The organism is Mycobacterium bulgaricum (genome assembly GCF_041287165.2).
Lineage (GTDB): Bacteria > Actinomycetota > Actinomycetes > Mycobacteriales > Mycobacteriaceae > Mycobacterium > Mycobacterium bulgaricum.
In genome coordinates, this window is sequence record NZ_JBGGKV020000001.1 from 1 (window position 1) to 113,032 (window position 113,032).

At 67.3% G+C, this 113,032-nt stretch carries 111 protein-coding genes, 3 tRNA genes and 1 pseudogene (1 of these 115 cut by a window edge); 56 read left to right on the top strand and 59 right to left on the bottom strand.

Annotation, left to right across the window (positions count from 1 at the left end; genetic code table 11):
• The first annotated feature begins 121 nt into the window (after positions 1-121).
• Positions 122-973, top strand: a complete 852-nt coding sequence (locus ACAG24_RS00005) for a type IV toxin-antitoxin system AbiEi family antitoxin (RefSeq protein WP_370470657.1) — start codon at positions 122-124, stop codon at positions 971-973.
• Here the strand turns inward: ACAG24_RS00005 and ACAG24_RS00010 are convergent.
• From ACAG24_RS00010 to ACAG24_RS00040, 7 genes are all read right to left on the bottom strand, one after another.
• Positions 970-1,452 carry a DUF456 domain-containing protein gene (locus tag ACAG24_RS00010; protein ID WP_370470658.1) on the bottom strand — a complete coding sequence of 161 codons (483 nt, stop codon included), beginning with the start codon at positions 1,450-1,452 and terminating at the stop codon, positions 970-972. The genes ACAG24_RS00005 and ACAG24_RS00010 overlap by 4 nt on opposite strands.
• Positions 1,453-1,479: 27 nt before the next feature.
• Positions 1,480-2,181 (bottom strand): haloacid dehalogenase type II, encoded by a 702-nt coding sequence (locus ACAG24_RS00015; RefSeq protein ID WP_370470659.1) that lies wholly within the window; start codon positions 2,179-2,181, stop codon positions 1,480-1,482.
• 25 nt (positions 2,182-2,206) lie between these two features.
• On the bottom strand, positions 2,207-3,169 hold the full coding sequence (locus ACAG24_RS00020; RefSeq protein ID WP_370470660.1) for an NADPH:quinone oxidoreductase family protein: 963 nt from the start codon (positions 3,167-3,169) through the stop codon (positions 2,207-2,209).
• 6 nt (positions 3,170-3,175) lie between these two features.
• Positions 3,176-4,039: an SDR family oxidoreductase gene (locus ACAG24_RS00025; RefSeq protein WP_370470661.1), complete on the bottom strand. Its 864-nt coding sequence runs from the start codon at positions 4,037-4,039 to the stop codon at positions 3,176-3,178.
• Positions 4,040-4,076: 37 nt separating this feature from the next.
• Positions 4,077-5,483, bottom strand: coding sequence for an aldehyde dehydrogenase family protein (locus tag ACAG24_RS00030; RefSeq protein ID WP_370470662.1), 1,407 nt, complete (start codon positions 5,481-5,483; stop codon positions 4,077-4,079).
• A 77-nt stretch (positions 5,484-5,560) separates the two neighbouring features.
• Entirely contained in the window at positions 5,561-6,490 is a 930-nt protein-coding gene (locus ACAG24_RS00035; protein WP_370470663.1) for a class I SAM-dependent methyltransferase, read from the bottom strand.
• Positions 6,491-6,639: 149 nt separating this feature from the next.
• Complete coding sequence (locus ACAG24_RS00040) at positions 6,640-7,275, bottom strand: TetR/AcrR family transcriptional regulator (RefSeq protein ID WP_370470664.1); 636 nt, start codon at positions 7,273-7,275, stop codon at positions 6,640-6,642.
• A 166-nt stretch (positions 7,276-7,441) separates the two neighbouring features.
• Here ACAG24_RS00040 and ACAG24_RS00045 point away from each other — a divergent pair, with 166 nt between their 5' ends.
• On the top strand, positions 7,442-8,008 hold the full coding sequence (locus ACAG24_RS00045; protein WP_370470665.1) for a TetR/AcrR family transcriptional regulator: 567 nt from the start codon (positions 7,442-7,444) through the stop codon (positions 8,006-8,008).
• Positions 8,009-8,137: 129 nt separating this feature from the next.
• Entirely contained in the window at positions 8,138-10,285 is a 2,148-nt protein-coding gene (locus ACAG24_RS00050; protein WP_370470666.1) for an FUSC family protein, read from the top strand.
• Positions 10,286-10,287: 2 nt separating this feature from the next.
• Here ACAG24_RS00050 and ACAG24_RS00055 read toward each other — a convergent pair whose 3' ends face one another.
• Positions 10,288-11,262, bottom strand: a complete 975-nt coding sequence (locus ACAG24_RS00055; protein WP_370470667.1) for a pirin family protein — start codon at positions 11,260-11,262, stop codon at positions 10,288-10,290.
• Between the two features lie 107 nt (positions 11,263-11,369).
• On the opposite strand from ACAG24_RS00055, the gene ACAG24_RS00060 reads away from it, so the two are divergent.
• On the top strand, positions 11,370-11,618 hold the full coding sequence (locus tag ACAG24_RS00060; RefSeq protein ID WP_370470668.1) for a hypothetical protein: 249 nt from the start codon (positions 11,370-11,372) through the stop codon (positions 11,616-11,618).
• Here ACAG24_RS00060 and ptsP read toward each other — a convergent pair.
• Positions 11,615-13,300: a phosphoenolpyruvate--protein phosphotransferase gene (gene ptsP, locus ACAG24_RS00065; protein WP_370470669.1), complete on the bottom strand. Its 1,686-nt coding sequence runs from the start codon at positions 13,298-13,300 to the stop codon at positions 11,615-11,617. The genes ACAG24_RS00060 and ptsP overlap by 4 nt on opposite strands.
• 111 nt (positions 13,301-13,411) lie before the next feature.
• Between ptsP and ACAG24_RS00070 the strand changes: the two genes are divergently transcribed.
• The 5 genes and pseudogenes from ACAG24_RS00070 to ACAG24_RS00090 all read left to right on the top strand — a co-directional run.
• Positions 13,412-14,191 carry a DeoR/GlpR family DNA-binding transcription regulator gene (locus ACAG24_RS00070; protein WP_370470670.1) on the top strand — a complete coding sequence of 260 codons (780 nt, stop codon included), beginning with the start codon at positions 13,412-13,414 and terminating at the stop codon, positions 14,189-14,191.
• A complete protein-coding gene (pfkB, locus tag ACAG24_RS00075; RefSeq protein WP_370470671.1) occupies positions 14,188-15,165 on the top strand; it encodes a 1-phosphofructokinase in 978 nt (325 codons plus the stop codon). Before ACAG24_RS00070 ends, pfkB begins: the two co-directional genes overlap by 4 nt.
• 23 nt (positions 15,166-15,188) lie before the next feature.
• Positions 15,189-17,180 carry a PTS fructose transporter subunit IIABC gene (locus ACAG24_RS00080; protein ID WP_370470672.1) on the top strand — a complete coding sequence of 664 codons (1,992 nt, stop codon included), beginning with the start codon at positions 15,189-15,191 and terminating at the stop codon, positions 17,178-17,180.
• A 34-nt stretch (positions 17,181-17,214) separates the two neighbouring features.
• The gene (locus ACAG24_RS00085; RefSeq protein WP_370470673.1) at positions 17,215-17,472 is read left to right on the top strand and encodes an HPr family phosphocarrier protein; all 258 of its coding nucleotides are present in this window, start codon (positions 17,215-17,217) and stop codon (positions 17,470-17,472) included.
• A 192-nt stretch (positions 17,473-17,664) separates the two neighbouring features.
• Positions 17,665-18,294: pseudogene (locus ACAG24_RS00090) on the top strand (S8 family serine peptidase); the annotation flags it as partial.
• On the opposite strand, the gene ACAG24_RS00095 reads toward ACAG24_RS00090, so the two are convergent.
• Together ACAG24_RS00095 and ACAG24_RS00100 are read right to left on the bottom strand one after the other, a co-directional pair.
• On the bottom strand, positions 18,283-18,813 hold the full coding sequence (locus ACAG24_RS00095; protein ID WP_370470674.1) for a hypothetical protein: 531 nt from the start codon (positions 18,811-18,813) through the stop codon (positions 18,283-18,285). The pseudogene ACAG24_RS00090 and the gene ACAG24_RS00095 sit on opposite strands and share 12 nt — an antisense overlap.
• A gap of 18 nt (positions 18,814-18,831) precedes the next feature.
• A complete protein-coding gene (locus ACAG24_RS00100) occupies positions 18,832-19,698 on the bottom strand; it encodes an ESX secretion-associated protein EspG (protein ID WP_370470675.1) in 867 nt (288 codons plus the stop codon).
• A gap of 449 nt (positions 19,699-20,147) precedes the next feature.
• Here ACAG24_RS00100 and ACAG24_RS00105 point away from each other — a divergent pair, with 449 nt between their 5' ends.
• Positions 20,148-21,326, top strand: coding sequence for a MinD/ParA family ATP-binding protein (locus ACAG24_RS00105; protein ID WP_370470676.1), 1,179 nt, complete (start codon positions 20,148-20,150; stop codon positions 21,324-21,326).
• Positions 21,327-21,329: 3 nt separating this feature from the next.
• On the opposite strand, the gene ACAG24_RS00110 is transcribed toward ACAG24_RS00105, so the two are convergent.
• Positions 21,330-22,073, bottom strand: a complete 744-nt coding sequence (locus ACAG24_RS00110) for a helix-turn-helix domain-containing protein (protein WP_370470677.1) — start codon at positions 22,071-22,073, stop codon at positions 21,330-21,332.
• 310 nt (positions 22,074-22,383) lie between these two features.
• Here ACAG24_RS00110 and ACAG24_RS00115 point away from each other — a divergent pair, with 310 nt between their 5' ends.
• A complete protein-coding gene (locus ACAG24_RS00115; RefSeq protein WP_370470678.1) occupies positions 22,384-22,677 on the top strand; it encodes a WhiB family transcriptional regulator in 294 nt (97 codons plus the stop codon).
• A 171-nt stretch (positions 22,678-22,848) separates the two neighbouring features.
• On the opposite strand, the gene ACAG24_RS00120 is transcribed toward ACAG24_RS00115, so the two are convergent.
• Together ACAG24_RS00120 and ACAG24_RS00125 are read right to left on the bottom strand one after the other, a co-directional pair.
• On the bottom strand, positions 22,849-24,414 hold the full coding sequence (locus ACAG24_RS00120; protein WP_370470679.1) for an acyl-CoA carboxylase subunit beta: 1,566 nt from the start codon (positions 24,412-24,414) through the stop codon (positions 22,849-22,851).
• Entirely contained in the window at positions 24,407-24,676 is a 270-nt protein-coding gene (locus ACAG24_RS00125) for a DivIVA domain-containing protein (protein ID WP_370470680.1), read from the bottom strand. The genes ACAG24_RS00120 and ACAG24_RS00125 overlap by 8 nt, the downstream gene beginning before the upstream one ends.
• Before the next feature lie 83 nt (positions 24,677-24,759).
• Between ACAG24_RS00125 and ACAG24_RS00130 the strand changes: the two genes are divergently transcribed.
• Genes ACAG24_RS00130 through ACAG24_RS00150 form a run of 5 tightly spaced genes read left to right on the top strand, consistent with a single transcriptional unit; the run spans position 24,760 to position 28,996 of the window.
• Complete coding sequence (locus ACAG24_RS00130) at positions 24,760-25,200, top strand: EVE domain-containing protein (protein ID WP_370470681.1); 441 nt, start codon at positions 24,760-24,762, stop codon at positions 25,198-25,200.
• On the top strand, positions 25,197-26,174 hold the full coding sequence (locus ACAG24_RS00135) for a pirin family protein (RefSeq protein ID WP_370470682.1): 978 nt from the start codon (positions 25,197-25,199) through the stop codon (positions 26,172-26,174). Before ACAG24_RS00130 ends, ACAG24_RS00135 begins: the two co-directional genes overlap by 4 nt.
• 7 nt (positions 26,175-26,181) lie before the next feature.
• Complete coding sequence (locus ACAG24_RS00140) at positions 26,182-26,514, top strand: GNAT family N-acetyltransferase (protein ID WP_370470683.1); 333 nt, start codon at positions 26,182-26,184, stop codon at positions 26,512-26,514.
• Positions 26,515-26,574: 60 nt separating this feature from the next.
• Positions 26,575-28,152, top strand: a complete 1,578-nt coding sequence (locus tag ACAG24_RS00145) for an FMN-binding glutamate synthase family protein (protein WP_370470684.1) — start codon at positions 26,575-26,577, stop codon at positions 28,150-28,152.
• Positions 28,153-28,183: 31 nt separating this feature from the next.
• Positions 28,184-28,996: an acyl-CoA thioesterase domain-containing protein gene (locus ACAG24_RS00150; RefSeq protein WP_370470685.1), complete on the top strand. Its 813-nt coding sequence runs from the start codon at positions 28,184-28,186 to the stop codon at positions 28,994-28,996.
• Here ACAG24_RS00150 and ACAG24_RS00155 read toward each other — a convergent pair.
• Positions 28,989-29,489 carry a pyridoxamine 5'-phosphate oxidase family protein gene (locus ACAG24_RS00155; RefSeq protein WP_370470686.1) on the bottom strand — a complete coding sequence of 167 codons (501 nt, stop codon included), beginning with the start codon at positions 29,487-29,489 and terminating at the stop codon, positions 28,989-28,991. The two genes, ACAG24_RS00150 and ACAG24_RS00155, sit on opposite strands and share 8 nt — an antisense overlap.
• 41 nt (positions 29,490-29,530) lie before the next feature.
• On the bottom strand, positions 29,531-29,815 hold the full coding sequence (locus ACAG24_RS00160; RefSeq protein ID WP_370470687.1) for a hypothetical protein: 285 nt from the start codon (positions 29,813-29,815) through the stop codon (positions 29,531-29,533).
• A gap of 117 nt (positions 29,816-29,932) precedes the next feature.
• On the opposite strand from ACAG24_RS00160, the gene ACAG24_RS00165 reads away from it, so the two are divergent.
• Positions 29,933-30,145 (top strand): DUF3072 domain-containing protein, encoded by a 213-nt coding sequence (locus tag ACAG24_RS00165; protein ID WP_370470688.1) that lies wholly within the window; start codon positions 29,933-29,935, stop codon positions 30,143-30,145.
• On the opposite strand, the gene ACAG24_RS00170 is transcribed toward ACAG24_RS00165, so the two are convergent.
• From ACAG24_RS00170 to ACAG24_RS00180, 3 genes are read right to left on the bottom strand one after another with little or no spacing between them, the layout of a single operon-like run.
• Positions 30,139-30,750 (bottom strand): hypothetical protein, encoded by a 612-nt coding sequence (locus ACAG24_RS00170; protein WP_370470689.1) that lies wholly within the window; start codon positions 30,748-30,750, stop codon positions 30,139-30,141. The genes ACAG24_RS00165 and ACAG24_RS00170 overlap by 7 nt on opposite strands.
• Positions 30,751-30,801: 51 nt before the next feature.
• Positions 30,802-31,434 (bottom strand): maleylpyruvate isomerase family mycothiol-dependent enzyme, encoded by a 633-nt coding sequence (locus ACAG24_RS00175; protein WP_370470690.1) that lies wholly within the window; start codon positions 31,432-31,434, stop codon positions 30,802-30,804.
• A gap of 36 nt (positions 31,435-31,470) precedes the next feature.
• Positions 31,471-32,325 carry an SDR family NAD(P)-dependent oxidoreductase gene (locus ACAG24_RS00180; protein ID WP_370470691.1) on the bottom strand — a complete coding sequence of 285 codons (855 nt, stop codon included), beginning with the start codon at positions 32,323-32,325 and terminating at the stop codon, positions 31,471-31,473.
• A 125-nt stretch (positions 32,326-32,450) separates the two neighbouring features.
• Between ACAG24_RS00180 and ACAG24_RS00185 the strand changes: the two genes are divergently transcribed.
• Entirely contained in the window at positions 32,451-33,017 is a 567-nt protein-coding gene (locus ACAG24_RS00185; RefSeq protein WP_370470692.1) for a TetR/AcrR family transcriptional regulator, read from the top strand.
• Here ACAG24_RS00185 and ACAG24_RS00190 read toward each other — a convergent pair.
• Both ACAG24_RS00190 and ACAG24_RS00195 read right to left on the bottom strand, forming a co-directional pair.
• The gene (locus ACAG24_RS00190; protein WP_370470693.1) at positions 33,004-33,702 is read right to left on the bottom strand and encodes a GntR family transcriptional regulator; all 699 of its coding nucleotides are present in this window, start codon (positions 33,700-33,702) and stop codon (positions 33,004-33,006) included. The genes ACAG24_RS00185 and ACAG24_RS00190 overlap by 14 nt on opposite strands.
• Positions 33,699-34,226 carry an HD family phosphohydrolase gene (locus tag ACAG24_RS00195; protein ID WP_370470694.1) on the bottom strand — a complete coding sequence of 176 codons (528 nt, stop codon included), beginning with the start codon at positions 34,224-34,226 and terminating at the stop codon, positions 33,699-33,701. The genes ACAG24_RS00190 and ACAG24_RS00195 overlap by 4 nt, the downstream gene beginning before the upstream one ends.
• Positions 34,227-34,335: 109 nt before the next feature.
• Between ACAG24_RS00195 and ACAG24_RS00200 the strand changes: the two genes are divergently transcribed.
• The 7 genes from ACAG24_RS00200 (at position 34,336) to ACAG24_RS00230 (ending at position 41,480) form a co-directional block, all read left to right on the top strand.
• The gene (locus ACAG24_RS00200; protein ID WP_370470695.1) at positions 34,336-35,451 is read left to right on the top strand and encodes a TIGR03364 family FAD-dependent oxidoreductase; all 1,116 of its coding nucleotides are present in this window, start codon (positions 34,336-34,338) and stop codon (positions 35,449-35,451) included.
• Between the two features lie 2 nt (positions 35,452-35,453).
• The gene (locus ACAG24_RS00205) at positions 35,454-36,137 is read left to right on the top strand and encodes a phosphonatase-like hydrolase (RefSeq protein WP_370471733.1); all 684 of its coding nucleotides are present in this window, start codon (positions 35,454-35,456) and stop codon (positions 36,135-36,137) included.
• A 2-nt stretch (positions 36,138-36,139) separates the two neighbouring features.
• The gene (locus ACAG24_RS00210) at positions 36,140-37,180 is read left to right on the top strand and encodes a 2-aminoethylphosphonate ABC transporter substrate-binding protein (protein WP_370470696.1); all 1,041 of its coding nucleotides are present in this window, start codon (positions 36,140-36,142) and stop codon (positions 37,178-37,180) included.
• Position 37,181: 1 nt separating this feature from the next.
• Positions 37,182-38,351 carry an ABC transporter ATP-binding protein gene (locus ACAG24_RS00215; RefSeq protein ID WP_370470697.1) on the top strand — a complete coding sequence of 390 codons (1,170 nt, stop codon included), beginning with the start codon at positions 37,182-37,184 and terminating at the stop codon, positions 38,349-38,351.
• The gene (locus tag ACAG24_RS00220; protein WP_370470698.1) at positions 38,348-39,244 is read left to right on the top strand and encodes a 2-aminoethylphosphonate ABC transporter permease subunit; all 897 of its coding nucleotides are present in this window, start codon (positions 38,348-38,350) and stop codon (positions 39,242-39,244) included. The genes ACAG24_RS00215 and ACAG24_RS00220 overlap by 4 nt, the downstream gene beginning before the upstream one ends.
• Positions 39,219-40,016, top strand: coding sequence for an ABC transporter permease (locus ACAG24_RS00225; protein WP_370471734.1), 798 nt, complete (start codon positions 39,219-39,221; stop codon positions 40,014-40,016). The genes ACAG24_RS00220 and ACAG24_RS00225 overlap by 26 nt, the downstream gene beginning before the upstream one ends.
• A 78-nt stretch (positions 40,017-40,094) precedes the next feature.
• Positions 40,095-41,480: an FAD-dependent oxidoreductase gene (locus ACAG24_RS00230; RefSeq protein WP_370470699.1), complete on the top strand. Its 1,386-nt coding sequence runs from the start codon at positions 40,095-40,097 to the stop codon at positions 41,478-41,480.
• A 28-nt stretch (positions 41,481-41,508) separates the two neighbouring features.
• On the opposite strand, the gene ACAG24_RS00235 is transcribed toward ACAG24_RS00230, so the two are convergent.
• A complete protein-coding gene (locus ACAG24_RS00235) occupies positions 41,509-42,393 on the bottom strand; it encodes a PfkB family carbohydrate kinase (RefSeq protein ID WP_370470700.1) in 885 nt (294 codons plus the stop codon).
• Positions 42,394-42,506: 113 nt separating this feature from the next.
• Between ACAG24_RS00235 and ACAG24_RS00240 the strand changes: the two genes are divergently transcribed.
• Positions 42,507-42,926, top strand: coding sequence for a ChaB family protein (locus ACAG24_RS00240; protein WP_370470701.1), 420 nt, complete (start codon positions 42,507-42,509; stop codon positions 42,924-42,926).
• Here ACAG24_RS00240 and ACAG24_RS00245 read toward each other — a convergent pair.
• Positions 42,923-43,192, bottom strand: a complete 270-nt coding sequence (locus tag ACAG24_RS00245; protein ID WP_370470702.1) for a YdeI/OmpD-associated family protein — start codon at positions 43,190-43,192, stop codon at positions 42,923-42,925. The genes ACAG24_RS00240 and ACAG24_RS00245 overlap by 4 nt on opposite strands.
• 49 nt (positions 43,193-43,241) lie before the next feature.
• Here ACAG24_RS00245 and ACAG24_RS00250 point away from each other — a divergent pair, with 49 nt between their 5' ends.
• From ACAG24_RS00250 to ACAG24_RS00265, 4 genes are read left to right on the top strand one after another with little or no spacing between them, the layout of a single operon-like run.
• Positions 43,242-45,119: an alpha/beta hydrolase gene (locus ACAG24_RS00250; RefSeq protein WP_370470703.1), complete on the top strand. Its 1,878-nt coding sequence runs from the start codon at positions 43,242-43,244 to the stop codon at positions 45,117-45,119.
• 7 nt (positions 45,120-45,126) lie between these two features.
• Positions 45,127-45,666, top strand: a complete 540-nt coding sequence (locus tag ACAG24_RS00255) for a lipoprotein LppJ family protein (protein WP_370470704.1) — start codon at positions 45,127-45,129, stop codon at positions 45,664-45,666.
• Positions 45,667-45,677: 11 nt separating this feature from the next.
• Positions 45,678-46,301 carry a hypothetical protein gene (locus ACAG24_RS00260; RefSeq protein ID WP_370470705.1) on the top strand — a complete coding sequence of 208 codons (624 nt, stop codon included), beginning with the start codon at positions 45,678-45,680 and terminating at the stop codon, positions 46,299-46,301.
• Positions 46,298-47,281 (top strand): MOSC domain-containing protein, encoded by a 984-nt coding sequence (locus ACAG24_RS00265; protein WP_370470706.1) that lies wholly within the window; start codon positions 46,298-46,300, stop codon positions 47,279-47,281. Before ACAG24_RS00260 ends, ACAG24_RS00265 begins: the two co-directional genes overlap by 4 nt.
• 116 nt (positions 47,282-47,397) lie before the next feature.
• Here ACAG24_RS00265 and ACAG24_RS00270 read toward each other — a convergent pair.
• Positions 47,398-47,483 (bottom strand) — tRNA-Leu (locus tag ACAG24_RS00270).
• A 249-nt stretch (positions 47,484-47,732) separates the two neighbouring features.
• Here ACAG24_RS00270 and ACAG24_RS00275 point away from each other — a divergent pair.
• The 7 genes from ACAG24_RS00275 to pknB are packed head-to-tail and all read left to right on the top strand — an operon-like array spanning position 47,733 to position 57,289.
• Positions 47,733-49,118: an FHA domain-containing protein gene (locus ACAG24_RS00275; RefSeq protein ID WP_370470707.1), complete on the top strand. Its 1,386-nt coding sequence runs from the start codon at positions 47,733-47,735 to the stop codon at positions 49,116-49,118.
• A 57-nt stretch (positions 49,119-49,175) separates the two neighbouring features.
• Positions 49,176-49,643 carry an FHA domain-containing protein FhaB/FipA gene (locus tag ACAG24_RS00280; RefSeq protein WP_370470708.1) on the top strand — a complete coding sequence of 156 codons (468 nt, stop codon included), beginning with the start codon at positions 49,176-49,178 and terminating at the stop codon, positions 49,641-49,643.
• 22 nt (positions 49,644-49,665) lie between these two features.
• Positions 49,666-51,213: a PP2C family protein-serine/threonine phosphatase gene (locus ACAG24_RS00285; RefSeq protein WP_370470709.1), complete on the top strand. Its 1,548-nt coding sequence runs from the start codon at positions 49,666-49,668 to the stop codon at positions 51,211-51,213.
• On the top strand, positions 51,210-52,622 hold the full coding sequence (locus ACAG24_RS00290; RefSeq protein WP_370470710.1) for a peptidoglycan glycosyltransferase RodA: 1,413 nt from the start codon (positions 51,210-51,212) through the stop codon (positions 52,620-52,622). The genes ACAG24_RS00285 and ACAG24_RS00290 overlap by 4 nt, the downstream gene beginning before the upstream one ends.
• Complete coding sequence (gene pbpA / locus ACAG24_RS00295) at positions 52,619-54,094, top strand: D,D-transpeptidase PbpA (RefSeq protein ID WP_370470711.1); 1,476 nt, start codon at positions 52,619-52,621, stop codon at positions 54,092-54,094. The genes ACAG24_RS00290 and pbpA overlap by 4 nt, the downstream gene beginning before the upstream one ends.
• A 22-nt stretch (positions 54,095-54,116) precedes the next feature.
• On the top strand, positions 54,117-55,418 hold the full coding sequence (locus tag ACAG24_RS00300; protein WP_370470712.1) for a protein kinase domain-containing protein: 1,302 nt from the start codon (positions 54,117-54,119) through the stop codon (positions 55,416-55,418).
• Positions 55,415-57,289, top strand: coding sequence for a Stk1 family PASTA domain-containing Ser/Thr kinase (pknB, locus tag ACAG24_RS00305; protein ID WP_370470713.1), 1,875 nt, complete (start codon positions 55,415-55,417; stop codon positions 57,287-57,289). The genes ACAG24_RS00300 and pknB overlap by 4 nt, the downstream gene beginning before the upstream one ends.
• Here pknB and ACAG24_RS00310 read toward each other — a convergent pair.
• The 4 genes from ACAG24_RS00310 to ACAG24_RS00325 form a co-directional block, all read right to left on the bottom strand.
• Positions 57,267-57,971 (bottom strand): aminodeoxychorismate/anthranilate synthase component II, encoded by a 705-nt coding sequence (locus ACAG24_RS00310; protein WP_370470714.1) that lies wholly within the window; start codon positions 57,969-57,971, stop codon positions 57,267-57,269. The genes pknB and ACAG24_RS00310 overlap by 23 nt on opposite strands.
• Positions 57,972-58,009: 38 nt before the next feature.
• Positions 58,010-59,128: a PE-PPE domain-containing protein gene (locus ACAG24_RS00315; RefSeq protein WP_370470715.1), complete on the bottom strand. Its 1,119-nt coding sequence runs from the start codon at positions 59,126-59,128 to the stop codon at positions 58,010-58,012.
• A 286-nt stretch (positions 59,129-59,414) separates the two neighbouring features.
• On the bottom strand, positions 59,415-60,494 hold the full coding sequence (locus ACAG24_RS00320) for a PE-PPE domain-containing protein (RefSeq protein WP_370470716.1): 1,080 nt from the start codon (positions 60,492-60,494) through the stop codon (positions 59,415-59,417).
• 247 nt (positions 60,495-60,741) lie between these two features.
• Positions 60,742-61,503, bottom strand: coding sequence for a DUF881 domain-containing protein (locus ACAG24_RS00325; RefSeq protein ID WP_370470717.1), 762 nt, complete (start codon positions 61,501-61,503; stop codon positions 60,742-60,744).
• Between the two features lie 131 nt (positions 61,504-61,634).
• On the opposite strand from ACAG24_RS00325, the gene crgA reads away from it, so the two are divergent.
• Together crgA and ACAG24_RS00335 are read left to right on the top strand one after the other, a co-directional pair.
• Complete coding sequence (crgA, locus tag ACAG24_RS00330; protein ID WP_024445118.1) at positions 61,635-61,916, top strand: cell division protein CrgA; 282 nt, start codon at positions 61,635-61,637, stop codon at positions 61,914-61,916.
• Between the two features lie 155 nt (positions 61,917-62,071).
• Positions 62,072-62,509, top strand: coding sequence for a PH domain-containing protein (locus ACAG24_RS00335; protein WP_370470718.1), 438 nt, complete (start codon positions 62,072-62,074; stop codon positions 62,507-62,509).
• On the opposite strand, the gene ACAG24_RS00340 is transcribed toward ACAG24_RS00335, so the two are convergent.
• Positions 62,506-63,033 carry a peptidylprolyl isomerase gene (locus tag ACAG24_RS00340; RefSeq protein WP_370470719.1) on the bottom strand — a complete coding sequence of 176 codons (528 nt, stop codon included), beginning with the start codon at positions 63,031-63,033 and terminating at the stop codon, positions 62,506-62,508. The genes ACAG24_RS00335 and ACAG24_RS00340 overlap by 4 nt on opposite strands.
• Before the next feature lie 118 nt (positions 63,034-63,151).
• Between ACAG24_RS00340 and cwsA the strand changes: the two genes are divergently transcribed.
• Positions 63,152-63,553, top strand: coding sequence for a cell wall synthesis protein CwsA (cwsA, locus tag ACAG24_RS00345; RefSeq protein ID WP_370470720.1), 402 nt, complete (start codon positions 63,152-63,154; stop codon positions 63,551-63,553).
• 17 nt (positions 63,554-63,570) lie between these two features.
• Entirely contained in the window at positions 63,571-64,917 is a 1,347-nt protein-coding gene (locus tag ACAG24_RS00350; protein WP_370470721.1) for an L-serine ammonia-lyase, read from the top strand.
• 15 nt (positions 64,918-64,932) lie between these two features.
• Here the strand turns inward: ACAG24_RS00350 and ACAG24_RS00355 are convergent, their stop codons facing one another.
• The 11 genes from ACAG24_RS00355 to dnaA all read right to left on the bottom strand — a co-directional run bounded on the left by ACAG24_RS00355 (position 64,933) and on the right by dnaA (position 77,205).
• Positions 64,933-65,106 (bottom strand): hypothetical protein, encoded by a 174-nt coding sequence (locus ACAG24_RS00355; RefSeq protein ID WP_370470722.1) that lies wholly within the window; start codon positions 65,104-65,106, stop codon positions 64,933-64,935.
• 121 nt (positions 65,107-65,227) lie between these two features.
• Positions 65,228-65,300: transfer RNA gene (locus ACAG24_RS00360), tRNA-Ala, on the bottom strand.
• A 133-nt stretch (positions 65,301-65,433) separates the two neighbouring features.
• Positions 65,434-65,507 (bottom strand) — tRNA-Ile (locus ACAG24_RS00365).
• Positions 65,508-65,577: 70 nt separating this feature from the next.
• Positions 65,578-66,501: a DUF3566 domain-containing protein gene (locus tag ACAG24_RS00370; protein ID WP_370470723.1), complete on the bottom strand. Its 924-nt coding sequence runs from the start codon at positions 66,499-66,501 to the stop codon at positions 65,578-65,580.
• Positions 66,502-69,060, bottom strand: a complete 2,559-nt coding sequence (gyrA, locus tag ACAG24_RS00375) for a DNA gyrase subunit A (RefSeq protein ID WP_370470724.1) — start codon at positions 69,058-69,060, stop codon at positions 66,502-66,504.
• Positions 69,061-69,098: 38 nt separating this feature from the next.
• Positions 69,099-71,126, bottom strand: coding sequence for a DNA topoisomerase (ATP-hydrolyzing) subunit B (gene gyrB, locus ACAG24_RS00380; protein ID WP_370470725.1), 2,028 nt, complete (start codon positions 71,124-71,126; stop codon positions 69,099-69,101).
• Positions 71,127-71,359: 233 nt separating this feature from the next.
• Entirely contained in the window at positions 71,360-71,920 is a 561-nt protein-coding gene (locus tag ACAG24_RS00385) for a DUF721 family protein (RefSeq protein ID WP_370470726.1), read from the bottom strand.
• A complete protein-coding gene (gene recF, locus ACAG24_RS00390) occupies positions 71,917-73,071 on the bottom strand; it encodes a DNA replication/repair protein RecF (RefSeq protein ID WP_370470727.1) in 1,155 nt (384 codons plus the stop codon). Before recF ends, ACAG24_RS00385 begins: the two co-directional genes overlap by 4 nt.
• A gap of 7 nt (positions 73,072-73,078) precedes the next feature.
• Positions 73,079-73,972 (bottom strand): phosphogluconate dehydrogenase (NAD(+)-dependent, decarboxylating), encoded by an 894-nt coding sequence (gnd, locus tag ACAG24_RS00395; RefSeq protein ID WP_370470728.1) that lies wholly within the window; start codon positions 73,970-73,972, stop codon positions 73,079-73,081.
• A gap of 33 nt (positions 73,973-74,005) precedes the next feature.
• On the bottom strand, positions 74,006-75,202 hold the full coding sequence (gene dnaN, locus ACAG24_RS00400) for a DNA polymerase III subunit beta (protein ID WP_370470729.1): 1,197 nt from the start codon (positions 75,200-75,202) through the stop codon (positions 74,006-74,008).
• 527 nt (positions 75,203-75,729) lie between these two features.
• Positions 75,730-77,205 (bottom strand): chromosomal replication initiator protein DnaA, encoded by a 1,476-nt coding sequence (gene dnaA / locus ACAG24_RS00405; protein WP_370471735.1) that lies wholly within the window; start codon positions 77,203-77,205, stop codon positions 75,730-75,732.
• 599 nt (positions 77,206-77,804) lie between these two features.
• Between dnaA and rpmH the strand changes: the two genes are divergently transcribed.
• The 9 genes from rpmH (at position 77,805) to ACAG24_RS00450 (ending at position 84,078) form a co-directional block, all read left to right on the top strand.
• Positions 77,805-77,948, top strand: a complete 144-nt coding sequence (gene rpmH, locus ACAG24_RS00410; protein ID WP_003930923.1) for a 50S ribosomal protein L34 — start codon at positions 77,805-77,807, stop codon at positions 77,946-77,948.
• 19 nt (positions 77,949-77,967) lie between these two features.
• On the top strand, positions 77,968-78,327 hold the full coding sequence (rnpA, locus tag ACAG24_RS00415; RefSeq protein ID WP_370470730.1) for a ribonuclease P protein component: 360 nt from the start codon (positions 77,968-77,970) through the stop codon (positions 78,325-78,327).
• Positions 78,324-78,653 (top strand): membrane protein insertion efficiency factor YidD, encoded by a 330-nt coding sequence (yidD, locus tag ACAG24_RS00420; protein WP_370470731.1) that lies wholly within the window; start codon positions 78,324-78,326, stop codon positions 78,651-78,653. Before rnpA ends, yidD begins: the two co-directional genes overlap by 4 nt.
• A 43-nt stretch (positions 78,654-78,696) precedes the next feature.
• Positions 78,697-79,758 carry a membrane protein insertase YidC gene (gene yidC / locus ACAG24_RS00425; protein WP_370471736.1) on the top strand — a complete coding sequence of 354 codons (1,062 nt, stop codon included), beginning with the start codon at positions 78,697-78,699 and terminating at the stop codon, positions 79,756-79,758.
• Between the two features lie 36 nt (positions 79,759-79,794).
• Positions 79,795-80,373: a Jag family protein gene (locus ACAG24_RS00430; protein ID WP_370470732.1), complete on the top strand. Its 579-nt coding sequence runs from the start codon at positions 79,795-79,797 to the stop codon at positions 80,371-80,373.
• An 80-nt stretch (positions 80,374-80,453) separates the two neighbouring features.
• A complete protein-coding gene (rsmG, locus tag ACAG24_RS00435; RefSeq protein WP_370470733.1) occupies positions 80,454-81,137 on the top strand; it encodes a 16S rRNA (guanine(527)-N(7))-methyltransferase RsmG in 684 nt (227 codons plus the stop codon).
• Positions 81,137-82,069 carry a ParA family protein gene (locus tag ACAG24_RS00440; protein WP_370470734.1) on the top strand — a complete coding sequence of 311 codons (933 nt, stop codon included), beginning with the start codon at positions 81,137-81,139 and terminating at the stop codon, positions 82,067-82,069. The genes rsmG and ACAG24_RS00440 overlap by 1 nt, the downstream gene beginning before the upstream one ends.
• A gap of 43 nt (positions 82,070-82,112) precedes the next feature.
• Positions 82,113-83,111 carry a ParB/RepB/Spo0J family partition protein gene (locus ACAG24_RS00445; RefSeq protein ID WP_370470735.1) on the top strand — a complete coding sequence of 333 codons (999 nt, stop codon included), beginning with the start codon at positions 82,113-82,115 and terminating at the stop codon, positions 83,109-83,111.
• A 217-nt stretch (positions 83,112-83,328) separates the two neighbouring features.
• Positions 83,329-84,078: an acetyltransferase gene (locus tag ACAG24_RS00450; protein ID WP_370470736.1), complete on the top strand. Its 750-nt coding sequence runs from the start codon at positions 83,329-83,331 to the stop codon at positions 84,076-84,078.
• Between the two features lie 4 nt (positions 84,079-84,082).
• Here ACAG24_RS00450 and ACAG24_RS00455 read toward each other — a convergent pair whose 3' ends face one another.
• The 8 genes from ACAG24_RS00455 to ACAG24_RS00490 form a co-directional block, all read right to left on the bottom strand.
• Entirely contained in the window at positions 84,083-85,270 is a 1,188-nt protein-coding gene (locus tag ACAG24_RS00455) for an N-acetylmuramoyl-L-alanine amidase (RefSeq protein ID WP_370470737.1), read from the bottom strand.
• An 84-nt stretch (positions 85,271-85,354) separates the two neighbouring features.
• Positions 85,355-85,681: a thioredoxin gene (gene trxA / locus ACAG24_RS00460; protein WP_370470738.1), complete on the bottom strand. Its 327-nt coding sequence runs from the start codon at positions 85,679-85,681 to the stop codon at positions 85,355-85,357.
• Positions 85,678-86,673: a thioredoxin-disulfide reductase gene (gene trxB, locus ACAG24_RS00465; protein WP_370470739.1), complete on the bottom strand. Its 996-nt coding sequence runs from the start codon at positions 86,671-86,673 to the stop codon at positions 85,678-85,680. The genes trxA and trxB overlap by 4 nt, the downstream gene beginning before the upstream one ends.
• A 112-nt stretch (positions 86,674-86,785) precedes the next feature.
• Positions 86,786-87,322 (bottom strand): RsmA family anti-sigma factor, encoded by a 537-nt coding sequence (locus ACAG24_RS00470; RefSeq protein ID WP_370470740.1) that lies wholly within the window; start codon positions 87,320-87,322, stop codon positions 86,786-86,788.
• Positions 87,323-87,410: 88 nt separating this feature from the next.
• Positions 87,411-87,989: an RNA polymerase sigma factor SigM gene (sigM, locus tag ACAG24_RS00475; RefSeq protein ID WP_370470741.1), complete on the bottom strand. Its 579-nt coding sequence runs from the start codon at positions 87,987-87,989 to the stop codon at positions 87,411-87,413.
• 56 nt (positions 87,990-88,045) lie between these two features.
• Entirely contained in the window at positions 88,046-91,636 is a 3,591-nt protein-coding gene (murJ, locus tag ACAG24_RS00480) for a murein biosynthesis integral membrane protein MurJ (protein ID WP_370470742.1), read from the bottom strand.
• Positions 91,584-93,953 carry a DUF6049 family protein gene (locus ACAG24_RS00485; protein ID WP_445206152.1) on the bottom strand — a complete coding sequence of 790 codons (2,370 nt, stop codon included), beginning with the start codon at positions 93,951-93,953 and terminating at the stop codon, positions 91,584-91,586. Before ACAG24_RS00485 ends, murJ begins: the two co-directional genes overlap by 53 nt.
• A 107-nt stretch (positions 93,954-94,060) precedes the next feature.
• Positions 94,061-94,858 (bottom strand): NUDIX hydrolase, encoded by a 798-nt coding sequence (locus ACAG24_RS00490; RefSeq protein WP_370471738.1) that lies wholly within the window; start codon positions 94,856-94,858, stop codon positions 94,061-94,063.
• A gap of 85 nt (positions 94,859-94,943) precedes the next feature.
• On the opposite strand from ACAG24_RS00490, the gene ACAG24_RS00495 reads away from it, so the two are divergent.
• On the top strand, positions 94,944-96,398 hold the full coding sequence (locus tag ACAG24_RS00495) for a CCA tRNA nucleotidyltransferase (RefSeq protein ID WP_445206153.1): 1,455 nt from the start codon (positions 94,944-94,946) through the stop codon (positions 96,396-96,398).
• 18 nt (positions 96,399-96,416) lie between these two features.
• Positions 96,417-96,914 (top strand): FG-GAP-like repeat-containing protein, encoded by a 498-nt coding sequence (locus ACAG24_RS00500; protein ID WP_370470743.1) that lies wholly within the window; start codon positions 96,417-96,419, stop codon positions 96,912-96,914.
• On the opposite strand, the gene ACAG24_RS00505 is transcribed toward ACAG24_RS00500, so the two are convergent.
• Positions 96,911-97,696, bottom strand: coding sequence for a TIGR03084 family metal-binding protein (locus ACAG24_RS00505; protein ID WP_370470744.1), 786 nt, complete (start codon positions 97,694-97,696; stop codon positions 96,911-96,913). The two genes, ACAG24_RS00500 and ACAG24_RS00505, sit on opposite strands and share 4 nt — an antisense overlap.
• Before the next feature lie 10 nt (positions 97,697-97,706).
• A complete protein-coding gene (locus tag ACAG24_RS00510; protein ID WP_370470745.1) occupies positions 97,707-98,990 on the bottom strand; it encodes an MFS transporter in 1,284 nt (427 codons plus the stop codon).
• 150 nt (positions 98,991-99,140) lie between these two features.
• Here ACAG24_RS00510 and ACAG24_RS00515 point away from each other — a divergent pair, with 150 nt between their 5' ends.
• Positions 99,141-99,755 carry a YqgE/AlgH family protein gene (locus ACAG24_RS00515; protein ID WP_370470746.1) on the top strand — a complete coding sequence of 205 codons (615 nt, stop codon included), beginning with the start codon at positions 99,141-99,143 and terminating at the stop codon, positions 99,753-99,755.
• On the opposite strand, the gene ACAG24_RS00520 is transcribed toward ACAG24_RS00515, so the two are convergent.
• On the bottom strand, positions 99,756-100,118 hold the full coding sequence (locus tag ACAG24_RS00520) for a hypothetical protein (RefSeq protein ID WP_370470747.1): 363 nt from the start codon (positions 100,116-100,118) through the stop codon (positions 99,756-99,758).
• 73 nt (positions 100,119-100,191) lie between these two features.
• On the bottom strand, positions 100,192-101,115 hold the full coding sequence (locus tag ACAG24_RS00525) for an LpqN/LpqT family lipoprotein (protein ID WP_370470748.1): 924 nt from the start codon (positions 101,113-101,115) through the stop codon (positions 100,192-100,194).
• Positions 101,116-101,306: 191 nt separating this feature from the next.
• Between ACAG24_RS00525 and leuS the strand changes: the two genes are divergently transcribed.
• Positions 101,307-104,171: a leucine--tRNA ligase gene (gene leuS, locus ACAG24_RS00530; RefSeq protein ID WP_445206169.1), complete on the top strand. Its 2,865-nt coding sequence runs from the start codon at positions 101,307-101,309 to the stop codon at positions 104,169-104,171.
• A gap of 95 nt (positions 104,172-104,266) precedes the next feature.
• Positions 104,267-105,124, top strand: coding sequence for a DUF559 domain-containing protein (locus ACAG24_RS00535; protein ID WP_370470750.1), 858 nt, complete (start codon positions 104,267-104,269; stop codon positions 105,122-105,124).
• Positions 105,125-105,164: 40 nt separating this feature from the next.
• Here the strand turns inward: ACAG24_RS00535 and ACAG24_RS00540 are convergent, their stop codons facing one another.
• A complete protein-coding gene (locus ACAG24_RS00540; RefSeq protein ID WP_370470751.1) occupies positions 105,165-105,830 on the bottom strand; it encodes an SDR family oxidoreductase in 666 nt (221 codons plus the stop codon).
• Positions 105,831-105,885: 55 nt separating this feature from the next.
• On the opposite strand from ACAG24_RS00540, the gene ggh reads away from it, so the two are divergent.
• Entirely contained in the window at positions 105,886-107,226 is a 1,341-nt protein-coding gene (gene ggh, locus ACAG24_RS00545) for a glucosylglycerate hydrolase (RefSeq protein WP_370470752.1), read from the top strand.
• A gap of 3 nt (positions 107,227-107,229) precedes the next feature.
• Here ggh and ACAG24_RS00550 read toward each other — a convergent pair whose 3' ends face one another.
• The 6 genes from ACAG24_RS00550 to ACAG24_RS00575 form a co-directional block, all read right to left on the bottom strand.
• Positions 107,230-107,670, bottom strand: coding sequence for a MarR family winged helix-turn-helix transcriptional regulator (locus tag ACAG24_RS00550; protein WP_370470753.1), 441 nt, complete (start codon positions 107,668-107,670; stop codon positions 107,230-107,232).
• 80 nt (positions 107,671-107,750) lie between these two features.
• Entirely contained in the window at positions 107,751-108,482 is a 732-nt protein-coding gene (locus ACAG24_RS00555) for an amino acid ABC transporter ATP-binding protein (protein ID WP_370470754.1), read from the bottom strand.
• A complete protein-coding gene (locus ACAG24_RS00560; protein WP_370470755.1) occupies positions 108,482-110,278 on the bottom strand; it encodes an ABC transporter substrate-binding protein/permease in 1,797 nt (598 codons plus the stop codon). Before ACAG24_RS00560 ends, ACAG24_RS00555 begins: the two co-directional genes overlap by 1 nt.
• A complete protein-coding gene (locus tag ACAG24_RS00565) occupies positions 110,279-110,956 on the bottom strand; it encodes a GntR family transcriptional regulator (protein ID WP_370470756.1) in 678 nt (225 codons plus the stop codon).
• A gap of 52 nt (positions 110,957-111,008) precedes the next feature.
• A complete protein-coding gene (locus ACAG24_RS00570; protein ID WP_370470757.1) occupies positions 111,009-111,806 on the bottom strand; it encodes an LLM class F420-dependent oxidoreductase in 798 nt (265 codons plus the stop codon).
• 28 nt (positions 111,807-111,834) lie between these two features.
• On the bottom strand, positions 111,835-113,032 hold the 3' portion of the coding sequence (locus ACAG24_RS00575) for a PhoX family protein (RefSeq protein ID WP_370470758.1). 878 nt of this gene lie beyond the right edge of the window; 1,198 of the gene's 2,076 nt are visible here — the last part of the coding sequence; the start codon falls outside the window, past its right edge; the stop codon is at positions 111,835-111,837.

A 113,032-nucleotide genomic window follows, 5' to 3' on the forward strand; every position in this document is an offset into this window, starting at 1 on the left:
GCAAGTTCGGTGCCCCACCACCCCGCAGCTAGTTGCGTAACGCCACGGCGATTTCCGAGCCTGATTTCCGCCACAGCGTTACGCAAGTTCGGTTGTCGGTGGCGACGCGCACACTGCTGCGATGGATGAGCCCTTCCTCGGCCGCGCCGCGTTGGCCGCTGGCGAGCTGACACGCCACGCACTGCGGTCCCGATACCGAGCGGTACACCGCGACGTGTACCTGTCGAACGATGTCGAGTTGACGGCGCTCATCCGGGCGAAGGCGTGTTGGCTTAGGTCCCGTGGCCATGGCGTCCTGGCGGGCTACTCGGCGGCTGCGGTACACGGGACCAGGTGGATCGACCCCGGACTGCCGGCCACGGTGATCGACGACAATCGTCGCCGCACCCCGGGAATCATCACGTGGGGAAGCGCTCTGACCGAGGACGAGGTGTGCACCGTCGACGGGATACGTCTGACGACACCGGCGCGCACCGCGATCGATCTCGCGCGCAGATATCCTCTCGACACCGCGGTCGCATCGATAGACGCACTCGCGCGTGCCACTCGAACGAAAGTCGCGACAATCCAGGATGCGGTCCACCGGTACCCGGGACGTCACGGCACCGAGAGGGCACTCGAGGTCCTCTCGCTCGTCGATCCAGGCGCCGAGTCACCGCGCGAGACGGCACTCCGCCTCAGCGTCGTGCGGGCGGGTTACCCGCGGCCGCACACCCAGGTTCCCGTCTACAACGAGTACGACGTCCTCATCGGCCGGGTCGATCTGGGCTGGCCCGAGCAGAAGATCGCATTGGAGTACGAGGGGAGGCATCACCGGATGAGTCGGGAGCAGTTCGATAAGGACATCCGGCGATTCGAGGAGATGATCGAACTGGACTGGATCGTCATCAGGGTGACGGCAGCGGATACCGAGGCCACCATCCACATCAGACTCGCGGACGCGTGGTCGCGTCGAGTACGTGCGGCGAGCTAGACGAGAAAGAGGCCGACGACCCAGGCGATGGTCGCCAGCAGCGCACCTGTGAGTTCAACCCCGACGGACAGCGCGACGCCCTTGAGGGCGTGCCAGGTCGACGCCCACGCGCGGGTGACGTTCCCACGGATGCTCAGCTCGGCGGCGAAGACGCCCAGTACGAATCCGATGAGCAGACCGATCACCGGGATGACGAAGAAGCCGACGACGCCGGCAATACCCCCGACGACAAGCACAGAAGTTCGCACGTCGGCCGCCCGCATCCGCTTGACCGGCCACGTGTACTTGATGATCTGAGATGCGAAGAAAAGTGGTGCGGCCACGCCGAACACCACCCAGGACACGGCCGTGTTCTCGACGAACGCCCACACCCCGATCGCGCCCATCACCAGGATTCCGCCGGGCAAGATCGGGACGATGATCCCGACGAGGCCGACGGCGATCGCCAGCGCGACGAGGACGATGCCGACGGTGCTCACCTCAGTGAGGCTACGGGCTGCGCGGGATCAGGCGCCCAGCTTGTCGGCCAGATCGAGGAAGTCGTCTGCCATGACATCGAATTCGCCCTCGGCAGGTCTGCGCAATGTGCGGGCGGGGCCGTGTTCGCGGGGCCGGAACACGAACGCCGTCCGCAAACCGGCGTCGCGGGCGGCGCGCAGGTCCGCGGGGTGTGCGGCCGCGAGCATGAGCTCGTCGGGCGCGACGTCGAGGATCTGCGCGCAGCCGAGATAGGCCTCCGGGTCGGGCTTGTAGTGCCGGAAGATCTCGGCCGACAGCACGCAGTCCCATGGCAGTCCCGCGCGTTTGGCCATGTTCGTCAGCAGCGACACGTTGCCGTTCGACAGCGTCGTGATGGTGTAGCGCTGCTTGAGCCGCGTCAGTCCGGCGACGCTGTCGGGCCACGGGTCGAGGCGGTGCCAGGCCCGGTTGAGATCGTCGATCGCGGCGTCTCCGACAGTGATGCCGGCACCGTCGAGCAGCTCGACGAGGCGGCCCCGGTGCAGGTCGTCCAGCCGCGTCCACGGCAGCTCGCCACGACGCACCCGGTCCATCGCCGGGACGTAGCCGGCCCGCCAGTCGTCGGCGAACTGCGCCCAATCGGTCTCCACACCGTGTGTACGTCCGAAGGATTCCAGCTGACCGATGACGCTGGAGCGCCAGTCGACGACCGTGCCGAATACGTCGAACGCCAGCGCCTTGATCACCATCGTCTGTTCTTCGCGCAAGCGCTCATCACGGCTCCAGCACCAGCTTGCCGTTGATCTCACCGTCGGCCAGCGCCTGCAGTGCCGCCACGCCGTCAGACAGCGGAAAACGCACGGGCGCAGGCGGTCTGAGACCCGCATCCACGAGCGAGGCCAACGCGACACCGACCTGAGCTTGCGCGCCCGGGGTGCGGTTGACGAACTCGCCCCACCCGACGCCGACGACGCTGACGTTGCGCAGCAGCAGACGGTTCACCTTGACTGTCGGGATGCCGCCCGCGGCGAACCCGATGACAAGCAAACGCCCTTCGGTGGCCATCGCCCGGATCGCGTCGTCGAACGCGGCCCCGCCGATCGGGTCGACGACGAGGTCGACACCACGCCCGCCGGTCTCCGCCTTGACGGCGTCGAGCCATCCGTCGGTCAGCGGCAGCACCACGTCCGCACCGAGCGACTCGACGAACGGCACGGCCGACGGCCGGTGCACCATCGCGATCACCTTGGCGCCCAGTGCCTTTGCGATCTGCACCGACGCGGTGCCGACGCCGCCGCCGGATCCGAGCACCATCACCGTCTCGCCGGGCTGCAGTGCGCCTCGCCGCTGCAGCGCGAAGTACATCGTGTAGTAGTTGCCCAGCAGGCAGACCGCCGAGGCGTCGTCGAGGGCGTCGTTGGTCGGGATGACGGCATCCGCAGGCACCGCGACCTGTTCTGCCCACCCGCCGAGCAGGCTGAACCCGGAAACCCGCTGTCCTGCAGTGAATCCCAAGGAGGCCGGGGCCGACCGCACGGTTCCGGCCACTTCGACGCCGGGTACGAACGGCGGCGGCATCTTCATCTGGTACTCGCCGCGCAGCATCAGCAGATCCGGGAAACAGACGCCGGCGGCACCGACGTCGATGACGACAGCGGTGTCGCTGGAAACGTCATCGACATCGGCGTACGCCAGCCCTGAAGGACCCGACAACTCTTGCGCTACAAGCGCTTTCATCGGAGATTAGCCAAGGCTGAAGGTGGCCCGCTCAGCCGCCGACAGGTCGGTGATCTCGCCCCACTTGCCCGCGATGTCGTCGACCGTCGGCACCTCGGTGAAGGTGACGCCGCTGTTCTGGAACAGGGCGACGCGCTGCACCTTTCCGCCGCCGACGATGAACACCGATGCGGTCTCGGGCAGTTCCTCGGTGCACAGGTAGCCGATCACCGGTGCCACGTACTCGGGCGTCAGCTTCTCGAACACCTCGGGCGGCAGGATGTCCTGCGTCATGCGGGTGGCGGCGATCGGCGCGACGGCGTTGGCCTTGATGTTGTACTTCGCGCCCTCCTGGGCCAGCGTGTTGATCAGGCCGACGAGGCCGAGCTTGGCGGCGCCGTAGTTGGCCTGGCCGAAGTTGCCGAACAAACCCGAGGTGGATGTCGCGACGACCACGCGGCCGAAGCCGTTCTCGCGGAAGTGCGGCCAGGCGGCGCGGATGACGTTGTAGCCACCGTACAGGTGGACCTTGAGGACGGCGTCCCAGTTGCCGAACTCCATCTTGTGGAACGTGCCGTCGCGCAGGATGCCCGCATTGCTGACCACGCCGTCGACCTTGCCGAACTCGTCGACCGCGGTCTTGATGATGTTGGCGGCGCCCTCGGGCTCGGCCACGGAGTCGTAGTTGGCGACGGCGCGGCCGCCGGCGTCCTTAATCTCCTTGACCACGTCGTCGGCCATGTTGTGTCCGGCACCCGTCCCGTCGCGCGCGCCGCCGAGGTCGTTGACGACGACGCTGGCGCCCTCACGTGCGAGGGTCAGCGCGTATTCACGCCCGAGCCCCCCTCCGGCACCCGTGACGACGATGACACGATCCTGCACTCCTGGCACTGATGTTCCTCTCTTAGGGGACCGGACGCGTGCAAGGCTAGAACAGCTTGCGCGCCAGCTTGAACGCCTTCTCTGTATACGGCGGGTAGATGATGGATGTGAGGTCGGGTCGGGTTGGCTTGGTCAGCACCGACTTCTTGTGGCTGAACGTCTCGAACCCGAACTTGCCGTGGTAGGCGCCCAGACCGGACGGCCCGACGCCGCCGAACGGCAGCTTGTGGGTGGCGAAATGGAAGATCAGGTGGTTGACGACCATGCCGCCTGCTGGCACGTCCCGGATCACCCGTTCGCGCACCGCCTTGGCCTTGGTGAACAGGTAGGCGGCCAGCGGCTTGGGCCGCGCGTTGACGAAAGAGATTGCCTCGTCCAGGTTTTGGACCGTCAGGACGGGCAGGATCGGACCGAAGATCTCGTCGGTCATCAACGGCTCGGCGGGGTCGGGATCCACGACGACGGTCGGCTGGATCTTGAGGTTGACGGCGTCGGACTCGCCGCCGACCGCGACGGTGCCCTTGGTCGCCGCCAGCGCGTTGGCGAGCCGGTTGAAGTGACGCTCGTTGACGATGCGCTTGCCGGTATTGCCCGCCTCGAACGTGTCGATCGTCTTGCGGAGTTCGTCGACGAGTCGGTCGCGGATCGACGCGTCGGCCAGCACGTAGTCGGGTGCGATGCAGATCTGTCCTGAGTTGATGAGCTTCGTCCACGCGATGCGCTTGGCGGCCACCTCGACGTCGGCGTCGGCCGACACGATGACCGGGCTTTTGCCGCCCAGTTCCAGGGTGACCGGTGTCAGGTGGGGGGCCGCGCCCTCGTAGACGCGCCTGCCGACCTCGGTACCGCCGGTGAACAGCAGATGGTCGAAGCCCTGCGCGATCAGCTCCTGGCTGACGGCGCCATCGCCCTCGATGACGGCGATCGCGTCGTTGTCGAGGTAGCGGGGAACGAGGTCGGCCATCAGCGCCGAGGACGCCGGAGCAACCTCAGAAGGCTTGAGCACGACAGTGTTTCCGGCTGCGATCGCGCCGACGGCGGGCCCGAGGGTGAGGGCGAAGGGGAAGTTCCAGGCGCCGATGATGAGCACGGTGCCGAACGGCTCGTACTCCACCCAGCCCCGGCCCGGCAGCTGCGACATCTCGAGCAGACGGTGTCGCCGCTTCATCCACTTGCCGACGTTCTTGGCCGCGTACGCGGCCTCGCCCGTGGTGCTGGCGATGTCGGCCAGCCAGGCCTCGAACGGGGAGCGGCCCAGATCTTTTTCCAGGGCGTCGGTGACGGCGGCCTCGTTCTCGGACATCAGGCGTCCGAGCGCGTGCAGCTGCTCCTTACGCCATTCGACCGGGCGGGTGCGTCCTGTCGCGAACGTCTGCCGTAGCCGGGTGACGATGGCAGGGACATCGGCTGCGACTGCGGTGGCCTGGGTGGGTGCGACGGATTCGGTGGTCATGACGGGGTTCCTTCCTGACCTCGGAGTACCCGAATCCTAACCAACCATCCAGTTGGTGAACAGGTGTCAACCGCCCGTCAGAGTCTGACCCCGGTGGTGAATGTCGAGAATGCCTGCTCACCGGTGTCGGGTATCTCGACGAGACGGTCGAGCCGACGCATCTCGTCGCGGGAGTCGACCGCCTCGGCCCGCCAGCCGTTGGCGGCCAGCCAGTCGGCCACCTCGGCCCGGTCGGGGTCCTCGTACGTCAGCTCGGTGATGTCCATAGGTTCGGCGTCCAGCTGCGCTGTGATCCGGTCGAAGCGTTCGCGCACCCGTTCCCAACGATCGGGGTCATGGGCGCCCATCGACTCCGCGGCGACGCGGCTACCGGGCGCGCTCAGGTCGCTGATCTGCGCGAACAACCGGTCCTGGGCGTCGGCGGGCAGGTACATCAGCAGCCCCTCGGCCAGCCAGGCGGTCGGCTGGCTCGCGTCGAAGCCGGCCGCCTTCAGCGCGGCAGGCCAGTCCTGCCGCAGATCGATGGCCACCTCGCGGCGGTCTGCGGTCGGGGTTGCGCCCTGCGCAGCCAGGGTGGCGGATTTGTACTCCAGCACCAGCGGCTGATCGATCTCGAAGACAGTCGTGCCGGCCGGCCAGGTCAGGCGGAACGCCCGCGAGTCGAGCCCGGAGGCCAGGATCACGACCTGCCGGATGCCTGCGTCGACGGCTGCGGCGAAGTACGCGTCGAAGAAGTGCGTACGGACGGCCTGATAGTTGCCCATGTGCTCGAAGAGGGCGTCGACCTCGGGATCCTGGGCAGCGACCTTGGCGCGAAAATCGGTGTCACCGATGAATCCCCACGCACCCGTGCCCGCACCGGCGACGAGGACCTTCGCGTACGGGTCCGTGATGATCCGGTCCGGCCGGTCTGTCTCGGCGGCACGCGCGGCCGCCACCATGACCGCGGTGGCTCCGACGCTGGATGCGATGTCCCAGGTGTCGTTGTCGGTGCGTAGTGAACTCACAGCAGGATCCCTCTTGTCTGAGCACGGGGGACGATGAGCGTCTCTATTACTTTGCAAGGCTATCTAAATGTCGCCGGTGATCGGGCGCGGTGTGTGCCACAACACAGCCCGAGGGGCCAGACTCACAGGAGGTGAGCAGGAAGAGCGAACTACTCGCTCAGGTTCCACAATTTGTTGGCGAGCAACAACTCGAGCTTGTGCACCACAGCGCTGAGCTCGGTGCGATCGCCGACGAAGCCGGCATAGAAGCCCATGCCCCACACCACGGCGACGAGCATCTCGACCAGGTGCTCGACGTCGGTGTCGGTGCTGAGCTCGCCGCGGCTGATCGCATCGTTGACGGCCCACGACACGAAGGCGCGCGAGTTCTTCAACGAGTCGTGCTCGTCGTTGCTCAGCTCAGGGTGGCGCTGTGATTCCAGAACCGATGTCACCAGGAACGCTGCGGCGGAACGATCTTCGCTGTCGACCTGGGTGGCCACCGACAGGAAAGCCGAGAGGCGTTCGATCAGCGTCAGCTGTTCCTGTGCCCTGGCGATGCCGGCGCTCACAATGCCTGCATTGGTCTGCTCGACGACCTCGCCCCAGAGAACGCGTTTGCTCGCAAAGTAGTGATTGATCGCTGGGCGGGTCAGATCTGCGCGAATGGCAATTGCCTGGAACGTCGCAGCGTCGTAGCCGAGTTCGCTGAACACCTCGCGAGCGGCACGCAGAATGCGCTCCCGTGTTTCAGCGGCCTTCGCTGCGGGAGGACGTCCTGGACCTCGACTAGCCGTATACGGCACGGTCAAATTGTGCCACACGTCACCTGGCCCCCGGTTACGAGACCTCGGCCCGTTACCCGAGAGAGACCGGTGAGCAAACGGTTCGTAGCTGCGGAAGCAGGCGCCGCCCGGGTCCGCGGGCCGGTAGCCCGCTCGGCCCGGGCCGAGGGCGAACTAGGTTTGACCCATGGGGGTCGTGTCATCACGAGACGCATTCTTCGAAGCGGGCCTCGATGCCTTGTCCGAGTTGGGCTACGGCGGCCTCAAACTCGCCGAGGTGTGTCAGCGTCTCGGCGTGACGACCGGATCCTTCTATCACTACTTCTCCAACTGGTCCTCCTACACCCAGCAGTTGGTGGCCCACTGGCAGGAGGGGACGACGATTCAGGTCATCGCGGCGGTGCAGGCCGAGCCCGATCCCCGGCGCCGGATCGACCGCCTCATCGAGGCCGGTCTGACACTTCCGCACAGCGCCGAGTCCGCAATCCGGGTGTGGGGTGCGATCGACCCTGCGGTGCGTGAGGTCCAGGCCGCCGTCGACAGGCAGCGCTTCGACGTGGTCTGCGAATCGGCGCTGCAGATCCTTCACGACCAGCGACAGGCCGAACTGTTCGCCGCGTGGGCGGTCTACCTCCTCGTCGGATACGAGCAGGCGATCCTGCCTCCGGACACCTCCGGTTTGCGATGGATTGTCGGGCAGCTCCTCGAGTCTCTCGACTCGGGTCGGTTCGGTTCGGTGCCGCGCGATGAGTGACGCGGGCGGGCAGATTGCTCGCCTTGTAGGTCGGCCGGCACCCGCATCTTTCCCGCAGCAAACAATGACGGAACTCTTACTCACGGGCGTCGAGCGCCTGGAATCCCGTCTCAGGACCCCCGGGCACTGATGTCTGCCCTGTTGTTCGAGACCCGGCAACGCATCGTGCGGCGTGCGGCGCAGCGAGACCCCGACAACGATGCTTTTCGCCGTGCCCTCAGAGCCGCGATGGTGGTGCCGCTCGCCGGTGCATGCGGCTTCCTCATCGGCGGCGACAATCCGCAGACACCTCTCTTCTCCATCTTCGGTTCCGTCGCGCTATTGGTCTTCTCCGACTTTCCGGGGAATCGGCAGAACCGCGCTGTGGCGTATTCATGGCTCGGCGTCAACGGCTTCATCCTGATCACCCTCGGCACCCTGGTGGCGCCACATCCGTGGCCTGCCGTGGGATTGATGTTCGTTCTGGGAGTGGCCGTCAGCTTCTCCGGGGTTCTCAGCGAAACGATCGCCGCTGGGCAGCGCGCCACTCTCGTGCTGTTCGTCCTGCCCGCGTGCACGGCCCCCGGTCCGATCGGAGAACGCCTGCTGGGTTGGGCGATCGCGCTGGCGGTGTGTGTTCCCGCCGCGCTGTTCCTGCTGCCACCACGTCATCACGGCCAGTTACGCAGCCGGGCGGCTCGGGCGTGCGCGGCCCTGGCGGACCGATTGGACGGGACCGGGACCGCCGACAACGTCAGCAGGGCAATGGATTCCCTGCGTCAGACTTTCCTCGAAGCAGACTTCCGGCCAGTTGGCCTGACGGCAGGCAGCCGTGCCCTCGTGCGCGTCGTCGACGACCTCGAATGGGTCGCCGACCGCACGGGGCCGCACGCCGGGGTCACGCTGCGCGATAAGGACGCGGTGGGTCGCGTATTGCGCTGCGCGGCCACCGTTCTCCGTATCTCGCGCTCTGGTGACCGCGAGCTGGCACGGGCAGACCTGGCGGCAGCGCTGACGGTGTTGCGCGCGACGGCACAGGGGCGGTGGCGAGAAGACCTCGATGCGATCCTGAGTGCACCCGATGATGAACAGGCGGTGGCGTTGGGCCGGGACCTGCTGCGACGGCGCACCATCGCCGCCACTGTCGGAGCCACCGGCCGCATCATCGCGGCCGCGGCCGCCGCCGATGCACGCCCGGTGTGGGCGCGTGCACTCGGCCTGCGGCTCCCGCCCACGGGCGCTTCCGACCGGTTGCTTCCGGAAACTGTTGCGGCGGCCCAGATCGCGTCCGGGTTCCTGGAGAACCGGGCGGTGGCGGTCCGCAACAGTCTTCGTACCGGCCTCGGCCTCGCGCTGGCGGTCGCCGTCACGCACGTCTTCCCGATCGAGCACGGCTTCTGGGTGGTGCTGGGCGCGCTGTCGGTGTTGCGCAGTAGTGCTCTCACCACCGGCACTCGCGTGTGGCGTGCGGTGTTCGGCACCGGGATCGGTTTTCTGCTGGGCGCCGTCTTGATCTATCTGGTCGGTGTCGACCCCGTGGTGCTGTGGATCTTGATGCCGGTCGTCGTGTTCGGCTCTGCATATGTGCCCGAGATCGCGTCGTTCACCGCCGCGCAGGCCGCGTTCACGATGATGGTGCTGATCTTCTTCAACCTGATTGCGCCGACCGGTTGGCAGGTCGGCCTGGTGCGGGTCGAAGACGTCTTCGTGGGCGCACTCGTGGGGGTGGCGGTATCGATCCTGCTGTGGCCGCGCGGCGCGACAGCGTCGGTGACACGCCAGATCGATTCGGCCCGAGCCATTTTCGCGCGTTATCTACGAGCGGCGGTTCTGCGCATCACGCGCGGGGCCACCGAGGCGCGCACCGATGAGGTGGCGACGCTGAGCCATGACGCACTCTCCGCGTCCCGCGTGATCGATGACGCCGTCCGGCACTATCTCTCGGAAAGCAGCGGGGAGACCGACTTCCGCGCCCCGATCGTGCGGTCGTTCAACCGGGCGATCCGGCTGCGCGCGGTTGCCGACTTGATCGCCGACATCCCCACCCCGCCGCCGCTGGGCTCCTACCCCCATGTCCGCACGATCTTGGAGTCCCACGTCGATGCCATCTGCGACCGGGTGACAGGTCGGTGGGATGCCGTCGACACGTGGACCCCCATTAGCGACGACTTCGTACGGGCACTGCGGTCGGAGGCCCGAGACGACAATCTCGGGCTCTCCGCCGCACTACCGCTGCTGACCGCGGCTGCCGCCATCGGCGAGCTGGAGCTGATCTACCCGCTGAAAGCCGACCGCTGACCTCAGCGCAACGGCCGATGGGGCATCAGCGCATCCGGCGGTATGGCTCCGAACTTGCCGGACTGGAAATCCTCGACGGCCTGGATGATCTCCGATTTGGAGTTCATCACGAACGGGCCGTATTGAAAGACCGGTTCACGAATCGGCTTGCCTCCCAGTAACAGAACCTCAAGTGCGGGCCGGTTCGAGTCTTGTGACAGGTCGGCGGCGACGGCGATGCGATCACCGGGGCCGAGCACTGCAAGCTGTCCCTGCTGCACCGGATGCCCGACCGGACCCACAGATCCGCGACCGGACAGGACGTAGACGAGCGCGTTGAAGTCACGCGCCCAGGGCAGGTCCAACCGCGCGCCGGGCTGAATCGTGGCGTGCGCCAGAGTGATCGGGGTGTGGGTGGACCCCGGGCCGGCCTGGCCGTCGATGTCACCGGCGATGATCCGCACCAGCGCGCCGCCGTCATCCGACGACAGCAGCTTGGCCTGCGCGCCCTCGATCGCCTGGTAGTTCGGGTCGGCGAACTTGTCCTTCTTCGGAAGGTTCACCCACAGCTGTACTCCGTGGAACACACCGCCGCTCTCGACGAGTTCGGCCGGTGGCGTCTCGATGTGCAGGATTCCGGAGCCGGCGGTCATCCACTGCGTGGCGCCGTCGGCGATCAGGCCACCGCCGCCGTGCGAATCCTGATGCGCGAAGCGGCCGTCGATCATGTACGTGACGGTCTCGAACCCGCGGTGCGGGTGCCAATCGGTTCCGCGCGGCTCGCCGGGCTGGTACTCGATCTCGCCCATCTGGTCCATGTGGATGAACGGATCGAGATCACGCGCGTTCACTCCGGCGAACGCGCGGACGACGGGGAAGCCCTCGCCCTCGTACCCGCGCGGTCCCGTTGTGACGGAACGCACCGGGCGTTCGGTGTCGGTCGGTGTGGGTCCCGCGATGCGCGGGAGGGTGAGCGTATCGGCTGTGATGGCTGGCATGCCCGGAACAACCGGACTGCGGTCCGATTAATTCCGTGCGGTGCTGCCGGCGAGCGCACATCAGCCGCGCGAACCCGGGTATCTCCGCGCTAGGCGGAGGAGGGCCGATGACAGACGCACATGGACAGAACTCGACGGACACCTGGGAGGTCGTGGTCGCGACGTTGTATGACCGCGGTGATCCGAGCAAAGGAGCAGAAGAACGCTCCCTTGTCCGGGGGTCCGAGGAGGAGGCGCGGCGCGTCTACTCCGACACCACGGCCGTCGCAGCCGACGAGGACTACGCGTACGTGAAGCTTCGCGATGCGAGCACCGACGTCGAGTCGTGGCCGCAGGAGACCGGGTGGACCGTCTAGCCGAGAACGGCCAATGCCGCGGCGCGTGCCTCGGCGGCGCTGGCGGTGCCGAGGACGGCCTCGGCCGCATCACGGCACTGCTGAAGTGTGACCATCGCCAGTTTGGCGCCCACCCCCTGCACCGCTGCGGCGGCCGCCGACAATGAGGTGACCCCGAATCCCGTCAGCACGCAGGCGAGCAACGGGTCGGCGGCTGCTTCACCGCACACGCCCACCGGCTTGCCCACCGCTGCACCGGCTTTCACCGTCATCGCGACGAGCGCCAGCACGGCGGGCTGCCACGGGTCGGTCAGCGTCGCCAGTTCGGCCGACATCCGGTCGGCGGCCATCGTGTACTGCGCAAGATCGTTGGTCCCGATCGAGAGGAAGTCGACGTGGTCGAGGATTCGGTCGGCCAGAAGCGCGGCGGCGGGCACCTCGATCATCACCCCCGGCGTCAGGCCGTACGCACGGGCCTTGTCCGCGAAGTTCTTCGCCTCCTCGGCGGTCGCGATCATCGGTGCCATGACCCACGGAGGATTTCCGGTGCGTTCGGCGGCCTGGGCGATGGCCTCGAGCTGGTGGTCCAGGAGCCCCGGATTGTTTGTGGCGATGCGAATACCGCGGACTCCGAGGGCCGGGTTGGCCTCGTCGGGATGTCCCGCGAACTTGAGCGGTTTGTCCGAGCCCGCATCCAGGGTGCGGACGACGACCTTGTTACCGGCGAATGCCTCGAGCACCTCGGCGTAGATGCTTGCCTGCTCCTCGACGGTCGGTTCGGTGTCGGTGTTAAGGAAGCACAGTTCGGTGCGGAACAGGCCGACGCCTTCGGCGGGGGTCTGGCGCGCCGAGCGTGCCGCGGCGCCGTCCTGGACGTTGGCGAGCACGGCGACGGCGTGGCCGTCGGCCGTGGTGCCGGGGCCAGACCAATTCGCCGCAGCCTCGGCGATGCGCTTGGCCTCGGCGACAGCCTCGCGAGCCGGGGCTTCGTCCGGGGCGACGGTCACGGTGCCGCGGGTGCCGTCGACGAGCACCATCGTGCCGGCGGGCACGTCGTCGAGACCCGCGACGGCGACGACGCATGGAATCCCGAGCTGGCGCGCGATGATCGCGGTGTGGCTGGTCGGGCCGCCGAGGGTGGTGGCCAGCGCGACGACGAGCGTCGGGTCGAGGCCGGCGGTGTCCGCCGGTGCGAGGTCCTCGGCGCAGAGGATGGACGGCTCGTCGGGTAGCGGGACGCCGGGTTCGGGCAGGCCTTTGAGCTCGGCGATTACCCGGTCGCGGATATCGCGCAGGTCGGTGACGCGCTCGGCCATGAGACCGCCGAGCTTGGTGAACATCTCGACGAATTGATCGATGGCGCCGTTGACGGCCCGAACGGCAGGGGCGCCGTCCTTGATGCGCTTCTCCGCCGCGCCCAGCCAGCCGCGGTCTGTCGCGAGTGTCGCCGTGGCCGCGAGCACTTCGGAGGCGGCCCCCGTCGCGTGCGCGGCGCGCTCCCGCAGCCTCCCGGCCACCGCCGCGGCCGCGGCGGTGAAGCGTTCTCCTTCCGCGGACCGTTCGTCCTCGGGAAGCTCGTCCGTTGGCTCGGCGTCGACATCGGGCAGCGTGCCCGGGCGGATCACCGGCGCGTACTGAACTCCGGCCACAACGGGAACACCGTGCAGAACCGAGTGTGAGGTGAGCGGGGACGTCGCAGTCATGTGAACCAGATTACAAGAAACCGTTGACAAGTCAACACATTCAGGAGTAAAACCAAATATATCAACATTAAAAGCCGGCAATACCCACATAAGCCCTCAGTGCGGAGTCCCATGTACCCGGAAGAACGGCAGCAGGCCATCGCGTCGCTGGTGATGACGAAGGGCCGCGCCTCGGTGACCGAACTCGCACAGACCTACGACGTCACCACCGAAACCGTCCGGCGCGACCTCGCCGTGCTGGACAAGGCCGGCATCGTGCGCAGGGTGCACGGCGGCGCGGTCCCCGTCCGCGCCCTGCACCTCGTCGAACAGGGCGTCGGCGAACGCGACGTCACCCGGGCCGAGCACAAAGATGCGATCGCCGCCGCCGCTGCGGAGTTCTTCCCGCTCAGCGGCGCGAGCGTGCTCCTCGACGCCGGCACCACCACGATGCGGATCGCCGCGAAGATGCCGACCGACCGCGAGCTCGTCGTCGTGACCAACTCCGTTCCGATCGCGGCCAGGTTGGCGACGGTCCCGTCGGTCTCCCTGCAGCTGCTCGGCGGCCGCGTCCGCGGTGTCACACAGGCCGCCGTCGGTGAGCAGGCGCTGCGTGTACTTGACACGCTGCGCGTCGACATCGCCTTCATCGGCACCAATGCGATCAGCGTGGGCCACGGATTGTCGACCCCCGACAGCGAGGAGGCCGCGGTGAAGCGCGCCATGGTCCGCGCCGCCAATTACGTTGTCGTGGCCGCTGATTCGTCAAAAGTCGGCCGCGAGGACTTCGTCAGTTTCGCTCCCATCTCCAGTGTCGACACCCTCATCACCGACCCCGAGATCTCTGCCGCCGACAGCACCGAGCTGACCGAGCACGGCGTCGAGGTCATTCGTGCAGGAGGCCAACCGTGATCGTGACCGTCACCCCCAACCCGAGCATCGACCGCACGGTCACACTGCCGTCACCGCTGACGCGCGGTGCCGTCCATCGCGTCACGTCGGTGACCAGCCAGGCCGGGGGCAAAGGCGTCAACGTCGCCAAGGTTCTGACCATGGCCGGTGTCGAAGCACTGGCCGTCCTGCCTGCCGCCGTGAACGATCCTCTGTTGACCGCGCTGGCCAATGCCGCGGTTCCCTTCCAGATCGTGACCACCGATCAGCCGGCCCGAACCAACCTGACGATCACGGAGCAGGATGGCACCACCACCAAGATCAACGAGCCGGGCGCGATGATCGACGCGGCGACGTTGACGGCTTTCACCGACGTCGTGATGGACGCCGCCGAGGACGCCGACTGGGTGGTGATGTCGGGTTCATTGCCGCCCGGCATTCCCGAGTCCTGGTATGCGGACGTCGTCGCGCTTCTGTCCGCGCACTCCTGCCGGGTCGCCGTCGACACCTCCGACGCACCGCTGGCAGCACTCGTGGACTCGTTGGAACGCGGCGCACCCGACCTCATCAAACCCAACGCCGAGGAACTGGCGAGCGTTCTGGGCTATTCACCGGAGACTCTCGAAGATGCAGTCGCACAGGGTGATCCGGCGCCAGTGGTCGCCGCGGCCCGCCAACTGATCGACCGGGGAGTCGGCGCGGTACTGGCCACCCTCGGTGCCGCCGGCGCGGTGCTGGTCGACCGCAACGGCGCCTGGATGGCGAGCCCGCCGCCCATCACGCCCCGCAGCACGGTCGGCGCCGGTGACTCGTCCCTGGCGGGGTACGTGCGCGCCGAGGTCGGCGGCGCGGTCCCGCCGCAACGGCTGCAGATGGCCGTCGCGTACGGCAGCGCCGCAGCCTCCCTGCCGGGCACCACGCTGCCCTCCCCCGCCGAGATCGATCTCAACGCCGTTCAGGTGTCGCCCATTTCGCCCATCCCCGCCGCTCAGTAAGACACGAGAGACAAGGTAGTTCCATGACCACCTCCACCACTCCGATCATCACCCGCGATCTGGTGCTGCTCGACGCCGCGGTCGACGGTGACAAGCAGGCCGTCATCACCCGTCTCGTCGAAACCCTTGCTGCCGCAGGGCGCACCAACGACGCCGAGGGGCTCGTCGGGGCCGCCATGGCGCGCGAAGGGCAGTCGGCGACCGGCCTGCCCGGCGGCATCGCGATCCCCCACTGCCGATCGCCCTACGTTGACGCGCCCACCATCGGATTCGCCCGTCTCAAGCCGGGTGTCGACTTCGGAGCTCCCGACGGCCCCGCGGACCTGGCGTTCCTGATCGCGGCGCCGGACTCCGGTGGCCAGGAGCACATGAAGCTGTTGTCCAGCCTGGCAAGGGCATTGGTACGCAAGGATTTCGTCGAATCCCTGCGCAACGCCTCGTCTGCCGAGGAAGTGGTCGGCCTCGTCGAAGGGGTGGTCAATCCGGCACCGCCAGCGGGAGCGGCACCGGCCGCGCCCGCCGAACAGCCCGCTGCAAAGGCTGCCGCCAAGTCGATCGTCGCGATCACCGCCTGCCCCACCGGCATCGCGCACACCTATATGGCGGCAGACTCGCTCAGCCAGGCGGCCAAGGATGCCGGCGTCACGCTCGTCGTCGAGACGCAGGGGTCATCCGGCAGCACACCCCTACCCGCTGACACCATCGCCAAGGCCGACGCCGTCATCTTCGCCACCGACGTCGGAGTAAAGGACAAGGGACGCTTCGCGGGCAAGCCGGTGGTGGCTTCCGGCGTCAAGCGCGCAATCAACGAGCCGGCCAAGATGATCGCCGAAGCCGTTGCCGCAGCCGACAATCCGAATGCGGCTCGCGTCGAAGGCTCAGGCTCGGCTGGTCCCGGCGCGCCGTCCGGCAATGTCGGCTGGGGAACGCGGACGCGTCAGATACTGCTGACCGGCGTGAGCTACATGATCCCGTTCGTCGCGGCGGGTGGTCTGCTGATCGCGCTCGGCTTCTTTTTCGGCGGCTACGAGATCGCCGACACCGGCAACGACATCGCCCTCAACAACTCGCTGACCAACCTCCCCGACGGCGGGTTCGCACAGTATCTCGGCGCGATCCTGTTCACACTGGGCGGGCTGGCATTCAGCTTCCTGGTTCCCGCACTCGCCGGCTACATCTCCTTCGCCATCGCCGACCGGCCCGGCATCGCGCCCGGCTTCACCGCAGGCGCCCTTGCCGTCTTCATCGGCGGCGGCTTCATCGGCGGCATCGTCGGCGGTGTGCTCGCCGGTTTTGTTGCCCTGTGGATCAGCAATATCAAGGTCCCCCAGTGGCTTCGGGGCTTGATGCCGGTGGTGATCGTGCCTCTCGGAGCGTCGCTGGCGGTCGGCCTGATCATGTTCTTCCTGGTGGGACGCCCGTTGGCGAACATCAACACCGGACTCACCAACTGGCTCAGCGGGCTGTCCGGCACGTCCGCGATCTTCCTCGGCATCATTCTCGGCCTGATGATGTGCTTCGACCTCGGTGGCCCCGTCAACAAGGCGGCGTACGCGTTCGCCACCGCCGGCCTCGCAGCCGATACCACCGCGGCATTCGAGATCATGGCCGCTGTCATGGCCGCAGGTATGGTGCCGCCGCTGGCCATGGCACTGGCGACGACCATCCGCCCGCGTCTGTTCAGTGAGCCGGAGAAGGAGAACGGCCGCGCCGCATGGCTTCTCGGAGCATCGTTCATCTCCGAGGGCGCCATCCCCTTCGCGGCGGCCGATCCGCTACGCGTCATCCCGTCGATGATGTTCGGCGGTGCCATCACGGGCGCGCTGTGCATGGCCTTCAGCGTCGGATCTCGCGCCCCACACGGCGGGGTCTTCGTGCTCTTCGCGATCGACAACAAGCTCGGCTTCCTGATCGCGATTGTCGCGGGCACCATCGCGTCGGCCCTCGCGGTCGTCGCCGCCAAGCAGTTCATCAAGACGGGCGTCAAGAACGATCCCGAACTCGTCGCCGCCTGACCGTTCCATCCACCACCAAGAAATAAGGAGAACCATGCCCAGCAAGACCGTCATCGTCGGCTCGTCCATCGGCCTGCACGCCCGTCCCGCGGCAATCATCGCCGAGGCCGTCGTCGAGGCCGGCGTTCCCGTCACCCTGTCAGTCGACGGGGGCGAGCCCGTCGACGCAGGCTCCGCGCTGATGATCATGACCCTCGGCGCGGGAAACGGCGCCCAGGTGACCGTCGCCTCCGACGACGAGGCTGCACTGGCCACCATCGCCGAACTGGTCCAGAAAGACCTCGACGCCTGACGCCTGACGGGGCCGGTGACGGTCCCGAAAGAAAGCGGAACAACCCCTCCCGAGACACCCTTACGCTGTCTGAGTGCCTCAGACGCGTAGCCTGGACCTGACATTTTGGGCTATACCACCGTGGTCAGCGAGTTTGCTGCGAGCGGTCCAGCACACCATGCGCTGGTCGGGTGTTTCGGGGGGTGACATCGCGTGCGCCGAGTTGGTGCGCTGATTGCGGCTCTGTTCCTGGTGCTGCTGACGGCTCCACCTTCGTGGGCGGTCGAGCAGCCGATCATCGATCCCGCTGCGATTCCTCCTGATGAGACCGGTCCGGACCAGCCGATGGAGCAGCGGCGCATCTGCGCCAGCCCGACGGTGTTCCCGAACTCCAACTTCGCGGACCGACCCTGGGCCAACGACTACTTGCAGCTGGCTGAGGCGCAGAAGTTCGCAACCGGTGCCGGCGTAACTGTGGCGGTCATCGACACGGGCGTGAACGGCTCACCGCGAGTCCCCGCAGAACCCGGGGGCGACTTCGTCGACGCGGCAGGCAACGGCATGTCCGACTGTGATGCGCACGGCACTCTCACCGCCGCCGTCATCGCAGGGCGTCCCGCTCCCACCGACGCGTTCGTCGGCGTCGCACCCGACGCGAGGATCCTCTCGCTGCGCCAGACCTCCGACAGTTTCTCGCCGGTCGGCGCCCGTAACGACCCCAACGATCCGAACTCCACCCAGACAGCCGGCTCGCTGCGAAGCCTGGCTCGGGCCATCGTGCACGCGGCCAACATGGGCGCGCAGATCATCAACATCAGCGAAGCGGCTTGCTCATTCCTCACCTGCATAGCGGTTCGCGAACAGTTCGGCGCGGGCAGCCTGAGCCTGTTCGGGAGTGGGCAGATCCAAATCCCGGTTCAGGAAGTCCCGGGTGGCCACGTTGTCATGGCCCTGTTCTCGCATGCCCTCGAGCATGAAGGTGTACTGGGCCGACCTCGCATCCTGAGTGGCCAGGCCGGCGATCACGACGATCTCGTCGGCCAGCATCGACTCCGTCAGCGAGACCGCGTGGGGCGCGAGGTCGATCTGATGTACACGGCCGTCCAGGTACGTCGTGACCGTCACCGTGCCCGGTGGATTGGTGACCGTGAACATCGGCATCGCTGCGTCGTCTTCCGCGTCGACGTCGATCGACACCGGCGCCGGGGCTTCGGGTGCCTCGGAATAGGAGTAGTCGCCGAGGATCAGGCCCAGGTCGGTTTCGCCCTCGGCGGCACCGGCCGCGCTGAAGTCCAGCGCCGCCAGATCGTCGTCCCCGGTCCGTCGCCATTCGTCGAGGGGATCGTGCGGAGGGTTGGCCACCGTAGTCGTTCGCCTTTCTCAGTCCGGCACGGAGTAGTCGGAAGCGTGGTCGTCGGAAGCGGCGACGTGGTCGAACCACGACTTCGACGGCAGGAACTCCATCAGGCTGTCCAGGGCTCGCTTCAGGTTCTCGTCGGTACCGGGCAGGAAGCTGCCGTAGAGCTCGTTACCGACCTGGCGCGGGAGCGAGACGATCCGGCCGTGGCCCGAGTCGAGGACCCCGGCGCCGACACCGGCCTCCGCGTAGGTACCGCCCGTCCGTCGCTCGTTGGCGGTGATCTCGACCCAGCTGTCCGGCGACCCAATGGCCTCGGCGTAGATCTTGGCCGACAGCGCAGGCTGGCCGTACGCGGCCAGTTGATCGGCCGTGCGCGTCTCGGCCAGCTTGGACACGATGCCGGTCAGCGGTTCCACGTTCGCAGGGGACGCGCTGCCCAGGACGACGTTCACCATCGCCGCGAGACCGACCTGCGGAGCCACCCGCTGAAGCACCAGCATTTCTTCATCCCGTGCGGCGACGACATGACGCTCCCCTTTGCGACACACCACGAAGCGGACCATCTTGCCATCGCGGTCGCGGCGCCACCATCGGCAGTCCAGGGTCCGATCGGGCCGACTCAGCGCATCGACCATGGCCGCGACCTCGGGGTGAGGGTCCCCGTAGGCCGTCAGAACGCCCTGAGCAGTCAGGTCGCGGGTCACCTGGTCCCATACGATCTTGCGTTGCTCCTCGTAGGGGATGTTCGGCCGGATTCCCAACGACAGCGGGAAATCCACCAGATGAAGCCGGTCGGCAATCACCAGCATTCCGTCGATCGTCACCTCGACGCCCACCACGTCGTCGTAGTGGGTGGGCTCGGCGTCACCGAAGAGTGGTCTGGTCATCAGCGCACCGCAGGATCGACGTGACGCCCTGCTGGGGAATCCGTTGTGATGTACGCACCGGCCACCGCCGGGGTGGCGTTGCCTTTGCCAGACCCCTTCGAGTCGCCGAACATTGCCATGTGTCGCACCCCTTCCAACGGGAGCGTACCAGCGGCGACGGAGTGCCTATGACACCAATTCGTCACCCTCCAGTCCGATACCGCAGGCAGATGAGCACTTCATTAGCTATCTCCTTCGCATTCTCCAAGTGCCTTATCGATCTTCTCGCAAACGAATTGCAGTGGCTGCGAATGGCCCCGAGTCGTTCGCCGCACCCCCGGCGCAGCACCCAGACCGACCGTCCGGGCGGGCGGCCCCCGCCCGCTCCCCGGCTCGGCGAAGGTGTTTGCTGGGTTCGTCGTGCCATTAGCCTTGCCTGGACGGCACGTACGGCAGTGAAGAGGAGACGTGTGGTGACCGACCGCGACGAGGTCCGGTGGGACTCCGAGCCCCTGACCGACCAGGCCCCCGTGATGCCTCCCCCGCCGGCACCCCGCGGAATGTTCCGGCAACCGCCACCACAGCAGGGTTGGCAGGCACCTACCCGCCCCGTGCCGCCGCAACCCGCTCCTGTTTATCCGTCACCTCCGGCGGGCGGCCCTCCCTGGCCCGGCCCCCAGCATCCGCAGGCTCAGCAGCCGCCGACGTCGTATGCCGAACGCATCCGCCCCGATCAGCTCGTCCCGACACGGAAAGCCGTCCCCGGTCGCGGATGGCGCGCGGTCCTCTACAGGGCCACCTTCGGTCTGGTGAATCTCGGTCCGTCACCCGAAGAGCGACGGCTCGCCGACCTGGAGGCCGTGATACGCGGGCCTCTTCGCGGACGGTTCAAGGTCGGCGTGATGGGTAAGGGCGGGGTCGGCAAGACGACGGTTTCCGCGTGCATCGGCTCGCTGCTCGCCGAACTGCGTCAGGACGACCGAGTCGTCGCCATCGACGCCGACACCGCATTCGGCAAGCTGGGCAGCCGCGTAGACCCGAACGCCCAGGGTTCGTTCTGGGAGCTCGCGGGCGACCAGCACCTGGAGACGTTCGCCGACGTCCGCAACCGACTCGGCCACAACGCCGCGGGCCTGTTCGTCCTCGCCGGGGAGGCGACCCCGGCGCGGCGACGGGTGCTCGACCCGGCGATCTACCGCGAAGCCGCCGCCCGCCTCGACCGTCACTTCTCCATCGTGGTCACCGACTGCAGCTCGACGATGGACTCGCCCGTAACCCAGGAAGTGCTTCGCGATCTGGATGCGCTCGTGGTGGTGTCCTCGCCATGGGTCGACGGTGCCGCCGCGGCCGGGCAGACCCTCGACTGGCTGGCCGCACGGGGGATGACGACCCTGCTTCAGCGCACTGTGGTGGTCCTCAACGATTCCGACGGCCACGCCGACAAGCGCACGAGATCAGTTCTGGCTCAACAGTTTTCAGGCCAGGGCCAGCCCGTCATCGAGATACCGTTCGACGGCAGCCTGCGGCCGGGCGGTGTCATCGACGGGACCGGTCAGATGTCGCGGGCGGCAAGGCGCAAACTCGTCGAAGTCACAGCGGCGTTGGCGGGGTTCTTCCCTCGCGACGACCGCCCGCGCGACCGCCGCTGAAGCTCACGCGATCTGAGCGACCAACCCTTCGATCGCATCGACCTCAGCCGCCGAGACGGGTTCGCCGGCTTCGGTGTGCCGGATCGCCTCTTCGGAGACTCCCGCCGCCTGGGCGGTTTCGAGGACAGTGAGGTTCGCGCCGCGGCGGGCGGCATAGAGGCGCTGGCCCAACGATGCGTGCGGTGCGGCGGCCGCGCGCAGCATCAGATCGTCGTACAGCGTGCGGACGGTGCTCAACGCTTTGATGAGCGCGGGAGTCACCCGGCCGATCCGGGCGGCGCGCGACGCGACCGCCTCCAACTGGCGCAGATCGGCGAGGATCGCGGTCGCCCGCGGCATGAACGCGGGATCGTCGGCGGAGGGCAGCGTGCCCGCCGACGAGCCGAGGGCTCCGACCGCGGTGATCACGGCCTGGGCGATGAGTGACGCCTCGTCGCCGCCCGGCGTGGGCAGTGCTGCGGCTGGCGCGGGGCGGCTGCTGGGCACGGGTTCGCCTCTGCGAAGGCGCGCGATGGTGCCCGGCGGCCACTGCAGGATCTCCTCGAGGCGTGCCCTCGTCCGCTCCCGGGGCCAGCTTCTGCCCTTCTCGAAGGCGATGAGGGCGCCGGCGTTGATGATGCCCTCGGCAGCCAGGCTGCGTTGACTGATGTCGAGTTCACGTCTCCGGGCGGCCGCGGCCGCGCCCGCCCGAAGCATGCCGGCGTCCGGTGCCCCGGTCGACGCGTCGACCGGTTCAGCGTTCGTCATCTCCCGGAATCCCTCATGCGGTAAGGCCAGCGAGCGCCGGAAAGAGCGCCGCAACACGTCAAAACTACATCATTTCGCTGGTCTATACCGTATCAACGCAATAGAAATTTCGATCAATCTGTAGCACCTACTGAAAACCGCTGCGGGCGCAAAAGTGCAGTTGAACGCCCTGTCGGTGTAAGAACCGTTGCGGCTCGACCCGCTCCCCACCGCCAGACTGAAGCACAAACTGTTGCAGCGCTACGGTTTCTTGGTTACGTTGTGCGTCATCGCGGCGATCGCGCCGCCGGCAGAGGTAAGGAGCACACCGATGAACGCAAAGTCCTGGGATGAGACGCCGGTCGGCGAGTGCACGCGCGACCCCGAACGCTGGACCACAACCGCTGACGACGAAGCCAAGGCGATCTGCCGGTCCTGTCCGCGACGGTGGCTGTGCGCGAAGGAAGCCTACGAGTCGCCTCGCGCAGAGGGTCTGTGGGCGGGAATCTATGTCCCCGAGGCGGGCCGCGGCCGCACCTTCGCGTTGCGGCAGCTCAAGTCCCTGGCCGAACAGAACGGCTACCCGGTAGGCGAGCGCCGGGTGTACTACGCCGATATTGCTTGACACCGAGCCGTCCGCCGCCGGTCGAGGGGTCGGCGGCGGACGCGCCCCGGAATAGTTCGGACCGGGTGGCGGTTACATGATTCGTCGGTGCCGGGCATGCCCCGGGCCCCAACCCACAGTCGCCGCGAGCGACCACTTGCCGAGAGGCGCAGGCGGCACCGACCCGAACACTCACCAAGTGTCGATGAACCGGCTCCCAGCGGGAGCCGGTTTTTTCGTGGCCCCCAGGGTGGCAGCGACGACTGAGCGGGTGTCCGCCGGGTCGATCACGTCATCGATCTCGAACAGCATCGCGGCGTTGAGCGCCTTGGCGTTCTCCTGTGCCGCCGCCGTGGCGATCCGTACCCGCTCCTCCCGCTCCTGCGCGTCGGCGATCGCCTCCAGTTCTTTGCGCATCCCGAGCCGGACGGCCCCTTCGAGACCCATCGGACCGAGATGCGCACCCGGCCAGGCCACTGTCAGCACCGGCTCGTGCAAACTGCCACCCGCCATGGCCTGCGCCCCGAGGCCGTAGCCCCGGCGCAGGATCACCGCAATGAGCGGTGCGCGAAGTGCCGCTCCTGCGACCAACATTCGCGATGCCCGCCTCACCAACGAGTCGGCTTCGGCGGCCGGGCCCACCATGTATCCGGGGCAGTCGATCAGCGAAACCACCGGCAACCCGAATGCGTCGCACAGCTGGAGGAAGCGGGCGGCCTTGTCGGAGGCCGCTGCCGTGATGGCCCCCGCCGTGAACCGTGTGTCGTTGGCGATCACGCCGACGGGCCGCCCCTCGATGCGGGCCAGCGCCGTCACCATCTCCCGGGCGAATCGCGGGCGCAGGAACGTCACCGAGTTCTCGTCGGCGAGGGTCTCGATGACGGGCGCGACGTCGTAGGCGCGCCGAGCGCGCTCGGGTACCGCGGTGCGCAGCGCGGTTTGGTCGGGCACGGTCCATTCGCCGACGGATCCCTGGAAGTAGCCGACGAGACGTTTCGTCACCGCGACGGCTTGGGCTTCGTCGTCGACTACGACGTCGACGTTGCCGTTGGGCTCCTGCACCGTCATCGGACCGACGTCATCGGGCGGGACGTCTCCGAGGCCGCCGCCGGCGATCATCGCGGGGCCGCCCATGCCCAGCGAAGCATCGCGGGTCGCCACGATCAGATCGGAAGCGCCTGCGATGACGGCGTTTCCGGCAAAACAGCGGCCTTTGACCACAGCGATCCGGGGCACGAGGCCAGAGAGCCGAGCCCAGAGGGCAAAAGCCCGGGTATCGAGCGATGACACCGCCGGATAGTCCGTGTCACCGGGCCTGCCGCCACCGCCCTCGGCGAAGAAGACCGTAGGCAGGCGCATCCGCTCGATCAATTCGAACAGGCGGTCCTTTTTCCGGTGACCCAGCCCTCCCTGGGTGCCGGCGAGCACGGTGTAGTCGTAGGACAGCACCGCACAGGCAGCGGCGTCGGCATCGAAGAGGGCTCCGTTGATCCGGGCGGTGCCTGCGATGAGTCCGTCGGCGGGCGTGCGGGCGATCAGCTCGTCGATGTCACGGCGTGCGCGCTGCGGTGCGACGGCGAACCGGCCGTACTCGACGAAGGATCCGGAGTCGACCAGATCGTCGAGGTTCTCGCGGGCAGTGCGGCCGCCGGCAGCGTGCCTGCGCGCGACGGCGTCCGGCCGGGCGGCGTCCTCGGTCAGACCGCGGCGGCGTAGGACCTCCGCCAGGTCGGCGCGTCGCGGCTCCTGTTCAGGCATCGAGTTGGTCGATGGCGGTTGAGATCTCGTCGAGGAGGGCGTCGACCTGGGCCTCGTCGTAACCGCGCTTGCCGAACGGCGGTTTGTTGAACCGAACGGCACGCACGTCGTCGGCGGTGAGGTGGCCCCGACCGTCGAGACGACGGGCGCAGAGGGCGACGAAGTCGAGCACTGCTTTCTCGTTGTACCCGCGCTTGCCGAGCGGCGGCTTCTCGAACGTGAAATTCCGCAGGTACTCGGCCGTGACGGCGCCCTCGCTCATGGCGACAGACTAGTGCGCAGGTTATCCACAGGGCCGCCGGTTTCTGCCTCTGGATTGTCGGGCGTCGGGCATAGCGTGCGGCTATGACGAACTGGATCAACACAGTCAGCCGCGATCACGTCGAGCGCGCTGTACGCGGCCGCTTCACGCAGGCCAATCACGGCAAGCCCCACATGCTGCGCAAGATGGAACGCGGCGACTGGATTGTCTTCTACTCGCCCAAGACCGTCTACCCCGATGGCCCGCCACTGCAGGCGTTCACGGCGATCGGCCAGGTCGCCGATGACGAGCCCTATCAAGGCGATGTGTCGCCGGATTTCCAGCCGTGGCGACGCAATGTCGACTTTCTCCAGTGCGCGGAGACGCCGATCCGTCCCCTGCTCGACGACCTCGACTTCGTCGAGGACAAGGCGCGATGGGGATACAAGTTCCGGTTCGGGGTGTTCAAGATCTCCGACGGCGACCTCGACGTCATCCGTTCCGCCATGATCCAGCCGGCGAAGGAGTCTAGCCTGAGTCCATGAGCAACACGGATGTCGCACCCGCCGAAGTCGATTGTGCGGCATCGGGACTCGCTGCCAATCTGGCGGGCGTGCTGCATCCGCGGGAGGTACCGCTGGGCGGTCCGCGGGCAATCCGGGTGCGGCGAACCCTTCCGCAGCGGGAGCGGTCGCTCATCGGCGCCTGGTGCTTTGCCGACCACTACGGACCCCACGATATCCGCCAAGGCAGCGGCATGGACGTCCCGCCGCACCCGCACACCGGGCTGCAGACGGTCAGCTGGTTGTTCAGCGGTGAGATCGAGCACCGCGACAGCGCAGGCGTGCACGCGATGGTCCGGCCCGGTGAGCTGAACTTGATGACAGCGGGCGCGGGCATCTGTCACTCCGAGGTCTCCACCGCCTCGACGACGCTGCTCCACGGGGTCCAGCTGTGGGTGGCACTGCCTGACGCCGATCGTGACACCGACAGGGATTTCGCGCACCACGCGCCGAAACCGCGCGCCGTGGGCGACGCCGTCGTGCGGGTGTTCCTCGGCGAACTCGACGCCGACCGCTCGCCGGTTCACACGTTCACGCCGCTGCTGGGCGCGCAGGTCGACCTCGAAGCCGGCGCCGAGATCTCGCTGGACGTCGACCCGACGTTCGAGCATGGCGTCCTCGTCGACCAGGGCGATGTCGCCGCATGCGAATCCGCCCTCGCACCAGGCGATCTCGGCTATCAGGGCACCGGACACAGCCGGCTCGTGGTCGCCAACCGCGGCGAGACCCCCGCCCGGGTCGTGCTGCTCGGGGGCACACCGTTCGGCGACGAGCTGGTGATGTGGTGGAACTTCGTGGGCCGCAGCCACGACGACATCGCAGGCTACCGCGAGCAGTGGCAGCGGGAACACGAGCGCTTCGGCGTGGTCCACGGTTACCGCGGTGCCGTCGCCCGGTTGCCCGCGCCCCCACTCCCCAACGCCACCCTGCGCCCTCGGCCCAACCCCGGGGTATAGAGGAGGTATGACCACCGACAAGACCGGCGCGCCCACCGACGTCACCGCCGAGGCGGACCGCTTCAGTATCTCCGTCGACGGGCAGAAAGCCGGCTTCACCGAGTTCATCGACGTGGGCAACCAGCGGGTCTTCCCCCACACCGAAATCGACGACGCGTTCGGCGGACGCGGGCTGGCGACAATCCTGGTGCAGGAGGCGCTCGACAAGACACGGGCCGACGGCCTGCGCATCGTGGCCGTCTGCTCGATGGTGGCGGGGTTCATCGACAAGCATCCGGAGTACGCCGATTCGGTCGATCCCCTGACCACCGACCTCAAGCGCGCCCTCGCCCACCGCTGAACCGCAGGTCCATTCCGCCACCACCCGTTTCGGTGCGCACATTCGGGCAATTCGGAGGTCATGGGTAAGACAGGTTCCGCCTTCGCTGCCGCCGCCGCTTCGACACTTGCGGCAGTCGCCGCCCGCGACCTGTTCCAACGCAAACACGCGCTGCTGCGCAACTTCCCGCTGCTCGGGCACGCCCGGTACTTCATCGAGGCAATTGGGCCCGAGCTGCGCCAGTACATCGTCGCCGCGAACGACGAAGAACGGCCGTTCACCCGCGATCAGCGCCGATGGGTGTACGCCTCGGCGAAGAAGGAGAACAACTACTTCGGTTTCGGCACCGACAACGACATCGAGCACACCGCCGGCTATCCGGTGATCAAACACCGCACCTTCGGGCACACCGTGCCGCCGTCATCGCCGACCGCCGCCCACGAGGTACACCTGCCCTGCGCGAAAGTCGTCGGGGAAGCGCGGAACAGGAGCAAGGCATTCCGGCCGTCCTCGGTCGTCAACATCTCGGCGATGAGCTATGGCTCGTTGTCCGCAAACGCCGTCGAGGCGTTGAATCGAGGCGCCAAACTCGCGGGATGCCTGCACAACAGTGGTGAGGGTGGCATCTCCCGCTTTCACCGGCAGGGCGGTGAGCTGATGTTCCAGATCGGCACCGCGTACTTCGGCTGCCGCGACGCCGACGGCCGGTTCAGCCTCGATAAGCTCAAAGAGGTCGTCGAGCGGGATCCGGTGCGCGCCATCGAGATCAAGCTCAGCCAGGGCGCCAAACCGAGCCTCGGCGGCCTGCTCCCCGCGGCCAAAGTCTCCGCCGAGATCGCCGCGGCGCGAGGAATCGAGGAGGGCCGCGACTGCGTCAGCCCGTCGCGGCATGCCGAATTCTCGGACACCGACAGCCTTTTGGACTGGGTCGAGCTGATTGCCGCCGAGACAGGCCTGCCCGTCGGGATCAAAGCCGCCGTCGGCGATCTCGACTTCTGGCGCGAACTCACCCACCTGATGCGCGAGACCGGCCGCGGCGTCGACTTCGTCACCATCGACGGCGGTGAAGGCGGCACCGGCGCCGCGCCGCTGATCTTCACCGACAGTGTGTCGCTGCCGTTCCAGCTCGGCTTCGCCCAGGTTTACCGCATCTTCGCCGAGCAGGCCCTGCACGAACAGGTCACCTTCATCGGCGGCGGCAAGCTCGGCCTCCCCGACAACGCGGTCGTCGCGTTCGCGCTCGGCTGCGACATGGTCAACGTGGCGAGGGAGGCAATGCTCGCGATCGGATGCATCCAGGCGCAGAAGTGCCACACGGACACCTGCCCCACCGGAGTCGCCACTCAGAATGCGTGGCTGGCCCGCGGCCTGGTACCGGAGATCAAGGCCGTGCGCGCGGCGAACTACATCAAGACCCTGCGCCGCGATCTCGTGAAGGTCGCCGAGGCGTGCGGTGTCGAACACCCCGGGCTCATCAGCACCGAGTCCGTCGACATCATCGACGGCAGAACGGGTTCCACCCCTCTGCACGACGTGTACAGGTACACGCCGGGGATGGGACTGCCGTCCGCCGCCGACCGCGCGCAGATCATCGAGCTGATGACGCACCAGGATCATCACGGAGGATCTGCGCCGCCGTCGTCGTTGGCCGTCGGCTGAGAATCCGCCGGTCTCCGCTATCGTCGCCGCGGTGGGCACCCGCTGTTTCTTCGTTCCCGACGGCGACACCTTCGCTCCGACGGACTGGGCGCGCGGGCCGTGGGGCGACACGATCAGCGGCAACTACGTCGGAGGACTGCTCGGCCATGTCATCGAGCGCGACGCCGCCGACCCGGAATTGCAGCCTGCCCGCCTCACGGTCGATCTGTTTCGCCCCGCCGCGCTCGCCGACTCTGTTCGCGTCGCGACCTCGGTGGTCCGCGAAGGGCGCAGGCTCAAGCTGGTCGACGCCACGATGACGCAGTCCGGGACGGTCGTCGCCCGCGCCAACGCGCTGTTCCTGCGCCGCGGTGTCCAACCGCCCGGCCCGCGGTGGACGACGGAGGTGACCATGCCGCCGGTTCCGCCCCTGCCGGACCCGGTTCCCGACGACGTCGTCACGCTCGTATGGACCTACGGCAAGAACGGGGACGCCCCGAGCTTCGGACTCGGCGCGTGGGCGCACGACGGCCCGAAGTACATCTGGGCGTACGACCTCGCCCCGATGGTCGACGGCGTCGAGCTGACGGCGTTCACCCGCGCGGCCATGGCCGGGGACATGGCGAGCTCGCTGACCCACTTCGGAACCGATGGTCTGCCGTTCATCAACGCCGACTACACGCTCACGCTCAGCCGCCTACCCCACGGGCCCTACCTCGGGCTGGCGGCGCTGACACATCACAGCCATGACGGGGTCGCCACTGGCACCGCCGTTGTCGTGGACGCATCCGGACCGCTAGGGACGGCAACGGCCACCGCGCTGTCCAATCCTGGGTTCAACCCGCCGCGGGCGCCGCTCAGCTGAGATATTGCGCGGTGCTGCCCGAGACCGGCATGCCGCCCATACCGAGCTTGCGATGGTCCCAGCTCCGCAGCCGCGACGGCACGACCCGTACACAGATCCGGTTGTTCATCATCTGGTCCACGAAGGGCCGCATCTCGTCGGTATACGGGCCGGTGTAGCGCTCCCACACGCTGATTCCGACCTTCAGGTTGGTTTCCGGGTCGTCGTGGATCTCTGCTTCACCGTCGATCGACACCCCGCGCAGCGTGTCGTAGGACAGACCGTCCTCGATCATCACCGTGATCGTGGGATCTCGGCGCAGATTGACGGCCTTCTGCGACTTCGCTTTGGTCTCGAACCAGATCTGTCCGTCGATGACGGCGTACCACATCGCCACCAGGTGCGGCCGGCCGCTCGGCAGCACCGTGGCCATGGTCGCCGTGCGGCTGCGTTCGATGAACTCGGCGATCTCGCCGTCTGACATCACGATCTTCGCGCGTTCGTTTTTGCCCACGCGTCGATACTGGCAGGCGGCGGTTCACATCGTGACGCAGGCTAGTCCTTCTCCCGGTACTCGATGACCTTGATGTCGAACCATCCGGCTTCCCGAGCGGCTTCCAGGCGGTCGGCGGTGTAGTGGACCGTCACGCGGGAGAAGACAGCCGGCAACGACGAAATACGTTCACGGACTTCGGCTTCGGTGGGCCCGCGGCCTAGCCGCCACACCTTGCCATGCTTGTCGTAGGCGTCCACCGTGCATTCGTCCAGCGCCATGAGATCGGGAACCATGGAATCGGTCACCACGGTCGTACAGGCGGGGATCACGGGACAAACGAACACCAGCCATGCTTGCGTTCTTGCGCCTTCCCGAGCACCACCTCGCCGGCGTGAACTGCGTCTAGCTCCACCGCTGGATTCACGTGTTTCGAACATACATGCGACGGGCATTCAGACCCCATGAGCGACAACATCACCCAGGCACCGCAGGAGAACGCCGAGAAGGACCCGTCCGACTGGGTCACCGGGGACGAGCCGATGACCGGGCCCCAGCGCAGCTACCTACAAACCCTCGCGCAGGAAGCCAATGTCGATGTCCCCGACGACACGACCAAGGCCCGCGCCTCCGAACTCATCGACGAACTCCAACAGAAGACCGGGCGCGGTCAGTAGAAGTTCACCGGCGGCAGCGGCCGGATACCGCCTCCGCTGTTGCCGCCGGAGAACGTCACCGATTCCTTCCGCGACTGCGTCAGCGACAGCGTTCCGATGTGGCGGAAGCGTCCCACCGGAGGGCTGATGACGAAACTCAGCTCGTCTCGGGCACCGAACCGCACATCGGAGCCGGCGGTGGAGGTTTTGATGCCGAACAGCACCGGCTGCAATCCGGCCAGGTAGAGCCACAACGACGAGTAGAGCGGGGCAACCGGGTCGGCGGGCAGCACCGCGTGGTGCAGCGGGGCCCCGTCACCGGACGACGCGAGAACGAAGTCCTGGTCGTTTCCGGCGCCGTGTGCGTCCGGGATCTTGATGCGAATCCAACGCGGCTCACTTCCGGCACGATCGGGCCCGGCCTGCACTATTGCCTCATGGGACGACCCGGGTTCGAGCAGCGGGACTCCCCCCGGCACATCCGCATCGCGGTCGATCATCAAAACTGCGTCGTACGCCGACGACTCACCGGACGACACGGTCTCCACCTGACCGACCACGGCGGCGACGGTCGCTCGGACCGCATGCGTTCCTGCTGACAAAACGTCTGCGTCTGCGATTCGCATGACGACCCGGTACCCCCTCGGGTCCGCGATCACGCGCGTGAGGTCCAGATGTCAGACCTGCGTAAGGCGCGCCGTGCCCGGACCATCGAACGCCCGTGCGTCGACGCCTCGGCCGGATACGGCCATCAGCAGGTCGATCGCACTGGCGCGCACCTCGTCTCCGGCGCCTGCGGCGAAATCACCGTCGGTCGCGACGAGACGCACCCCCTCGACGCGTTCGCGACCGCCGCCCATCGCCACGGCGGCCTTGATCTGATAGGCCAGGGCTGCCGTGACGGCGGTGCGCTGATAGGTGGCCGGGATACCGAGGGGACGTCGGATGTCCTCGCCGTGGACGATCGCCTCGACCAGACGGGTGGGACGCGGCGCGATCGGAGTCAGGGTCAGCGGGACTGCCGCCCGCAACGCTTCGACGGTGTCCCGCGGGTCCGCGCGCCGCTCACGACGGATCCCGAGGGCGTTGTCACCGTCGAAGTCGAAGCGCGCGTTAAACATTCGTCGCGCGAACCCGATTCGCGACGTTCTCGCGGTATCGACGAGGTGGGCCAGCACGTCGTGCACATCCCATCCCGGGCACAGTGATGGTGTGGTCCACGCGCGCGTCGGCAAGGTTGCCAGGTCGTCGGCGAGGCGGGCCCGCTCGGCATGAACGAACGACCACACCTGCGACTTGCTGAGCTTCATGCGATGTTGACCTCTGCGGGGCGCAGAGGTCATCGCTCAGCGGATCAGTGTCGCTCCACCGTCCAGGCGGATCTGCTGTCCGGTCATGAACCGGGACTCGTCGGCAAGCAGGTACACGGCCGCATAGGCGGTCTCCCACACGGTGCCGCGCCCCATCTTCAGCTTGACGACCTCCAGGTAGGTTTCCTCGACCTCGTCGGGCGCGAGCCCGAACAGTGTCTGCGAGTCGTGGTTGCCCAGCACGGAATTGATCGGGCCCAGCATCAGGGTGTTGGCGCGGATGCCCGCTGCGGCGAACTCCGCGGCGGTGAGCTCGGTGATGTAGTTCAGGCCGGCCTTACCGAGCGCGTACGGCAGGATGCCGATGTTCAGGCCGAGCTCGTTCTTGATGCTGGCGATGGACGAGATGTTGACAATGCTGCCGGTCGTGTCGCCCTCGTTCTTCTCCATGCACTGCGCTGCGAAGAGATTGCAGTAGTAGCAGCCCAACATGTTGACGTCGATGCCGTAGTTGAAGTCCTCGGTGGTCATCGAGTTGGCGACCGGGTCGAACGGTGGATTCACCGCGACGCTGTACACCATGCCGTCCAGACGACCGCTTCTGCTCATCGTGGCATCGAAGATCTTCTGGCAGCCCTCCTTGTCGGAGACGTCGGCCGCTACGGCGTAACCTTTGCCGCCTTCGGCGGTGATCACATCCACAGTTTCCTGTGCAGCGGCGAGGTTGCGGTCGGCGGCGACCACTTCGGCGCCGTGCCGGGCGGCCAGAATGGCGGTGGCCCGGCCGTTGCCCAGCCCGGGCCCCGGCATCTGGCCACCGCCGACGATGACCACCACCTTGCCGGACAGGTCCAGCGCCTTGCGGTCCTTCATTCCGAAATCGGTGCTCATCGAATCTCCTGCGGTCTTCTCCACTGGCTGACCAAACGTACAGCGTCTACCTGACCGATCGTACAGTACTTAGCTGACCAAACGTAAAGTGAACTCCTGGCCGAATGGTCAGCTACGATCGCGCTGTGAGTGAGGCCACCACCCGCCAGCGACTGATCGAGGTCGCCATCGAACTGTTCGGTGAGCACAGCGTCGCGGGCACGTCGCTGCAGATGATCTCCGAGGCCCTCGGACTGACGAAATCGGCGATCTACCACTACTTCCGGACACGGGACGAGCTGCTTGACGCGATCCTGGACCCCGTCCTGGCAGAGCTCGCGGTGCTGATCGCAGAGGCGGAAGCGCAGCGCACCGCCCGAGCCAGGGCCGACCGCATGTTGATCGGATACGCCGCCCTCGCCGCAGCGAACCGCAACCTCATCTCGGTGCTCAGCAGCGACCCACACGTCACCGAGCTGGTGCGAAGAAGGGCCGAATGGAGCTCGACGGTCACGCGTCAGATGCGCCTGTTCGCCGCCCTCGAGCCCGGCGTCGGCGGCCAGGTGAACGCAGCGATCGTGATGTCGGGGTTCGCGGGCGCCGCCCGTGGTGAGTTCGAGGCGCTCGACGACGATGCCCTGCGCGATCAGTTGGTCGCCGCGGGCCGGCGCACGCTCGGCCTTCGAGCGCCCCGCGCCGTCAGCGGTCGGTGAGCACCGCCTCGAACGCCACCCGGTCGCCGCGATAAAGCGCGCGCACCACCTCGATAGGGACGCCGTCCACGTCCAGCGATCTGCGGTTGAGGAGCAGCATCGGCATCGCGGTGGTCGACTCGAGCAGACCCGCTTCCCTGGGTGACGGCAGAACCGTTTCGATGCGCTCGGTTGCCGTGCCGAACTCCACTCCCCTGGCCCGCAGCGCGGCATACAGCGAGCTCGTCGGGTCGAAGTCCCGCGTCAGGTCGGCGAATCGGTGCAGCGGCAGATACGTGCTCTCCAGGCCGATGCGCGCGCCGTCGGCGAGCAGGACACGTTCCAGGTGCATCACCCGCGAGGACGCCGAGACATCAAGCGCGCCGGCCACTTCCGCGTCCACGGTGATGTTCTCCCAGGTCACCAGCAAGCGGCCCGGCGTCCGGCCCATCCGCTGCGCGCCCTCGGTATAGGACTTCAGCGACAGCGGTTGCACGAGCTTGGGCCGCGACACCACGGTTCCGCGGCCGCGACGTTCGATGCGGCCCTCGACCAGAAGTTCGTGCACCGCCTGCCGCACCGTCTCGCGCGCGACACCGAAACGCGCCGCCAACTCCCGCTCGGGGGGGAAGGCATCTCCTTCGCGCAAGTTCTCAAGAATCTCGTCCAGGCGCGTGCGGACGAGGTAGGGCTTCGGCACGGTCACCGCGCGAGTTTCTCCGCGAGGTCGAGAACCACGGCCAGCGGCACACCCGCCGCGCCCGGGTCTTTCGCGGCGTCGTCATACCGGCGTAGCCGCAGGGCGTCGCGGCACCACGGGTGGCCGGCGAACTCGGGGTCGATGCGCGGGCCACCCTGCTCCGCCAGGGAAGCCAGCGACGTCGGGCTGAGGGCGGCCGCGTACGCGGGATCCGTGGCAGCCAGGTACCGCTTGGCTGCCACGTGCGCCCAGGCCAGCCAGCCGACACGGGACCCGAACCGCGGCTCGATCCAGTCGCGCGCCAGCCCGGAATGATCCTCCATCCCCGGCCCTCCGAGGAGCGGACTGTGCCCGATGTCGTGCAGCGCCGCCGCCAGCACGAGTTCGTCGTCAGCGCCGTCGTCGAGAGCACGCGCTGCCGCTTGCATGGCGTGATCCCACTCGTCGACGGCTTCTTCGTCCCACACTCCGCGCAACGATCTCAGCACCGCGGCTGTTTCGGTGCGCACCGCTTCGGGTTGTCCCGGCATGCACCGACCATACCCCAAATTGGTCTATACCAATTGTTAACCCGCTGTTCCCGCTGCTCACATCGCCTGCTTGCGGCAAGGACGTTCGCGCGGAGTTACCTCAGCGCCCATGCGGGTCACGATCATCGGCGCCGGCATCCTCGGAACCGCCCACGCGTGGCAGGCAGTCCGCAGGGGCCATGACGTCACACACCTCGAACGGGAGGCCGAACCTCGCGGGGCCACCGTGCGCAACTTCGGTCTGGTCTGGGTGTCGGGCCGCTCGTCGGGGGAACTCGACGCCAGCCTGCGGTCGCGCATCCTGTGGGAGGAGATCAGCGCGGAAGTGCCCGGCATCGGCTTCCGGCCCTGCGGCTCGATGACGCTGCTGCGCACGCCGGCCGAAGTCGCTGTCGCCGAGGAGGTCTGCGGCAGGGCCGACGCCGGGCGGCGCGGATTCCGGCTTCTCGACCCCGGCGCCGCGCGCGCCGTCAACCCTGCTCTACGCGGAAAATTCGTCGCGGCCCTGCACTGCACCCGCGACGGCGCAGTCGAGTCCCGTCAGGCGCTGCCCGCGATGCGGGCAGTCCTCGGTGCCACCGGGCGCTACCAGTTCATCCCGGGCACCGAGGCGCGCAGCGTCGACGGCACCCGCGTCCGCGACGACCGCGGCAACACCCACGAGGCCGACGTCGTGATCGTGTGTGCCGGTGCCGCGCACAGCGGACTGGTGCGTGATCTGGCCGGTGACATGCCGGTGCGCCGGGTGCGCCTGCAGATGATGCAGACCGCTCCGCTGGACGAGCCGCTGACCACGGCGATCGCCGACGGCGACAGCCTGCGGTACTACCCCGCCTACGCCGGCAACGCCTTGGACTCGTTGCAGCGCCGGGAGAATCAGGACCCTGTGGCCTACGAGCACCGCATGCAGTTGCTGTGTGTGCAGCGCCTCGACGGCGGCCTCACGATCGGCGACACCCACGAGTACGACGAGCCGTTCGCGTTCGACGTGACAGAGGCGCCCTACCGCTACCTCACCGGCGTCGTCGAAGAGCTACTGGGCCGTCCACTGCCGCCGATCCGGCAGCGGTGGGCCGGCGTGTACAGCCAGTGCGTCGACCCTGGGCGCCTGGCCTACCGGGCAGAGGTGGCCCCCGGGGTGTGGGTCGTGACAGGACCAGGTGGCCGCGGCATGACGCTGGGCCCGGTCATCGGTGAACAGACGGCCAACGAGATGGGATTGTGACCATGCACGACAACGGAATTCAGCTGGCTGTCGTCGACATGGCCGGCACCACCGTGGCCGACGACGGACTCGTCGTCGAGGCTTTCGAGGCTGCCGCCGAAGCAGGCGGACTCCCCGCGAGCGGGCCGGAACGCGAACACGCCCGCCAGTACGTCCTCGACACGATGGGGCAGTCCAAGATCACGGTGTTCCGTGCGCTGTTCGACGACGAAGCGACCGCCCAGCGCGCCAACGTCGCCTTCGAGCAAGCCTATGCATCCCTGATCAGTGCGGGCCGCGCCGAACCTGTTCCCGGTGCAGCAGAGGCGCTTTCGCTGCTACGCGACAGCGGTGTCAAGGTCGCGCTGACGACCGGCTTCTCACCGGACACACAGGGCAAACTGCTGGCCGCGCTGGGCTGGCAGGACATCGCCGACCTCGTCCTGGCACCCGGCGAAGGTGTCCGCGGACGCCCCTACCCCGACCTGATCCTCACCGCGCTGTTGCGCACCGGCGCCGACAGCGTGCGCTCCGTCGCCGCCCTCGGCGACACCGCCAGCGACATCGAAAGCGCCCTGCGGGCCGGATGCGCCATCGCGGCAGGAACTCTCACCGGCGCCCATGACGAGCGTCAGCTCGCGGCCGCCGGCGCCACCCACATCGTCACCTCCGTATCCGACTTCGCTGACCTCCTCGTGAAAGGCTGACCATGAAACTCCGCACGACACTCTCGGTGATGGCCGTCGCGGCCGTCGCCACCATGTCCGCCGCGTGTGGTGGGACCGGATCGTCCGGCTCCGGCGACGGCACCACGCTGACGGTCTACAGTGCCGACGGCCTGGCCGGCTGGTATGAGCCCACCTTCAAGAAGTTCACCGAGCAGACCGGTATCAACGTCAACCTCGTGGAAGCCGGCTCGGGCGAGGTGGTCTCCCGCGTCGAGAAGGAACAGTCCAATCCGCAGGCCGACCTGCTGGTCACGCTGCCTCCCTTCATCCAACGGGCCGCGCAGTCGAATCTGTTGCAGCCCAGCGGCGCCGACACCAGTGGCATCGCCGCTGACCAGGTCGGGCCCGATGGCACCTTCGTCCCGATCGTCGACAACGCGCTGAGCTTCATCGTCAACCCCGGAGCCGACCCTGCACCCGTGACATGGGACGACCTGCTCAAGCCCGAGTTCAAGGGCAAGTTGCAGTACTCGACGCCCGGGCAGGCCGGTGACGGCACCGCCGTGCTGGTGCTGCTGCAGCATCTCCGCGGGAAGCCCGGCGCTCTCGAGTATCTGAAGGCGTTGCAGGCCAACAACGTCGGTCCGTCGTCCTCCACCGGCAAGTTGCAACCCAAGGTCAGCAACGGCGAGCTGCTGGTCGCCAACGGCGACGTACAGATGAACCTCGCGTCGATCAAGGACGACGGATCGACGTTCGAGATCTTCATCCCGGCAGGGGCCGACGGAAGGCGGACCAGCATCTCGCTGCCCTATGTGGCCGGCGTGACCGCAGGCGCACCCCACGCCGACGACGCGAAGAAGCTGCTGGCGTTCCTGATCTCGGAAGACATCCAGAAGACCGTGGCCCCCGACGCGCTCGGCATCCCCGTCCTCGAATCCCTCAAGGGCACCGGATCGACGGAGCCGAACACCCCGCTGGCAGTACTCGACGGCGTCGACGTGTGGGTGCCGGACTGGGACGCCGTCCTCGCCGATCTGGACGCCGACCTCGCCGAGTACCAGAAGGCCACCGGTAGCTGACATGGCCGAGACACGGGTCAGCCCGGCCAGCCGGCTGCTCCAACCTGCAGCGGCCGAACCAAACACTCCGGCAATCCTTTTCGACCGGGTAGGAGTGTCCTACGGCCGCGGCAGAAAGGTCACACCGGCACTCGTCGACTTCAACCTGAGGGTGGCGGCGGGCGAAACCATCGCACTGCTGGGCCCCAGCGGGTCGGGCAAGTCGACCGCGCTCAACGCACTGGCCGGGTTCGTCCGTCCCACGTCGGGGCGGGTGCGGCTCGCAGGCCGCGACGTCACCGACCTCGCGCCGGCGCGCCGCGGCATCGGCGTCGTCCTGCAGTCCTATGCGCTGTTTCCTCACATGTCGGTCGCCGACAACGTCGCGTTCGGGCTGCGCGCGCACAAGGTGGCCCGGCGTGAGATCACGCCCCGGGTCGACGACGTGCTGGACATGGTCGGCATGTCGGGTTTCCAGAAGCGTTTGCCGCGTGAGCTTTCGGGCGGACAGCAGCAGCGCGTCGCGATCGCTCGCGCACTGGCGATCCGGCCGTCGGTGCTGCTGCTCGACGAACCGCTCGCCGCGCTCGATGCCCAGTTGCGACAGTCGATGCTGGCCGAGCTGCAGCGCCTCAAGGAGGCATTACCGGACACCGCGATGCTCTACGTCACCCACGACCAGGCCGAGGCACTGGCGCTGGCCGACCGCATCGTGGTGATGAACGACGCGCGCCTGATGGACGTCGACACCGCGGAGAACCTCTGGAAGCGACCTCCGACGACATTCACGGCGGCGTTCCTCGGCGGGGCAAACCTGCTGCCGTGCGAGGTGGGCCGGGTGATCGGCACCTCCGCACTGGTGAAGGTGGGCTCCCGCACCGTCAATGCCGAAGCCCCGCAGCCCGCGTTCGGTCACGCCGACTGGGCACCCGGATCATCGGCACTGCTGTGCGTACGGCCGCACGCGCTGCAGGTCGTGTCCACCCGTGAGCGGGATGCGCTGCAGGCCAGTGTTAACGCCGCGGTCTGGCGCGGCGCAGTGACGCGACTGGTCCTTGCTGTCGACACCCTTCCCGACACCCTCGTCGAGGTCGACGTCCCCGGGCACACGCCGTTCGAGATCGGCGCCGCCGTCGGTCTGCGTCTGCCCGAACCCGCCGGCGTCCTGGTGTCGCCGGGGACCGCGGCATGACAGACGTTCTGGAGAGGGCCGACGCCGCGGTACCGCAGCCGACGCCGGCCGCTCCGCGCTCGAAGGCGTGGCTGTGGGTGCTGCCGCCCCTCGGGCTGGTGCTGCTCGTCGTCCTCTACCCCCTTCTGCGCGTGTTCGTGGAATCGTCGGCAGAGGGGTCATGGGGCGCCGTCCTCGGCTCCGAGGTGTTCCGCGACGCGCTGTGGCGCACCGTCGCCATCGCGGCGACGTCGACGCTGGGCTGCCTGATCCTCGGGACGTTCCTCGCGATCGTGCTGGCTTTCGTCCCGTTTCCCGGTTCCGCGGTGGTGGGCCGACTGATCGACACAGTCTTGGCCCTGCCGTCGTTTCTCATCACACTCGCGTTCACATTCCTCTACGGCAGCGCGGGCGCGGTCAACGCGGCGATCTCGGCGATCACCGGTTCCAGTTCCCCCATGCTGGACTTCCTCTACACGCCCGCAGGCGTCATCACCGCCGAGATCACCTTCTTCACACCGTTCGTGGTGCGGCCGCTGCTTGCGGCGTTCTCGTTGATCCCGCAGGCCCAGCTCAACGTCGCCGCGAGCCTGGGTGCCTCGCCGCTGACGGTCCTGCGAACGGTCGTCATGCCCGAGGCCTGGCCCGCCCTCGCCGCCGGCGGCAGCCTCGTTCTCCTGTTGACCCTCAACGAGTTCGGCATAGTGCTGTTCACCGGCGCCAAGGGCGTCATCACGCTGCCGGTGCTGATCTACACGCGCGGCATCGTCACGTTCGACCTGCCCGGCGCCGCGGTGATCGCCACTGCGCAGGTGTTGCTCTCGCTCGCGCTGTACGGCCTCTACCGGGTGATCTTCGCCCGGCTGACGACCCGAAGGGGGGTCGGTGATGTTGCTGTGGAGCCCCCGAAGTAGAGGGGTGGCACTGGCGGTCTTCGCGATCGTCGTGCTGGTCGTGTTCGTACTGCCGCTGGGCACCGTCCTGCTGGCCGGTCTCGCCGGCTCGTGGACCGGGCCGCTGCCGTCCGATCTGGGCTTCGCCCGATTCGGTGCCGCCCTGTCCGGCGAGGACCTGGCCAGCCTCTCGGTGAGTCTCCAAACAGCGTTCCTGGCAGGCGGTTTCGCGTTGGTGATCGGCACCTGGGCCGCACTGGCGGCGCGAGAGGCGCCCGACTGGCTGCGCCGGGTCACCGACGCGGTCTTCCACCTCCCCATCGCGGTGCCGTCGGTCGCGATCGGATTGGGACTGCTGATCGCGTTCAACGAGAAACCGGTGCTGCTGGGCGGAACTCGGTGGATCGTGATCCTTGCCCACGCCGTTCTGGTGCTGGCGTTTGCCTTCAGCGCAGTCTCCGCCGCGCTGGACCGTCTCGACCCCGCCTACCGGCAGGCCGCCGAATCCCTCGGCGCCGGTCCGGCTCGGGTGCTGGTCCGTATCACGCTGCCATTGCTTCTTCCCGCACTCGGGGCGGCCGCGGGCTTGGCGGTCGCGCTGTCGATGGGTGAGCTGGGCGCCACCGTGATGGTCTACCCCGCGACATGGAAGACGCTTCCGGTCACGATCTTCGGGTTGACCGACCGCGGGCAGGTGTTCCAGGCGGCCGCCAGCACCACGCTCCTGCTCGCTGTCACCCTGGTCTCGTTGATCGTGCTCGGCCGAATTCGCGGGCGCGCTGCGCTGCGCTGAGTGCCGTACCGGTGGAAGACTTCGGGCCGGTAGTGCGTTCAGTTCAGTCGACACGTCCGACAACGAACTGGGGCCGCCATGAGCACCACCGACATCTCCGCCGACCTCGTCGTGCTCGGCTACGGCAAGGGCGGCAAGACCCTGGCGGCGGCGCTCGCCAAGCAGGGCTGGCGCGTCGTGATGGTGGAACGCTCACCGCTGATGTACGGCGGCACATGCATCAACGTCGGGTGCGTGCCGACCAAGGCCATGGTCCACCACTCCGAACACCTCGGCCCGGGTCCGCATCGCAAAACATACAGTGCAGCAGTCGAATTCACCCAGGGCCTGACCTCGTCGTTGCGCGCCCGGAACCTCGCCATGCTCGACACGCTGGACACCGCGACGGTGCTGACCGGGCAGGCGCGCTTCCTCGACCCACACACCGTCGAGGTCCGGACCGCCGACGGCGACCTCGTCTCCGTCTCCGGCCGCTACGTGGTCATCGGAACCGGGTCGGCGGCGGTCCTGCCCGACATCCCCGGTCTCGCCGAGGCCCCCAATGTCGTGACCAGCACCGAACTTCTGACCACCCACGACCTGCCCCGACGTCTCGTCGTCCTCGGTGGGGGTTACATCGGGCTGGAGTTCGCGGCGATGCAGGCCGCCTATGGATCAGAGGTGACGGTGTTGGAGCGCAAGCCGGGGATCCTGGCCGGCGAGGACGCCGATGTCGCCGACGCGGCGCGCGAGGTCATCACGGCCGCCGGCGTGTCCATCGTCACCTCGGCGGCCGTCGAACGCATCGAAAACCATTCCGACGGAACGGCTTCCGTGCACTACCGGGTCGGTGAAGGCACGGGCGTCGCAGACGCCGACACGATCCTGGTCGCACTCGGCCGCGCACCCGTCACCGACGAACTACAGCTCGACCGCGCCGGTGTGGAGACGACGGCCACCGGGGCCGTCGCCGTCGACGAACACCTGCGGAGCACGCAACCGCACATCTTCGCCATCGGCGATGTCAACGGGGGTCCCCAGTTCACCTACGTGTCGCTCGACGACTACCGGATCGTCCTGGATCAGTTGATCGGATCGGGCAGCCGGTCGACCGCCGACCGCCGCGCAGTGCCCTACAGCCTGTTCCTCACCCCGCCGCTGTCGCGGGTGGGCATGACCGAACGCGCCGCCAAGGAGGCCGGGAAAACCGTCCGGACGGCGACGATGCGGGTGGCCGACATGGCCACGGTGCCTCGGGCGCAGATCGTGGAACAGACCGCCGGGCTGATGAAGGTCGTCGTCGACGCCGACACCGACGAGGTACTCGGTGCGGCGCTGTTGTCCTACGACTCCCACGAGGTGATCAATCTCGTGGCGCTGGCGATGCGCCACGGCATCACCGCCGCCCAACTGCGCGACGAGATCTACACACACCCCTCGATGACGGAGGCGTTCAACCAGTTACTCGGCGCACTGACTCCCTGACGCCGCACCGCATCGACCAATCGCTCTGTCACACAGCCAAACTCGTCAGATCCGGCCGGCCGCCCAGCCGGGCGACCGTCGCGCTCGCCGCGGCCGCGGCCACCGAACCCGCATGCTCCGGTGACGCGTTGCGACGCAGCGCGAAGAGCAACCCCGCCACGAACGCGTCACCCGCGCCGGTGCGGTCCACCACCTCGGTATCGGAGAACGGAAAGAGCCGACGGCCGCCGGGCCACGCGATGAGGTCGCCGACCCCGGGCACCGCAACCGCTGCCACCGTGGCACGGGCGCCGAGCATCCTGCGCGCGAGCGCCGAGGCATGTCCCACGGTGCGCACAGGTCCACCGCTGAGCATTTCGGCTTCCTCGGCATCAGCACGCCACACATCGACGAGTTCGGCCAGTTCGTCGCGCACGTCCGGTTCCACCGCACCGTCGACGGCTACCCGAATTCCCGCGCGCCGGCCGCGCCGGGCGGCAGCCAGCACCGCCTCGGCGGGTTGCTGCAGCTGAATCGACAGGGTGTCGCAAGTGTCGATCACGGGCCCGGCCTGCGCGATGTCGTTCACCGTCAGCATGGCGTCCTGCGGCGAATGTTCCAGTAGGCGACGGTTCGAAGCCGCGTCCACCACTGTTACCAGCAGCGCTGTCCGTCCGCGCCGCGCCACGTACTCGACGTCGATTCCGTCGGAGGCCGCCTGACCGCGTGCGGTGGTGCCGTCAGGGTCATCGCCGACCACCCCGATCAGGGCCACCGGCACGCCCAGCTGAGCGAGGCCGACCGCCTGGTTGGCACCTTTGCCGCCGAGGCACTCCAGCCTGTCCAGGACCGGCTCGGAACCGCCTTCGGCGGGCCAATCCGCGGTGCGCAGCACCAGATCCCGCCCGATCTGACCCATCACGACCACACCCACGCCGCACCGGATGCCCCGCCCTCGCCGTCATACACACGTGTCGTGGTGGCGATTGTGGGTAACCGCCTCAATAACCCTCAGCGGCAACCCGTTACGCAGACAGAAGGTGCACGATGCCGAAGACCACCAAGTCCGGCAAGGCAAAGGAGAGCGAGCTGCCGAGCACACTGCAGAAGTCGGACGACAAGGCCAAGCGCACGTTCGCGAAGGCGCACGACGCCGCCGCCGAGCAGTATGACGACGCCGAGCGGGCGCACCGCGTCGCCTACAGCGCGCTCAAGCACAGCTACGAGAAGGTCGGCGATCACTGGGAGGAAAAGGAGCAACGCGGGCCCTCCGACGATCGAGCCGAAAGCGGCGGACCGAACCCGAGCGGCGAGAGCGCTGAGGGGGTCGATGCCAACGCATCGAAGAAGCACCTGCTCGATGTGGCCCGCCGGCTCGACATCTCCGGGCGATCCAGGATGAGCAAGGACGAACTCGTCACCGAGATCATGAAAGCCAACCGCCGCGAGACGCGGCGCAACAGCTAGGCCTTCCCGGTCCGCTCCCGGTGCTTGCACCCCGGCCAACAGCACGGCCGGCGCATGCCCTCTTCCAACTCTTCCTGGGTGCGACGGATCCGTCGCTCGCGGGTCTTGTCCTGCTTGGCGTCCTCCACCCAGCAGATGAACTCGTTGCGCGCCAGCGGCGTGATGTCCTTCCACGCGGCCAGCGCGCTCGCATTGGCCGCGAGAGCGGTGCGCAGATCGGCGGGCAGCGTGTGCACCACCCCGCCGGGGATCCGCTGGCTGGTCATCCGGTCAGCGTAGCTATGGAACGATCGATGGCGGCGGACTGGAGGAAGCTTGTCGGTATCGATCTCGACGGTGCGGGCGTCCGAGCCCGATAAGCTGGTCGACGCCGCCGATGCCATGCGCGGCAAGCACTCCGAGCTGCAGGCCGTCATCGCCGGCGGGCGGGAGATGCTGTCTTTCCTGCAAGGACACTGGACGGGCGATGCCGCCACCGCCGCCATCGACAGGGGCCTCAAGGAGATCGCCAAGCAGGACCGGATCGCTCGCCGCTTGCTCAACCTCGAGTCGGCGCTGCGCAACGGCGGTCTGCAGATGGGTGCGCTTCGCGACGCGCTGCTGGACCTGGTGGCGACGATCGAACGCTTCGGGTTCGCCGTCGCCGACGACGGGACCGTGACGCCGGAGCAGTGGTTGGTCGGCGACCTGCTCGAAGGGATCGCCGACAAGCTCGGCACCTTCCTCAAGGAGATGCTGCGGCTGTTCACCGATCTCGACGAGAACACCGCCTCGGCGATCGACCAGGCTGCGGGCGTCGACATCCCCAATCCTCCGGTGGAAGTCGGGGGCCACCAGATCCAGATCCCGTCACCGGACACCGACCCCGTAGACGTCAAGCAGTGGTGGGACTCGCTCAGCGAGCAACAACAGCAGGAGCTGATCGCCGAACACCCGCCGATTCTCGGCAATCTCAACGGAATTCCCGCCGAAGCCCGCGACCTGATCAACGTCGCGGTCATGGACGACGACCTCGATCGGGTGGAGAACGTCGCCAGGGCCAACAACATCTCCGCCGACGAGGTGACCGCCAACCCGGGTAGGTATGGGCTGTCCGAGGGCGACATCACGCGCTACCAGAACGCGAAGAAGACCCAGGAGGGCCTTGTCCATCAGATGACGGGCGTCAACGAACTGAAGGGTCCGGACGGGCAGCCCCGGCGCTACAGCGACGTCGGCGCCGAGGAGCGTGCCCGCGCGAGCTGGCGTCCGACGATGCTGTGGGCCTACGACCCGCAGGCGTTCGACGGCAAGGGGCGCGCGGCTGTCGCGATCGGCAACCCCGACACAGCGGTCAACACCGCGGTCATCGTGCCCGGCACCAGCGCGAGCGTTCGCGACGGCTGGCTGTCGGACGGCCACAACGACGCCATCAACCTCTACGACGAGTCGCTGGCGGCGGCGCCGCGCGAGCCGACGGCCGTCATCTCCTGGATGGGCTACGACACCCCGGAAAGCTTCGCCGATCCGAACATCGCCAACACGGGCCTCGCCCGTGCCGGCGGGGACGCCCTTGCGTGGGACGTCAACAGCCTCAGCGTGACCCACGAGGCAGGTGTCCCCCAGCACGTCACCGTCGCAGGGCATTCCTACGGGTCGACCACTGTCGCGGACGCGTTCGCCAACAGCGGCATGCGGGCCGACGACGCCATCCTGCTCGGCAGCCCCGGCGCCGACGTCGCGCAGAGCGCGGCTGACTTCAACCTCGACGGCGGCCGGGTCTACATCGGCGACGCGTCCACGGATCCGGTCGGCTGGCTCGGCCAGATGGGCAACAATCTGCCCGGTGAGCTCAACGAGTCGCTCGGCAACATGATGGGGCCCTCCGCCGGCCTCGGCCTCGACCCCGCGTTCGAAGACTTCGGCGCGACGCGTTTCCGAGCCGAAGTCCCAGGCGCCGACATGATCGACCCGGCCGACCATTCCTACTACTACACCTCCGGTAGCGAGTCGCTGCGGAGCATGACCCAGATCGTCACTGGCAACGGAGACGCACTCGGCGAGCTCGGCCTGCAGGCCCAGCCGCGCACCGAACTGTCCGTCTCCACCCCGCAGAACCTCGACCTGCCGATCATCGGTGAGGTACCACTGCCGCATCTGTCCGTCGAGACGCCCATCATCTACGACCCCGAATGGGACCGGCCCGCACAATGAGTGACCGATGCCCATGAACACCGTGCGCCGCACCGCGGCGCTTCTCGTCCTACTCGCCACCGCACTGCCTGCGACAGGAGGATGTTCGGAGATGTTCCCGTTCAAGCGAGACCGGCAGGAGCCCACCCCGATCTCCGACGAGGAGTCCCGCGCCCAGGTCGTCGACGCCGCCAAGGCGATCACTGCGGCGGCCGGTCTGGACGTCACGTACGCGAACTACCAGTGGGAGTGGTGCAACGACCAGGGTGAGCCCCCGTACCGCAGCCGTGTCGACATCGCGTTCGTCGTCCCGCCGGGCACCACGAACATCGACGCGAGCAAGACGGTGGCGACCACCGTCGCGGCCCAGCCGGGATGGGCGGCGGGCACCCCGCCCGGCATCCACACCGCGGGCGACGCCGTCCACAAGGGCAACGTGTGGGCCGTGATCGGGCCGGGCAACTATCCCGAGCGCGGTGGGATCCGGATCTTCGGGGAGTGCCGCAACATGAACGACCACCGAAACTCCGGCGGCGTCGAGATCACCGACGAGATCCGCGGCGGCTGAAGCTGGTGGGTGTGATCGGCCGCAGACTTCGCACGGCGTGGGGGGAGTTCGTCGGCCCTGAGACCGGCCCGGCCGGCACGGCGGTCATTCTCGGGTTCGCGGGTGTGGGAGCCGCCGCGGCGCCCCGGTTCGCCGCCTCCCTGAGCACCGCGGAGAGCGTGTTGTTGCGGTTGTGTGCCCTTGACCTGTGGGGCGGCGCGGTGGCGAACAACACCCGCGCCTGCGCCCGTTGGTACGAGCGGCCCGGCCAAACCGACAGTCACCACCTGCAATTCGCGGCCATGCACCTGCACCCCGCGTTACTGGCGTGGATGGATCGCCGGGAATCGGGCAGGGTTCCGCCGTGGGTATGGGCGACTGCGCAGTACGGCTATCTGATCGCTGCCACGGTGGCCATTCGCCGCGCGGCGCGGTGGCGACGCCCCCTCGGCCTCGTCCTGACAGCGGGCGGGATCGCTCTGGACGCGGGGCTCGGACGTTCGCAGGCTGCTCCGTGGTTCGGGCCGGTCTTCTATGCGAAGTTGCTCCTCGGGCACGCCGCCGGAGCGCTGTGGTCAGAGGCCGATCTGCGCGGGATTGCTAAGGTCGTGCCACCGACGGGCATCCGACCGAAACAAGCAGGTGGTAGTGGATGAAGATCGCGCAGTTGTGGCGCTTCCCCGTCAAGTCGATGGGCGGCAGCCGCGTCGACCGGGTGCGTATCGAACGTCGCGGCGTTCACGCCGATCGGCTGTGGGCAGTCCGCGACATCGAGCGCGGTGTCACTGCCTCAGCGCGGCGAGTTCCGGCGCTCCTGAACTGTACGGCGCGCTATGCGGTCGAGCCCGCGGTCGATGCGGGTCCGGGCAACGTGCCCGGTGTCGTCGTGACGTTCCCCGACGGGCGTGACCTGGCGAGCGACGACCCGGAGATCCACGACGCTCTCTCGGAGCTCGTCGGCAGGCCGATGCGTCTGGTTGCGCTGCCTCCGGTCGGCGACACCAGCCAGCACCGGATGACGGTGTCGGACTCGTTGGCCAACTTTCGAGCGTCCCAGGTGCGCAAGGACTTCGGCCTCGGCGAGACCGAGGCGCTCCCCGACACGTCGGTGTTCTCGACCAAGGACATCGTCACGCTCGCCCGGTTCTCCACGCCGCCGGGCGCGTTCCACGACCTCAGCCCGGTGCATTTGATGACCACCGCGAGCTTGCGGGACCTGGCACCGGGCGACCATGAATACGACGTCCGCAGGTTCCGCCCCAACGTCCTCGTCGAGGCGGGGGAAACCACCCGTCAGTTCCCCGAAACCGCTTGGGTCGGCGGCGATCTGGATGTCGGATCGGCGCGGCTGCATGTGACGATTCCGACGATCCGGTGCGTGGTGCCCACCCGACCGCAGCCCGACGTCGAACTCGACAAGGGCATCACCCGGCAGCTGGCCGAACGCACCAACCGCTTCCTGGGCGTTTACGCCGACGTGACGAACGCCGGCATGGTCAGCGTCGGCGACGAGGTCCGGGTGCACCTCGCCAAGCCGCCCGGCGCGCTGCACCGGGCCGCGACGGCCGTCAACAAATCCGCGACGAAGGGCGTGCAGCGCCTGCTCGAGGCGACGGTCCTGCGCGAGAAGGGCTAGTTCACCGCAGGGTGGCGAGATCGTCACACCGCCCACCGCCGAACTCGTCAAAACACGAAGGTCACGAACCATTTCTGGTTCGTGACCTAAGCGCGTGGAGTTCGTAGAACTCCTCGTGGTGGGCGAAGGGGGACTTGAACCCCCACGTCCCGAAGGACACTGGCACCTGAAGCCAGCGCGTCTGCCATTCCGCCACTCGCCCGAAAACAACCGGGGGAGCCTATCACGCAGGCAACCCCACCTCCCAACCGTACTGTCGCACCCCCGTCATCTCCAAAACCGGTGGATGCGGCACTGTGACCAGCGTCGATGTGATTCTCAGAGATTTGTTTGTGCCTCGTGGGTACAGGGGGCCGATAGCATGCTTGGAAGCATCGCTGCCAGCCGACACGCTGGTGGCGCCAACGGTGCGGGCGAAATCCCGCAGGCAGCGAGGGAGGCGATCAGGGTCATGGGACTAGTCGGCCGCTTCGAGCGCAAGCTTGAGGATTCGGTCGGCAATGCCTTCGCCCGCGTCTTCGGGGGATCGATCGTCCCGCAGGAAGTGGAGTCCCTTCTCCGTCGCGAGGCCGACACCGGGGCCCGTGAGCTGCACGGCGGGCGCGTTTTGGCCCCGAACGACTACGTCATTACCCTCAGTGTGCCTGACTATCACAAAGTAATCGCCGACCCGGACATCACCGCGACCACCTTCGCCAAGCACTTGGAGGGATACATCCATGAGCAGGGATGGCAAACGTATGGTGATGTGGTCGTCAGATTCGAGCAGTCACCCAACCTGCACACCGGACAGTTTCGCGCGCGTGGCGCGGTCAATCCCGACGCCACAGTCGAACCCGCTCCACCCCCACGAGACGTCACGTCCCACGCAGAACCAGGAGTACCAGCGATGACCGACAATCCGAGCTACCGCGCCGGCCAGGGACAGGGTCGCCCCGAAGACGAGTACTACAGCCGCCAGGAGAACGAGGGCTACAACCGCGGCGACGACCAGCGCGGTTACCCGCCTGCCGACCAGGGCTACCCGCCGCAGGGCGATCAGGGTTACCCGCCCCGCGGCGGCTACCCGGACCAGGGCGGCTACCCGGACCGCGGCGGCTACCCCGACCAGGGCGGCTACCCGCCCCAGTCGTACGAGCAGCGGCCTCCCGCGGGCTATGGCCCTCCGTCGGGCAACTACCCCCCGCAGTCCTACGAGCAGCGCCCGCCCGCCGGTTACGGACCGCCGCCCGGCGGCCAGCAGGGCTACGGCGCGCCGTCCAACGACTACGACTACGGACGCCAGGGCGGCTACCCGGACCGCGGCGGATACCCCGACCAGGGCGGCTACCCGGATCAGGGTGGTTACCAGGATCAGGGCGGCTACGGCCAGCAGTCCTACGGCCGCCAGGATTACGCGCAGCCCGACTACGGCCGCTACGGCGAGGCCCCTGCGGGGTACGCCGATCAGGGCTATGGCGATCAAGGCTACGGCGACCAGGGTTACGGAGCCCCGGCCCAGCAGGGCGGCTACGGCGGCTACGGCGCCGGTCAGGGCGACTACCCGGGCGGCGCCACCGTCACTCTGCAGCTCGATGACGGCAGCGGGCGCACCTATCAGCTGCGCGAGGGCGCCAATGTGATCGGCCGCGGGCAGGATGCTCAGTTCCGCCTTCCGGACACGGGTGTGTCACGACGCCACCTGGAGATCCGCTGGGACGGTCAGGTCGCGCTATTGTCAGACCTCAATTCCACCAACGGCACGACGGTGAACAACGCTCCGGTGCAAGAGTGGCAGCTGGCCGACGGCGACGTCATCCGGCTGGGACACTCTGAGATCATCGTCCGCGTTCACTGAGGGGCACCTCGACGCCCCCGTGTGGTGGCGGTGCCGACAGGACGGAAGGGACGTCAGATGCAGGGGCTTGTTCTGCAGCTGACCCGCGTCGGCTTCCTGTTGCTGCTGTGGTTGTTCATCTGGTCTGTGCTGCGCATCCTGCGCACCGACATCTACGCGCCCACCGGCGCCGTGATGGTGCGTCGCGGGCTGGCGCTGCGCGGGTCCCTGCTGCCCAACCGCGAACGCAGGACGGTCCCCCGCCAGCTGGTGGTCACCGAGGGCGCCTTGGCTGGCACCCGCATACCGCTGGGAACCCAGCCCGTCCTGATCGGCCGGGCCGATGACTCCACCCTCGTGCTGACCGACGATTACGCCTCGACGCGCCATGCCAGGCTCTCGCCACGAGGTCCGGAATGGTATGTAGAGGACCTAGGATCGACCAACGGTACATACCTCGACAGGGCGAAGGTGACGACAGCGGTACGAGTTCCGATGGGCACACCGGTGCGAGTCGGCAAAACGGTGATCGAGCTGCGCCCGTGACGCCGCGCACGCGAGGAGCGATGTGACACTCGTACTTCGATACGCGGCCCGCAGCGACCGGGGGCTGGTGCGCGCCAACAACGAGGACTCCGTCTACGCCGGGGCGCGCCTGCTCGCGCTCGCCGACGGCATGGGTGGTCATGCCGCCGGTGAAGTGGCCTCCCAACTGGTGATCGCCGCGCTGGCGCACCTCGACGACGACGAGCCCGGCGGCGACCTGCTCAGCAAGCTCGATTCGGCGGTCCGCGAAGGAAACTCGGCGATCGCCGCGCACGTGGAGGCCGACCCCGAACTCGAGGGCATGGGCACCACGCTGACCGCGATCCTGTTCGCCGGAAACCGCCTGGGCCTGGTGCACATCGGTGATTCGCGCGGATACATGTTGCGCGACGGCGAGCTCACCCAGATCACCAAGGACGACACGTTCGTTCAGACCCTGGTCGACGAAGGCCGGATCACCGCCGAGGAGGCGCACAGCCACCCGCAGCGCTCGCTGATCATGCGTGCGCTCACCGGCCACGAGGTCGAGCCCACCCTGATCATGCGCGAAGCGCGCGCAGGCGATCGGTATCTGCTCTGCTCCGACGGCCTGTCCGATCCGGTCAGCCAGGAAACCATCGCCGAGGCGCTCCAGATCGACGACGTCGCTGAAAGTGCGGACCGTCTCATCGAATTGGCGCTGCGCGGCGGCGGACCCGACAACGTCACCGTGGTGGTCGCCGATGTCGTCGACTATGACTACGGTCAGACGCAACCGATCCTCGCCGGCGCGGTGTCGGGCGACGACGACCAGAGCGCACCGCCGAACACCGCCGCGGGCCGCGCGTCGGCGTTCAATCCGAAGCGCAATGCCGCCAAACGCGTTGTGCCCCAACCCGAGGAGCCGCCACCGCGCCCCCGGTCCCGGCGGCGCATGGTCATCGCCGCGACGGTGCTGGTCCTGGTGGTGCTGGCAGGCCTGGCGGTCGGACGCGAGATCGTGCGGAACAACTACTACGTCAGCGAACACGACGGCACCGTCTCGATCATGCGGGGTGTTCAGGGCTCCTTCCTCGGAGTCTCCTTGCAGGAGCCTTACCTCCTCGGATGTCTGAACAACCGCAACGAACTCTCCCTCATCAGCGCCGACCAGGCCGGCGGCAATCTGGACTGCCGGCTCCTCGGTGTCGGCGACATGCGTCCCCCCGAGCGGGCCCAGGTCATCGCCGGTCTCCCCTCGGGCTCTCTCGACGAAGCGATCGGCCAGATCGAGGAACTCTCCCGCAGCTCCGTGCTCCCGGTGTGCGCGCCTCCTGCCCCCGCGTCGACGGCCTCGCCCGCGCCGCGTCCCGCGCCCCCGTCGACCACCGCGTCGAGGTCCGGCGCACCGGAAACGCCTGAGCCGAGCGCGAATCCGACCAACACCCCGCCGGCGGCACCGCGTACTCCCGGCTCCGCACCGTCGCCCTCACCGGCCCCTCCCGCTCCGGGTTCGCCGGCGCCGTCCCCGTCGCCGACCCCTTCACCGACGGTGACCGCACTGCCTCCCCCACCACCTGAGCCGGGAACGAACTGCCGGGAAGTCTCATGACCACCCAGCCGCAGCCTCTCGTCGCGGTGACCCCGGCGCTGCCCAACCGCCGCAACGCCGAGCTGTTCCTGCTCGCCTTCGCGGCGGTAATCACCACGGTCGCGCTGCTGCTCGTCGAGGCCAACCAGGAACAGGGTCTGCGCTGGGATCTGATCCAGTACACCGCGGCCTACCTCGCTCTCTTCACCGGTGCGCATCTGGCGGTCCGGCGCTTCGCCCCGTATGCCGACCCGCTGCTGCTCCCCGTCGTGGCACTGCTGAATGGTCTGGGGCTGGTCATGATTCACCGCCTCGACCTTGCCGAGGGCCAACCCACGGCACAGGGCCTGGGCGGCACGGCCAACCAGCAGATGCTGTGGACCCTGGCCGGCGTCCTCGGGTTCTCGGCCATCGTGATCTTCCTGCGCGATCATCGCGTGCTGTCGCGGTACGGGTACGTGTGCGGCCTGACCGGGCTTGTCCTGCTGGCGATTCCCGCCGTGCTGCCTCGGAGCATGTCCGAGCAGAACGGCGCGAAGATCTGGATCCAGTTCGAGGGCTTCTCGATTCAGCCCGCCGAGTTCTCGAAGATCCTGCTGCTGATCTTCTTCGCCGCGGTCCTGGTGTCCAAGCGCAGCCTGTTCACCAGTGCCGGCAAGCATGTCCTCGGCATGGATCTCCCCCGTCCCCGCGACCTCGCTCCGCTGCTGGCCGCCTGGATGGCCTCGATCGGTGTGATGATCTTCGAGAAGGACCTCGGGACGTCCCTGTTGCTATACGCGTCCTTCCTGGTGATGGTCTATATCGCCACGGAGCGGTTCAGCTGGGTTGTGTTGGGTCTCGGGCTTTTCGCGGTCGGCAGCGTGGCCGCCTACTACGCGTTCGACCACGTGCGCGTGCGCGTCCAGACGTGGCGCGATCCGTTCGCCGACCCCGACGGCGCCGGCTATCAGATGGTCCAGTCCCTCTTCAGCTTCGCGACCGGCGGCATCTTCGGCACCGGCCTGGGCAACGGGCAGCCCGGCACCGTACCTGCGGCATCCACCGACTTCATCATCGCCGCGGTCGGGGAAGAGCTTGGCCTGGTTGGTCTTTCAGCCGTCCTGATGCTGTACACCATCGTGATCATCCGCGGGCTGCGGACCGCGATCGCCGTGCGGGACAGCTTCGGCAAGCTGCTGGCGGCGGGCCTGGCCGCGACGCTGGCCATTCAGTTGTTCATCGTCGTCGGCGGCGTCACGAAACTCATCCCGTTGACGGGTCTGACCACCCCCTGGATGTCCTACGGCGGGTCGTCTCTGGTGGCCAACTACCTGCTGCTGGCGATCCTGGTCCGCATCTCGCACAACGCGCGCAAGCCCATCGTCACCAAGGGGCTTCCGGTGGGCAACATCGCGGGAGCCAGCACCGAGGTGATCCAGAAGGTATGAACACCTCGCTGCGCCGTATCTCCGTCATGATCATGGCCCTGATCGTGCTGCTGCTGGCCAATGCCACCCTGACCCAGGTCTTCACCGCCGACGGGCTGCGGTCGGATCCGCGCAATCAACGGGTGCTCCTCGACGAGTACTCGCGCCAGCGCGGCCAGATCTCGGCGGGCGGGCAGTTGCTGGCCTACTCGGTGTCGACGGAGGGCCGGTTCCGGTTCCTGCGCGTCTATCCGAACCCGATGACGTATGCGCCGGTGACCGGCTTCTACTCGCTGAGCTATTCCAGCAGCGGACTCGAGCGCGCCGAGGACACCATCCTCAACGGCTCCGATCAGCGCCTGTTCGGTCGCAGGCTCGCCGACTTCTTCACCGGGCGCGACCCTCGCGGCGGCAACGTCGCCACCACCATCAACCCCGAGGTACAGCAGGCCGCGTGGGACGCGATGGAGGACGGCTGCAACGGGCCATGCAAAGGCGCCGTCGTCGCGCTGGAACCGTCGACCGGAAAAGTCCTCGCGATGGTCTCTGCTCCGTCGTACGACCCGAATGTGTTGGCGTCCCACGACATCGGCGAGCAGGCCGAGGCGTGGCAGCGGCTGCGCGACGACCCCGACTCGCCTCTGCTGAACCGGGCCATCTCCGAGACCTATCCCCCGGGTTCGACATTCAAGGTGATCACCACCGCGTCGGCGCTGCAGGCCGGAGCCACACCGCAGACGCAGCTGACCGCCGCCCCGCAGATCCCGCTGCCCGACAGCACCGCGACGCTGGAGAACTTCGGCGGCGCCTCCTGCGGCGGCGGGCCGACCACGACGCTCGAGTACGCCTTCGCGCACTCCTGCAACACCGCTTTCGTCCAGCTCGGCATCGACACCGGAAGTGACGAGTTGCGCTCGACCGCACTCGGGTTCGGAGTCGGGGCGCTCGCCCCGACGATCCCGCTGCAGGTGGCCGAATCCACGGTCGGGCCGATCGATGACGACGCAGCGCTCGGCATGTCCAGCATCGGACAGAAGGACGTCGCGCTGACGCCTCTTCAGAACGCGATGGTGGCGGCGACCATCGCGAACAAGGGCGTCTCGATGCGCCCCTACCTGGTGGACAGCCTGAGAGGCCCCGACTTGGCGAACATCGCCGCCACCGCCCCCTCCGAAGTGCAGCGGGCGGTGCCTGAGCAGGTCGCAGATACACTTACGGACTTGATGGTCGCCGCCGAGCAGGTGACTCAGCAGAAGGGAGCCATCGCCGGCGTGCAGATCGCATCCAAGACCGGCACTGCGGAGCACGGCACGGATCCGCGCAACACGCCGCCGCATGCCTGGTACATCGCCTTCGCGCCTGCTCAGGCACCCAAAGTCGCGGTCGCGGTGCTCGTCGAGAACGGCGGGGACCGCTTGTCGGCGACGGGTGGCGAGCTGGCCGCCCCGATCGGGCGCGCGACGATCGCGGCCGCGTTGCAGGAGGCCTCGTGATTCACATTGCCGGAGGCAGCACATGAGTCCGCGCGTTGGGGTCACCCTCTCCGGGCGCTATCGGCTGCAGCGGCTGATCGCGACCGGCGGCATGGGTCAGGTCTGGGAAGGCGTGGACTCCCGGCTGGGCCGCCGGGTCGCCATCAAGGTTCTCAAGGCCGAGTACTCGACCGACTCCGAGTTCGTCGAGCGGTTCCGCGCCGAAGCGCGCACCGTCGCAATGCTCAACCATCCCGGCATCGCCGGTGTTTACGACTACGGCGAGACCGACATCGACGGTGAGGGCCGCACCGCTTACCTGGTGATGGAGCTCGTCAACGGTGAGCCACTGAACTCGGTGATCAAGCGCACGGGGCGGCTGTCGCTGCGGCACGCGCTCGACATGCTCGAGCAGACGGGCCGTGCGCTGCAGGTCGCCCACACCGCGGGTCTGGTCCACCGGGACGTCAAGCCGGGCAACATCCTCATCACGCCCACCGGCCAGGTGAAGCTCACCGACTTCGGCATCGCCAAGGCCGTCGACGCCGCGCCCGTCACCCAGACCGGCATGGTCATGGGCACGGCGCAGTACATCGCCCCGGAACAGGCCCTCGGCCACGACGCCACCGCGGCCAGCGACGTCTACTCGCTCGGCGTCGTCGGATACGAAGCGGTGTCGGGCAAGCGGCCGTTCACCGGAGACGGTGCCCTGACCGTGGCCATGAAGCACATCAAGGAGACGCCTCCCCCGCTGCCCGCCGATCTGCCGCCCAATGTGCGCGAACTGATCGAGATCACGCTGGTAAAGAACCCTGGCATGCGCTACAAGTCCGGTGGTCCGTTCGCCGATGCCGTCGCGGCCGTGCGCTCCGGCCGCCGGCCCCCGAGGCCGAACGCCGCGCCGTCCATCGGACGTGCCGCGCCCGCTGCCGTGCCACCCGCCATCGCGACGAGGCCGCCGGAGGCGACCGGGCGCGCACCCGCCCAGACGTCGCGCACCCGCGCGACAGGCAGCCACCATCGCTCACCGCAGCCTGCCCGGCGGACGTTCTCCTCGGGTCAGCGCGCACTGCTGTGGGCCGCGGGTGTGCTCGGAGCACTGGCCATCGTCATCGCGATCCTGATCGTGCTCAATGCGCAGGACCGCCAGGACCGTCCCGCCCCGACCACGATCACCGAGACACCGAGCGGCCAGACTTCGGCTCCTGAGCCGCCACCGGCAACTCCGGGAGCCGCACCGCCGGCGCTACCCGATCATGAACCCGACCGAAATCGGGTATCCCGACCCGTCGACGAGGCATCACTGTCGGTGATGCTGCACGCTTCAGAACAGATATTGCGATGACAACCCCACAGCACCTTTCCGACCGCTACGAAGTCGGCGAGATCCTGGGTTTCGGCGGCATGTCCGAAGTCCATCTGGCCCGCGACCTGCGCCTGCACCGCGACGTCGCGATCAAGGTGCTGCGCGCAGATCTGGCCCGCGACCCCAGCTTCTATCTGCGCTTCCGCAGGGAGGCCCAGAACGCCGCCGCCCTCAACCACCCGGCGATCGTGGCGGTCTACGACACCGGCGAAGCCGAGACGCCCACCGGACCGTTGCCCTACATCGTCATGGAGTACGTCGACGGTGTGACGCTGCGCGACATCGTGCACAGCGAGGGGCCGATGCCGGCGCGGCGCGCCATCGAGGTCATCGCCGACGCGTGCCAGGCCCTGAACTTCAGCCACCAGCACGGCATCATCCACCGTGACGTCAAGCCGGCCAACATCATGATCAGCAAGGCCGGCGCGGTGAAGGTCATGGACTTCGGCATCGCACGGGCGCTGGCCGACGCGGGCAACCCCGTCACCCAGACCGCGGCGGTGATCGGCACTGCGCAATACCTCTCGCCGGAGCAGGCCCGGGGCGTGAAGGTGGACGCCAGATCGGACGTGTACTCGCTGGGCTGTGTGCTCTACGAGATCCTGACCGGCGAGCCACCCTTCGTCGGCGACTCCCCCGTGGCCGTCGCCTATCAGCATGTCCGCGAGGATCCGGTGCCACCCTCGCAACGGCACGCGGACATCTCGCCCGAGCTGGATGCGGTGGTGCTCAAGGCGCTGGCCAAGAACCCCGACAACCGCTATCAGACGGCGGCAGAGATGCGCGCCGACCTGGTCAAGGTGCACAGTGGCGAGGCGCCGGATGCGCCGAAGGTGTTCACCGACGCCGAGCGCACGTCGATGCTCGCCGCTGCGCCCACGCACCGGGCCGAGCCGATGGATCCCGCAGGCGGGTACCAGCCGCGGCATCAGCAGCGTGAACGAAGCGGCTCGCTGGGCCGGTGGCTGATTGCCGTCGCCGTGCTCGCGGTGCTGACCGTCGTGGTGACGATCGGCATCAACATGTTCGGCGGCGAGACCCGCGACGTCCAGGTGCCCGACGTCACCGGGCAACCCTCCGCCGACGCGATCGCCGCGCTGCAGAACCGCGGCTTCTCGATCCGCACGCAGCAGAAGCCGGACTCCGAGGTTCCGCCCGACCACGTCATCAACACCGAACCGACCGCCAACGAGTCCGTCGCCGCGGGCGACGAGATCACCCTCAACGTCTCGACGGGACCCGAGCAGCGCGAGGTGCCCGACGTGTCGGGCCTCAGCTACGCCGATGCCGTGAAGCGGCTGACCGACGTGGGCTTCGAGCGGTTCCGGCAGACCACCTCTGCGTCGCTACCCGAACAGCGAGACCGCGTGCTCTCGACGGTGCCGCCGGCCAACCAGACCTCGGCCATCACGAACGAGATCACGATCGTGGTGGGCAAGGGTCCCGCGACGGCGATCGTGCCGGAGTGCGTCGGCCAGACGCTCGAGGTGTGCCAGCAGGTCCTGAGCGCGTCCGGGTTCACCAAGAACGTGCCCGTCGAGTTCGACAGCACCACACCGGCCGGTCAGGTGGTCGGACTGGAACCCGGGGCGGGCCAGACCGTCCCCCAGGACACGGTCATCCAGATCCAGATCTCGCGCGGCAACCAGTTCGTCATGCCCGACCTGACCGGGATGTTCTGGACCGACGCCGAACCCCGCCTGCGGGCACTCGGCTGGACCGGCGTGCTCGACAAGGGCGGCGACGTCCAGAACAGCGGGCAGCGCACCAACGCCGTGGTGACCCAGAGCCCGTCACCGGGTACGGGCGTGAATTACGGCGCGAGGATCACGCTGAACTTCGCGTCGTAGCGGCCTGCACGGCGGTCGAGACCTCGTCTTCGAGCTCTCGCACCAGCGCTTCTGCCGGTGCGGCACCGCAGAACGCCAGCCAGTTCGCCAGCATCCGGTGACCGCCCTCGGTCAGGATCGACTCCGGGTGGAACTGCACCCCGTGCACCGGCAGTTCGACGTGCCGCACACCCATGATCACGCCGCTGGGCTTTCCCCCGTCGCTTCGCTCGCCCCCGTTCGTCCAGGCGATGACCTCGAGCTCGTCGGGCACGGTGTCCGGCAGGATCGTCAGCGAGTGGTAGCGGGTCGCCGTGAACGGGTCCGGAAGCCCCTTCAGCACACCTGCGTCGGCGTGATGGACGGTGCTGGTCTTGCCGTGAAGCAGCTCGGGTGCCCGGTCGACGGTGCCGCCGAACGCCACTCCGATGGCCTGGTGACCGAGGCAGACGCCAAGCAGCGGCGTGGCGGCCGCCGCACACGCGTGCACCAACGGGATGGAGGCGCCGGCCCGCTCGGGTGTGCCCGGTCCGGGGCTGAGCAGCACCCCGTCGAATTCGTCGGCCGCCTTGGCGATGTCGGCCTCGGTGGAGAGCCGGTCGTCGTCGTTGCGCCACACCGTCGCGTCCACCCCGAGCTGACCGAGGTACTGCACGAGGTTGAACACGAAACTGTCGTAATTGTCGACGACCAACACCTGCATCCGAACAGGCTACCGCCAGATGTTACGCGGTTCCGGCGTCAGGCAGCGGCCTCCGAGTCGCTGCTGCTGTCGGCGGCGTCGGCGGCTCCGTCGGTGCTGCTGTCGTCAGCGGCGGAGTCGTCGTCTGCGGGCTCGTCATCGGCCGCGGTGTCCTCGGATGCCTCCGCAGCATCGTCTGCCTCGAGCTCAGCGTCGACCTCGTCCTGCTCGTCGGCGGTGAGCGCAGCGTCAGACCGGCTCGCTCGCTTCGCCACCGGCTCGGCTGCGGGTTCGGAAGCGATTGTCGGAGAATCGGTTTCGTCAGCGACGGCTCGGATCGCCGGTTCCGGGTCGGCGAGGCTCGGCGGCGGGTTGCCGTTGCCCCAGTCAGCTCCTTCGCCCTGGCGCACGTATGCCGGTCGGTCGTAATCGCGTTCCACGAGCGGCCGGTACCTGGCGTCCAGTTCGGCGAGCCGCTCTTCGGTGACGAACGGTTGGATCCAGCGAAGCATCGGCAGCGTCTTCGCCGGGATCAGCATGTAGGTCGTGTTGCCCTCTTGGATGACCAGGTTGTCGGGGTCGTTGATGTCGAGGCCGTCGAAGTAGGCGAAATGGCGGGAGAACACGGCGGAGTTGATGAAGGAGTAGAAGCCGAACCGGGCCGGGTTGTCGGCGACGCCGTCGTACTGCGCGACCACGTCGAGGTGCTCGTAGGGTTGCACCGCCGGCAGACCGACATCGGTCTGGTTACGGTTCTCCCCGCCGAACTTGTTCTCGGGATTGCCGAAGGTCACGATGAGCTTGATCCTGGCCGGGTCGGGCGCCAGCGCAGGATTTTTCTCCCATTCGCGCAGGCGGTCGTACATCCCGGCGCCTCCGACCGAGTACCCGACGAGGATGAGCTCGCCCGGTGTGGTGTCGACCGCGGCCTGGATCTGTTGGGAGGTGATCTTCCTGGTCACCGTTCCCCGGCCCAGCGATCGGCAGGTGTTCTGCTCGCAGAACACACCGTTGAAGGCGGTCTGGGCTTCGCCGCTCTGCCGGGTGGCTCCTTCGGCGAACAGGACGGTCGCGGCGTGGGCGGTGGGGGTTGCGGGGAGCAGGCTGATGCCCGGGATGAGAACGGCTGCCAGCGCGGCGATGCCCGCTTTGCCGGTCTTGTGACGACGGTGATTCATGAGGGTCCTCGGCGAGTCGACGGAAACGCCCCGCGCAATCGAATCCCCGAATCCGACGCCGGTGTGTGTGAACGGTGTAGTGCTTTTTGCTGGTGAATTTGTGGCGAAGGAGTTCCCGACTTTTCGTCTCTGAAACGCCGGAGTTTCGCTCCGCGCGGTTGCGTAGTTAAACCCTTGCCAGATCTTGATTTTCGCCCTGCGCGACGTGAAGCTCCCGCTTCAATCTAACTCCACCGACAGCAACTGAGGTGCTGCTAACCCTTACGCAGTTGTGACACTGAGGAGGTCAGTCTTGCGTCGAGGACTCCGTGTCCTGTCCGCTGACTGACTCGTCGGCCGACACGGGGCCTCCGTCAGCGTCGTCGACGACATCATCTGCAGCCGGTGCTTCGACGTCGGACGCCGCGTCGTCGCCGTCGGTCTCGATCGCGGCGCCGTCATCGGACTTCTTGGACCGCCGGTCAGGCTCGTCGCGGCTCTCGGCGGCGTCGGACGCGGCGTGCTCGGCGTCTTCGGCGGCGTCCTCTTCGGCATCGTCGATGGCACCCGCGGCGTCGACACTCGGCGGCGGGTTGCCGTTGCCCCAGTCCGCGCCCGCACCCTGCGGTACATAGGCCGGGCGGTCGTAGTCCTTCTCGATCAGCGGCCGGTACTTCGCATCGAGTTCGGCCATGCGCTCGTCGGTGACCCAGGGATCCATCCACGCGAGCATCGGCAGTGTCTCGGCCTTGATGAGCATGTAGTTGGTGCCGTCCGGATCCCGATAGACGAGGTTGTCCGGGTCGTTGATGTCGACATCCTCGAAGTAGGCCATGTGCCGTCCGAAGGCCAGATTCAGCCGGGAGTACCAGCCGAAGCGGGTCGGCACATCCGCCACACTGTCGTACTGCATCGTGACGTCGAGATGCTGATACGGCTGCGTCGCAGGCAGTCCCGCGTACGAATTGTTCTTGTCGTCACCGCCGAATTTGTTCTCCGGGTTGCCGTATGTGACGACGAGGACCACTCGCGCCGGGTCCGGAGCCAGGGACGGCGTCTTCTCCCATTCGCGCAGCCGGTCGTAGATGGTCGCCGCCCCCAGCGAGTAACCCATCAGAACGATGTCTCCCCGGGTCGAGTCCACAGCCGACTGCAATTGCCGGGACCCCGGCTTCACGTCGAAAGGGCTTCGCAGGTTGTTGATCGAGCGGCAGGAGTTCTGCGCGCAGAACTCGCTCTTGAACGCCGTCTGCGCGTTGCCCCGCTTCTGGGCGGTGCCCTCGACGGCAAGCACCGTCGCCGCCGGGGCGGACGGGATCTGCGCTAGCACGGTGGCGGCAGGCAGGGCGAGCGCACCTGCCAACGCGCGACGGATCTGACGGTTCACCGGGCCCCCCTGCACCGATTGCCGCTGTTACGGCAACCTGCATCTACATTCACTAATTAACTTCGATGTCGAATTCGCTCAAGTAAGCCGATTCGCGCACTCTCTCACCGATACATTGCTATTTGGGCACGTATACCGCCGTAACACCAGTTCAGTCGAGCATTGAATGCAGAAGCTTGTATATCAGAACTTTGCCAACAGGTGTAGTCAAACCGTCCGCTATTCGCTGAACGGATCGCTATTACGGTCAGTAACCGAGCGGGCCGATCGGTTGAGCGAACTTCATCCGTACCGAGTCCCCGTGCCCGACGAGGTCGACGTCCCGAACCTCTTCGGTGTAACCGAGACCGAAGCGAACCGCGTACCGCTTGTAGAGCGTCACCAGTGGCGCGGCCGCCAGCGCAGCTTGCATGGCCGACGCATCCCCGATCGCGGAGATGACGTAGGGCGGGCTGTAGGTGCGGCCGTTGAGCAGCAGCGTGTTGCCGACGCAACGAGGAGCGGACGTTGCGATGATGCGTTGGTCCTGCACCTGGATGCCTTCCGCACCGGCGCTCCACAGCGCGTTGATCACCGCCTGGATGTCCTGCTGGTGCACGACGAGATCGTCGGGGGACGCATCCCGGGGAAACCGGCCCTGGGCGTCGCGCTGGGCATCGTTGAGGGTCACCACCAGGCCGGGGCCGCGCAGCGGCGTCAGTCCCGCCTCCGCGGCCAGCAGGTCGCCTCGGCGGGTGATCGCGTCCAGCGCCGCGTCGGTTCCGGGTGAGCCACCGTGATGATTGTCGATCATCAGGGCGAGTGCGCCCTGCTCGGCGCTGAGCCGGTCGACCGATGTCTGCGCCTCGCGCACGAGGTCCACCAGGCGGGGGGAGTCACTGCGGCGGATCTCGTCACCCCCGGAGACCCCGTGGGTGGTGCCGAGCAGCAGGCCGGCGGCCAGGCACACGACGGGCACCCCGAAGCGCCACACGGATCGCCTCCGTGGGGCGGGCGTGCCGTCGGCCATCGAGTCGCCGCTCCTCTCGATGATCAGAATTGCTCATGCGGCCTGCGTTAGGCTTTCCGTACACATCGTCGCACTGACCGGTCGTTCGTGGCACCGGAGACAGTGGCGGCGCCGAACGTCCGAAGGTACGCATGCCCAAGTCCAAGGTCCGCAAGAAGAACGACTTCACCATCAACCCGGTGAGCCGGACTCCGGTCAAGGTCAAGGCTGGACCGTCGAGCACCTGGTTCGTCGTGTTGTTCGTCGGGCTGATGCTGATCGGGCTGGTGTGGCTGATCGTGTTCCAGTTGGCGGGCAGTGGACCCGACGTTCCGTCGTTCCTGCAATGGATGGCGGACCTGAACGTCTGGAACTACGCGATCGCGTTTGCCTTCATGATCACGGGGCTGTTGCTCACGATGCGTTGGAGGTAAGGGCGGATGCGCCCGAGATGAATCCATCTTGGTCGCCTGCTGTTACCTTGCTCGCAACCTGGTCGTCATCGGATCACACGAATGTGATTCATCCCCATTGGGGATAGCACTTGTGGATAACCCCATCAGTCGGGGTAGGAGGGTGTATAGAACCCGTGCAGCAAACACAGTGGCAACCCAAGACGGCAGCCATCGTGGTAGCCGGAATCGCTGCTGTCCTACTGGCCATAGGGGCTGTGACCCTGGTCACAGACGTGCCGGGGCAGATTCTCGTCGGGACGGCGGCGGTCGGTTTGCTGGTGTTCGCGGTCATGTCGTGGATCGCGCGCCCTAAGCTGGCAATCTTCCAGGACACTCTGCGCTACCGCGGCTGGTGGCAGGTGAGGCAGCTCACCCGAGCCGATATCAATCGCATCCGGATCACCGAATTCCGGCGGATCGGGCGGACAGTCCGGCTTCTTGAGATCGACACGACAGATGACCGCCTGCTCGTGCTGAGCCGGTGGGATCTCGGTGTCGAGCCCCTGCACGTCCTCGATGCACTGACCGACGCCGGGTTCGCGCCCGGCGCCGGATCAGGAGGCAACCGCTAGGAGATGGTGATCGACTCGATGACGACCGGGTCGGTGGGGCGGTCACTGCGGTCGGTCGCGGTCGTGGCGATCGCGTCGACGACCTTCTGCGACTCCGGGTCGACGACCTCACCGAAGATCGTGTGACGCCGGTTCAGGTGCGGCGTCTGCGTGACCGTGATGAAGAACTGCGAACCGTTGGTGCCGGGCCCCGCGTTGGCCATCGCCAGCAGGTACGGCTTGTCGAACTGCAGCTCCGGATGGAACTCGTCGGCGAACTTGTAGCCGGCGTCGCCGCGGCCGGTGCCGGTGGGGTCACCACCCTGGATCATGAAGCCCTCGATGACGCGGTGGAAGATGACGCCGTCATAGAACGGGCCCGACGAGCCGCCGGAGGCGTTCTCGGTGCTGTACTCCTTGGTGCCCTGGGCCAGTCCGACGAAATTCGACACGGTCTTCGGGGCGTGGTTTCCGAACAGGGCGATCTTGATGTCGCCGCGGTTGGTATGGAGGGTCGCGGTCGCGGTCTGAATAGGACTCGTCACGGAACCGAGTCTGCCACGACGGGTCCGCCGGCCAACCGGGCACCGGTACCTATGCCGGAGTGGCAGGCTGGTGGGGCGACAACCGGCACCGAGAACACAGTGAAGAATGAGGTGGGATATGAGCTCCAAGACCCGCGTACGCCTGACCCCGAGCCAGCGGCTCGGCCGCGGCCTGAAGTATTCGACGGTGGGCCCGGTCGATGTCGGCAGGGGAGCGGTGGGTCTCGGGGTCGAGTCCGTGCGTTCCTCGGCCTCCTGGGTCAGCGACCGATACCGCCGCAGCAAGATTGCCGAGGAGCTGAAGGACGAGGTTGCTGCCGCGCAGGAGGTCCTCGCGAATCTGCCTGCAGCACTTGGTAATGCCCGGAAGCCGCGGCGCCGTGGACGACGGTTCCTCTTCGCCGGCGTCGGTGTCGCGGTGCTCGCCGGAGGCGCGGTGACCTTCTCGATTCTGCGCCGGTCCGCCCAGCCCGATCCCTCGCCGCTTCCGCCGAGCGTCGAGGTCGCACCGAAGCCTTAGCGGAAACGCGTTCCGTCATGGCCGTCTCCGTGTTCGATCTCTTCTCGATCGGCATCGGCCCGTCGAGCTCACACACCGTGGGCCCCATGCGGGCCGCGCGGCGCTTCACCCAGCGCCTCGGAGTCGATGCTGTCGCTCGCGTACGCGTCGAGTTGTACGGGTCGCTCGGTGCCACGGGTGCCGGGCACGGGACACCGGGTGCGGTTGTGCTCGGGCTCGAGGGCCTCGATCCCGAGACGGTCGATCCCGACACCGCACATGCGCGTATAGCCGAGGTCGGTTCGCAGCACCGGCTGCGGCTCGGCGGTCGGCAGGCGATCGAGTTCGACATGGCGAATGACATCGTTCTGTCGTTGCAGGCCATGGAATTTCACAGCAACGGCATGGTGTTCACCGCATTCGATGACGGCGGCGCGATGCTGGCCCGGCGGACCTACTACTCGGTGGGCGGAGGGTTCGTGGTCGACGAGGACGAGGCGGCCGACGGTGCCGCCGAGGACGTCGTGCTGCCATATCCGTTCCTGACCGGGGCCGACATGGTGGCCCTCGCGGTCGAAAACCGCTGCAGCATCGCCGATCTCGTCGCGCGCAACGAGGCGGCGCTCGGCAATGGGCCGCGGCTACGCGAGGGGCTGTTGCGGATCTGGTCGGCGATGCGCGAGTGCGTGGACCGAGGGCTCGCCGCCGACGGCACGCTGCCGGGCAGCCTGCGTGTGCGGCGGCGCGCGCGGGTCCTGGCGATGGCGCTGGAATCGAACCCTGCCGATCCGCTGTACGCGATGGACTGGGTGACGGTCTACGCGCTCGCGGTCAACGAAGAGAACGCCGCGGGTGGGCGCGTGGTCACGGCCCCGACGAACGGGGCGGCGGGGATCATTCCCGCTGTGCTGCACTACTACTGGCGCTTCGTTCCGGGCGCGGACGAAGACGGCGTGGTCGAGTTCCTCCTGACCGCGGCGGCCATCGGGCAACTGTTCAAGGCAAACGCGTCGATCTCGGGTGCCGAAGTGGGGTGCCAGGGCGAGGTCGGTTCGGCGTGCTCCATGGCCGCGGGCGCACTGGCCGCAGTGCTCGGGGGCTCGCCGGCCCAGGTGGAGAACGCGGCGGAGATCGGCATCGAGCACAACCTGGGTCTGACGTGTGATCCGGTGGGCGGTCTCGTGCAGATCCCGTGCATCGAGCGCAATGCGATCGCATCGGTCAAGGCGATCACCGCGGCACGGATGGCCCTGGCCGGTGACGGCACCCATCACGTCAGCCTGGACACCGCGATCAAGACCATGCGCGACACCGGGGCCGACATGGCCGACAAGTACAAGGAGACGTCGCGCGGGGGGCTGGCCCTCAACGTCGTCGAATGCTGAGTTTCGTCGACGGACTCAGTTGTCGGTCGCGGTGACGCCCGGGAGCTTCCCCTTGTCAGCGCCGATGGTGAGCGCGTAGGCGGTCGCCAGCTGTTGCAGCCCGGCGGTGGAGGCGCTCGGGGTTGCCGCGCGGATCGCCTTCAGCAGCGCGTCCTTCGCGTCCTTCTCCAAGTCGGCTGATTCAGCCATCTGAGCCCCTCCTCGTCGCCTAGTGCCGCGTCGTCGCGGCACGACGGGGGTCTACCCGAAGAGGAGGTCAGTGAATCCGCAGGAATGTGCCGACGGGAATGTGCCGACGGGAATGTGATTGTGGAGCCTAGGAGATTCGAACTCCTGACATCTGCCTTGCAAAGGCAGCGCTCTACCAACTGAGCTAAGGCCCCTCGGGGGGAGGTGCATCGGAGGCTGAGTGCCAGACCTCTGGACCGTGCTGCGTTCGCCAGACAGTCACCGCGGCCGCCGCCGCGACACCTGTTGCGAGCAGCAGCACCAGCTTCATCGCCATGTACCTTTCCGTGGGGCTAGGAGGACTCGAACCTCCGACCTCTTCGTTATCAGCGAAGCGCTCTAACCGCCTGAGCTATAGCCCCGTCAACCGCACGGGCCGAGCGACGAGATTACCGCACGGATATCCCGTCCCCCAAACCGGAAGGCAGGAGGTCAGTCCCGGTCGGCCAGCGTGACCTCGACACCGCCCACGAGGTCGGTGGTGAGGTTGTAGATGAAGGCCCCGATCGTCGCGCCTGCGGTCATCAGCACGATGTTCACCAGGCCGATCAGGGCGGCGCCACCGAAGATGGTGCCGCTGGACACCAGTTCTCCGCCGGAGCTGCCACTGGCGCTGGTCAGCAGGTCGCCGACGTTGCTGTTCAGCTTGGTCCACACGCCCATGCCACCGAGCACCAGGTACAGGAACGCGACGGCGATCATCCACACGAAGAACAGCACGACCGACAGCAGCAGCGAGACCTTCAGCGTGCTCCACGGATCCACGCGGCGGATCTGCATGCTGGCCCGCACGGGGCCCTTGTGCTGCTGGCGCGAGGCCACCTGCACCGCCCGGTTCCCCGCCGCGGGCGTGCCCTTCACAGCCGGTTTCGCGGGCTGCTCGGTCTGCGGACGCTCGACCGGCTTGCGCTGCTGCTGCGGCGGGCGGGGGAGAGGTCCGGACAGGTCGGGGATCTCGCTCGCATACGCGCCGGCCTGATCGGGCCGCGAACCGCCGTCGGGACGGTTGCCCTCGGTTCGGACGACGTCCGTTCGGTCGTTGCGCGGCGCCGGATCGGGACGGGGACCCGGTTCCTTGCGGGGAGCCTGGTCGGTCTCGGACGCGGGTGCCGAGCCGCCCGCCATGAAGCGGTTCAACCGGGCATCGAGGCCGGCCGCGTTACCTCCGCGCGGTCCGTCCGGGCGCGGCGCCTCCTGCGCCGGTTGCTGCTGCCTGGCCCGAGACGCAGGGCCCCGCTGCCACGGCGGCAGATCGCCGGCGTCGGCGGTGTGGGCCGCTCGTGAGCCGCCGTCGGATCCGGCACCGCCGGATCCCTCACCCGCACGCGCGGGTCCCGGCTCATTCGGTGAGCTCACCTACGACTCCTCACTCGATTCCTCGTTCCCTGCAACCGCGTCGTTCTCCACAACCGCGTCGACATCGGTGATGACCTCGTCCGTGCTGTCGCCGGCTTCAGCGTTGCGCGCGATCGCGATAAGTGTGTCGCCCTCGCCCAGGTTCATCAACCGAACACCCTTGGTCTGGCGTCCGGCCTTACGCACCTGCCGCGCGGCCGTCCTGATGACACCGCCGCCGGACGTGATGGCGTACAACTCGGTGTCGTCATCGACGATCAGCGCTCCGACCAGCGTGCCACGGCGCTTGTCGAACTGAATGGTCAGCACCCCCTTGCCGCCGCGGCCCTGCACGGGGTACTCCTCGATCGCGGTCCGCTTGGCGTACCCGCCGGACGTCGCGACCAGCAGATACGTGTCCTCCCGCACGACGTTGAGCGACAGCAGGGCGTCGTCGGCGTTGAAGCGCATCCCCTGCACACCCGAGGTGGCGCGACCCATCGGCCGCAACGCCTCGTCTGTGGCGGAGAAGCGAATCGACTGTCCGTTCGCCGAGACCAGCAGCAGGTCCTCTTCCGAGGAACACAGCACCGCGCCGACCAGTTCGTCGCCGTCGCGGAGGTTGACCGCGACGATGCCGCCTGAACGGTTGGAGTCGAAATCGACGAGACGCGACTTTTTCACCAACCCGTTGCGGGTGGCCAGCACCAGGTAAGGGGCGTCCTCGTAGCCCTTGATCTGGATGACCTGGGCGATCCGTTCCTCCGGCTGGAACGCGAGCAGGTTGGCCACGTGCTGGCCGCGTGCCGTGCGAGACGCTTCGGGCAGGTCGTAGGCCTTCGCCCGGTAGACGCGACCCTGCGTGGTGAAGAACAGGATCCAGTCGTGGGTCGAGCAGACGAAGAAGTGGTTGACGATGTCGTCCTGCTTGAGGCCCGCCCCCTGGACCCCCTTGCCGCCGCGCTTCTGGCTGCGGTAGAGGTCGGTCTTGGTGCGCTTGGCGTAGCCGGTCTCGGTGATCGTGACGACGACGTCCTCACGCGCGATCAGGTCCTCGTCGGCGACCTCACCGTCGGCGGCGATGATCCGCGTCCTGCGGTCGTCGCCGTATTTGTCGACGATCTCCTTGAGTTCATCGCGCACGATGGCACGTTGCCGCTCCGGCTTGGCGAGGATGTCCTCGAGGTCGGCGATCTCGGCTTCGATCTTGGCGAGGTCGTCGATGATGCGCTGACGTTCCAGAGCGGCGAGCCGACGCAGCTGCATGTCGAGGATCGCCTGGGCCTGAATCTCGTCGATGTCGAGCAACTCGATCAGGCCGCTACGCGCGATCTCGACGGTCTGGGACGCACGGATCAACGCGATCACTTCATCGAGCGCGTCGAGCGCCTTGACCAGACCGCGCAGGATGTGGGCCCGTTCGTTGGCCTTGCGCAGACGGTAGGTGGTCCGTCGGATGATCACGTCGAGCTGATGGTTGACGTAATGACGGATCAGCTGGTCGAGCCGCAGCGTGCGCGGAACCCCGTCGACGATCGCCAGCATGTTGGCGCCGAAGCTGGTCTGCAGCTGGGTGTGCTTGTAGAGGTTGTTGAGCACCACCTTGGCGACCGCGTCCCGCTTGATCTCCACGACGATGCGCAGACCCACCCGGTCGCTCGACTGGTCCTCGATGTTCGAGATCCCGGTCAGCTTGCCGTCGCGGACCTGCTCGGCGATCGAGGTGATGAAGTTGTCGTGGTTGACCTGGTAGGGCAGTTCGGTGATGACCAGCGAGGTGCGGCCGCGCGAATCCTCTTCGATCTCGACGACGCCGCGCATCCTGATCGAACCGCGACCTGTGGTGTAGGTGTCGGTGATCCCTTGTCCGCCGACGATCAGACCGTGGGTCGGGAAGTCCGGACCCTTGACACGCTCGCAGACCGCTGTCAGCGTCGCCTCTTCGTCGGCCTCATGGTTGTCGAGGCACCAGTACACGGCATCGGCCAGCTCCCGCAGGTTGTGCGGGGGCATGTTGGTGGCCATACCGACGGCGATACCACCCGAACCGTTGGCGAGCAGGTTCGGGAACCGGCTCGGAAGAACCGTCGGCTCCTGCACGCGGCCGTCGTAGTTCGGGATAAAATCGACTGTCTCCTCGTCGATTTCGCGCAGCATCTCCATCGCCAGGGGAGTGAGGCGCGCTTCGGTGTAGCGCATCGCCGCCGGGGGATCGTTGCCCGGCGAGCCGAAGTTGCCCTGGCCGTCGACCAGCGGGTAGCGCAGCGACCACGGCTGGGCCATACGCACCAGGGTGTCGTAGATCGACGAGTCACCGTGCGGGTGGTAGTTACCCATCGTCTCGGCAACGGAGCGAGCAGATTTCGCGTGGCCGCGGTCCGGGCGGAAACCGGAGTCGAACATCGCGTACAGCACGCGGCGGTGCACGGGCTTGAGGCCGTCGCGGACCTCGGGGAGGGCGCGGCCGACGATGACGCTCATCGCGTAATCGATGTAGCTGCGCTGCATCTCCTGCTGGATGTCGACCGGCTCGATGCGGTCGCCGGACTCCCCGGTCGGGGGCAGCGTGGTGTCAGTCATTCAGTATGTCCTAGCTGTCTTGGGGCAAGCGTCGCGGTTTAAACATCCAGGAAGCGAACGTCTTTGGCGTTTCGGGTGATGAAACTGCGGCGAGCTTCCACGTCTTCGCCCATGAGAATCGAGAACAGTTCGTCGGCGGCCGCGGCGTCATCGAGGGTCACCTGGCGCAGCACCCGCACCGACGGATCCATCGTGGTCTCCCACAACTCCTTGGCGTCCATCTCGCCCAGACCCTTGTACCGCTGGATGCCGTCCTCGGCGTTGATCCGCTTACCCGCGGCCCGACCCGCTTCGAGCAGGCCGTCGCGCTCCCGATCGGAATACGCGAACTCGGGCTCGGTGCGCTGCCACTTCAACTTGTACAGCGGCGGCTGCGCCAGGAAGATGTGCCCGTTTTCCACCAGGGGTTTCATGAACCGGAACAGCAGCGTCAGCAGCAGCGTCGAGATGTGCTGACCGTCGACGTCGGCATCGGCCATCAACACGATCTTGTGATACCGCAACTTCGAGATGTCGAACTCGTCGTGGATACCGGTGCCGAGCGCAGTGATGATCGCCTGGACTTCGGTGTTCTTCAACACCCGGTCGATACGCGCCTTCTCGACATTGATGATCTTGCCGCGCAACGGCAGAATCGCCTGGAACATCGAGTCGCGACCGCTCTTGGCCGAACCACCGGCCGAATCACCCTCGACCACATACAGTTCCGACTTGCTCGGATCGGTCGACCGGCAGTCGGCCAGCTTGCCCGGCAAACCACCGATGTCGGTCGCGCTCTTGCGTCGCACCAACTCCCGCGCCTTACGCGCCGCGATGCGGGCCTGAGCCGACGAAACCGCTTTGTTGATCACGGTTTTCGCCTCGGCCGGATTGGACTCGAACCAGTGCGTCATCTGCTCGTTGCAGATCTTCTGGACGAACGACTTGACCTCGGTGTTGCCGAGTTTCGTCTTCGTCTGGCCTTCGAACTGCGGCTGCGACACCTTCACCGAGATGACTGCGGCCAGGCCTTCGCGGATGTCGTCACCGGTGAGGTTCGGGTCTTTGTCCTTGAGCAGCTTCTTGTCTTTCGCGTACTTGTTGACCACGGTCGTCAACGCCGCACGGAAACCCTCCTCGTGCGTTCCGCCCTCGTGAGTGTTGATCGTGTTGGCGAACGTGTGCACCGACTCCGAGTAACCCGCGTTCCACTGCATCGCGATCTCGACCTCATGGCCCTCACCCTTGCCGTCGAAGTCGATGACGCTGGGCTGGATGGGAGTCTTGGTCCGGTTGATGTGCTTGACGAAGTCGACCAGCCCGCCCGGGTAGTGGAAGACGCGATGCTTGACCTTGTGTGGCGCGGCCGCCTCCGCCGCCTTCTCCTCGGCGGACTTCGGGGCTTCGGCGTGGTCACTCACCACATCGTCGACGACCTCGGAGTCGGTGACACGCTCGTCGGTCAGTTCGATGGTCAGGCCCTTGTTGAGGAATGCCATCTCCTGCAGCCGCCGCGCGATCGTCTCGAAGTCGTAGACCGTCGTCTCGAAGATGTCGGGGTCGGCCCAGAACCGAATCGTCGTTCCCGACTTCGTCGTCTTCTCGCCCTGCCGAAGAGTTCCCGGCACCGACCTGTCATAGGTCTGGAACCACTCGTGGCCGTCCTTGCGGATGTCGGCCTCCAGCCGCGTCGACAGCGCGTTGACCACCGAGACACCGACACCGTGCAGACCGCCCGAGACCTGGTAGGCGCCCTCCTCGAACTTGCCGCCGGCGTGCAGGACCGTCATGACCACGTCGACGGTGGGGATGCCGGTGGCATGCATCGCGACGGGGATACCTCGGCCGTCGTCGGTGACCTGAACGCCGCCGTCCTCGAGGATCCTGACGTCGACGCGGGTCGCGAAACCCGCCATCGCCTCGTCGACCGCGTTGTCCACCACTTCCCAGATGAGATGGTGCAGACCGCGCTCACCGGTGGAACCGATGTACATGCCCGGTCGTTTCCGGACCGCCTCCAGTCCTTCGAGGACTTTGATCGAATCGGCGCCGTACTCGGCCGGCGCATTCTTCTTCTGGGCAGCCACGTTGGACGCGTCTCCTTGGTCTATGACAGGGGGTAGTCGGCGGAGAGGTCGACGGCCCCTCGCAGATCACCGACACAGTCTACCTATACGTACTGTCAGGACCCATTCTGTAACGGCGTTTCCAGATACCTAATCGCGCCGTGCGCGGAATTTCTCGAATGCAGTTAGGTCTTGACGGCGACGAAACAGCCCTGTCGTCTTCTGGCGGCTCTCAGGCTACCTCCGCCGGAGCCTCAGCCGTAGGTGTCTCTCGGACCCCGACCCGGCACGCTGCGGGGCCCTTTTCGCCAGGACGGACCGACCGGGCCGACGATCTTCAAGGACTTCACCACACCGTCGCCGACCGCCGCGGCGATCTTGGCGAGAATCTGGGTCTGCACCATCCGCAGCTGCGTCGCCCACGCCGTCGATTCCGCCGAAACCGTGAGAACCCCCTCGTTCAGTGCGGTGGGTTCGGCATGGTCGGCGATCTGATCTCCGACGACCGCACGCCAGCGCCCGAACACCGACCCTTCCGCCACCCGGCCCGACCACCCGCGGGTCTTGGCGACCTCGCTCGTCAAAGATCCCAACAACTGGGGATCGCGGCTGTCGGGCCCCGGCCCCGACCACCGGCGTCTCCCCGAACCGGCACTTCGCCGAGGTTCGGGGGAGTGCCTGCCGCGGCCGACGTTCTTACCCTGCTGACGGGCCGCGCCCCTGGCCTCCTCGAGCGTGCGCCGCACCAGATCCATACCTTTGAGACCTTCGAGATGAGCCGGCGGCTTCCACGCCTCGTCCTCGTCGTCCGTCATGAGCGAACCACCGAAACCCGTCCCGAATCGCTGTCCTGCATGGTGATTTCGACCAAGGTCGCATCCCAGTCGACCGGAATGTCCTCGTGCACAGCCGCGGTCACCAGAACCTGTTCCGCCGACGCCGCGACCTGCGCCAACGCCTGTCGGCGGGCGCTGTCCAGTTCGGCGAAGACGTCGTCGAGCAACAACACCGGGTCACTTCCTTCCGCACGCAGCAGCTCGTAGGCCGCGAGCCGGAGTGCCAGGGCCATCGACCACGATTCACCGTGACTGGCAAAACCTTTCGCCGGCTGGTCACCCAGCTTCAGCTCGAGATCATCCCGGTGAGGGCCGACAAGGCACACCCCGCGCTCGAGTTCAGCATCGCGGCGGCGGCTCAACGCGTCCAGCAGGGCCGCCTCGAAGACTTCGGCATCGGAGTTGCCTGCCGCGGCCTCCGCCTCGACCACATCCACTCCGCTGCGATAGCGGATCGACGCGGGGCGCGAGGCAGGGGCGAGCAATTGGTAGGCCTTCTCCACCTCCGGTGCCAGCTCGTTGACGAGTTCGGCACGGGCGGCGATCAGCTGAGCACCGTGGCCGGCGAGGTGTCCGTCCCAGACATCCAATGTCTCGAGCGCACCGCGGTCACCGCGGTACCTGGACGCGGTCTTGAGCAGCGCCGTCCGTTGCCGGAGAACTTTGTCGTAATCGGCTCGGACAGCGGCGATCCGGGGTCGCCGTGTGGTGGCGAGTTCATCCAGATAGCGCCGGCGATCACCCGGGTCTCCCCGGACGAGAGCCAGGTCTTCCGGGGCGAACAGGACCGCGCGCAGCACGCCGAGAATCTCGCGAGCCGACCGGACGGGGGAGCGGTTCAATCTCGCCTTGTTCGCCCTCCCGGACGTGATGTCCAGATCGACGGCGAGTTCGCGACCTTCGTTGACGACGATCGTCGAGACCACGGCACGCTCGGCACCCGCTCTGATGAGCGGCGCGTCCGAGGCCACCCGGTGAGACCCCAATGTCGCCGAATACCACAGGGCTTCAATGAGATTCGTCTTACCGAAGCCATTCGGTCCCACGAACACCGTGCGCCCGGGGGCGAGCTCGAGCTCGACCCGGGACCATGACCGGAAGTCGGTCAGCGCGAGGTGGCGGACATGCACAGACGAATCAGCCTGACTCGCTGATCCGTTTGACGGCATGTCCTCCGAACTGGTTACGCAGCGCCGACACAGCCTTCATCGTCGGTGAGTCATCCTGCCTCGACAGGAACCGTGCGAACAGCGACGCGGCGATGCCGGGGACCGGAACCCTCAGCCGAATCGCTTCCTCGACGGTCCACCGCCCTTCACCGGAATCCTCTGTGTAGCCGCTGATTTCAGCGAGATTCGGATCCTCTTTGAGGGCTTTGGCGAGCAGTTGTTGCAGCCAGGACCGCACGACGGTTCCGTTGGTCCACGCTTGATAGACCGCCTGCGGATCCTTCACCAGATCCTCTGCCGCCAGCAGTTCGTAACCCTCCGCGTAGGCGGTCATCAACGCGTACTCGATGCCGTTGTGCACCATCTTCGCGAAATGACCGGCGCCGACCGGGCCGACGTGGACGAATCCGTCCTCCCGCGGCCCCGGCGGACGCAGTGCGTCAAAGATCGGCATGGCCCGAGCGACATCGGCGTCACTTCCGCCGACCATCAGGCCGTAACCTTCTGTCAATCCCCAGATCCCGCCGGAGACACCCGCGTCGATATACGCAATTCCCTTCTCCGCCAACAGCTTGGCGTGCGGCTCGTCTTCGGTGTAGCGCGAATTCCCGCCGTCGATGACAAGGTCGCCGTCGCCGAGCACCTCGGCCAGCGCGGTGATGGTGCTGTCGGTCACCGTGCCCGACGGCACCATCACCCACACCACGCGGGGAGACGGCAACTTCTCTGCCAGCTCCTCGAGCGACGCCACGTCCGAGACCTCGGGCCGCGGGTCGTAACCGACGACTTCGTGCCCTCCCTGGCGCAGTCGTTCGCGCATGTTGAAACCCATTTTGCCGAGACCGATCAGACCCAGCTGCATTGTCGGCGCCCCTTCGCCTGTCGACTCGACCGGTCAGCCAGGGAGGCGTACCGGCATCAACAGATAGACATAGTCGGTTTGTGCGGCCGGGAATGGACCGCCGGCCGCTGCACTTCCATCATCCTCGCCTGCCGGACGCAATACTGCCGGGCGGCTGGGTGTGGTGAAGCCGAAGGTCACGCGGTCGGCGTGCAACGAACTCAGGCCGTCGGTCAGATACGTCGGGTTGAAGGCGATCGTCAGCGGATCGCCCGAGAACTGCACGGGCAGATCCTCCTCCGCGCGGCCGACGTCGTCGGCACCCGCGGACAGGCGCAGCACGTCATCGGAGAATTCCATCCGCACCTGCGCGCCGCGATCCGCGACGAGGGCGACGCGCTTGATGGCCTCGGTGAGTTCGGCGACGCCGATGGTCGCGATTGCGGTGTGCTCGGTGGGGAGCAACTGACGGAATTTCGGGAACTCCGCGTCCAGGAGGCGGGTGGTGCTGCGCTTGCCCTTGCTGCGGATACCGAGCAGCCCCTCTTTGCCGACGCTCGGTCCTTGCCCCAGCGACAGATGAACCTCGGTGCCGTCGGTGCCTGCCTTCGCCGCCTCGGCGAGTGTCTTCGCCGGAACCAGAACCGCGGCTTCCACACCGGCCGCTCCGGTCGACCAGGTCAACTCGCGGACAGCCAGACGGAACCGGTCGGTTGCGGCCAAAACGACCTTCTCACCGGAGATCTCGACGCGAATGCCGGTCAGCATGGGCAGGGTGTCATCCCGGCCGGCGGCCACCGCGACCTGGCCGATGGCTTCGGCGAACAGGTCCGACGACACCACGCCCGTCTCGTCGGGAAGCGTCGGCAGCGTCGGGTAGTCCTCGACGGCCATCGTCGGGAGGGAGAATCGGGCACTTCCGCAGGTCAGCGAGACCCTGGTGCCCTCAACGCTGACGTCGACAGGCTTGGCCGGAAGAGCCCGAACGATGTCAGACAACAACCGCCCGGACACGAGAACGCTTCCGGGCGAAGCGATTTCGGCCGGTATCTGAACCTCGGCCGAGACTTCGTAGTCGAAACCGGAGATGGTGAGACCCTCGTCGGATCCGGTGAGCAACACGCCTGCCAGGACGGGGACCGTCGGCCGGGACGGCAGATTACGCGCCACCCACGCAACCGCGTCGGCGAAGTCCTCGCGAGTCAGCCGGAATTTCAGATCCGACAGACCAGCCGTTGTCGCCACGTTCATAGCGTCCCTTCGATGCACATCCAGCCTGAGCAACAACCAGCTGAACGGCTGCCGCTGAACCACCGTAGAGCTTTCGGCCCCAACTTGAAAGCTAAACGATCGGGCTGACATGCAGCGAGGTCACGCCCTGTCGGACCCGTGAAGTACAACTCTCCCCAGGGCCCTTCTTCTAGAAGAAATTGAGAGAGATAAATGAGTATTAGTGATAGCCGTTGTGCAGATTGGGGATGAGGGCGGCTCACCGCAGGCCAGCGCGCCGCGCGGGGTGTTGGCAGATTGTGGATATCTCGCGGGCACCTGCGGAGCGAATGGGGATGGATGCCGAGTTGGGGAGCGAACGACAGTTGTGCCGGGAGTTGACCTCAGGTTGTGCACAGGGTGCTGCACAACCTGAGTTGTGACGTGTGAGACGACAGGGACCAAAGATTTTCGGTCGCCATCGGTGATTCGGCCCGCGACACGCGAACGACACGCACACAACCGAGGAGGGGTGAAGAGCCGGTGAAGAATGCGAAGAGGTGACGACGTCAGCGCTTGGCGCGCTGGCGGATGCGCGTGGTGAGTTCCTTGACGTGATCGAAAACTTCACGCCGCTCGGCCATTTCGGCCCGGATCTTCTTCTCTGCATACATGACCGTGGTGTGGTCCCGGCCGAACGCCTGGCCGATCTTCGGTAGCGAGAGATCGGTGAGCTCCCGGCACAGATACATCGCGATCTGCCGGGATTGAGCGAGAGCGCGTGTCTTACCGGGCCCGCGTAGTTCGTCGACGCTGGTCTCGAAATACTCTGCCGTGGCCGCCATGATCGCCGCCGTGCTGATCTGCATCGTGGTGGCATCGGAGATGAGGTCGCGCAGCACGATCTCGGCCAAAGACTTGTCGATCGACGTCTTGTTCAGCGACGCGAACGCCGTGACGCGAATCAGCGCGCCTTCGAGTTCGCGGATGTTGCGCTCGATTCTGCTCGCGATCAACTCGAGGACGTCGTCGGGGACATCCAGGCGATCCATCTGAGCCTTCTTGCGCAGGATCGCAATTCGCGTCTCCAGCTCGGGCGGCTGAACATCGGTGATCAGCCCCCACTCGAACCGCGTCCTGAGGCGGTCCTCGAGGGTGGCCAGCTGTTTGGGTGGCCGGTCCGAGGAGATCACGATCTGCTTGTTCGCGTTGTGCAGGGTGTTGAACGTGTGGAAGAACTCTTCCTGGATGCCGTCCTTGCCCTCGATGAACTGGATGTCATCGACCAGCAGCACATCGATGTCGCGGTAGGTGCGCTTGAACGACGCTCGACGGTCGTCGCGGAGCGAGTTGATGAAGTCGTTGGTGAATTCCTCGGTGGAGACGTACTTCACGCGCATGCCCGGGAACAGTCGTTGGGCGTAGTTGCCCGCGGCGTGCAGCAGGTGCGTCTTGCCGAGACCGGATTCACCCCAGATGAAGAGCGGGTTGTAGGCCCGGGCCGGAGCCTCGGCAATTGCCAGAGTCGCGGCATGGGCGAATCGGTTGGACGCGCCGATGACGAAGGTGTCGAACGTGTAGCGCCGGTTCAAGGTGACCGAGGCGGTGTCGTGCTCGGTCTTGGCTCGGTTGAAGAACGACGGCCAGCTCTCCTCGGCGCTTGCCCTGGCGGCAAGGTCGTCGTCGACGTCGTCGTCGTCGGATTCGGTCAGCACGGCCGACACCGGTGCCGGCGGGGTCACATCGTCGGAACCGTCCGACACAGGATCGGCGATGCGGACGCCGAGTTCGACCCGCTGGCCGAGCTGGCGGCTCAGCGCGGCGACGATCGGCTCGCGGAGATGGCGTTCGATCTCGTTCTGGACGAACGGCGTCGGCACCGACAACAGTGCGAAGCCTTCGGTGATGACAAGCGGTCGGACCAGCTTCAGCCAGGCGCGCTGCTGTGGGGTCAAGGACCCATTGCCCGGACCGCCTGCTCCGTTCAGTTCGGTGACGACGGTGTTCCAGATCGCAACGAAAGGTGGATCGGGGTCAGTTGTCAACGACACTTACCCCCTCGCGGTCCCGGCAGGGACGGCCAAAAGAACGAGGACGAACTGTCCACAAAGTTATCCACAGGTTGTGGAAAGAGGACGCTCATCGCCGTTTGGTTGTCTACCGGCGAGAACACCGCGTTGCCGGAGCTCATCACGGGTTCAATCAGTGGGCTCGCGACGAAGGTCGGGCGTCCTCGCTTCGTTGTCTTGCGCCGATCCGGCGTGGAATCGGCATTGCCAGAAGCTAACAGTTTTCTCTCCGAGTGCCAACAGTTCTGCAACATTGGAAGGAAGCGAAATAGGGTCTGGCTCAATCGTTCCAGATGAACGTGACAGCTGTGGTTCGTGTGATGTTCCCGACGAGGCCGGGGCCTGCTCGTGAGGCAGCTCAAGGCCCGGGGAGCAGGTTTGACCCAGCGAATTCTCGTCAGTACCCTCGAACAGTCGCCCGCACGTGGCGATACGGCTGCGACCGGCCCCGGCCGGGGACCGCGCCGGCTGCTTTGCGAGACCGATCGAGCTTAACAACGGCCGACCGTGTCGGGCTGCCATGGACTTCATGGGAGTGTCGGCTAGGGGGCCAAACCCAACAAGGAGTGACTGCCGTGGCCAAGGGCAAGCGGACCTTCCAGCCCAACAACCGTCGCCGCGCCAAGGTGCACGGCTTCCGGCTGCGGATGCGCACCCGCGCCGGTCGTGCGATCGTCACGGCCCGGCGCGCTAAGGGCCGTCGTTCACTGACTGCGTGACGCGGTCAGGTCTGACGCGGTGCTTCCGGCGCAACACCGGATGACGCGGTCGGCCGAGTTCGGTGCCACAGTCAGTCGAGGAAAGCGGGCGGCGCAGCCTGACCTCGTCATGTACACCTTGCGATCCGATGAGCTCGACGAGCCTGGGCCCCGGATCGGCTTGATCGTCTCCAAGGCAGTCGGCAATGCCGTGCAGCGCCACAAGGTGTCGCGCAAGTTGCGGCACGCGGCGCGCGGCATCCTCGATGAGCTCGACCCGAGTGAGCGGGTGGTGATTCGTGCTCTGCCCCCGAGTCGGCACGCGAATTCACCGCGGCTCGAGCAGGAACTGCGCACAGCTCTGCAGCGCATCCGGCTGCGGAACGGATCCCCGTCGTGACCGCGCGCTCATGGGCGGTGCGCGCCGCGGTGTCGGTGATCCAGCTGTACCGCCACACAATCTCTCCGCTGCGACTGCCGACATGCCGGTTCACCCCGACCTGTAGTCAGTACGCCGTCGATGCTTTGAGCGAATTCGGATTCTTCCGGGGCGGCTGGTTGGCCCTGGTGCGTCTGCTCAAATGCGGTCCATGGCATAACGGAGGGTGGGATCCGATACCCGACCGCGAAAGTCACAGTGACGCAACGACGGAGTGCGCTGGTGACGTAACCCATCACCGGCTCAGTCCGGTACAGCAAGGGAAGAGTCAGACGAGTGTCGTTTAATTGGTTCAGCCTCGACATCATCTATTACCCGGTGTCGGCGATCATGTGGGTCTGGTACAAGGCGTTCGCCTTCCTCCTGGGTCCCACCAACTTCTTCGCCTGGGCGCTGTCGGTGATGTTCCTGGTGTTCACCCTGCGTGCGATTCTCTACAAGCCCTTCGTCCGGCAGATCCGCACCACACGGCAGATGCAGGAGTTGCAGCCACAGATCAAAGCGCTGCAGAAGAAGTACGGCAAGGACCGCCAGCGCATGGCGCTGGAGATGCAGAAGCTGCAGCGGGAGCATGGGTTCAACCCGATCCTCGGCTGCCTGCCAATGCTTGCGCAGGTTCCGGTCTTCCTCGGCCTTTACCACGTCCTGATGTCCTTCAACCGCACCCAGACCGGCATCGGTCGGCTGGGGCTGTCGGTCGAAGAGAACCGGTTGCTCCCCAACTACTTCTTCAGCGCGACGGATGTCCAGCACTTCCTCGACGCGAACCTTTTCGGGGCACCGCTGGGCGCGACGATGATCCAGCAGCACGGTCTGGACGCGTTCACGGAATTCGACCGACTCTCTGTGGTCCTCGTCGGTGTTCCGATCATGATCTGCGCGGGTATTGCGACGTACTTCAACAGTCGCGCCTCGGTTGCCCGGCAGAGTCCGGAAGCAGCGGCGAATCCGCAGACCGCGATGATGAACAAGCTTGCGTTGTATGTGTTCCCGCTCGGCGTCGTGGTCGGCGGCCCGTTCCTGCCACTGGCGATCATCCTGTACTGGTTCGCGAACAACATCTGGACCTTCGGTCAGCAGCACTACGTGTTCGGCAAGATCGAGAAGGAAGAAGAGCTGAAGAAGCAGGAGGCGATTGAGCGGCGTTCGCAGAACGCGCCGGCGCCGGGGGCGAAGCCGAGCCGCAAGAAGAAGGCGGCGACCGAGTCGGCTGCGGATGGGTCCGCCAAGGAGATCGTCGAGCCTTCTGAAAGTGTCGGAAGAGACGAGGCGGGCGACGGCACCGCAGGGTCGAAGCCGACAACCCAGAATCCCACCACATCCGCTGCGCAGAACGGGGCCGCGAACCGCACCCCGAAACCTGGCGCGCGGCCCAAAAAACGGAAGCGTTGACGCGCGGGAGACCGCGAACAGAGAGAGGTGTGAGCAATGACTGATGTAGAGCACGAAACTGACGGCGCGGCTGCCGAGCCCGCCGAGGCACTTCCGACCAACGAGGATGTCGAGGTCTCGGAGAACGGCGCCGAAGGTCCCACCGAGGATCTGGAGGAGAGGTTGGTTGCCGAAGGCGAGATCGCCGGCGACTATCTCGAAGAGCTGTTGGACCTGCTGGACTTCGATGGTGACATCGATCTGGATGTCGAAGGCGACCGCGCGATCGTGAGCATCGATGGTGGCGGGGACTTGAACAAGTTGGTCGGGCGCAAGGGCGAGGTGCTCGACGCGCTTCAGGAGCTGACCCGGCTGGCCGTACACCAGAAGACGGGTGAGCGTAGCCGGCTGATGCTGGACATCGCACAGTGGCGCCGGCGCCGGCGCGATGAGTTGGCGGCCCTGGGCGAGAAGGTCGCGCAGCGGGTGTTGCAGAGCGGTGAGCGCGAGGAGCTCTCTCCGATGACGCCGTTCGAGCGCAAGATCGTGCACGACGCGGTCGCCGGTATCAGCGGCGTCCACAGCGAGAGCGAGGGCGTCGAGCCGTCGCGCCGCGTCGTCGTCCTCGTCGACTGAGAGTTACATCCCTGTAGTTCTCCGTCGTCCTAGGGGAGTGAGCCGGTGGTTGCGCCGCGAATAGTCGGAGGATGTTTCACGTGAAACACGCGGACGTGCCACCGCCACCCTCGTCAGCGGTCGACCTCTTCGGCCCGGCGGTCGACGCCGCCGCGCGCTACGCCCAGATTCTCGCCGGTGCCGGCGTCGAGCGCGGACTACTCGGACCGCGTGAGGTAGACCGCCTGTGGGATAGGCACGTCTTGAACTGCGCGGTGGTCGGAGAGTTGCTGGCACCCGGAGAGCGCGTCGCGGACATCGGTAGTGGAGCTGGTCTCCCCGGGATACCGTTGGCGTTGGCCCGCCCGGACGTTGTCGTCTTCATGATCGAACCCCTCTTGCGCCGCAGCGATTTCTTACGCGAAGTGATCGACGAACTCGGCATCGAGTGCACCGTCGTCCGCGGACGGGCCGAAGACCGGAACGTTCGTGACGAGGTGGGGGCAGCGGATGTCGTTGTGTCGCGCGCCGTGGCCTCGCTGGACAAGCTCGCCAAGTGGAGCACACCTCTGCTACGGCCTGGCGGCCGGATGCTCGCCATCAAGGGCGAGCGCGCGGACGACGAAGTGCGTGAGCATCGGCGGGCAATGGCCGCTCTGGGGATGTCTGATGTGAAGGTGGAGAGATGTGGCGGTCGATTCGTGGATCCGCCCGCGACGGTCGTCGTAGGGTTTCAGGAAATGGTGTCGGGAAAGCAATCCCGGTCGGGAAGGAAGCACCGCTGATGTCTGGCCCGAACGATGCCGGGGTGGCCGATGTTTCACGTGAAACGTGGAACTCCCAAGACGGGGACACCCCGATCGGAGCAGAAGCGGAGCGCGCGGTTCGCCTGATGCAGGCAGCCGTCCAGGGACAGCTGCCGCGGCCGAAGAAGCAGCGGGTCTTCACGATCGCGAACCAGAAGGGCGGCGTCGGCAAGACGACGACCGCAGTGAACATCGCGGCGGCGCTTGCCTTGCAAGGTCTGCGCACCTTGGTCATCGACCTCGATCCCCAGGGCAATGCCAGCACCGCGCTCGGCATCGAGCACCGCCCCGGAACGCCGTCGTCCTATGAGGTGCTGATCGGCGAGATCAAAGTCGAGACCGCTCTGCAACGCAGCCCCCACAGCGAACGGCTCTACTGCATCCCGGCGACCATCGACCTGGCCGGTGCCGAAATCGAACTCGTCAGCATGGTCGCCCGCGAGGGTCGGTTGCGCACCGCGCTTACCGAGTTGAAGCATTACGACTTCGACTACGTCTTCATCGACTGTCCGCCGTCGCTCGGGCTGCTGACGATCAATGCGCTCGTCGCCGCGCCCGAGGTCCTGATCCCGATCCAGTGCGAGTACTACGCACTGGAAGGTGTGGGTCAGTTATTGCGCAACATCGACATGGTGAAGTCTCACCTGAACCCGGAGCTCGACGTCACCACCGTCGTCCTGACGATGTACGACGGACGCACGAAGCTGGCCGACCAGGTCGCGATGGATGTGCGCGAGCACTTCGGCGACAAGGTCCTGCGCACCGTGATCCCGCGCAGCGTGAAAGTCTCGGAAGCTCCCGGATACGGGATGACCATCATCGACTACGACCCTGGATCCCGGGGGGCGATGAGCTATCTCGACGCCAGTCGCGAACTTGCTCTACGCGGCGGGCAGGGTCAGGACCGATGAGCGACCGAGCAGTAACTGCACTGGGCGAAGGAGAACGGGATTGATGAGCAAGCAGGCTGGCAAGCGCAGCGGCCTCGGCCGGGGGCTCGCATCCTTGATTCCGACAGGTCCGGTCGAAGGTGACGAGCCGGCCACGCTGGGACCCAGGATGGGCGGGGCGGCGGCCGACGTTCTCCTCGGCGGCGCACCGACGGCCGAGACTGCGGGCGATGCGAACCCGGCAGGCGCGGTGTACCGGGAGATTGCACCGTCGCAGATCGATCCGAACCCCCGGCAGCCACGCCAGGTCTTCGACGAAGAAGCGCTCTCCGAGCTGGTGCACTCGATCAAAGAGTTCGGCCTCATGCAGCCGATCGTCGTGCGGGCGACCGCGGGCGATGACGCGAACTCGCCGCGCTACCAACTGGTGATGGGGGAGCGGCGGTGGCGGGCGGCGCAGGAAGCCGGGCTCGCGACGATCCCTGCGATCGTCCGCGAGACCACCGACGACAGCATGCTGCGGGACGCGCTGCTGGAGAACATCCACCGTGCGCAGTTGAACCCGTTGGAAGAAGCCGCGGCCTATCAGCAGCTGCTCGACGAGTTCAACGTCACCCACGAAGAACTCGCGTCCCGCATCGGGCGGTCCCGCCCTCTGATCACCAACATGATCCGGCTGCTTCGTCTACCGATCGCGGTTCAGCGACGAGTCGCAGCCGGTGTGCTCTCGGCCGGGCATGCCCGCGCTCTGCTGTCCCTCGAGGGAGGCCCGGAACTTCAGGAGGAACTCGCCGCGCGCATCGTGGCGGAAGGACTGTCGGTCCGCGCCACCGAAGAAGCGGTCACGTTGGCCAACCGCAACGGTGGCGCCACGCCCTCGGCACCACGGCGCAAGCCGATTCAGATGCCCGGGCTGCAGGATGTCGCCGAGCAGCTGTCGACCGCGTTCGACACGCGCGTCACAGTCAGCCTGGGCAAGCGAAAGGGAAAGATCGTTGTCGAGTTCGGCTCGGTGGACGATTTGCAGCGAATTGTGGAGATGATGAACGCGTCCAAGCCATGACCGGTCACACCGGGGAATTACGTCACTGTGACACACCTGCCCGGCGCTGGGCGACCACGCCGGCTGTGTCGCGGAAACAGTTTGTGCCCCAGGTGAATTGGCATCGCAGCGTAAGTGAAGGCGATTCCGGTGGCCGGACAGGCCCGAGATGGCGCCCGCCTTCTATCCTGGAGGGGCAGCCGTCGGTTCCGGCACGGCGAAGAGACCGGGGAGATTAGTGGCCGCACGTATCACGCCCCTGCGGCTCGAGGCGTTCGAGCAGTTGCCGAAACATGCGCGGCGCTGCGTGTACTGGGAGGTCGACCCCGGCATCGTCGGCGGGAGTGATCAGCTCTCCGATCCGGAATTCGAGAAGGAAGCGTGGCTGTCGATGGTCATGCTCGAGTGGGGGTCATGCGGTCAGCTTGCTGTCGAGTGTCCCAGCACCGGGCTCGATGAAGCGCCACCGCCGGAATCCGACGACGCCCCGTGTCTGGGATATGTGTTCTACGCGCCGCCGAGGTCGGTGCCGCGGGCCGGGCGATTTCCGACCGGGCCCGTCAGTGCCGACGCCGTTCTGCTCACGACGCTGGGCGTCGAGTCCGGACAGAATGCCGAGGACTTGTCGCGCACGCTCATCGCCGGGGTTGTGAACGATCTGGTTCGTCGAGGGGTGCGTGCTCTGGAGGCATTCGGTCGTACAGCGGAGGCCACCGAGCTTTCGCTGCTGGAGTCCGTTCCGTCCGACGTCCGCCCGGTCGTGGAGGCCCTCGGCGACTGCTCTGTCGAACAGTGCGTGCTCGACGCTGACGTCTTGACCGACGCCGGATTCGTTGTGGTGTCCCACCACACGTACTTTCCGCGGCTACGGCTCGAGCTCGAGCAGGGGCTTGGTTGGAAAGCCGGCGTCGAAGCTGCACTGGAGCGGCTTCTGGAGAATGCACAACTGCAGCAACCCGTCGGGGCTGGGGCGAGCCCCTGCCCGTAGGGCGCTAGCCGCGGCGGGCCTGCTCCACGGCGAGTTCGTGCGCGAGCAGCTCGGCGAACGTGAAAGTCCCTGTCGGACGGTCGTTCTTGCCGAGCAGGTAGAGACGCTTGACGGCGGCGAGAATGCCTTCGGCGAGGGCATCGCGGGACTCCGGCGACACCAGGGTGGCGCGATCGTCGGGGTTGGTGATGTAACCGACGTCGACCTGCACGGTGGGCATCCGAGTGAGGCGAAGCAGGTCCCACGTCCTGCCATGCACCCGGCAATCGCGTAAACCGGTGCGCGCCACGACCTCTCGTTGGATGAAGTCAGCGAGGTTGCGCCCGATCGTCGAGACGGAGCCGTGCGAGTTCCCGAAGTGGAAGGACGCGACGCCGTTGGCGGCGGGGCTGGAATGAGTGGCGCAGCGAAGGCTGATCATCATGTCGGCGCCGACGGTGTTGGCCGTCGCCGCGCGCTCGGCGTCGGTCGGGGAGGCGTTGATCGGCCGCGAGAGAAAGGTCTCGATTCCGATGGCCGTCATCCGGCCTTCGAGCCGACTCGCCAGGTCCCACAGAATGTCTGCTTCGCTGATCGGGCCCGACGGCCCGTTCATGATCAGACCGTGGTCGGCGCCGCCGCGGCCCGGGTCGACGATGATCCGCTTGCCGGACAACCGCGGCCCACTGCTGCGGACCAGTTCTTCCTCGCGGATCGCGTGGGGCGAACCGCCAGTGACGCGGGCGCCGAGAAAGTACAAGGAGCGCAACGTTTCCGGGCCGCAGATTCCGTCCGGATAGAGGCCGTACTCGCGCTGGTACGACGACAGCGCATTGTGCGTCTGCAGCCCGAAGTGCCCGTCTACCAGGCCGGTGTAGAACCCGAGATCTTGCAGGCGTGCCTGCAGCGTCGCCACGTCGTCGCCGTACATCGGCGCACCGAACTGATGGTTGAGGGTGCGAGCGCCCAACCGGTAGGAGGCTTCCTTCAAGGCGCGGTATGTGGCCTCGCCGACGACCCCGTCGACCAGAAGACCGCGATGCTGCTGGAAGGCCCGCACGGCGTGATCGAGGTCGTCGTCGAACATGTCTGCCGCAAAATGCTTGCCGGTGGTCAGGTCGTCGTCGGGATCGCCGAGCATTCCGAGCGCGGCGAGTGCGGCCCGGATCTCGGCGACCGCACCACCGCGGTCACCGCGACGCAGACTCGACATACGCAGCATTGTCTCAGACCGTCAGGGGATTCGGAAAAACCCCAGGCGGCGAATCACGCCACGATGTGTGGCGATCCGAGGTGTTTAGATGACCTCCGCGAGCTCGCGCAGCAGCGCGGCCTTGCCCTTGGCGCCGACGATCCGCTTCACCGGCTGACCGTCCTTGAAGAGGATCATCGTGGGGATCGAGACCACCTGAAAATCGCGTGCGGTGGCGGGATTCTCGTCGACGTCGAGCTTCGCGACGGTGAGCGCGCCCGCCTTCTCGGAGGCGATCTCCTCCAGTACCGGGGCGACCATCTTGCACGGTCCGCACCATGTCGCCCAGAAGTCCACCAGAACCGGTGTGCCGCTGGCGAGGACGTCGTCGGAGAACGAGTCGTCCGTCACCGTCTTCGTGGATTCGCTCACTGCTGTGCTCCAATCAGGTCGGTGTCATCGGTTGTTGTAGAGGTTCTTTCGCCCGGCTCGGCGTGATCGGCCAACCACCGCTCGGCGTCGATCGAAGCGGCACAACCACTTCCGGCTGCCGTGATCGCCTGGCGGTAGGTGTGGTCGACGAGATCGCCTGCGGCGAAAACACCTTCGACCGACGTGTAGGTGGTGCGGCCGACCACCTGGACGTAGCCTTCATCGTCGAGGTCGACCTCGCCGCGCACCAGGTCCGAACGAGGGTCATGGCCGATCGCGACGAACACGCCCGTCACGGCCAAGGTGGACTCCTCGCCGGTCACGCTGTTGCGCAACTTGATTCCCGTCACCTTCGGATCACCTTCGATTCCGGTGACCTGGGTGTTGGTCAGGATGGTGATCTTCTCGTTCTCCTGCGCGCGCTCCAACATGATCTTCGACGCGCGGAATTCGTCGCGCCGGTGGATCAGCGTCACGCTCCGGGCGAACCGGGTCAAGAACGTTGCTTCCTCCATCGCGGAATCACCGCCACCGACGACGGCGATGTCCTGATCGCGGAAGAAGAAGCCGTCGCATGTCGCACAGGTGCTGACGCCCATACCGAGAAGGTCGTCCTCACCGGGGACACCGAGGTGGCGAGCTGCAGCGCCCATCGCGAGGATGACCGCGCGAGCCCGGTGGGTCTCGTCGCCGACCGTGACCGATTTCACCGGCCCGGAGAGGTTGACGGCGTCGACATCCTCCATGCGCAGATCGGCGCCGAAGCGCAGTGCCTGTTCGCGCATCTCGTCCATCAGCTCGGGGCCGGTGATGCCGTTGCGGAAGCCTGGGTAGTTCTCGACCTCGGTGGTGGTCATCAGCGCGCCGCCGAACTGGGATCCCTCGAACACCAGCGGCTTGAGCTGGGCCCGGGCGGCGTAGACGGCTGCGGTGTAGCCGGCGGGGCCCGACCCGATGATGATGAGGTCGTGAACGGTCTCTGAGGAGGTCATGCGAACCTTTCTGCCTGGGGCAAGAGTTCTCCAGAACCGCAGCTGCGTAAACACCTGCAGTCTCTAAACAACAGGGTAGGCCGGGGTGTTCCCGCCGCGTCACCGGGCGTGATCACCGATGCAGCGAGGTCCTCGCGAGTGGCGCGGCGGTGTCGGCGTCGCACTCCGCGTCTACGACGACGGCGTCGACGGCTCCCGGCGTGTGCCCGGGCAGCACCAGCAGCACCGCAGGCCGGGCGGAGACGTCGAGCCGCCGCCCACCGAGCACGTCGACGTCGGGGATGTATCCGAGGCCGGCCAGGCAGGCCGCACGCCGCCGGGGATCTGTCAGCGGACCCAGGTCGGGCCGCGCGGTGAGCACGGCGCGCACCTCCTCTGCGGAGAGTGGGAACGCCGGGGCCGACACCGTGATCTGCGACGCTGTCGGCCCCGCGGGAAACGCGGGAGGCGAGTCGTCGGCGAGCAGGTGGGCACCGCCGACGGCGGCCAGCGACAAGGCGCAGGCCCCGACGAGCAGACCCACCCATTGCGCGTGGCTCAGCTGCGGGCGCACAAGCGCATGGGCAGCCGGGTGCGGCGCGGTGCGCAGAGCGGCGTCGATCCGCGCGGTGACGTCGGGCGGAACCTCGGGGGCGTTCCCGTCGTCCAACTGCGTGAGTTCGTGCCGGATGCGGGCCGCAGTGGCCGGGTCGTCGGAGTCTTCGCTGGGCTCGATCGTTCGAGGCTAGTCGACGGGCTCAGTCCGCGGCGGCGCCGGCAGCCAGACAGTTCAACGATTCGGCCAGTTTGGTTCTGGCGCGGGAACACCGCGACTTCACCGTCCCCTCGGCGACGCCGAGCAGGCGCGCCGTCTCGGCCACCGAGAACCCCTGCATGTCCACCGCGACCACCGCGGCCCGCTGCTCGACCGGCAGACGCATCAGTGCCCGTTCGATGACAAGGGTCGTTTCGAGTCGTGCTGTCGGATCGACGGCACCGGCCACCTGGTCGTCCAGGACATCCCATAGACGAGTCTTGTTGCGGCGCAGCCGATCCAGGCATGCATTGACCACGATCCGGTACAGCCAGCTGCTCACCGCGGAGTCGTGGCGGAACAAAGGCGCGGTGCGGTGCGCGGCGAGCATCGCGTCCTGCAGAGCATCGGCGGCGTCGTCGGGGTCTCGGCTCGTCAGTTGCGCGAGCCGATAGAGCTGACGCTGGTGGCGGTGGAAGAGTTCCGCGAAGGCGTAGCGGTCCCCGGCGACGTGCGCGGTCAGCAGGTCGGCGTCAGTGCGCGGCCGCCCCCTCGGCTCCGGCTCAGCCCCGAAAATCCCCACAGCCGAACACTAATCGGCACCGGGGGAGGGGTCGGTCACCAGTTTCCGGGCGACGGTCAGGAGCGGGCGTTGAGTGTGATCTCGGCGATGTCGGAGCGGCTCTCCCCGTTCACCTGTCCCAGGGTGGACACCCACACGAGGACGTTCGAGGTCGGTTCGGCGTCGTCCACCTCGATCGTGTTGGACCCGGGCTGCAGCGGGGTCGGGTCGGTCAGCGCCGTCGTGGCGTCCAGCGACGACGGTGTCGCGGTGTCCGACGAACGGATCTGTACCGACGTACCGGTGCTGTTGAGGTTGATCGTGACCGAGCCGATGGTGGCCGGTTCGGACAACTGCAACATCAGACCCACACCGTTCTTGAAGTTCGGGAACGGCACCGGGTCGCTGTAGGTGTCGATGGGCCACACCGTGGTCGCGTTGCCGTCGATCGCCAATGAGGCGAGGTCGGGTGCGTCGGCCTCGCCTTCGGGTGAGAACACCGTGGCGCGAACGGGTTTGATGGCCGAGCCACTGGTGCTCGGGCTCTCGGAAGTGGTCGACGACGTAGGGGCATTGAGGCCGAGTTCGTCCCCGCCGAGTCCGCTGCCGACGTCGCCGAAGATCCGGCTGAGCACCGTCGCGAGCAGAACGACCGCGACGACGACGATGACGCCGGCGACGGTCAGTGCGATGATCACGTTCTTACGCCGCCGGGCGTCGGCGTCGGCGTCGGTCTCCGACTCCGCGTCTCCGGTGCGGGGTTCGGGCGAGGGGTCGTCGACCGGTGAGATGTGGTCGGTGCGGTCGGCGATCGCGGTGGCCTGCTGGAGCAGGTTCAGCAGCGTCGGCGCGCTGCGGATACCGCCGCCCTCCTGGACGGCGCGCGCCGCGGCGGCCGAGATCTGGAACGGGATGTCGCGGTCGACGGACCTGGGCTCGACCGGTTGACCGGCGGCATCGAGGTCGGCCTGGTCAAGACCGCTGGGGTCCCCGGTCTCGGGCAGCGGCCACTTGTTGATCAACAGCGCGTAGAGCGCCGCACCGATGCCGCGGATGTCGTCGTCGGGCGACGCGTCGGGCAGCGTGGCGGGGAATGCGAGTGCCACGTCGCCGTCGATGCTCACACGAATCCGGTTCGGGTGGTCGATGGCGAGCGCCACGCCGTTGCGGTGGGCGACCTCGGCTGCGGCGGCCAGAGACTGGATCGCGCGGGCGCCTCCGATCGGCGACGGGTTGGTCTCGGCGACCTCGGCCAGGGATCCGCCGCGGATCCACTCGGAGACCACGAGGCCGCCGCCGCTCGTCTTCACGACATCGAGCACACGGGCGACGCCGGGCATGTCGATGCGGCTGAGCCGCTGCGTGCGGTCCAGGATGTCCTGCACCTTCTGCGCGGGCATCGTGGAGTCGGGGTCGACGAAGGTCAGCGCGACCTGACGGTCGAGCGCCGTGTCGAGGGCCTGCCAGAACTGGAGGTCGGCGGGCCCGCCGTGGGACACGAGGAGCCGGTAGCGCCCGTTGACGGTGGCTCCCGGGATCAGGTGCAGCTCTTCGGCCGAGGTCGCGGTCTCGATCGCGGGTTCGCGCGGCGGATCGAAGGCCAGCGTCTCGCGGGTGGGGTCGCCGCCGTAGTCCGACGGCGGCCGCGGCGGGGACTCCGATGCGGGCCGGACGGTGGGGCTCGCTGCCGGAATGGCCGTCGTCGCGGAATCGTCCGCGGGCGGGTGGACGTCCTCGTGGGGGAGGTCGGGGACGTCGGGTTGGAAGTCGTCTGGCGAGGGTCGGGTGATCCTCGTGGTCGCGGCGGGGTCGGACGCCGGCGAAGAGTCGCTGGTGGGTTTGTCGCTCACCGCAGTTCCTCTCCGCCTCCCGTCGTCGGCAACATCGGCCGATCGTCCCCTCCGATCAGGGTACGGCAGCGGTCTAGGCGGTACGGCCCGGACCGGCGGTCCCGCCGCGGGTGCGCGGCTACCGACGCGTCGCCGCACCGCGGCCAGCGCCGCGTGGGCGTCGGGGACTTTCGCAGCAAGCATCACGGCGACGATCAGCGGCACCATCACCAGGCCAAGGGCCGAGAGCCGCAGCAGCGAACCTCCGGCACCCCAGTGCTCGGTGAGGTTCTCCAGGCCGAGCAGTTGGTCGATCACGTGCGCGACCAGGCCTGCGCCCAGCGACGCGGTGATGGTGACCAGGATCGTGCGGACGACGTCGTGGCCGACGAGCCGTCCACCGGGCGGATCGAGCCGCGCCCGCAGCAGCAGATGGCCGACGGTGGCACCGGCGAGAAAGCCCAGCCCGTTGGCCAATCCGAGGTAGCCGGCGACCAGTTCGGGGTCCTCGGTCAGGTGGGGTGCGGCCAGCGAGGCGGCGATCTTCACCACGGTGATGACGATGATCAGCACAATCGGCGTCCACGGTTCCTGTCGCGCGTAGAACACGCGCAGCTGCAGCAGCACCATGGCATACGGGATGAGGGTGAACGACGAGAGGGTGATCGCCATCCCGAGGTACGCGGCGTCGACTGCACCGAAATTGCCGTAGGAGAACAGTGCGCTACCGATGGCGGGCCCGCCGACGGTCATCATCGCGACGATGGGGATGAGCGAGACCATGGTGAGCCGCGTGGCCAGCGACAGGTCGGCCAGCACGGCCGGCCCGTTCTCGGCGGCCGCGTTGCGTGACAACCTCGGCATGACCACGGTCAGTACGGTGACGCCGACGATGCCGAACGGCAGCTGCAGGATGAGCCAGGTGTAGTTGTAGATCGCGGGCCCCGACGCGGCGGCCGAGCTGGCGACCTGGTTGCCGACAATGAAACCGACCTGGCTGATGAGCACGTACAGCACCATCGCCACGGCCATCATCCCGAACTTCTTCAGCCGGTCGTCGATGCCCCACAGCGGTCGCAGGCTGACCCGCTCACGCCGGATCGCGGCGAACAACACCGTGGCCTGGGCGACGACGCCGAGGGTGGTGCCGATGCCCAGGACGAGCAGCTTGGCATCGCTCATCTCCACCGGGTTGAGCGAGAGTTCGCCCGGGACAAGGACATACACCACCAGCGTGAGGATGGCGACGACGTTGTTGACCACCGGCGCCCAGGCAGGCGGCCCGAAGATGTTGCGGGTATTCAGGATTGCCATGAAGACCGAGGACAGACCATAGAAGACGATCTGCGGTAGCAACAGGTAGGCGAACGCGGTCGTCAGCGGCCGGTCCACGAGTGGGTCGGGTCCGAGCATCAGGTCGACGAGTAGGGGAGCCGCCACCGTCGAGATCAGCGTTACGACCAGCAGCAGCGTGGTGGCCAGGGTCAGAAGCCGTCGTACGAAGGCGGTGCCGCCGTCCGGGTCGTCGCGCTCGGCCCTCGCGAGCACCGGCACGAAGATCGCGGTGAACGTCGCCTCGAGCACCAGCGCGGCGATCATGTTCGGCAGCTGATTGGCCACGGTGAACGCGCTCGACAGCGCCGCGCCCAGGATCGCGGCGAGCAGCACGATGCGCGCGAAACCGGTCAGGCGGCTGACGAGGGTGGCCAGCGCCATGCCCCACGACCGCGACACCACCGCGGCGTCGGACATCTCCGTCCGCACCGCCGCGCGGGGAGGTTTTGCCTCACGCATCGCTGCCGCCCGGCGCGGTCCTGGCACGGCGACCGGCGCCCGCATCGGCCGGAGTCTCGTCGTCGCGGTAGGAGAGCGCGACCTCGATCGGGTCGGGCCGGTCGAGGTCGGCACGGTCGGGCTGGCCGCGGAACCGATGCCACAGGCGGCGCCCGACCAGCAGTGCCAACACCGCGCCGCCGGTCAACGTGATGAAGAACAGCACCTTGCCGTAGGCGTTGGAGTGCACCGACAGCCGAACCGGCTCACCCAGCGGCACACCGTCGGCGGTCCGCAGCGCCACATCGACCGCCACGCGCTGGGTGAAGTGCACCTCGATGGGAACCTTCAGCGGCAGGAAGCCCGGGGGCAACACGATCTCGCCCATGTCGGTCACCGTCATGCCGGGCGGCGCGTCGATGTCCAGGCGTACGCGGATCGGCACCGGGAGGTCGTTGCGCAGAGCCAGAGGCAGCGGGCTGCGTTCGGTCGCGAGCGTGTAGGAACCGCCGGGGTTGACGATGGTCACGGCGTTGAAGAGGTCCTCGACCGTGCGCCCCACCGTGGTCAACCGTTGCTGCGCGAGCCCGTTGCGGGCGTCCGGCGGTACCGAAAGGCTCAGCGCGCGAAGCAGGTCCTCGCGCAGCGGCGCGGTGTACTGGTATCCGGTCAGGCCGGTGCGCTCGTCGGTGGTCAGCGCCGCCGTCAGCCCCCACAGGCGGCCCGTCGCCGCCGCGATGCCGGTCACCACGCCTGCGTCGAACCGGCCCCGCGGGTTGCCGAGGGGACCGGTCGGCAGCGGCGCGTCGACCGCCGCCGCGTTCGCGTCGTTGATGAGCACCGGCAGCGGCCGGGGTGTGGCGAGGCCCGCGCGGATGCTGGTGGCCACCGCGGTGAGGATCGACTGGGCGTCCTGCGGGGTCAGGTTCCACATCAGCGGAGGCATCAGGATCTCGGTCCGCGGTGTGGTCTCCGGATGCAGGCTGCGCCACAGCAACGAGGCGAGTGCGTCCTGGCGGCGGGCCGCCGCGGAGTCCTGTTTGACGGAGATGTCGAGTGACGGGTCCACATAGGACGGGGACTCCGGAGCGGGGCCGACGCCCGCGAGGGCTGCGCCGACAGCCGGATCGAACTGTGCGGCAACGACATTGGGGGTATAGCGGATCGGACGGGTGTCGGCCGTCTCGGCCATCCCGTCGGCGGTTTCCTCCGGACCGACCAGATTCGCGGCCCCGACGGCCACGGTCGGACCCTGGGCGGTCAGGAGCTGCACCGCTGACGCGGTGAGCGGGCCGTCGCCGACCAGGCTCGCGCCGCGGGTCGAGGTGATGCCGAGGATCTGGTCGACGATGCCGCCCGACCCGGTGGTGGCGATCGAGGACAGGCCGGGGTCGGCGACCCGGTTCAGCGCGTCGAGGTCGGTCTGCGCGTATGTCGTCGGTGCGACGCACATCCGCGCGGCCAGCGTCTTGAGCCTGTTCATCCAGTCGATGGCGGCCTGTTGTCCCGCCCCGGGATGGGTCGGGGTGCGGGGGCCGGCGTCGGCGGCGTCGTTGACGACGTAGCCGTTGGTCATGGCGTTGACAGTGACCAGCAGATCGGGGTCGACGGCCAGACACAGCGCGCGGGTGACGGCGCCGCCGGGATCGACCTCGGGGCTGGTCGCGAAGTCCACGGCGGTCAGCATCGTGTCCAGGCGCCCGCCCGGGGCCAGCGAGGTCGCCAACTCGTCGTCGATCAGGCGTACGGGCGTCGTGCCGCCGGGTGCGCCCGCGGCCAGCCGGGGCCGGTCGGCCAGCGGCCAGAACATCGTCAGCCCGACGGGACGGGTGGTGTCGGGGGGCACCGCGGACTCGAGCGCTTCGGCGGCCGCGACCCCGTCGTCTTGTCCCTCCTGCGCCTCCTGCGGCGGGACCCCGAGCACGGGAAGCAGGAAGCGCGAGTCGTCGAGACGGGCGGCGGATCCGTAGTCGGGGGTGCCGTTGACATTCACCATGAGCGGATACACACCAGGGGTGTCGATCCTCATCGACGACCCGTCGGCGGACCTCAGCGGGAAGGCCAGACGAAACGGAACCTGTTGTCCACGCGCGAGTTCGGGTGCGGCAGTGATGAAATCGGCGACGGGCTGGTACTGGTCGACGTTGCCGGCGAGGTCGGTGCGCAACGCGCTCGACGACGTGACGGCCGGGGCGCGCTCCAGGCGTACGACGACGTCGCGCACCGCGCGGTCCCCGACGTTGCTGATGGTGCCCGTCACCGTCACCATCTGATCGCTGGTCGTGGTGACGATGTCGGGGGTGACGCTGTCGATCTGCACGCGCAGGAACGGGATCGATCCCGGCTGGGCGGCCCCGAGTGGGGGAGCGGCGACCGGTGCCACGGCAAGCAGGAGCGCAAGGATCAGGACGAGCAGGCGCCCAGCGGATGACGATCGAGCGGCGAGGGACGAGCCGCGGTGAGGGGTCCGCTCAGAGCGCCCATGCTCCGTCACGGGCCTTGACCGCAGCCGTTCGTCCGCCGGCCGGGCTGGGGTTGCGCGCTGGAATCAGGCCTGCGCTGGCGGGTGTGGGAGTGCGTCTGACCGCGGCGGCGCGGCGTCGTGCGCGGCAACGGGGGAAGTGCACCGGGCCCGTCGGAATGCAGCTTGTCGATCAGTTCGTCGGCGACCTCGGCGAGCTTGCGCTCGTCGGCGTAGGCCAGTCGAGAAGGCAGCTCTCGCAGCGGCACCCACGCGACTTCGGTCACCTCGACGTCTTCGTCGGAGAGCTCTCCGCCGAGGAACCGCATCAGGTAGTGGTGCACCGTCTTGTGGACCCGCCTGCCCTCGGTGACGAACCAGTAGTCGATGCTGCCCAGCGCAGCCAGCACATCGCCCTGGATCCCGGTTTCCTCGGCGACCTCGCGGATGGCGGTCTGCTCGGCCGTCTCACCCATCTCGATGTGGCCTTTCGGCAGTGACCAGAGCATCCGTCCGCGCCGATCGATGCGGCCGATGAGGGCGGCCACCTGATCGTCCTTCGGCCCGTCGAGACCGTCGATGACCAGGCCGCCGGCGGACGTCTCGTGGACGGTGCGGAGTCGTTCCTGCGGCCGTCGGGCCCGGGACTTCTGGGGCTTGGGAGCCTGGCCGGGTTTGTCGGGCGCGGCACCGTTGGCGGGGGAACTGGCGGTGTGCTGGCGGGGGTTGGCGACCTGCTCGGAACCGGACTCCGGGGGACCTGCCGCGCGTCGGCCTCGGCGCCGCCCTCGGCGCCGTCGTGGCCTCGCCTGCTCCCCTTCCGACACCCAAGCGATAGTAGCTGGCATGAACAGCACCTCTCACCGCACTCGCCGGTCGGTGACATGCCTGTGACCAGTAGGCTCACCGGACGTGCCCGACCCTAGCCGTGACAGCGTGACCGACACCGAGTTGCTCGGTGCTGCGCAGGTGGCGCTGAACGAGCATGGCGAGGTGTTGCGCGGGTTGGGGCGGGTGTTCGCCGACCACGGCCACGAGCTGTACCTGGTCGGAGGGAGTGTGCGCGACGCCCTGCTCGGCCGCCTCGGCGAGGATCTCGACTTCACCACCGACGCACGCCCCGAGCAGATGATGCGGTTTCTGCGTCGGTGGGGCGACGCGATGTGGGACACGGGAATCGATTTCGGCACCCTGGCTGTCGGCAAGGGCGCCGACAGGCTCGAGATCACCACGTTTCGCGCCGACACCTACGACCAGGTGTCCCGCAATCCCGAGGTGCGCTTCGGTGACAACCTGGCCGACGATCTGGTGCGCCGCGACTTCACGGTGAACGCGATGGCGGTGCGTGTGACGCCGGACGGTCCGACGGAGTTCCTCGATCCGGTGGGCGGTTTGGCTGCCCTGCGGCAGGGGATGCTGGACACCCCTTCGGAACCCGAGGTGTCGTTCGGTGACGATCCGCTGCGGATGCTGCGCGCGGCGCGGTTCGTCTCGCAGCTCGGTTTCGCGGTGGCTCCGCGGGTGCGGCGCGCTCTCGAAGAAATGGCACCGCAGCTGTCGCGGATCACCGCCGAGCGGGTCGCGGCCGAGCTCGACAAGCTGCTGCTCGGGACCGACCCTGTCGCCGGTCTGGACCTGATGGTGGAGACGGGCCTCGGCGACGTGGTGCTCCCGGAGATCGGTGCGATGCGCATGGCGATCGACGAGCATCACCAGCACAAGGACGTCTACCAGCATTCGTTGACGGTGCTGCGGCAGGCGATGGATCTGGAAGAACCCTCGGGCCCCCCCGACCTGGTGCTGCGGTGGGCGGCGCTGCTGCACGACATCGGCAAGCCCGCGACCCGCAGGCACGAACCCGACGGCGGGGTGAGCTTCCATCATCACGAGGTCGTCGGCGCGAAGATGGTGCGCAAGCGGATGCGCGAGCTGAAGTACTCCAAGCAGATGATCGCGGATGTCTCGCAGCTGGTGTACCTGCATCTGCGCTTCCACGGCTACGGCGACGGCCGGTGGACCGACTCGGCCGTGCGCCGATACGTCACCGACGCCGGACCGCTGTTGAGTCGCCTGCACAAGCTGGTGCGCGCGGACTGCACCACCCGCAACAAACGCCGTGCCGCGCGCCTGCAGGCCAACTACGACGATCTGGAACGGCGCATCGAGGAGCTCGCAGCCAAGGAGGACCTGGAGCGGGTTCGTCCCGACATCGACGGCAACGAGATCATGAAGATCCTCGGGATCCCGCCGGGGCCGCAGGTCGGTAAGGCGTGGAACCACCTCAAGGAGCTTCGCCTGGATCGCGGGCCGCTCGACCACGACGAGGCTGTCGAGGAATTGATGAAGTGGTGGAACGCGCAGGGCTAGCGGTGCGTCTGAACAAGTGTGGAGTACTGCTTGGGTGACCCGGACGGGTCTGCCACCCTGTGGACCGCCGGTGCCGACACCGATTTCGACGGCGACGGCGTGTTCGATGCGGTGGGCCGCGACGTCGACGACGACGGCTTCGGTGATGTCCTGCTCGATCTCGATGCCGACGACGTGGCCGACCATGCGGTGCTCGACCTCGACGGCGACGGGGCGCCGGAGGCGTACTTCACCGACGACGGCACCGGCACCTGGACGGTCGCGGCCGAGCGTGGCGGTTCGGCACTGCGCTGGCTCGGTCTCGACGGTGTCGAGCATCCGGCGTCGTCGGCGCCGGTGGATCTCGACGGCGACGGATCACCGGAACGCCTGGTGGATTCCGACGGCAACGGTCTGGCCGATCGCGCGTTCGGTGGTTCGCAGGCGTGGGTCGACACCGACTTGGACGGCCGCTGGGATGTGCGGCTTTCGGACGGGAACGGCGACGGCGCCGCCGACAGCGCCGAGTACCTCTAACCGCGTCCCGCGCCGGGCGGGCCGGCGAAGGCCTGCGCGATCGTCAGCCACTTCTCGGCGTCGGCTCCGGTCGCGGCGACGTCCAGTGATGCCGGCGGCCTACGCTGCGTGACAAGCATGCAGAAGTGCTCAGCCGAGCCGGTCACCCGCTGCGCCGCATCCTCGGGTCCCCACGTCCACTCGGTCTCGGCGGAGCCCGCAGGCGCCGAAAGTTTCACGTGGAACGGTTCCGCAGGCGGGGTGAGCCCGTGCACGGCGTACGCGAAATCGCGTGTACGAACTCCGATGTGGGCTATCGAACGTAGCCGCGACGTCGGAGTCCGCGTCACCCCGAGCGCGTCGGCGACGTCGAGGCCGTGCGCCCAGGTCTCCATCAACCGTGCGGTCGCCATCGACGGGGCGCTCATCGGCGGGCCGAACCAGGGCAGCTTGCGGCCGTCGGCGACCGCGAGCAGTTCGTCGTGCAGCGCGGCGCGGGTGGCGCGCCAGTCCGCGAGCAAGGCCTCCGGCGGCGTGGCCGCGAGTTCCTCGGCGCCGGCGTCGACGAATCCGGTCGGGTTCTGCGCGGCGGTCTCGAGGATCGCGGCGAACCCTGCTTCGTCGGTGACGGAGGTGAGCGCCACGCGGTCGGTCCACAGCAGATGCGCGATCTGGTGGGCGATGGTCCAGCCGGGGGCCGGAGTCTGCGTGGCCCACTGTTGCGGCGGCAGTGCCGCGACGAGCGCGTCGAGATCGTCGCTTTCCGCGCGCAGATCAGTGACCATCGGGGCTGCTGCGGCCATGGCGATCACCCTAGCCGGGGCGTCGGCGCCGCCGCGCCACCGTTGCGTGCACGGCCAGTCCCGCGAGATAGAGGGCGCTGCCCACGAGCGCCAGCGCCACCGAATGTCCGTCGGGTGGGATGACGAAGGCGGCACCGCAGATCGCGGCGATGAACGCCACCCAGAACAACGAATCCTGGACGGCGAACAGGTGACCGCGCAGGGCGTCGTCGACGTCGATCTGCATCGCGGTGTCCGCGCACAGCTTCACCACCTGACCCGCTGCGGCGAGCAGGAAACCGCACACGATCATCACGGGCAGGTGCAGCGTGGCACCGGCCAGCTGCACCACGGCGGCGAACCCGAGCGCCCCGTTGGGCGTCACGTAGCGTCCCCACCTCTTCACCAATGCGGGCGTCAGGAGGGTCGAGAGGAACTGCCCCGCACCGCCCGCGGTGACGAACAGCACCGTCATGCCGAAACCGGCGACGGTCGCCGCTTCGGTGTGCCGCACCATCACCAGCACCAGCAGTGTGTTGATGCCGAACACCATGCGGTGGGCGGCGAGCCCCGCGAGCGTGGCCGAGACCGTCGGAACCGCCAGCACGGTGCGCGCGCCGTGCAGCCAGCCGGTCGCCACCGCATAGGTGACCGACCCGTGCACCGCGCGGACGCTGTCGTCGGGGCCGAGCAGGCGCGGCGGGAACCGGTTGGACAGCCACAGCGCGAGCGCCACCGGCACGGTGACGAGGAAGATGACGACCGATGCGCCCGAGTCGCCGGCGCCGAACTGCCAGCGGGGTAGCAGCATGAAGACCGCACCGGCGAACGCGGCCACCGACCCCGTGGCGGTCGCGACGGAATTCATCGTGATGACCTGTGCGCGCGGCACCACATGCGGCAGCGCCGCCGACAGGCCCGACGACACGAACCGTGTGAAACCGTTCGCGACGAGCGCACTCAACAGGATGGGGATGTCGCCGACGCCCGCCGCCAGGAGCGCGCCGACGCCCACGATCACCGCCAGGCGGCCGGTGTTGGCGGCCACGAGCACCAGCCGGCGGTCCCAGCGGTCCAGCAGTGCGCCCGCGAACGGCCCGAGCAGCGAGTACGGCAGGAACAGCACCGCGAACGCGGCGGCGATCGCCCACGGCTCAGCCTCGCGCTCGGGGTTGAAGAGGATCGCTCCGGCGATCCCGGCCTGGAACAGACCGTCGCCGAACTGGCTCACCGCGCGCAGCTCGAGCAGCCGGCGGAACTCGGGCAGGGCACGCACCGACCGCCACAGAGTGCGGGGCACGCGGTTGTCGGGCACGGCTGTCACGTCCTGGTGGTGAGGGTGGGGCGGGGCTCGTCGCGCGACCGTGCGGCGCGGCGTCGTCGCGACGCGAACCACAGTACAAATATCGGGATGCGCCCCGCTTGTTCGGCACGATCATGGTGCTGGTGGTGACATGATGGACCGATGGCGCAGCCAGACGATCCGGAGGATTACCAGGACAGAGCTGCGCCCATCGCCCCCCGGGTCCGCGCGGGCACGCTGCTGCTGGCCAACACCGACCTGCTGGAGCCCACCTTCCGCCGCAGCGTCATATATGTGGTCGAGCACAACGACGGGGGCACCCTGGGCGTCGTCCTGAACCGCCCGAGTGAGACGGCCGTCTACAACGTGCTGCCCCAGTGGGCGAAGCTGGCAACGAAACCGAAGACGATGTTCATCGGCGGCCCGGTGAAACGCGACGCCGCCCTGTGCCTGGCCACGCTGCGGGCCGGTGCCGATCCGTCGGGAGTGAAGGGTTTACGGCACGTGCAGGGCCGGGTGGTGATGGTGGATCTCGACGCCGAGCCCGACTCGCTGGCGCCGATGGTCGAAGGGGTTCGCATTTTCGCCGGGTACTCCGGCTGGACCATCGGTCAGCTCGAGGGTGAGATCGAGCGTGACGACTGGATCGTGTTGTCCGCGTTGCCTTCTGATGTTCTGGTGGAACCGCGGGTGGACTTGTGGGCCAGAATCCTGAGGCGGCAGCCGATGCCGTTGTCGCTGATGGCCACCCACCCGATCGACCTCAGCCGGAACTAGTCAGCTCCCGCAGGTCAGCGTGCACGAACCGCACGCGCTGCCGCAGCCGCCCGTCCCTGCCGACGCCGCCTGCCGTGCGTTCTCGCGGGTGACGGCTTTGGCGCTCTGCCAGCAGCCTGCGGCGACGGTGCCGAGGGCGCCGGCGACGCAGACGATGAGGATCATCGCACCGGTCGACGACGGGGCCGACAGCGCGACCACCCCGCCCGCCCCGAGCATCACAGCGGCCGCCAGCTGCGTCGGCGCCACGGCGCGCAGCACCTGTTGCACGTAATCGGTCGAGGGTCGGCGCGTCAGCGACCACACGCCCAGCGCAGCGGTCACGACGGCCGCGCACAGACTCACTACGGCGGCGACCAGCATGAGCGACAGAATACGGGGTTCCGGTTAGGCCGCCGTCCCCCGGGCGCCAGGCTTCGCCCGGGGGACGACGTCGTTATCCCTGCAGTCCCAACAGCTGTGGCGGGGGTGCCACTGCGGGAACAGCGGGGGCTGGGGGCGGCGCGGCAGGCTGCGGAAGCGCCGCGGCGCCGGGCGGCGGCGCGGCCGGTGCCGGGCCGGGCACGCTGACCTTGAAACCGTTGACGATCGCGTCGGTGGCGTTCGCGGCTGCGACGACCTGGTCGACGCTGGTCGTCACCGCGAGCGACACCAGATAGTTGTCCGGGCCCGCGGTCGCGATGACGTGTCGCCGCGACGTGTTCAACGTCAAGTTGTTCTCGCGGTAGGTGCCCTCGATGACCGAGGAGGGCATGCCGCCGAAATCGGCGAGTGAGGCGTCGGTCGAACGCCACGCCGGCAGCTTCTGGCTGTCGATGAAGCCGTGGCTGATCGCTTCCTTCGGGTCGAACTGGCCCACCAGCTTGTAGACGGTCACCTGGGCGTTCGACGAGTACAGCCCGTTGCCGCCGATACGGTCGGCCAGGACGGCGAAGGCATCCGGGACGTTGGGATCGGGGATGTGCTCCCAGCCGCGCGGCATCGGCAGAACGATGTTCAGCGCGCGGAAGTCACGGCTGGACTGCGGTTCCATCGCGACGCCCTTGGAGGCGAAGAATTCGGCGAGTGTGCCCGACGTGGCGGGCACGATGGTCGACACGGGACGCGGCGGCGCGACCGGGGCCGCGGGAGCGGCCACCGCCGCGGGGATGGCGGCCGGCCCTGCGGCGGCCGGGCCTGCGGCGGCGTTGGGGGTGACCGTGACCGTCTGGGTCACGGTGGCGGGGACGGGCACCGTGGGCTGCGGAATCGTGGGCTGTGCGGATGCGGTCGACGTGACGCCCAGCACACCGGCGACACCGGCGGCACACGCCCCGATGCCTCCTGCCAGAACCCGCCAGTGGCGGGCGATTTCGCTCATCTTCAGTGCTGTCCTTCCAACGCCGTGGAGCCGTCAGGGCAGAAATGTATCCACGGCCGGCGAGACGCCACCAGCCCCGGAGCCGACCTGGAATCAACCCCTGATGCATCCGCAACGGAACCGAGACCTACCCGTGGCGGGAAAATCCGCGAGCTGGGTGCTTATACCCTGGTGGGGTGACTGAAACGCCGATTGCAGCAGCTGGATCAGAGTCCTCGCGCGAGCGCTCCTCCGGCGACACACCGCAGCACCGCTATACCGCGGAGCTCGCCGGTGAGATCGAGCGCTCCTGGCAGCAACGGTGGACCGAATCGGGAACGTTCGACGTCGCGAACCCCGTCGGCTCGCTGGCCCCGGCCGACGGTGCTTCTGTGCCCGCCGACAAGATGTTCGTCCAGGACATGTTCCCGTATCCGTCGGGCGAGGGCCTGCACGTCGGGCACCCCCTTGGGTACATCGCCACCGACGTCTACGCCCGCTACTACCGCATGACCGGTCGAAACGTGTTGCATGCCTTGGGTTTCGACGCCTTCGGTCTGCCGGCCGAGCAGTACGCGATCCAGACGGGCACCCATCCGCGCACCAGGACCGAGGCGAATATCGTCAACTTTCGGCGTCAGCTGGGCAGGCTGGGGCTGGGCCATGATGCGCGCCGCAGCTTCTCGACCACCGACGTCGACTACTACAAGTGGACACAGTGGATCTTCCTGCAGATCTTCAATGCGTGGTTCGACGCGGACCAGAACAAGGCGCGTCCGATCGCGGAACTGATCGCCGAATTCGATTCTGGTGCGCGCACGCTCGACGACGGCCGCGCGTGGTCGGACCTCGACGACGCAGCCCGGGCCGATGTCCTGGATTCCCACCGCCTGGTGTACCTGGCCGATTCGGTGGTGAACTGGTGCCCCGGTCTGGGTACCGTGCTCGCCAACGAAGAGGTGACGAGCGACGGCCGCAGCGAGCGCGGCAATTTCCCGGTGTTCCGAAAGCGTTTGCGGCAGTGGATGATGCGGATCACCGCCTACTCCGACAGGCTGCTGGACGACCTCGACCTGCTGGACTGGCCGGACAAGGTCAAGGCGATGCAGCGCAACTGGATCGGCCGATCTGTCGGCGCTGTCGTCTACTTCGGGGTCCCGACGGCCCCTGACGCCGGCGACATCGAGGTCTTCACGACACGGCCCGACACTCTGTTCGGCGCGACGTACCTGGTGCTGGCACCCGAGCACGACGTGGTCGACAGGCTGGTTGCCTCGGCGTGGCCTGACGGTACCGATGAGCGATGGACGTTCGGGTCGCCCACCCCGGCCGAGGCGGTGGCCGCCTACCGTTCCAGCATCGCCGCCAAGTCGGATCTCGAGCGCCAGGAGAACAAGTCCAAGACGGGCGTCTTCCTGGGTTCCTACGCCACGAATCCGGCCAACGGCCAACAGGTTCCGGTGTTCATCGCCGACTACGTGCTGGCCGGATACGGCACGGGCGCGATCATGGCAGTGCCCGGTGGTGATCAGCGGGACTGGGATTTCGCCACCGAGTTCGGTTTGCCGATCGTAGAAGTCGTCGCGGGCGGTGACGTCTCCGTGGAGGCGTACTCCGGTGACGGCGCGCTGGTGAACTCCGGCTTTCTGGACGGCATGGACGTCGCCACGGCGAAGAGCGCGATGACCGAACGCCTGGCGGCCGAGGGGCGCGGCCACGCGCGCATCGAATACAAGCTCAGGGACTGGCTTTTCGCCCGGCAACGCTACTGGGGCGAGCCGTTCCCGATCGTCTACGACGCCGACGGTCGCGCGCACGGGCTCCCCGAGCAACTGCTGCCCGTCGAGCTGCCGGATGTTCCGGACTACTCGCCCGTGTCGTTCGACCCCGATGACGCCGACAGCGAACCATCGCCCCCCCTGGGCAAGGTGATCGACTGGGTCAACGTCGAACTCGACCTCGGCGACGGGCTCAAGACCTACACCCGCGACACGAACGTCATGCCGCAGTGGGCGGGCAGTTCCTGGTACGAGCTGCGCTACACCGACCCGTACAACCAGGAAGCCCTGTGCGCCAAGGAGAACGAGGCGTACTGGATGGGTCCGCGGCCTGCCGAGCACGGCGTCGACGACCCGGGTGGGGTCGACCTGTACGTCGGCGGTGTGGAGCACGCGGTGCTGCATCTGCTGTATTCGCGGTTCTGGCACAAGGTTCTGTTCGACCTCGGGCACGTGAGCTCGCGAGAGCCGTACCGGCGATTGGTGAACCAGGGCTACATCCAGGCATTCGCCTACACCGACTCCCGCGGGCTGTATGTGCCTGCGGCGGAGGTGGTCGAGCGCGACGGCAAGTTCTTCTACGAGGGCTCTGAGGTGAACCAGGAGTTCGGCAAGATCGGCAAGAGCCTGAAGAACTCGGTGTCACCCGACGAGATCTGTGACAACTACGGCGCCGACACGCTGCGCGTCTACGAGATGTCGATGGGGCCGTTGGAAGCGTCCCGGCCCTGGGCGACCAAGGATGTCGTGGGCGCGTACCGGTTCTTGCAGCGGGTGTGGCGACTGGTGGTCTCCGAGGAGACCGGCGAGTCCGTCGTCACCGACGATCCGCTCGACGATGACACCCAACGGCTGTTGCATCGCACGATCGCCGGTGCCGCAGACGATTACGCCTCGCTGCGCAACAACACCGCCGCGGCGAAGCTGATCGAGTACACCAACCACCTGACCAAGCAGTCGGTGACGGCGCGGGCGGCCTTGGAGCCGCTGGTACTGATGGTCGCCCCGCTGGCGCCGCACCTGGCCGAGGAGCTGTGGCGGCGGCTGGGCCACGACACGTCGCTGGCGCACGGCCCGTTCCCGGTGGCCGACGAGCGGTTTCTCGTCGAGGACACCGTCGAGTACCCGGTACAGGTCAACGGCAAGGTGCGCGGTCGGGTCACCGTGCCCGCCGACGCGCCCGCCGACGCGGTGGAGGCAGCTGCACTGGCCGATGAGAAGGTGGTCGCCTTCCTCGACGGAAAGACGCCGAAGAAGGTCATCGTCGTCGCCGGGCGTCTCGTCAACGTCGTCATCTAGGCGATTTCGGCGTAGTTGGTCAACCGCAGCATGACCAAGTACACCCGATTCGCCCATGGTGGAACCATTCTCGTAGGTGCCGCGTCACAAGAGGTGTGCTGAGTGACTATCTGCGGCGCCACGACGGAGTGATCACGCTGGCGCAGGCGCGCCACGCTGGATTGAGCAGGCAGTCGGTGAACCAGCGCGTGCGATCTGGGAGGTGGCGGCAATGCTCGCGCGGGGTCTATTTTGTCGACGACCGGCCGTTCACCGATGCTGCGCGAGTTCGCGCGGCGGTCTGGTCTTTCGGCGACCAGGCAGTGGCCAGCGGGCTGGCGGCCGCGTGGTGGCATGGGCTCACACGATTTGCCCCGCTGGACGTTGACGTGACGATGCCGCGGTCCGGCAGCGGGAGAAAGCGGGAAGGGGCGCGCCTGCGTCGGCGCGATCTTGCACCGGCCGATGTCGTCGAAAGCAGAGGCCTTCGGGTTACCGCCCTGCCACTGACGGCGATTGAAGCCGCTGTTCGCGGTCGCCGCAACCGCGACGTCATGGACAGGGCGCTTCAGCACGACGCGGACCTTCGCGACCTCTGGAACGCCCATCTTCGGAACAAGGGTCGCTACGGGTCGCCTGCCGCGCGAATACTGCTGCAAGCTGCGGCCGACGGTGAGCACTCGGAAGCCGAGCGGTTGCTGACTAAGTTAATGCGGGCAGCGCAGATTACGGGTTGGCGCACCAACGCGCGCGTCGGTGGATATGTGGTCGATGTCCTATTCCGGCGAGCGCGGGTGGTGATCGAAGTGGATGGCTGGGCGTTTCACTCCGATGCACAGGTGTTCCAGAACGACCGTGAACGGCAGAACGCTCTCTCGTTGCAAGGTTGGCAGGTGCTTCGGTTCACCTGGCTCGACTTGGTCGAGTATCCAGACCGCGTCGTCGCGACCATTAAAGCTGCGATTCGGGTGTAGTACGTCATGCCCACGTTGACCAACTACGCCGAAATCACCACTACCGAGGGCGGATGACGATCTCGCGGACGTGCGCGTCGGGCGGCGCGTTGATCGCGTCGGCGGTCAGCTGCGCGACGGTCTGCGGGCTGAGGAACTCGTCGGGGTTGTAGTCGCGGCCCTCGTAGGCGACGAGGTCCTCCTGCATCGCGGTCGCGATGCGGCCGGGGTGCACCGACGTGACACGCAGCGAAGGTTCGTCGGCACGCAGCGAGTCGGCGAAGCCCCGCAGCGCGAACTTGCTGGCGGTGTAGGACGCGAGCCCGGGCGAGGCGTTGATGCCGGCACCCGAGTTGATGAACACGACATGGCCGGCAGCGCTGCGCAACGCGGGCAGCAATTCCAGCGTCAATGCGACGGTGCCGACGACGTTGACGGCCATCGTGGAGCGCCACTCGTCGACGCTGGACTCTGCGACGCGGCCCGGGTAGGCCACGCCTGCGTTGTGGATGAGCACGTCGAGCTCGACGATCGGCTCGACCACGGCCTCGAACGAGCCGGGGTCGGCGAGGTCGATGGGCCAGGTGGTGGCGCCGAGGCGCTCGGCAACGGCGTCCAGACGCGACGACGGCCTGCTGGCCAGGAACAGCGTGTGCGTCGGGGCCAGCACGTCGGCGAGTGCGGATCCGAGACCGCCGGAGGCCCCGGTGATCATGGCGGTCGGCACACCGAAACCCTACCGCCCTGCATATCGGGCAAAGTCGTCGCATCATTGGTGGACAATGCCGCACGATCCCAGCTTCGCCCCCACCCAACTGGCGGCCCGCGCTGCCTATCTTCTGCGCGGAAACGACCTCGGGGTCATGACGACCGCGGCGCCGCTGCTCTACCCGCACATGTGGAGTTGGGACGCGGCGTTCGTGGCCATCGGACTCGCGCCGCTGTCGGTGGAGCGCGCCGTGGTCGAGCTGGACACACTGCTGTCCGCGCAGTGGCGCAACGGCATGATCCCGCACATCGTGTTCGCCAACGGAGTCGACGGCTACTTTCCAGGGCCGGCTCGGTGGGCGTGCTCGGCCCTGACGACAGACGCGCCCCGTTCCCGGCACACCTCGGGCATCACGCAGCCGCCCGTGCACGCGATCGCGGTGCAGCGGATCCTGGACCGGGCACGGACGCGGGGTCGCTCGACACGGGCGGTCGCTGAGGCCTTCCTCGACCGGCGCTGGAGCGATCTGGTGCGCTGGCACCGTTGGCTGGCAGAGTCACGGGACCCGAACGGGCACGGCCGGGTGACGATGTACCACGGCTGGGAGTCCGGAATGGACAACTCGCCGCGCTGGGACAGCGCCTACGCCAACGTGATTCCCGGTGTTGTGCCGGAGTACCAGCGCGAGGACAACAAGATCAACACCGATGCGAGCCAGCGTCCCTCCGACATGGAGTACGACCGCTATCTGTGGCTGCTCGAGGAGATGAAGGCGGCTCGCTACGACGACGAGTTGCTCTCGAAGGCCATGAGTTTCGCCGTCGAGGACGTGTTCGTCTCGGCGATCTTCTCGGTGGCGTGCCAGGTGCTCGCCGAGATCGGCGAGGACCACAAACGTCCTCGTGCCGATGTAAAGGATCTGTACGCCTGGGCTGACCGGTTCCGGTCGGGTGTCATCGCAACGACTGACGAAAGAACGGGTGCGGCAAAGGATTACGACCTGCGTGCCGAGAAGTGGATCACCACCGAAACCGCCGCGCAGTTCGCGCCGCTGCTGTGCGGCGGGCTACCGCACGAACGTGAGCGGGCGTTGCTGCGGTTGCTGGAGGGCCCGCGGTTCTGCGGTCATCCGGATCTCGCGTATGCCCTCATCCCGTCGACGTCGCCTGTGTCGCGCGACTTTCGGCCACGGGAGTACTGGCGGGGCCCGGTGTGGCCGGTGATGACGTGGTTGTTCTCCTGGTGCTTCGCGCGCCGGGGGTGGGCGGAACGTTCCTCGACGCTGCGCCGGGAGGGCCTGCGCCAAGCCAGCGACGGCACCTTCGCCGAGTACTACGAGCCGTTCACCGGGGAACCGTTGGGGAGTATGCAGCAATCCTGGACCGCGGCAGCGGTGTTGGACTGGCTGGGCTGAACGCTATTCGGCGATGCGCTCGAGCGGCGCCAGCGCCTTGGTCAGCGCTTCGAGCTCTTCTTCGCTGAGCTTGCTCAGCAGCGCAGCCAGGTGAGCCTGCCTGGAGGCCAACGCCTCCCGATGCTGAGCAAGCCCCTGGGGAGTGATGTCGACGAGGACGGCGCGCAGATCGGACGGGTCCCGGTCGCGCTTGACCAGGCCCAACTTCTCCAGACGGCGAATAGCCACCGTGGTCGTCGGCGTGCGCACCCGTTCGTGGGCCGCGAGCTCGGTCATCCGCATCGGGCCCTGGTCGAACAGGGTGAGCAGGATCGAGAGCTGGGCGAGTGTGAGGTCGCCGGACGTCGCGGTCCGTCCGGTGTGCCGCATCACCGACAGCACCTTGGACAGCACGCGCTGCAGTTCGCCAGCAAGTTCGCTGACCCGCGCTTCGGTGGCCACCATAATTCAGACACCCTAACCTGTCCGAGGATGCCAAGTTGTGCTGTACGGCGGATTTCGGCGAAAACCTGTCCCGCCGTGGTCTAGAGCACCTGAGCCAGGAAGCGGCGCAGCCGCTCGGTTTCGGCGGATTCGAATAGCTGGTCGGGTGGTCCTGTCTCGACGACCCGGCCGTGGTCCATGAACACCACGGTGTCGGCCGTCGACCGGGCGAACCCCATCTCGTGCGTGACCACCACCATCGTCATTCCGTCCGCGGCCAGATCGGCGATCAGCTCGAGCACCCCTTTGACCAGTTCCGGGTCGAGGGCGGAGGTGGCTTCGTCGAAGAACATGATCTGGGGTGCCATGGCCAGCGCGCGGGCGATGGCGACGCGCTGCTGTTGACCGCCGGACAACGTCGCGGGTCGAACCTCTGCCTTGTGCCGCAACCCGACCCGGTCCAATTGGGCCAGGCCGAGTTCGCGAGCCTCCTCGGCGCTGAGCTTCTTGAGCCGGCGCGGGGCGAGCGTGACGTTGTCGAGCACCGAACGGTGGGGGAACAGCTGAAAGTGCTGGAACACCATCCCGATTCGCTGCCGAAGTTGGTCGGGATTGTCACCGAGCACCGATCGTCCGTCGAGCAGGATGTCACCACGGTCGGGTTCGTACAGCCGGTTCAGGGTGCGCAACAACGTGGACTTGCCGGATCCCGACGGCCCGATGACGACGGTACTGGATCCGGCAGCGACGTCGAGGTCGACGCCGCGCAGCACGGCACTTTTGCCGAACGAGAGGTGAATGTCCCTGGCAGTCAACGACACCGCAGCGGCCATCAGTTCATCTCCTGAGTCTTCGAGAGCATCAAGGGATCGTCTTCGTCGGGTCGGCGTCCTCTGCGCAGCCGGGCGTCGATGTAGTTCACGAGATGGGTCAGCGGAATGGTCAGCGCCAGGTAGAACAGTCCCGCGGCCACCAGGGGCGACAGGTTGCCGGTCTGCGCGTTGAGGTCGCGGCCCACTTGGAAGAGCTCACGCTGGTTGGCGATCAGTCCGAGGAAATACACCAACGACGATGCCTTCAGCAGCGAGATGAACTGGTTCATCAGGGCCGGGAGGACCCGTCGGACGCCCTGCGGCACCACGACGAGCCGCATCGAGGTGGGATAGCTGAAACCCAGTGCGCGTGAGGCTTCCAGCTGTCCTGGATCCACGCTTTGAATGCCGGAGCGGAAGATCTCCCCGACGTAGGCGGCCGCCATCAGGCCGAGGGCGGCGATCCCCAGCGGGTACGGGCTGTTGCCCGTCAGGTGACCCACCACAGGGCCGACACCGAGGCCGATCAGCAGGATGATCACGACCTCGGGCAGCCCGCGGAAGATGTCGGTGTAGATGCGGGCGGGCCATCGCAGCCAGCGGGATGTGGAAATGCCCGCCACCGCAAGGGCCATACCGAGAATGAGCCCGATGATGCTGGCGGAAACGGTCAGGATCAACGTGTTCGGCAGGCCGGTCGTGAACAGATCCGGGATGGCCTGACGGTAGAGGTCCCAGTCCAGGAACGCCGAGGCCAGTTGCGACAACGTCGATTTCGGCTGCACCGGCGAGGCGGGGGTGCTGTTGTCCTGGTTCTGTGCTGCGATGGCGGTGAAGTCTGGCAGCTCGGGTTCCGGGGCGGCTTTGGAGCCGGGCTTCCATCCGGGCGGCAGCGCACGAGGCACCCAGTCGGTGTAGAGCTGTGCCCAGGTGCCGTCCGCGATGATCGCGTCGAGCCCTGAATTCAGCGCGTCGATCAGCGCGGGGTTGTCGTCGGCCACCGCCCAGGCGACGAAATTGTCCAAGCTGAAGGTGTTTTCGATGATCTGCGCGGGATCGCCCGGCTGCACGGTGCCCTGGGCCTGCTGAGACGGCGCCACCCAGGCGTCGAGCTGTCCGGTCTTGAGGCTCGCGTAGACGGTGTTGTAATCGGGAAACTTCACCGGCTGCAGCTGCAGGGTGTCGATGACGTAGGACTCCTGCACCGTTCCCTGCACCACGCCGATCCGTTGTCCGGCGGTGAGCTTGTCGAAGCCGGTGATCGGTGAACCCGTCGGCACGACGAGCGAGAAATAGCCGAAGTCGTAGCCGTTCGTGAAGCCGACTGTTCGACGCCGGGCGTCGGTGGTGGTGATCGAGGAGGAGCCGACGTCGAACCGCCGTGCCGCGACCTGGGCCAGCAGTCCGGAGAATTCGGTGCCCACGAAGTTGATGCGCAGGCCGAGCTTGTCGGCGATGGCCCGAAGCAACTCGTTGTCGAAGCCGGTGAACTGGCCCGCGGAGTCGATGCAGATGCTCGGCGGTGCATCCGAGAGCGTGCCGACCGTCAGGGTGCCGGGCTGGCTCAACCCCAGTGCGTTCACGTCGATCGAGTCGAGCGGTTCCACCGTGGCAGTGGTGTATTTGTCGGCCGCCGGACCGCTGGCCGCAGCGGCCAGGTTCGTCGGCAGCGCGCTGGCACTTTCGACGCCAGGGGGCGAGCACTGGTCGACCTGCGCACCCGCCGGTGCGGCCAGCCCCATCGTGACGACGATTCCCACCACCAGCGCGATCACGAAGGTCTTCACGAAGTGGCGCAGTACCCGCAAGCCCGTCATTCAATGCAACGTAGCGGGCCGGCCTGTGCCACACAGCACGCCACGTCGCACCAACTCGTTCAGCAGAATGCCGGCCATGACATCCGCGCGGTGAGCACAGGCGCGGCGCGCGCTGTCGCAGTCCCGGTCGCGGATCGCGGCGAGCTCGGTTTCATAGGAGGGCAGCAGTTGGTCTCGATGCTGCGCATAGGACTCCCAGAACGCCCCGGGGATGAAGGTCTGTGACGAGTCGATCGCCGCTTGCAGGCGAGGGCCGGCGTACTCGCCGTTGATGGTGGCGCGGAACCGTTTGGCGTGGCCGTCGAACTGCCGGGCATCACGGGCGGTGCGCATCTGCCCGACCTCGCTGTCGAGTTCGGCGAGGATCGTCGGATCCGCGGCGCTTGCGGCCCGCCCGGATGCGATGCCGCTGATGAGGCCGTACAGCTCGTGATGCTCGCGGACGGCCGCCTCGTCGAACTTCTCGACGTAGGCCCCGCGGTGGTAGCGCGTGGAGAGGATCCCGTCGTGCTCCAGCTGGACGACGGCTTCCTGGATGGGGACGCGGCTCAGGCCGAGATCATGCGCTATCTCGTTGCGGTTCAACCGATCTCCCGAGCGGAGCCTTCCGGTCAGCACCATGTTGACCACGTGAGTGACCACGAGGTCCTTTTCTTTCACCCCATACTTCTTGGGCATGGCGGCGACAGTGTCTCATGTCGGCCACCGGCCGAAGGCCGGTTCTGGAGCATCAACCGTTTGCAGCGTGGCGGTCCCGCCAACGGCACAGAGCCTCCGCCTGAGAAAGGTCGTAGTCGGGCCCGTTCACACCGACCGTCAGCATCGAGATGCCCAGCCCGCTCAGCGCGTCCGCGTTCTCCAGGAGGCTGTCCACATCACGGCCCTTGGCCTCCGCCGAGCGCTCGATCGTCGCGGGGTCACGGCCCACATCGGCGCAGTGCCGGGCGAGGATGTCGGACTTGCGCGGGTAGCTCTCGGTGTCGGAGAAGGAATGCCAGATGTGCGCGTGCTGGGCGACCAGCCGCAGGGTCTTCTTCTCACCACCGCCACCGATCAGGACGGGGATGTCGCGCACCGGCTGCGGATTGAGCTTCGCGAACCTGGATTCGATCCGGGGAAGTGCGCCCGCGAGGTCGTCGAGCCGACTGCCTGCGGTCCCGAACTCGTAGCCGTACTCGTCGTAATCCTTCTGCTTCCAACCAGATCCGATGCCCAGGATCAGCCGACCGTCGGAGATGTGGTCCACCGTGCGGGCCATGTCGGCAAGCAGCTCCGGGTTGCGATAGGAGTTGCAGGTGACCAGTGCGCCGATCTCGACGCGTGACGTCTGTTCGGCCCAGGCTCCCAGCATCGTCCAGCATTCGAAGTGCGCCCCGTCGGGATCGCCGTACAACGGGAAGAAGTGGTCCCAGTTGAACACGACGTCGACGCCGATGTCTTCGCAGCGTCTCACGGCGTCGCGCATGAGGTCGTAGCGCGGTGAGTGCTGCGGTTGGAGCTGGACGCCGATGCGCACGGGAGAGGTCATGTTCCCAACGTAGCCTTCGCGCGAGCGTTCAGACGCCGATCTGGCCGCCGCTCTTCCACACCGCGACCACCGATGGGCGAGCCGTGCCGTTGCCGCCTTCGGGCCACCGCGACTGAGGGTCGTCGATGCTGTTCTCGTCGTTCTCGCCGGGGTGCTGCACGCACACCGTGACGATGTCGTCGGTCACCACCGGTCCGCATGTCTCCGCACCGATCGGCACGGTCAGGAACTGCTTGGTCTCTCCGCGATTCGGACCCTCCAGCGCGACGGCGAAGAGGCCGTCGTTGGAATCGAGCGCGTTGCCGTCGGTCGAGATCCACAGGTTGCCGTGGCTGTCGAACGCCAGGTTGTCCGGGCAGGAGATCGGGCTGACCTTGGTCTTGTCGAAGCCGCCGTAGTACGTGTCGGCCGCGGCGGGATCACCGCAGACGAGCAGCAGTTCCCAGGTGAAGTCGGTACCGGTGTGGTTGTCGGTGATCTCGAGGATCTGCCCACTCTTGTTGTCGTTGCGGGGGTTTGGCGCATCGGCGGGCGCTTCGCCGGCGGCCCCGCGTTCGTCGTTGTTGGTGAGTGCCACGTAGACCTTGCCGGTCTTGGGGTTGGCCTCGAAGTCCTCGGGACGATCCATCTTGGTGGCGCCGGCCTTGTCGGCGGCCATGCGGGTGAACACCGCGACCTCGTGAGCAGTGATGCCGTCGACCAGCGACTCAGCCTGTCCGTTCGGACCGGACTTCAGCAGTGGCAGCCAGGTGCCCGAACCTGCGAACGATCCTTTGGCGGGCAGCTTGCCCGAGCCGTCGATCTCATCGGCAGGGATGTCGCTGGAGAGCTTGGCCACATAGAGAGTGCCCTCGTCCAGGATGGCGAGGTTGTTGGCCATCGCAGCGGGATCGTTTCCCGGCTGAATCTTCCTGGTCGAGACGAACTTGTACATGTAGTCGAAGCGCTCGTCGTCCCCCGTATAGGCCACGACGGTGCCGTCGTCGGTCACGTAGATGTTGGCGCCTTCGTGCTTCAGCCTGCCCATCGCCGAGTGCTTGACCGGGGTGGAGTTCGGATCCCACGGATTCAGCTCCACCACGTAGCCGAAACGATTCACCTCGTTGGGTGACTGGGCCAGATCGAAACGGGAATCGAAGGTTTCCCACTTGAGTTCCGATGGCTCCAGCGCGACGCCGTAGCGGTCGTGACGATCCGCGTCGACCGGGTTCGGAGCCGGGGAGCCT

Bases quoted from the DNA above. Each gene is read 5' to 3' on its own strand.
- gnd (WP_370470728.1), bottom strand. From the start codon at position 73,972: ATGCAGCTGGGTCTGATCGGTCTCGGCAAAATGGGTTTCAACATGCGC.
- ACAG24_RS00140 (WP_370470683.1), top strand. From the start codon at position 26,182: ATGACCACCGACAAGACCGGCGCGCCCACCGACGTCACCGCCGAGGCG.
- ACAG24_RS00310 (WP_370470714.1), bottom strand. From the start codon at position 57,971: ATGCAGGTGTTGGTCGTCGACAATTACGACAGTTTCGTGTTCAACCTC.
- ACAG24_RS00265 (WP_370470706.1), top strand. From the start codon at position 46,298: ATGAAGATCGCGCAGTTGTGGCGCTTCCCCGTCAAGTCGATGGGCGGC.
- ACAG24_RS00180 (WP_370470691.1), bottom strand. From the start codon at position 32,325: ATGAGCACCGATTTCGGAATGAAGGACCGCAAGGCGCTGGACCTGTCC.
- ACAG24_RS00030 (WP_370470662.1), bottom strand. From the start codon at position 5,483: ATGACCACCGAATCCGTCGCACCCACCCAGGCCACCGCAGTCGCAGCC.
- ACAG24_RS00200 (WP_370470695.1), top strand. From the start codon at position 34,336: ATGCGGGTCACGATCATCGGCGCCGGCATCCTCGGAACCGCCCACGCG.
- ACAG24_RS00570 (WP_370470757.1), bottom strand. From the start codon at position 111,806: ATGACCTCTCCCGTGCGCATCGGCGTCCAGCTCCAACCGCAGCACTCA.
- ACAG24_RS00055 (WP_370470667.1), bottom strand. From the start codon at position 11,262: ATGCCAGCCATCACAGCCGATACGCTCACCCTCCCGCGCATCGCGGGA.
- ACAG24_RS00020 (WP_370470660.1), bottom strand. From the start codon at position 3,169: ATGAAAGCGCTTGTAGCGCAAGAGTTGTCGGGTCCTTCAGGGCTGGCG.
- ACAG24_RS00350 (WP_370470721.1), top strand. From the start codon at position 63,571: ATGGCCGTCTCCGTGTTCGATCTCTTCTCGATCGGCATCGGCCCGTCG.
- ACAG24_RS00015 (WP_370470659.1), bottom strand. From the start codon at position 2,181: ATGGTGATCAAGGCGCTGGCGTTCGACGTATTCGGCACGGTCGTCGAC.
- ACAG24_RS00225 (WP_370471734.1), top strand. From the start codon at position 39,219: ATGTTGCTGTGGAGCCCCCGAAGTAGAGGGGTGGCACTGGCGGTCTTC.
- ACAG24_RS00085 (WP_370470673.1), top strand. From the start codon at position 17,215: ATGCCCAGCAAGACCGTCATCGTCGGCTCGTCCATCGGCCTGCACGCC.
- ACAG24_RS00325 (WP_370470717.1), bottom strand. From the start codon at position 61,503: ATGGCCGACGGCACGCCCGCCCCACGGAGGCGATCCGTGTGGCGCTTC.
- ACAG24_RS00125 (WP_370470680.1), bottom strand. From the start codon at position 24,676: ATGAGCGAGGGCGCCGTCACGGCCGAGTACCTGCGGAATTTCACGTTC.
- murJ (WP_370470742.1), bottom strand. From the start codon at position 91,636: ATGCGGGCGCCGGTCGCCGTGCCAGGACCGCGCCGGGCGGCAGCGATG.
- ACAG24_RS00245 (WP_370470702.1), bottom strand. From the start codon at position 43,192: ATGACCAGCCAGCGGATCCCCGGCGGGGTGGTGCACACGCTGCCCGCC.
- cwsA (WP_370470720.1), top strand. From the start codon at position 63,152: ATGAGCTCCAAGACCCGCGTACGCCTGACCCCGAGCCAGCGGCTCGGC.
- ACAG24_RS00070 (WP_370470670.1), top strand. From the start codon at position 13,412: ATGTACCCGGAAGAACGGCAGCAGGCCATCGCGTCGCTGGTGATGACG.
- ACAG24_RS00550 (WP_370470753.1), bottom strand. From the start codon at position 107,670: ATGGTGGCCACCGAAGCGCGGGTCAGCGAACTTGCTGGCGAACTGCAG.
- ACAG24_RS00525 (WP_370470748.1), bottom strand. From the start codon at position 101,115: ATGAGCGAAATCGCCCGCCACTGGCGGGTTCTGGCAGGAGGCATCGGG.
- ACAG24_RS00560 (WP_370470755.1), bottom strand. From the start codon at position 110,278: ATGACGGGCTTGCGGGTACTGCGCCACTTCGTGAAGACCTTCGTGATC.
- ACAG24_RS00220 (WP_370470698.1), top strand. From the start codon at position 38,348: ATGACAGACGTTCTGGAGAGGGCCGACGCCGCGGTACCGCAGCCGACG.
- ACAG24_RS00080 (WP_370470672.1), top strand. From the start codon at position 15,189: ATGACCACCTCCACCACTCCGATCATCACCCGCGATCTGGTGCTGCTC.
- ACAG24_RS00210 (WP_370470696.1), top strand. From the start codon at position 36,140: ATGAAACTCCGCACGACACTCTCGGTGATGGCCGTCGCGGCCGTCGCC.
- ACAG24_RS00115 (WP_370470678.1), top strand. From the start codon at position 22,384: ATGAACGCAAAGTCCTGGGATGAGACGCCGGTCGGCGAGTGCACGCGC.
- ACAG24_RS00145 (WP_370470684.1), top strand. From the start codon at position 26,575: ATGGGTAAGACAGGTTCCGCCTTCGCTGCCGCCGCCGCTTCGACACTT.
- ACAG24_RS00430 (WP_370470732.1), top strand. From the start codon at position 79,795: ATGACTGATGTAGAGCACGAAACTGACGGCGCGGCTGCCGAGCCCGCC.
- ACAG24_RS00170 (WP_370470689.1), bottom strand. From the start codon at position 30,750: ATGCGAATCGCAGACGCAGACGTTTTGTCAGCAGGAACGCATGCGGTC.
- ACAG24_RS00060 (WP_370470668.1), top strand. From the start codon at position 11,370: ATGACAGACGCACATGGACAGAACTCGACGGACACCTGGGAGGTCGTG.
- ACAG24_RS00290 (WP_370470710.1), top strand. From the start codon at position 51,210: ATGACCACCCAGCCGCAGCCTCTCGTCGCGGTGACCCCGGCGCTGCCC.
- ACAG24_RS00120 (WP_370470679.1), bottom strand. From the start codon at position 24,414: ATGCCTGAACAGGAGCCGCGACGCGCCGACCTGGCGGAGGTCCTACGC.
- ACAG24_RS00280 (WP_370470708.1), top strand. From the start codon at position 49,176: ATGCAGGGGCTTGTTCTGCAGCTGACCCGCGTCGGCTTCCTGTTGCTG.
- ACAG24_RS00440 (WP_370470734.1), top strand. From the start codon at position 81,137: ATGTCTGGCCCGAACGATGCCGGGGTGGCCGATGTTTCACGTGAAACG.
- ACAG24_RS00045 (WP_370470665.1), top strand. From the start codon at position 7,442: ATGGGGGTCGTGTCATCACGAGACGCATTCTTCGAAGCGGGCCTCGAT.
- ACAG24_RS00455 (WP_370470737.1), bottom strand. From the start codon at position 85,270: ATGTCGAGTCTGCGTCGCGGTGACCGCGGTGGTGCGGTCGCCGAGATC.
- ACAG24_RS00215 (WP_370470697.1), top strand. From the start codon at position 37,182: ATGGCCGAGACACGGGTCAGCCCGGCCAGCCGGCTGCTCCAACCTGCA.
- pbpA (WP_370470711.1), top strand. From the start codon at position 52,619: ATGAACACCTCGCTGCGCCGTATCTCCGTCATGATCATGGCCCTGATC.
- yidC (WP_370471736.1), top strand. From the start codon at position 78,697: ATGTGGGTCTGGTACAAGGCGTTCGCCTTCCTCCTGGGTCCCACCAAC.
- ACAG24_RS00050 (WP_370470666.1), top strand. From the start codon at position 8,138: ATGTCTGCCCTGTTGTTCGAGACCCGGCAACGCATCGTGCGGCGTGCG.
- ACAG24_RS00130 (WP_370470681.1), top strand. From the start codon at position 24,760: ATGACGAACTGGATCAACACAGTCAGCCGCGATCACGTCGAGCGCGCT.
- ptsP (WP_370470669.1), bottom strand. From the start codon at position 13,300: ATGACTGCGACGTCCCCGCTCACCTCACACTCGGTTCTGCACGGTGTT.
- ACAG24_RS00165 (WP_370470688.1), top strand. From the start codon at position 29,933: ATGAGCGACAACATCACCCAGGCACCGCAGGAGAACGCCGAGAAGGAC.
- ACAG24_RS00315 (WP_370470715.1), bottom strand. From the start codon at position 59,128: ATGAATCACCGTCGTCACAAGACCGGCAAAGCGGGCATCGCCGCGCTG.
- ACAG24_RS00355 (WP_370470722.1), bottom strand. From the start codon at position 65,106: ATGGCTGAATCAGCCGACTTGGAGAAGGACGCGAAGGACGCGCTGCTG.
- ACAG24_RS00005 (WP_370470657.1), top strand. From the start codon at position 122: ATGGATGAGCCCTTCCTCGGCCGCGCCGCGTTGGCCGCTGGCGAGCTG.
- ACAG24_RS00300 (WP_370470712.1), top strand. From the start codon at position 54,117: ATGAGTCCGCGCGTTGGGGTCACCCTCTCCGGGCGCTATCGGCTGCAG.
- dnaN (WP_370470729.1), bottom strand. From the start codon at position 75,202: ATGAACGTGGCGACAACGGCTGGTCTGTCGGATCTGAAATTCCGGCTG.
- ACAG24_RS00515 (WP_370470746.1), top strand. From the start codon at position 99,141: ATGGCGCAGCCAGACGATCCGGAGGATTACCAGGACAGAGCTGCGCCC.
- ACAG24_RS00205 (WP_370471733.1), top strand. From the start codon at position 35,454: ATGCACGACAACGGAATTCAGCTGGCTGTCGTCGACATGGCCGGCACC.
- ACAG24_RS00195 (WP_370470694.1), bottom strand. From the start codon at position 34,226: ATGCCGGGACAACCCGAAGCGGTGCGCACCGAAACAGCCGCGGTGCTG.
- ACAG24_RS00275 (WP_370470707.1), top strand. From the start codon at position 47,733: ATGGGACTAGTCGGCCGCTTCGAGCGCAAGCTTGAGGATTCGGTCGGC.
- ACAG24_RS00100 (WP_370470675.1), bottom strand. From the start codon at position 19,698: ATGACCAGACCACTCTTCGGTGACGCCGAGCCCACCCACTACGACGAC.
- ACAG24_RS00565 (WP_370470756.1), bottom strand. From the start codon at position 110,956: ATGCCCAAGAAGTATGGGGTGAAAGAAAAGGACCTCGTGGTCACTCAC.
- ACAG24_RS00445 (WP_370470735.1), top strand. From the start codon at position 82,113: ATGAGCAAGCAGGCTGGCAAGCGCAGCGGCCTCGGCCGGGGGCTCGCA.
- ggh (WP_370470752.1), top strand. From the start codon at position 105,886: ATGCCGCACGATCCCAGCTTCGCCCCCACCCAACTGGCGGCCCGCGCT.
- ACAG24_RS00255 (WP_370470704.1), top strand. From the start codon at position 45,127: ATGCCCATGAACACCGTGCGCCGCACCGCGGCGCTTCTCGTCCTACTC.
- crgA (WP_024445118.1), top strand. From the start codon at position 61,635: ATGCCCAAGTCCAAGGTCCGCAAGAAGAACGACTTCACCATCAACCCG.
- ACAG24_RS00385 (WP_370470726.1), bottom strand. From the start codon at position 71,920: ATGACGGACGACGAGGACGAGGCGTGGAAGCCGCCGGCTCATCTCGAA.
- ACAG24_RS00110 (WP_370470677.1), bottom strand. From the start codon at position 22,073: ATGACGAACGCTGAACCGGTCGACGCGTCGACCGGGGCACCGGACGCC.
- ACAG24_RS00240 (WP_370470701.1), top strand. From the start codon at position 42,507: ATGCCGAAGACCACCAAGTCCGGCAAGGCAAAGGAGAGCGAGCTGCCG.
- ACAG24_RS00555 (WP_370470754.1), bottom strand. From the start codon at position 108,482: ATGGCCGCTGCGGTGTCGTTGACTGCCAGGGACATTCACCTCTCGTTC.
- pknB (WP_370470713.1), top strand. From the start codon at position 55,415: ATGACAACCCCACAGCACCTTTCCGACCGCTACGAAGTCGGCGAGATC.
- ACAG24_RS00520 (WP_370470747.1), bottom strand. From the start codon at position 100,118: ATGCTGGTCGCCGCCGTAGTGAGTCTGTGCGCGGCCGTCGTGACCGCT.
- trxB (WP_370470739.1), bottom strand. From the start codon at position 86,673: ATGACCTCCTCAGAGACCGTTCACGACCTCATCATCATCGGGTCGGGC.
- ACAG24_RS00505 (WP_370470744.1), bottom strand. From the start codon at position 97,696: ATGGCCGCAGCAGCCCCGATGGTCACTGATCTGCGCGCGGAAAGCGAC.
- ACAG24_RS00175 (WP_370470690.1), bottom strand. From the start codon at position 31,434: ATGAAGCTCAGCAAGTCGCAGGTGTGGTCGTTCGTTCATGCCGAGCGG.
- gyrA (WP_370470724.1), bottom strand. From the start codon at position 69,060: ATGACTGACACCACGCTGCCCCCGACCGGGGAGTCCGGCGACCGCATC.
- ACAG24_RS00230 (WP_370470699.1), top strand. From the start codon at position 40,095: ATGAGCACCACCGACATCTCCGCCGACCTCGTCGTGCTCGGCTACGGC.
- ACAG24_RS00135 (WP_370470682.1), top strand. From the start codon at position 25,197: ATGAGCAACACGGATGTCGCACCCGCCGAAGTCGATTGTGCGGCATCG.